The sequence below is a fragment of the Nostoc sp. FACHB-133 genome (assembly GCF_014698055.1).
In the GTDB taxonomy this organism is placed as follows: Bacteria; Cyanobacteriota; Cyanobacteriia; order Cyanobacteriales; family Nostocaceae; genus Nostoc.
In genome coordinates, this window is record NZ_JACJSH010000007.1 from 57,672 (window position 1) to 173,014 (window position 115,343).

A 115,343-nucleotide genomic window follows, 5' to 3' on the forward strand; every position below is an offset into this window, starting at 1 on the left:
TAACGGAGTGCATTTTATTGGTATACAGTCTGATCCCAAAGCAGAATCTTTTGCTGGTTTTTGGCTATTGCAAGAGGTTAATCTTTGAAGATGGGGATTGGGAATTGGGAATTGGGAATGGGGAATGGAGAATGGGGAATTGGGGACTAATGACCAATGACAAATGACAAATGACAAATGACTAGATCCGTTGAGACATGACAATGATTTGGGATAATTAACTGCGTTCATCAGTTTTGATCTGCGGTTCCAAATCGTAACTGTAAGGAAACGCTGATGATTTTTGGATAGTTATCTGCGTCCATCGGCAGAAAGCCCGATCGTTGGTTTTTAGCGATCGCACTTTCTCCAAGGTGCGCTCATATGCGGTTCAAAATCCACAATTCACTAAGGGTCATGGGTTCTGAAAATTTGTCACAAGATACACTAGCCGAACAGTTGCTGGAACTAGCTATAAAATCTGGAGCAGAAGCTGCTGAGGTGTATCAGTCGCGATCGCTTTCTCGTCCAGTGTTTTTTGAGGCAAACCGACTCAAACAGCTAGAAACCAACCAATCTGAAGGTACAGCACTACGGCTTTGGCGAAACGGTCGTCCGGGGCTGACGGTGGCTTACGGTTCTGTCTTAGCCGAAGTGATGGTGGAAAAAGCTCTGGCATTAAGCCACCTGAATGAACCGGAAACTGTAGAATTAGGCTCTAACTTTCAGCCCTCCTACCCAGATTTAGGAGAAAGTGTACCGATAGAGATTTTGGTAGACTGGGGCAAAGAAGCGATCGCACTCATCCGCGATGTCTATCCCGATGTTGTGTGCAATGGTGACTGGGAATGTGATATTGAAACTACCAGAATAGTCAACACTAAAGGTTTAGATTGTTACTACACCGATACTACCCTCAACTGCTATGTATCAGCAGAATGGGTACGTGGTGATGATTTTTTAAGTGTTGCTGATGGTCAAACCAAGCGGGGGGAACTTCACCCTGAAAGATTAGCTAACCAAATTTTACAACGGCTAATTTGGGCCAGAGAAAATGTCTCACCCCCTACTGGTCGTGTGCCGATTTTGTTCACTTCTAAAGCTGCTGATATGCTTTGGGGTACTGTGCAAGCCGCTTTGAATGGCAAGCAAGTCTTAGAAGTATCTTCACCTTGGGCAGAACGTTTAGGGAACCCAGTTGTTGCATCCAGTCTCACTCTTTACCAAGATCCAGATGCTGGCCCTTACAGTTGCCCTTTTGATGATGAAGGTACTCCGACTCAATCTTTAGTATTTATCCAAAACGGAATCTTACAGCATTTCTATGGCGATCGCACCACCGGCCGCCAACTGGGTACTGACACTACTGGAAATGGTTTTCGCCCTGGTTTGGGCAGCTATCCCACCCCTGGTTTATTTAATTTTCTCATCCAGCCAGGTTCGGCATCGTTACCAGATTTGATTCAACAACTAGATGATGGCTTGATTGTGGATCAAATGCTTGGTGATGGTGGCAGTATTTCTGGAGATTTTTCGATCAATGTCGATTTAGGCTACCGCGTCCAAAATGGTCAAGTAATTGGGCGCGTTAAGGATACTATGGTTGCAGGTAATGTTTACACAGCCCTGAAGCAATTGGTTGCCCTAGGCAATGATGGTGACTGGAATGGTTCTTGTTATACTCCATCTCTGATAGTAGAAGGGCTATCTACCACGGGGAGAAGTAATTAAATAATTCTTAATTCGTAATTGGGGAGAGTGCTTTTGTACAGCGATCCTAAATTATTTGTGAATAACAAGATCCCCGACTTCTTAAAGAAGTCGGGGATCTGGGCCTTGAGATAGACTTTTAAACCATCCTCTAGGATTCCACTAAACAGCTTTTTAGGAAAGATTTGTAATCCAAAATTTAAAATCCAAAATTGGTATGAATCAGCGTTTTCGCACCTGGTGGCAGCCTAGAAGAGGTTTAGCGATCGCCGAAGCTTGTGTTATCGGTTTGGTTGCTGCCCTATCTGCGGTGTTCCTGAAAGTAGGATCGGGATGGCTGGGGACATGGCGAGTCCATACTACCCATCTTTTCCCGGCATGGCTGGTACTACCTATAATTGGTCTTGTTCTGGGATTTCTCGCTGGATGGATGGTGGATAGATTGGCACCAGAGGCTTCTGGTAGCGGTATTCCGCAAGTCAAAGCTTCCCTCGCTAATGTGCCTATGACATTATCTTGGCGGGTGGCAGGTGTGAAGTTACTCAGTGCCATCATCGCCATCGGTTCCGGCATGACTCTAGGACGGCAAGGCCCTACTGTCCAAGTAGGGGCAGGTTTGGCAGCAGGGATGAGTCGTTGGGTTCCCACTTCCCCAGATCATCGACGGCAAATGATTGCAGCAGGAGCGGGTGCGGGTTTGGCTGCTGCTTTCAATGCTCCGATCGCAGGTGTATTATTTATCGTTGAAGAGTTACTCCAAGATTTATCAGGATTGACTCTGGGAACTGCCATTATCGCCTCCTTTATTGGTGGGGTGATATCCCGCCTCTTAGGTGGTGGCTCTTTTGACCTTAACCTGCAATTAACGCAATCTTCCAGCCAATTTTCTATCCCAGAAATTCCCTTTTTCGTACTGTTAGGTATCTTGGCAGGATTGTTGGGTGCATTGTTTCATAGCGGCTTAATATTTAGTATTAAATTTTATAGAAGATTACATATTAGCTTACCCCTGCGAGTGGCTTTAGCTGGATTTATCTCTGGTGTTGTCGTAGCTATGCTCCCTGCATCCTTCCGTGATAATACAGGATTACGGGAGTCCTTAATTACTGGAGGTTCACAACCTACATTAGCAGCGATCGCCTTTACCGCCCAATTCATCCTCACACTCATAGCATTTGGTTCGGGAGCGCCGGGGGGATTATTCGCTCCCAGTCTGATTTTGGGTTCTTGTTTAGGACATATCATCGGTGTAGCTGAGTTATATATCACTGGAGTTGGTTCTCCGACTACTTACGCCCTAGCGGGGATGGGTGGATTTTTTAGCGCCGTTTCCAAAGTGCCAATCACAGCAATTGTGATTGTGTTTGAAATGACTACAGATTTCAATCTGGTACTACCTTTAATGATTGTTTCTGTAGCAGCTTATCTGGTTGCGGATAAGGTAGTCCCCGGTTCGCTTTATGAGAAACTTTTGGAGTTAAAAGGAATTATTCTCACCAAACAAGTTCCGATGGAGGGCGCATTAACCAAGTTAACTGCAAAAGATGTGATGCAAGAACGAGTGGAAACTCTGGATGCAGAGATGAGTTTAGAAGAAGCAATGCAGGCCTTTGCTCGTTCCCATCATCGCGGTTTTCCTGTGGTAGAAGATAACAAGTTAGTAGGGATTGTGACGCAATCAGATTTACTGAAAATTCGCGAGAGTGCAAAGCACACGCTCCACGAACGCAATTTAGCCGATATTTTCTTAAAAGAAATTATGACACCTGTCCCGATGACGGTGACACCGACTCACACTCTGGGTAATGTGTTGTATTTACTCGATCGCTATCAAATCAGTCGCTTACCAGTGGTGAATGGACGGAAACTGATCGGGATTATTACCCGTGCAGATATTATTCGTGCGGAAGCAGATCATCTCAATTGTGGAAATGGAACTCCTAAGCTGCAACCAGAACCTTCATACATAGTTTACCAAACGCGATCGCCTAGCACCGGTAGCGGTAGATTATTAGTCCCAGTAGCTAATCCCGAAACCGCAGGTGTTTTATTACAAATGGCAGCAGCTATTGCCCGCGATCGCCATTATGAAATAGATTGCGTGCAAGTTATGCTCATACCCCGCCACAGTTCCCCATCAGAAACACAAGTAAGAACGGCAAAAAGTCGCCGCTTGCTAAGACAGGCGGAAGTCTTAGCAAAAAAGTGGAAAATCCCCTTGCACACGCAGATTCGAGTTACCCACGATGTAGCCCAAGCAATTTTAGAGACAATCAACGAACAACACATCGACCTAATTTTAATGGGATGGAAAGGTAACACATCTACCCCTGGTCGGATTTTTGGCAGCGTTGTAGACAACATAATTCGCCAAGCCACCTGCGAAGTCGTGTTAGTAAAATTAGGCACTACTCATCATTACCCCTTATCCCCTGAGGGGACCCCACCTTCCCCACTCCCCACTCAGCACTCCTTTAACCGTTGGCTAGTGCCAATGGCTGGTGGCCCCAATTCTCCGCTAGCGATTAAGTTATTACCTGCTTTAATTACATTGGGGAATGAACCGCAAATTCACTTGACACAGGTGTTTAAGCCATTTGAATTCAAGCCGGACATGTCAATTTCAGAACAAGCTATTCGCCATTTGATGCGACGGCAAAAATTATCTAGTACTGTAGTTGCGCTCCCAGTGCAAGCTGATTCAGTAGCTGAAGGTGTGATTAACCTAGTGAAAACCGAGGGTTACGATGTTGTAGTTTTGGGAGCATCACGCGAAGGATTATTGCAGCAGGCAATTCAAGGTAATATTCCCGAAGCGATCGCCTCTGGTGTAGAAAGTACAGTGATTTTGGTCAGGGGTGCAATTCACAAGCGAACTACTTAGGTTTATCTGCGGTTGACATAATATTACGATATAATTACTGTCTTTATCTATGATAAAGAACACCAATAATCAAAGTAAAAATTATTGGAATTAAGATTGGAATAGCAACTATCAGTCCCCATTTTCCAAACTTAATTTCTTCACCCTCAGATTTTAGAAACGCAATCCAACCTACAACTCCCATCAAAACCCAAATAAATCCAAAGGAAAGAAATATAATAAATACTGAATCTTCCATTTTTATTTAAATTATAACTAATGACCACTAACTAACTTTACTAAGTTTGCACGAAACTGGCTAAAATTAGAAACTTAATGGTGCTGTTTTGTTCGCCAATTTTATTTTTGGAAAATCCTAATTAACAACTGAACCAAGGAAACTTGATACGTCCCAATACTACTCGGTTAAGCATTTTAAACTCAGAATTTGGTTTGGGGAAAAGGTTAAAGGTTTTTTATTCCCCTTTTCCCCTTCCCCTTTCCCCCTTAACCGACAAGTATTGTGATACGTCCTTACTCCCCAAAGGTTGGATTTATGTAAACATACAAATAAAGCCTGCTGATGCAGGCTTTACCCGTAATAATTTTTAAGAATTATGCAAAATTAGAATGCAACTTATTATTAATAGTTAGAACGGGAGCCAGGGGAACCGACCACATTAGGATCACGATAAGCTACATTATCATCAGCTTTGCGGTTCTTGCGACCCAATAAACCAAATAAACCGAGCAAGCCCAACAAACCCCAATCCCCATCTTGATAATTTCGATCGGTAGCAGGGCGGTCTGTAGTAGTGTTTGTAGCAGTACCATCAGGAGCTGTTGTTGTCTGAGCAGAAGCGGGCATAACTGTGGGCAAGGTAGCCAAACTTAGAGCTAGAACAGTACTTCCTAGAATTTTGGAGACATTAAAGCGTTTCACGATCACATTCCTCAATTGAATTGCTACAACTAATAGTTAAAGCATATTAAGTTTTGACAACGCCAGCATCAATCTTTAGCTGCAAATATAAATCAACTTAAAGATGCATTTGCAATCGATTAAATAAGCATTTTGGTATAGATTATATTACCAAGCCTATTAAATTAGGCAATAATAAAGTCAGCGATCGCATTAAAACCAGCTCGATCACAGAAGAAAAAATTACCTCTTCAGCTATGACAGATGTTGATATTGAAGGCAGAAAATACACTAATTCTGTTCAGTGGTGGGCTAAATAAATAAATGCGGGATGATTTTATAGATTTTACTTGGCATTTTTGTGTGGAAATTTGATGCTGCAAATGTGCATACCCATAATTAATATTTATACTAAAACTTGTATTGCATTATCTATCAATTGCTCTAAAAATCATTGCATTTTTCAGTGAATCGGCTGCCAAATCTTGAGAATATTTTCACCACTTCCACCACCAGCAATAGTTTCTCCATCGGGGCTGATGGCGATCGCATAAATATATCCAGAACCTGTATCTAAAGTGCGAATTTCCTTACCTGTTAAAGGATTCCACAGTTTAATTGTCTTGTCACTGCTACCACTGACAAGGGTAAGGCCATTTTGAGTTCCACTGGGCAAAAAGGCAACAGAATTAACCTTATCTTTATGTCCCTTTAAAGTGCGGATTTCCTTACCTGTATTTAGATTCCACAATTTAATTGTTTTGTCTTTACTGCCACTGGCAAGGGTAACACCATCAGGTGCAAAAGCGACTGAAAGAATCGACTCTGCATTTCCTTTTAAAGTGCGGATTTCCTTACCTGTATTTAGATTCCACAATTTAATTGTCTTATCCCAGCTACCACTAGCTAGGGTTTTGCCATCAGGACTAAAAGCCACAGATGAAACACCATCAGTATGTCCATCTAAAGTGCGGATTAACTTTCCTGTCTCCAGATTCCACAGTTTGATTTTTATATCCTTACTAGCAGTACCACTGGCAAGAGTTTTCCCATCAGGACTGAAAGCTACAGAAGTAACTCCGTCGGTATTTCCCTCTAAGGTGCGGACTAACTTTCCTGTCTCCACATTCCACAGTTTGATTGTCTTGTCTGCACTACCACTGGCAAGGGTTTTACTATCAGGACTGAAAGCTATAGTCCAAATCCAAGTGGAATGTCCTTCTAAAGTGTGGATTTCCTCTCCACTGCTCAGATTCCATAGCTTGATTGTCTTATCATCACTGGCACTACCAAGGGTTGTGCCATCAGGACTGAAAGCTACAGAATTCACATCGCTGGAATGCCCCTTGAAGGCTTTGGGTAGAAAATCGCTTTTTGAGGGCAAAGAAATAGGCAAAGAACTAGGCGGAGAATTAGACGGAGAATATTCGCTCATAGTATGGGGACGAGTCTGGAAATACCAAACTCCCCCCAATCCCAATACCACAATGCTAGAAATTAACAGCAGTTGACTTTTTAATGTCTTATTTAGTTTTGGTAAAACTGGCTTTTTGTTTGCTGGAGTAGACGCAAATGTTGGTGTAAGTAGAGTTATGGGCAGTGATGAAGATGATGATAGCCCAGGTGTCAAGTCAGTGATGACTTCATCAGCCGATTGGTAACGCTTTTGGATATCTAGTTGCAACAGCTTATCCAAAACTTCACCCAACTCTATAGACACAGAAACCCCATCCCTACCTGGACTGATTAAATATTGTCGCCAAGACCCAACCCAACTATAGCCTTGTTGTATCCACAGTTGAGATGGACGAACCCCAGTCAGTAGATGAAAACAAGTTGCCCCCAAACTGAATAAATCACTTGCTGGGTAAGCTTTACCATCTTGCATCTGTTCAAGTGCAGTGTAACCGTGTGAGCCAATAACAGTACCCATTTTAGTCTGCACTGTTGCTGTCAGCTGCTTAGAGGCTCCAAAATCGATTAGCACTAATCGCCCGTCACTTTGACGACGAATAATATTTTGTGGTTTGATATCCCGATGAATCACTCCCCGCACATGGGTAAACTTCAGTACGGGCAGTAAATCTAGCAACAGTTCACGAATCTGTGTTTCACTATAGTTTCCGCGCCTTTCCCATTCCTTAAGCAAGTTTTGCCCATCGATAAATTGCTGCACTAAAAACAGATAGCTATTTTGCTCAAAATAAGCCAATAAAGTTGGAATTTGTGGATGTTCGGCGAGTTCTTGTAGTCGGCTTGCTTCTTGTTTAAATAGTTCAATGGCCTTTGTTAGTGGCCCAGTCCCCTGAAGTTTTGGGGCAAATTGCTTAACAACACAGCATTCATTCAGCTTGTGTACATCTTCTGCTAAATAGGTTCTACCAAATCCGCCCTCATCTGATAACACCTGAGTGGGACGATAGCGACCTCCCAGCAGGGGTATTAATTCTGCTCTACAACTATGGCAATAGTTGTTTTTATCAGGATTTAGGGGTTTTTGGCAATCGGGATTCACACAACAGAGCATACTGGGAATCCATTTGAATGGGAGTATATATTCATCTTAAGTCATGCAGTATTATCTCTGTTCTTAATTAATCTCACTGAGAACCTATACATATCCCCAATTTCCTTACCTCATCAGGTATTGAAGAATTTAAATAATTTGAAAAAAGTTGTGCTTAAGCGATACCTTTTGAAGAATTTATTTGCATAAAATGAACAATAATATAATACTTACGCATGATAGGAAATACCAAATATGGATGATTTTTAAAATCATATTTGTCGTCAGGGCAATCGGTAAGCTTTACGCGCAGGAGTATGCTAATGCCAGTTCCTTGATGCCAAAGAACCCGTTCACCGAAATGGCTTACCCCTTTGCATCTACATGAATTACCCCTAGCGCCTGAGTGTATTTCCTATCAAAGAATGATTAATAAAACCTGAAACGAGCTATTTAGCGCTGTGTGCAACTTTCTTTCAAACCTAACCCCTAGCCCCTTAAGAGCTAGCGTTGGGGAGCAACAATCAAAGCCTCTCGACCTTTCGGGGAGAGAAATGGAAGTGGGGTTCTAAGAATAAGTTGCACATCGCCTTGTTTACGTTTATACATGACATGATTCTTTTGTAAAGTGCATAAACTAAACTTTGACTTTCGGATAGAAATTTTAAGGTATCGCTGAATTCAGCTATCGTAGAAAGTAGTAATAATTTTTGGGAAAGCATCAAATATCTTCGTTGATGCGGTAAGTTTGGCTTTGCAGATAGTTTGGCTGCCAAGGAATGATCTTGAAATGGGGCTTTAGACTATTAATTTTATTCTTGGGGCTGGGGTTACTGTTGGATCTCGGTTCCCGTGTCGGAGCAGAGATTTTTTGGTTTCAGGAAGTCGGCTACCTCCAAGTATTTTTGTTGAGGGTGATGACTCGTGGTGTTTTGTGGGTAGCAGTAGCTGGGATAACTGCTGTCTATCTACTGCTAAATCTGGGTCTGGCACAACGGCTAAAATATTCCCAGTCTCTGAAGATTGAGGAAGTTAAGCGTGAGGAAGCAAAACTCACGAGTGAATTAACAAATTTTCTCAGCCCTCATTATTTAAGACGCGACGAAACCCGGATACTTACACCGCAACGCTTTAAAAAATTGAGATTGCGCGGGTTATTACCCCTAACCCTGATATTGAGCTTGTTGATCGGGGTGATGTTGGTTCACTATGGTCAAATTGCTTTTTCTTACTGGCATTCTCCAGTTAATCAGGGCATTTTACCCATTCCCGCCCTATTTCGACCAGAGACAATCTGGCAACTTTTGAGGCAGATTTTCTCTCAAGTTTGGTATCTCGGTTTAATTGGGGGAGTAGCGATCGCAATCTTAATCTATCCCCAATTTTTACTCACTGCGATCGCAATTACATTCAGTCCCATTTTTGCATTCATCCTATTCCAACACTGGCCAAAGGTGCTGCAATATTTCCACCCCACCCCTTTCAACAGCACTGATCCTTTATTTGGTCGAGATATCAGCTTTTACATATTTTCTTTACCCCTTTGGGAACTGTTAGAGCTTTGGCTGATGGGATTATGTTTGTATGGTTTCGTCGCCGTTACCCTTACTTATCTTTTGTCGGCGGATAGTTTAAGCCAGGGGATTTTTCCTGGTTTTTCGCCCCAGCAGCAGCGTCATTTATTCGGTATGGGTGGTTTATTAATGCTGGTAGTGGCTTTGAGTTATTGGCAAAGTCGCTATGAACTTGTGTATTCTAGCCGTGGTGTAAGTTATGGTGCTAGCTATACAGATGTGACAGCCCAGTTGCCAGCTTATACCTTTTTATGTGTTGTGGCAGTAGCGATCGCCTTTTACCTACTTTGGCGAACGTTTTTCTGGAAACCCAAATCTCGGTATCGTTCCTTGGTATTTTACGGGTTGGGGATTTATTTAGTATTAGTTGTAGCGGCTGACGTTGTTTTACCAACGGTAGTGCAATATTTAATTGTCCAACCTAATGAGTTGCAGCGAGAGCAACCCTACATTCAACGTACTATCGCCTTGACTCGCCAAGCATTCGATTTAGAAGCGATCGATTCCACAGGCTTCAACCCTCAAGGAACACTGACTGAAGCTGATATTCAAAAGAATGACTTGACAATTCGGAATATCCGCCTTTGGGATCAGCGACCACTGTTAGAAACTAACCGTCAACTGCAACAAATTCGGCCGTATTATCGGTTCCCTGATGCCGATATTGATCGATATACTCTAAAAACAGATATAACTTCACCCCGACCATCAGCGCCTCAAAAGTCATCAGAACTTAAGCAGGAGGCAATTGAACAAGAGGCAAGGGAGCAGGGAGCAGGGAGCAAGGGGGATAATTCAGGTGCGCTAGCTTCCCGCTATGCACGAGAGCCACTTAGTAGAAGTGTGAGACTCAGACCTATGTTGCGCTCTGCTCCACGACAGGAGTCAGGGGTAATTTCCCCCTGCCCCTTGCCCCCTGCCCCCTGCCTCTTCGCTGAACCTACAGAACGGCGGCAGGTACTGATTGCTGCACGAGAATTAGACTACAATGCTGTACCACAGGAAGCTCAAACATGGGTTAACCGCCATTTAATTTATACCCACGGTTTTGGGTTTACTGTTAGCCCAGTTAATACAGTTGGGCCTGGTGGACTACCAGAATATTTTGTCAAAGATATTAGTGATGATAGTAGTGCCCTCACAACTTCTAGTGCAGCTATTCGTAAAAGCATTCCCATTGGTCAACCCCGAATTTATTACGGTGAAATAGCCAATACTTACGTAATGACTAACACAAGAGTTAGAGAGTTAGACTACCCCAGTGGTAGCGACAATGTTTACAACTCTTACGATGGTCTGGGTGGTGTGGAAATCGGTTCAGCATGGCGACGGTGGTTATTTGCCATGCATTTAAAAGATTGGCAGATGGTGCTGACGCAGGACTTTTTACCAGAGACAAAATTGCTACTGCGGCGAAATGTCAAGCAAAGAATTCAAGCGATCGCACCTTTTTTGAAATTTGACAGCGATCCCTATTTAGTAGCTGCTGCTGCTAATGAAGATTTCCCGAGTAATCCCAGTTATCTTTACTGGATTATTGATGCCTACACGACGAGCGATCGCTATCCTTACTCAGACACTGGCAGCGACGGTATCAACTACATACGTAACTCGGTTAAGGTCGTGATTGATGCCTACAACGGCAGTGTCAATTTTTATATTGCAGATAAGAGCGATCCAATCATTGCCACTTGGTCAGGGATATTTCCCCAAATGTTTAAACCGCTCAGTACAATGCCTGTTAATCTCCGCAGTCATACCCGCTATCCGGTGGATTTTTTCAAAATTCAATCTGAGCGGTTGATGACCTATCACATGACCGATCCCCAGGTATTTTACAATCGGGAAGACCAGTGGCAGATTCCTAATGAAATCTATGGCAGTGAAACTCGTCCGGTAGAGCCATACTATTTGATTACTAGTCTACCCACTGCACCTGTTGTTGGCCCAGCCTCTCGTACAGAAGAGTTTATTCTGTTTCTACCCTATACTCCTAGACAACGGACTAATTTAATCGCTTGGTTAGCGGCGCGATCGGATGGTGTTAATTACGGGAAGTTATTGTTATATACTTTTCCAAAAGAAAGGCTGGTCTACGGTACAGAGCAAATTGAAGCGCGGATTAACCAAGACCCGGTAATTTCTCAGCAAATTTCCCTGTGGAATCGCCAAGGATCGAAAGCCATTCAAGGCAATCTATTAGTAATTCCCATTGAGCAATCGCTGCTTTATGTTGAGCCAATCTATCTAGAAGCCACACAGAATAGTCTACCAACTCTGGTACGGGTAGTTGTGGCTTACGAAAACCGGATTGTCATGGCCCAAACCTTAGAACAAGCCTTACAGGGAATTTTTAAACCAGAAGTTACACCACCACCTGCAATTATCCGTCCCTTTGAAGAAGCAGCCCCACCTGGTTAAGAGGTTATTTATAAAGTAAAAATAATTACATAGCAGGGGACAAAGAGCGATCGCCATTAACAAAATTTATTGCAACAGACATAGTTTAATGGTTCAACATAATGTAATAGACACTAAAAGTTAATGGACATGCTACAAAATAACCAACTAGAGATCCGTCACATTAGTCCCGAAGTGAGGCAGTTGATTAAAATGTATGCGGATGTTAATAGCTGTACGCAGTCTGAGATGTTGGAACGCATTATTTTGGAGTGGAACGCCCAACAAAGCGAGAGCGAAAGACCGCCAGGAGACGAAGATGAATAGCTTTCTGCTACAATTTTTAGTCTACTTGTAGCGAAAGCCTTTGATTAATTTGGCTCTCTAGCTCAAGAAAAATTTTTCCGAGATTGGGTCTTTCTTGAGGGATTGAATAAAATCCCTCAAAGTCATCATGCTACCCGTTAAGGTGAATTTGGGAGTGCCATTTTGAGCAACGATTCTCACTTCGCCGTCTTGGATCTGAATCTTATTTTTAATGTTATCCCATAGAGTATCAAAGCTCTCATCATCCTTACAACCATTGGCTTCAAGGAATTTTTGGTGTACTTCTGTTTTTAATGCGAGTGCTTCTGCTGCTTGAGTCCGCGCCTCAAAGTGCTTAACTACATCTTCATAAGCACTTTCCCTGAGAGTTTTATTTTCAGCCTGAACTTGCTCTAACTGAGTTTTTATGGTTTGCAGTTGGGACGCTAAAGCGGCTGATTTCTGATATTCAAGTTTTAAGGCTTGCTTTGCATTGGCTAACAAGGTTTTATAATCTAGCTGATCTGGATCTTGATTTTTTTCAGATTGCATTTTTATCTCTACGATCAACAGATTTTAGGTGAAAAACCCTCGTCAGTTATATTACAAAAACTGGCGAGAGTTTAGTAAATATTATGTGGATTATCTAAGTATTAGTTATTTCACCAATAATGGTGTTTCAGAGGTAGGATTTTCCTGAATACTACTCAAACAAGAACTAATGTGCAAGCGGATAGCACGTTCATAAACACTAGTCTGCTGAGTACGTACCCCGACAGCCTGGTATATTAAGCTAACTTCTGGGAATTCAGACCAATACATCAAAAAAATGTCTTTAGCTGGAGTAATAATTTCGTAATTATTCTCTTGTCTTTTTTTTCTGAGTTTACAATTATTTAGTTGTAATTTTTGTCTGAATAGTTTTTCAAATTCTGGAATTAAATCTGAAGTAGTTTTCATGTGTTATACACGTTAAAACGTGTTAAGGATGCAAAGACTATCTGATGATATTACTAAGTATGACACTTCAGATACCTCTTACAATATAGTGTATCAGTTATCGAGTCTTTGAGAATTTGAGGTTACTTTTCCCTTCTCATGATTAAATAAGAGGTCTAGGACTAGGGGGGACTGGAGAAATAGTTAGTAGAGACACCCTGATAATGACACCGCTAAATACCTACAGGCTACAGCCTGGGACTTCAAGACCCTCTGCAAAACTGATTAGTTCCAAATACTCTGGATTTTCTACAAACTTTTTAGCAGCCAGCAATCCAGCAATGCTCCAAGTTTGATAAATTCTGGCTTCTTTGCCAATTAAACGGCCATTGTTGCCATCGTAGTATTCAGGGAATTTATCCTTCAATAAACGCCTTTCGGCAATAGCGATCGCTGCTTGAGCAAGTTCTGTTCGACCTGCTTTCTGCGCCGCCGATGCAAATAACCACAGTAAAACTGGCCAGTTGCCACCATTGTGATAAGACCAAGCCCTGTTTTTAGAGTCACATCCTGTAACAATTCTCCACTCTAAACCATCCATTGCGGGAAAGCAAATTTTAACAGGCATATAGCCGATCAAGTCTTGCCAACGTTGGGCGAATAAATTCATAATGCTTTGAGATTCTTTTTCGCTTGCTAAGGAAGTTAAGATTGCCATCAGATTTCCCAGAGCAAAAAAGCGAAAATCAATCCGTCCCGGCCCCAGATTTCCCGCTAAATATCCTCCCGTTTCTGGCAACCACTCGGTCAACCAACCAGGAATTGATTCTGAGTTGATGTTGAATTTATTAACAATTTCTTTACCAAATTCGTTATCTTTGTAACGATAGATTTCCCCCAATCGCTTCAGGTCTAGCCAATAATAGTTGCGGATATGATATTTCAAAGGCCCCAATCGCCTATTGACTTTGCCGAGGTAAGTATCGCCATCTCCATCTGATAAAAGCAATTCACTAGCAGCCCTCAAGGACGCATAAAATAACACCTGAATTTCTAGAGGATGTTCGTAGACTCCCATACGACGGTCAATCATAAACGCGCCATCGGGAACTAACATTGTTGGGTACATGGAAAACCGATGTACTAAGCAAAGATCCAAAATTAGTTTGATTCCGGCTTGAAAATCTGGCTGACGCGCTAGTGACAAATCGCCTGTAGCTTTTTCATAGGCTCGTAACAAGAGAATCCACCACATACAAGAATCAATCGGGGGAACACGAGCGATCGCTAGTTCACCAAAATCAGCGACCAAAAATTCCTCATTCCCTTTAGAATGTACTTTGAAACTGGCAGGCATTAATCCCGCTCCCGGTTCAAAGCAGTCTATCTGTTTTTCATGACTTTGTAATTTCAGTGTTTCTACTAAGAAGTTACGCACAATGTCTGCTTTGCCATACATGAGAAATACCAAGGCAGAAGGGACAAAATCGCGGAGAAAGCACTGGTCATAATTCAGTGCATCTGCCTCCGGATCGTGGGCGGCTACAGTCCCGATGGGTCTTCCCTGGTAATAAATTATCGACTCTTCCAATAATTCCCAAGCTTCTGCTTCCAGTTGACTGTTCTTATCGATGGTGCTAGTCATGGGCATTTAATTCCACTAATAATGGTATGTATCGGCTTAATTATGGAAAGTACGCCAGCCTTACTCAACAAAAAGGCAGGGCAAAATGACCTCTTTCTCCATCTGTGGAGCAGAAAATGGGTTTGAGTCCCCCACAACAACCAAGCGTGGTTCTCGTACTCTACCGGAAGCTAACGCAACAGGGGTGGTCACATAGCTCTGCCGTTGGCTGGTGCAGCTTCTCTAAGAGTTGGCGAATCCCCTTTCTGCTCCCCTGCTCCCTTCTCCCTTGCCTCTTTCTCAAGCTGACCAGGTTTCCCGGAAGTCAGCATATAGAGTCAATCCACCGTCTACAAATAGCGTTTGTCCGGTGATATAGGCGGCTTCATCCGAAGCTAAAAAAGCTGCTGCGGCTGCCATCTCCTCTGAAGAGCCAGCACGTCCCATTGGGATGTGATTTTCCACAATCGCCTTTTTTTCAGGGTTATCTATCCAGTCTTGATTTATTGGTGTGATTGTTGCTCCGGGGGCAATAGCGTTGACACGAATACCTCGGTTAGCATATTCCAAAGCTAAGGTTTTAGTCAGGTTTTCCATACCACCTTTGCTAATGGAATAACTGATATACATTGGTCGCGGAATAATTTCGTGAACGCTGGAAATATTAATAATCACCCCCGAACGATTTAGAGATAGGAGGTGTTTAATAGTTTCACGGGCGCAGAGATAAGCACCCCGGAGATTGACTGCAATTACTCGGTCAAAGTTTGCTGTCGTAACTTCGTGGGATGGACTTTCTATTTGAATCCCAGCATTGTTAATTAGAATATCTAAACTGCCAAATTCCTTTACTACGGTGTTGACCATCTCGATAATGTCTGATTCTTGAGAGACATCACCCTGAAGCAGTAGTGACTTCACACCACAATTTTCGATATTTCCGCAGGCTTTTTGCAATGCCATTTCTTCTGTGTCTACCGCCGCTTCTGGGCTTTTGCGATAATTGATGGCGATGTTGCACCCTTCTTGAGCGAGTCTGATAGCGATCGCCTGACCAATTCCTGAAGTTGCACCTGTAATTAAAGCATTCTTCCCCTTTAACCCTATCATATTTCCTGACCTTGCTTGAATTTGAACTTAGTCAAACAATTTTGAATTTTAGATTATTCTTTTAAATATCTAAAATTGTTTTGTCAACCCCCAATGGAGGTAATTTAAAGTTAAAAAATTTTAATTTATCGAAACAGAATTCAGGAGTCAGGAGCCAGAATTCAGTTGGGTATTCTGTGCGACTAATGGATAACGTAGCGTAAACCCTGCGGCATAGCAACGCTATGAGCAAGGAACGAGCGTCTTGATTCTGACTCCTGTTAGCGGATAGCTAAGGTTTAGCCAATTCTGACTTCTGACTTCTGAATTCTGAATTCTTCTTCAAGAAATCAATTCTTAAAAATTAGGCTACAGATCCAAGAGATAGAAACTCAACTTAAATCTGATGCCTCTTAATTACGAATTACGAATTGGTTAGTTCCTATCGCAAATTCGCTGGTACTTGTTCAGGAACTACCCAGTAATAAATAGTTTTTCCCTCTACATTTAGAGTCTGCTGTGGTTTCCAATCGCCCATATCGAAGGCGTGGGAGACAATGCGACTACCAGGTTTGAGTTCTTTCAACAGCCACACGGAATGGTCGTGCTATGTGGGGTTCACGGATTCGCAATACCAGCAGGGATATGCCAGAAAGCAAGAAGAAGAACCAAAATATTGGGGCGGTGTAATCCACCATTGTTTGAAAGCCTTTGCGGGTGAGCGTGCCTAAAAAAACCAGTGCTAAAGCGATCGCTGCTTGCAAGAATAAGGCATAGGTGGGACTACTTGGACGCTGTTTCCAGTGTCCCATAAAACCAAATAGCGAAAAATCCTGTCCCAGTGCATAGTTGGTACGCGCTCCAGTAAAGATTGTGGCGTTGGTTGCTCCTAAAGTAGCGATCGCAATCCATACACTAATAAATAAGGCTCCCGGTGCGCCCCAAAGAGAGCGCATTAAATCTGCGGCTACTGCTTCCGACTGGGCCATGTTTGCTAATCCTAGTCCCCGTAGGTAAGCCAGATTGATTAGCAAATAAATGGCTGTGATGATCCCAATACTCCACATTAGCGATCGCACAATGTTACGTCGTCCATCTTGAATTTCTGCGGAGATGTAAGCCGCTTCATTCCAACCGCCGTAAGACAACAACACAAACACCATCGCTAATCCCCAGGTTCCTGATGATGCAGATTCTACAGGGAGGGCAGAATTAGGAATGGCGGTAAGCCCAAGAATCACTACCAGCAACAAACCCAGAACTTTTGCTGCACTTAATAAGTTTTGCGTCCACTTCCCCTGCTGCAAACCGATGATGTTCAAAGCAGTTAAAAGTGCGATCGCGATGGCTGCATAAATAGAAGACGAAAACGTTCCTAGCTGCCATATCTGAGAAACATAATCGCCAAAAACAAATGTGACTCAAAAATGACAATCATTAGTAATATGTCTTCAAGCGGTAATATCCATCTCGCCACATTCAGATCAATGTACCTACAGCGATCGCTTCAATTTTGCTGTTCATAGCAAGGTGGAAAGAATATCAAATTAATCTAGAGAATGATTGACTAATAGTGGGGAATCGTGAGTTGCTTCGATAAGCAGCTAGATGATCTAGTAATCACCTAAAATTTGAGATTAGTAGGGATTAGCGAGTAATAAATCATAATAATCTCTTTTTACTCTTAATTCTTTAGTATCTATTACTGGGAAAAAGTAGAATATCGATTAATTCACCTATAACCAAACCTAATACTGCTATGACTGTTAAAATCCAGAATGAATCTAGCTTGTTAAAGCCAGAAAAACGCATTTCCAAATCAGCTAAAAGCGTAGTTGCTAAAGGTATGAGAAAAAGCCTTAATAATAGCGACCAAGTTGCTACAAAAGCAATTGATATACTTAAAAATAATATGACAGCTAAAGTTTGAGATCCAAATTCAACTAAACGCTCTAACCAAGAAGTACTCTTTCGCACAATAACTATAACCATAGCAGCAACAAAAGCTCCTACTAACCAAACAATATGATTAGCAGCAAGATACCATCCTAGGAGAGTGTAAGCTAGCCATAGTAATACTAAAGGCATAAAAGGAATCCTGTTAAAAAATTCCACATTCATACTGTCAAGGCTTGTAAAAATACCAAGTTAATATCCTAATTGTAGTCAAGGATACGCTTTTTTTATCCTCTTGATGCATTGGTGAGGGGTGCAATTGCTGTGGGAATCAGAATTAATTACTTAGACTTGATATGATGCGTAGTTTACCGCCGCAGGCATCGCTTCTAGCTTAAAGTTCAGATAATCAAGCTTATCTAGCAATAAGAATAGCTTGATATACGTATGCCTTTTAAATACAGGTTATATTTAAGACAAAAAAATGACTAGTCTCAGAACAAAAGTACTATATTTTAAAAATACTAACGATATATAAGTAAATGGACTTTGACTCTCAGCTATTTGCCATGAAATTTCATAGAGAGGTAGTTACGATTCACTGTGTACAACTTTGATAACTGTCCACAATACAGTTGCATGTCTCAAGCTCATGGTAATATTATTTTACTGTCAGGAGATATTATTTATACATCAACTTACGACCATGCTGAAACAGCTAGTTAGGCGTGCTACCTCCAAAAAACAAAAAGTTATTCAACCCAGCAAGGAAATCACCAAAAGCAGCAATGTGCAAAGCACAGAGCTTTTGAAACTCTGCTTATATAAGATACTAAAGAGCTAAAAAAGCCCTTTTTTAGGAATCATGATAGCCAGCGAATAAGGCATAAAAACCTCTTAGCATCGGCAAAAATTTAGACAACAGTAAATATAAAAGTGTTGACGCAATGTCAAGGGTTTTTTGTATACATAAAAGTAACAGAAAGCACGTTTTTTGTTGCCAAGAAAACATTAAGATTGTGTCTTTTCTTTAGATACTGATTATCTTTGTGCTTAGTTACCTATATATAAAATTCCTATTTGACTGGTGAAAACTTAAGCGACCTCGATCAAATGAGGCAAACACTTAAATTTAACAAATGATTTAGGACTGCTAAATCAATCCTGATTTAGTAACGACTTGATTATTGACAACGTAAGTAAAAGTAACAGGTAAAACATGAATATCATTGTTCGTTTAATTGGAGCGATCGCTCTCCAAGCATCTGTATTGGCTGCAATGTCTAGCATGGCAATGTCTGCCGAAAAGCCTCTGCGCCTCCGTATCCAGGAGGCTGCTGCTGTGTCTCAACGGAAAACAACACAGAGGATTTGCTCGTTAGATCCCATTGAAGATTTATTACCTCCACCACAGGCTAAGGCCAATAATTCTTTGCTTTCTTACCTTGCTGAACAAGGTTTTACTCAAAATAAAGAGGGTTCTTGGGTCTGTTATGCGAACGATCCGAAAAAAGAAGGGCGTTACTTTACTCTGTTTAAGGTTAAACGAGTTGATAACAGGCTCATAGCAAGTTCCTTTCTAGATGAGGGCAGTCTGATTCAGGGGCAAGAAAATCGTAGCTTGAACTTCTTTATGATGCTGATCGAGCATCATCTGAATACGACTCAAGAGAACCGCAAAGGTATACGTAGATATTTAGAAGCTTTCGTTTCTTTAGTGAAGCAAGGGAAGATCAAACCTACACGTCGTGCGTTTCTTTTTGATCAACCAAATCGGGGAATGGTCTTATATCACACACTCTCATCAGGAAATCTTAAAGGTACTGGAATCACGATCAACATTTATTTACCTAAGAGTTGAATTTGGAAGTGGGGATTGGTGACTGAGGGTTGGGGACTGGAGATTGGGGAGAAGAACCAATACCGAATTCCCAGCCCAATTAAATTGCTGTCGTTTACTGGAGGTGCATCTTGCCTAAATCAATTTTTCAAAGAATTGCAATATCGAAAGCGGTTCGTTTTGCAACGATCGCATTCTCATCTCTTGCAGTCGGACTCACTACGTGTCAGTCTGCTTTTGCACAACTCAATATTGGACGCTATGGTATCCAACAAGGATTGGAGTCTGAGTATCTCCAGTACCAAATCAATAACCAGAATTTGAACCAGATGCGAGTCATTCCTGGATGTAATGTGGGATTTGGTCTGACCTGCAATAAAACTGGATCGGTAATCCAACGATTAGTGGAATTAAACGGTGGGAGTACTTATCAAAACCTCCTGATTCGAGCAGCAGGTGGGGAGAAAAATTTCCAGAATTTCGCTAGCTTTTACGGTAACAATCCCAATCTCTCTGCGGTACCTTTCGCCTCTTTTTGGAGAAACGAATCCCCCGCAATCATGGATAGCTCTCAATACCTTCTTGGACAACATTTTGGTCGCAATCCAGTAGAAGGACTCGGACTAGTAACAAACCAGTTTTACTGGTCTCCATATTCAGGAGGCAATAACTCGGTCAGCCTCCGTGATGGACTACTAGACTTGAAATTCTCATACGGACGACTGCTGTTTGAAGAAGCCTCAAAAATTTCTAACATTAAGGAGCAAATTCAATCTTTAGGTCTGTCGCCAGAGATGACGAATTTTTATATAAATAAAATCTCTAGAGGCTTAGATGCGTTGAATTCTGGGGATTCAAACCAACTCGAAAAGAGGGTTTTTGAACTACTATCCTATCCATACTCCGAAGATGGTGGGGAACTCGGACGACCCAACAACGCGATTCCAGAAGAATTTAATCAGCTTTTGGGAGAAGATATCCCAGGAGATATGTTGGTTAGTGACAGTCCAGTACCGTTGGATGGAGAAACAATAGCCTTTGATATCCCTGGCTCTGAGGGAGATGTCATCGTAGCAGATAGTCCTGATTCCTTTCCACTCTGGCCACTAGGAATTGGAGCGCTTGTTATAGCGATGATTCTATTAATGGATGGCGATAGTTCTCCAGGTCAACCATCTGTTTCTCAAGGAAATACACCTATACTTACACCTACACCTCCACCTACACCTTTGTCTCTCACCAGCAAAGGCGAATGTGATCTGACTCCTAGTGGTAGTGGCTCCGATCACACACAGATAATTGAGATTCCGTGTAATGTTACTCCTAAACCCCCTACGGAAGTGAAGAAGGTAGTGGAGCCATCAATGATCAAAGCGCTTGTATTGCTAATTGTTCTACTATACATAGTTCGTTCTAAACATCGGTCTTTAAAAATCCGTAATTCATAATTAGACATCTGGTAAAAAAGAATGTAGAGGAGTAGCAGTGCTATGAATAAAGCTACCTCTAGAGGTAGCTTTATAAAGAATTTCTATAAGCGGTTTGATATCCCTGATGGTATTGCTAACGAGGTTGTTGTGATGAAAGTTGCGATCGCCTGTTAATCTGCGGCCAATTCACAACATTCCACCAATTATTCAAATACTCAGCCCGACGGTTGCGATATTTAAGGTAATAAGCATGTTCCCATAGATCGTTACCCATAATCGGATAGAAACCATCCATGATTGGATTATCCTGATTTGCTGTAGTAACAATCTGGAGTTTATTTTGAGGATTGCGTACTAGCCAAACCCAACCACTACCAAAGCGAGCGGCACCTGCTGCGTTAAACTGTTTTTTAAAGGCATCAAAACTGCCAAAAGTTTGGTTAATTTCTTGAGCGATCGCTCCCGTTGGTTGTCCACCACTGTCGGGACTCATCAGTTGCCAAAAAATCGTGTGGTTGAGATGACCACCACCGTTATTACGTACTTTTGTCCGAATATCTTCAGGTACGCTGTTCAAATCCACTAATAAAGCTTCAACACTTCTTTTTTGCAAATCTGGGTACTGCTTTAATGCATCATTTAAGTTCTTGACGTAGGTAGCGTGGTGTGCGTCATGATGCAATTTCATCGTTTCAGCATCAATAGCTTTTCCTAATGCCCCATAACCATAAGGCAATGGTGGTAGCTGTGCAGGGAAAGCGCTTAGTGACCTATTAGGATAAGCTACAGGGGGAAATGACCTAGCAGGCGTTGGTGTTGGTGTAGAAGATTGTGCCTCAGCTATTAGTACTGGTTGATGAGAAATTAGCAGAATTGCCAGCACAATTGTTGTGAAGAAAAAAACTATTTTTTTTCGCAAAAATCTTATCATAAATTGTAGCCTCAAAATCAATATTATTGGCTTGCAATCTGATGAGAGACTATTCTTTGATAGCCCACTTAATCCAGATATATATCTTACTTTATCAGGTAATTAGAGCAAAAAATTATCAAAATAATAGAATTAATCACTACAAGTGTATCGGGCTATTTAACACACCCCAAAATCTCCATTGCCAGCGACAAATCTCTAATAAATAAATTTCTAATACAACCATCATTGCATTCAAGATTTTTATAAAAAAAATAACTGGAAAGTGATACAGCTTTAATGTCTATAAAATTTTAAGAATATTTTTATGTTTATCTTAACATAGAAATATGCAGTTATAAGTTCATTCTCTAATTTCTTCCCTTGGGTATATAACTTAAAATAACAAGCAAAACTCTTGGCAGATATAGGCGAAGTCTTATTTTGCTAAACCTATAATTAAACCATTGTAAACATTAAAATATGTGCTACTGACAGTTGTGTAGTGATTGTTAGTTAATTAAAATACACATGAAACAATCTACTCCATAAATACCCTTATTGTTCAAAGCTTTTTGATATCTACATATCTAGTATGAACAAATATGGATAATTTTTAAGTTTGTTATGGTTCTAAATTTCTAGTTAGCCGACTATCAAAAATCAAGTTAGTAAATACATATAGGAAAAGGTAAATAATATGTATCACGATCTAATTTTGCAAAAAACTGTAGTAGCCAATACTAACTTACATCAAGGAAACTTGAGTGAAGCAAGAAATGAACAAGCACAAACGAATGAATTAAGCATCCCCGATCTAGCGATATCCTTATCTCCTGTTGGCTTTCTAATTGGTTGGGTAGTTTTTTTTCTAATATTGCAAAAAATCCGGGCATTTTTAGATGATAAAATGGTTATTTCTATTAACGGTTTACACAAACTTCCCTGTAAAAAGTGTCGATTTTATTCAAATAATCATTATCTAAAATGTGCAGTCAATCCTTCTATTGTTCTTACCGGAGAAGCTATGAATTGTTCTGAATACTTACCCAATAACAAAAAAGGTTCCTCCAAAAATCCTTTTGACTAGAAATAATTTTGTAGCAAAAATCTTCGTAATCTACCGCAATACTTTAAAATGGTATGTTACGACTTTTCCATTATTCAGTTTATTTTGGTGCTTTTAATCTGTCTGTAGATAGATGCAATATTGTGAGCATCATCAATGCCACGATGATGTGTACCTTTCAATTTTATCCCTAGCTCATTAAGAGCTTGAGCCATACCAAATTTTTTAGATACGCCAAGATATTCTGAAAATTTCTCTTTGATATTTATGTGTTCTGAAGTAAAAGGATAAGGAAAATTATGAAACGCGCAATCTTGAATAAATTGCTTTTTATCGTAATTACCCCAAGAACAAAAAATATAATTGGGAAATGAATAAATCCATTGTTTAAATCGAGAAATTGCCTCAATGAATTTTGGTGCTTCATCAACATCTTGCTGCCGAATACTAGTCAATTCGGTACAAAAATCTGTCAGTTGTGGATGTCTCACAGGTTGGATGAATTGCTGAAACTCAGAATCAATTTCCCATGTTGCTCGATTGAGCATCACCGCACCAATTTCAATGATTTCCATTTCGTGACGAGGAATAGTCTTCTTGTCACAGCACGTAGCCTCCAGATCGACTATCAAATAATAGTGGGATATTTTAGTTTGCATATTAGGGAAGAAATATTGAGAACTAATATTAGTAATTATTTATACTTATTTTTGAAAACTGACACAATATATTACACAAGCAGTGCTTGTATGCTAATTGTATTAAGTATACTACAAAAGCGTAATGCTTCCAGCTTTTTATCTATTTGCGCCACAACCCCTTGTAGGATTTCACATCTATATGCCAATACAGTTTAGTTAAGTAATTTTTTCTTTCTCTTTCTTTTCTCTGTGTCGCGCCAGTTGCTACAAGTCGGGGAACCGCAAGGGCGCACTGGCTTCTCTGTGCCTCTGCGGTTGCGGCAAGCCGCTGACGCTCCTTCTCTGCGAGACGCTGCGCGAACGTCGCTACCGCTTCGCTAATGCGTCTACGTTAAAAAATGACTTTGACAAAGACTGTTAGCCTTTGAACCATATTGATCTATATGCGACTACTATACTTAGATTAGAGAAAAGAAATTTAGATTGATGAAAAAGGTTTAATCCAACGGAGTTTAATCGCAAGATCAAGAGCGATCGCAGCAAACGCAAACCACAATAAACTTTCTGCCGCTAATACCAAAAAAGGCCAAATTGTGATATCTGAATTCAACCCAAGCTCTATCTGAGTCAATCCGCGCACCAAACCAAAGGCCAGAACCCCACCAGCTTTAAGTTGGGGATTTTTATCTGAGCGGATGATATAGCGGTAAGTGACACCAAATAGTAAGCCACTAAAAGTTGCGATGCCGCAACTGGCGGCAAGCTTTGCTAACGCACCACTCACCCACAAGTGCCAGTTAATATCACTGTGCAGACTTGCAAGGATCTGAAAATACTTTGCTAGCACAAAAGTATTCAAAATACTGAGAAGTACAAAAGCAAAACACACAGAGAAACCTCCCAGTATTCCAGCTTTGAGGGATTCTATACGTTCTGCCATTAATTGAGGATCTAAAATTGGATTCACTCTATATAGAAATTAGGGATTAGGTATTGGAGAAATTTTTCCTTGTCTCCAGTATGATAAATGCTAGAGCAGCTTTGTAATTAATTAAATGCTTCTATTCTACTGGAATTTTGATGATAAATTCGGTTCCCTTACCTGGTTGAGAATTTACATATAATACACCTTTGTGTTTCTCTACAACTATTTCATAAGCAATCGACAAGCCAAGTCCAGTGCCTTTCCCAACGGTTTTTGTGGTAAACAACGGCTCAAACAAGCGTTGTTTAAGCCGTTCAGGAATACCAATTCCGTTATCAGCAATCCGAATTATAACCAATTGTTCAGAATCTATTTCTGTTGCAATTTTAATCTCAGGAATTAGATTGCTCATTTTGCCTTGCATTATAGCTTCATCAAGGGCATCAATTGCATTTGCCAGAATGTTCATAAATACTTGATTCATCTGCCCTAAATAGCAGTTTACCTCTGGTAATACTCCATAACTTTTAATAACTTCAATGCCGGGACGATCGCCATTAGCTTTGAGGCGGTGTTGCAAAATCATTAGTGTACTATCTAGTCCTTGGTGCAAATCAGCAGGTATTTTTGTATCACTATCCGAGCGAGAGAAGTTGCGGAGTGAATTGGAAAGATCCTGAATTCGTTCACTTCCTAGCTGGAGTGAGTTCACAATTTTTACCATATCTTCGAGAACGAAGTTCAGATCCAATTTTTCAATCGCAGTAGTAATTTTAGCTGTTGGGTTAGGATACTCTTGTTCGTACAGTAGGAGCAACTCGGTTACTCCTGCAATATATTCTTCCAAGGGTGGAATATTGCTGGAAATAAAATTGATGGGGTTGTTGATTTCATGGCCAATACCAGCGATTAACTCTCCGAGTGTTGATAGTTTTTCTTGCTGTACCAGTTGGACTTGAGCTTGTTGCAAAGCCTTGGTGCGATCGCTAACTTGTTGTTCCAAAGATTCAGTCAATTTTTTGAGTTGCAAATGTACGCGCACTCTAGCAATGACTTCCTCTTGTGCAAACGGTTTAGGGATATAATCTACTGCACCAAGAGAAAATCCCTTCGTTTTGCTGTCCGTATCCGCTAAGGCGGTAGTGAAAATGATCGGAATGTTTTGGGTGGCAGGATTGGCTTTGAGACGACGACAAGTTTCAAATCCATCAATACCCGGCATTTGTACATCCAGCAAAATCAACTCTGGCTGATTGCGTTCAGCCTGGGCGATCGCAGTTTCTCCATCCACTGCAACACGAAAACGAAAACCCTCACTATTGAGCGCTGCACACAAGACAGATAAATTTGTCGGATTATCATCCACAATTAAAATAAATCCGTGATTTAGGGGTTTGATCATGATGAATTGGAAATTTGAATTTAACTGAAATTAATTGATGTATTTTTCAATAAAAGTTTCCAAACGTTTGAGTTGGAAATTACTAGCAAGCTGCATGAGCTGCTGGGAAAACATGTTTAGCTTCTCATCAGATGCAGAAAGTTTTTCAGCCAGTTCTAAAATATTTTGAATGTCGCCGTCTTGTGATAGTTCGAGTAACTCTTGCAAAACATCTTTGCTAGGATGAATCATTTCATTTTGTTGATTAGAACCATCTTTAGAGCTTTTTTTGATAGCCTCTACCTTAGCGTCAAAAATCCATTCTAGTTGCAAAAACTGTCGTAGCATTTCCAGCAGATTTTCAGCTTCTACAGGCTTTGGTAAAAAGGCATCTGCACCTACATCAATACTCTTGTGCTGGTCTACTGCAAATACACTTGCTGAGGACGCGATGACAGGAATCTCTTTAAATGGCCCGGACTGACGCAAACGCCTAATTAACTCAAATCCATCCAATATCGGCATCACTAAATCAGTGATAATCATATCTGGTTTGTGGGCTAGGGACTGTACCCATGCTTCCTGACCATTACTAGCTTCTACAACAGTAAACCCAACTGGCTCTAGTAAATTTACAATTACCGATCGGTTTTCCCATTTATCATCTGCAATCAAAATGGTGCGCCTTTTTCCTTGATAAGCAATAATAGTTCCCTGCTCAACTACTCTAGAAACCTTTGCCCAGTCTTTAGATTCTGACAAGTTTGCCTCAAACCAGAAAGTGCTACCTTTGCCAAATTCACTTTGCACTTTAATTTGACCACCCATCAACAAAACAATTTTTTGACTAATTGCTAATCCTAAGCCTGTACCTTCAGATTGTCGTTTCTGACTTCCCACTTGTTCAAAGGGCTGGAATATTTTTTCGGCTTGTTCAGGGGTTATGCCAGTGCCAGTATCTACTACCTCAAAGCGAATTTTGTAGTTAGTTTTTCCATTAGCATTTGATTCTTGATTGATGACCTGAGTTTTGAAAGTGACACTGCCTTGATGAGTAAACTTCATGGCATTACTAAGCAAGTTAATCAGTACTTGCCGCAAGCGTTTTTCATCACCATGAATACCCGTTGGTAAATTAGGATCGATTTCAATGTGAAATGCGATGACTTTTTGTTCTGCCCTGATGCGGCAAATTTCAGTCACACTATCTATAAAGGCAGGCAAGTAGAAATCAACAGGATACAATTCCAACTTCCGGGCTTCGATCTTGGAGAGATCCAGGACATCATTAATTAAGGTTAAAAGATGAGAACCACATTGATAAATAACGCTGAGTCCTTTGCGTCCTTTTTCACTTAAAGATTCTGTGCGTTGGAGAATTTGTGTATAGCCCAGGATACCGTTAAGAGGTGTGCGTAGTTCATGACTCATATTGGCCAGAAATTCACTCTTAGCTTGGCTGGAGTTTTGAGCAACTTCTTCTGCTTGACGTAGTTCTTTCTCAATACGCTTGCGCTCGACAATTTCTGTTGAAAGTATTTGATTAATAGCCTCTAACTGGTCTGGGCTGGGTAGTGCCAAAGCTTGAGGCATGAGGTAAAATAACGCAAATGCCGTGTATATTGAAATAATAGCAGTTAAAGCTTTTAAACCACCTGCAATCCAATAGTCTGGATACCAAAGCGTCCAAATATCCATTAAGTGTCCAGTACCACAGGCAATGATAAAAGCACCAAATAACAAAAAAACTCCATTGAAAGGAACGTCTTTGCGCTTGTAAATGAAGTAAATCAGTAGGAAGGGAATAGAATAATAAGCTAGAGCGATCGTAGCATCAGAAATAATGTGGAGCCAAACTAATCCAGTTTGCCAGAGATAACAATGTCCGTGGGGAATAAAACCATTAGATTGGAAAGGATAGTTGAAAAATGTCTGCATCATACTAGGGGTTGTAGGATTTGGAATATATACCCGTAACCCTAGTATTCCCAAAGCATCTATTAGGAAAGCGCGATCGCTATTTTTTTACATTCGTCTTTATTAATGCTTGAAGTGCTAGCTTACCAAGAAAAATGGTGTATATTTGCGTAGGCGTAGCCCGTCGTAGACATCGACAGCCAAAGTTACAATGCCATTTATAAAAAAATCTCAGCCTGCCCAATCCCTGTATGATAAATATTAGAAACCTTTTGTAATTATTTGAAAAGCGGGACTATGGAGATTTTGACACTAGGTTGGGTATCGCTGTTAGTTGTGTTCACTTGGTCAATTGCAATGGTAGTTTGGGGACGTAACGGACTGTAGAGGCATTGTGGAAAGTCCATTTTTGAGTATTTTAGCGTTAGTTGCCGTACTGCTGCTTGTAGTAGTCACCGGTGGTATTGGTTATTTAACCGTGGCAGATTGGCGCGATCGCCGTCGCCGAGATGAAGAGAAACGCACCAACCGCAGCGCCACTCCCAAGCGGCGATAATTTTCTCGTGGTTGAAAAATGTTCTTATAGGGACACGATACTATCGTGTCCCTATATTGTTTTTTGGCATTCTCAGGAAAGAACTGTTACCTTTGCGATCGCAACGGGAATCATGAGATAGAAGACTTTCAATATTTAAAGTCCCACTGGGAATGGAAAACTCCTCTACTACTCAACCCATAGAACCAAATTCAAAACGGCAAGAATCTCATTCAGATGTGACATCCTCCTTGCGTCAGAATGAGCAACAAAAAGCCTTATCTGGGGTTATTGCCCGTATTCGGGAGTCTCTAGACATAGAAACTATCTTCAAAATTACAGTCACTGAAGTTCGCCAACTTCTGAAAAGCGATCGAGTTGGCGTATTTCGTTTTTATCCCGATTTGGCATGGGAAGGGGAATTTATCTATGAAGATGTGGGAGCAGAATGGGATTCGGCACTAACAGCCAAAGTGCGCGACCACTGCTTTAGTGAAGAGTTCGCAGAACTATATCAGCAAGGTCGGATTAGAGCAATAGCTGATATTTATCAAGTTAATGCTAGTGATTGCTACATCCAGATTTTAGAAAGATTCCAAGTACGTGCTAATATAATTGCCCCCTTGATCAAAGGTAAAGATTTATGGGGATTGCTGTGTATTCATCAGTGTAGTAGCCCTCGGCAATGGGAAGCATCAGAAATTGAGTTTGTGCAATTAATCGCCGAACATCTGGGAGTTGCTTTACAGCAAGCAGATTACCTAGAACAAGTAAAACTCCAATCAGCAGAACTAGCACAAGCAAAAGCCAGAGAAAAAGCAGCCCAATGGCAAAGAACCATAGCCATTACCATTGAGAAAATTCGTCAGTCTCTAGACTTAAAAAGCATTTTCCACACAACCACCGCAGAACTTAGGCAGCTGCTAAATGCTGATCGCGTAGCTATTTATCGCTTCAATCCCGATTGGAGTGGTGAATTCGTGTTTGAATCAGTGGCAGAGGGTTGGATTTCCCTCATTGATGAACAATTTCATCGGCCGGAATTGAGTGAAAATGTCAGTGAATGTAGCGCCAAAGATTTAGCTAAACCTCCAGTCGCTGATACTTACTTACAAGATACTGAAGGTGGTAGCTTTAGCAGTTGTGAAGTATACCGGATTTGTAATGATATTTACAATTCAGGCTTTAGTGACTGCTACATTAAAATCTTAGAAATCTATCAAGCAAGAGCTTATGTGATCATTGCCATTTACCACGGTCAGAAGCTCTGGGGTTTGCTAGCAGTGTACCAAAATGCTGGAACTCGTGATTGGCAAAAAGATGAGGTTTACTTGCTTACCCAAGTTGGCACTCAACTAGGTGTGGCTTTGCAGCAAGCAGAATTTATCCAACAAATGCAGATTCAAGCAGCACAGATCAGCAAAGCTGCCCAAAGGCAAAGGGCATTAGCAAACACGGTAGAAAAAATTCGTCAGTCTCTTGATATTGAAGCCATCTTTAAAACCACAACTCAAGAAGTTCGTCGGTTATTAGAAGTGGAACGAGTCGCAATCTATCGCTTCTATCCTGACTGGAGTGGCGAGTTTGTCGCTGATTCTATTGTTGATGGCTGGACACCAATGGTTAAGCCGCAGCCTGTGACAGAAGGCGTTCTTGTGCAAGGAAAGCAAGCAGGTAAGTATGCACGCAATGAAGTTTTTGTCCCAATTTCTCAGGGTGAGAAGCTGTGGGGATTGTTAGTAGCTTATCAAAACTCCCAGCCCCGTTATTGGCAAGATGAGGAAATCAACTTATTAGCACAAGTTGGCGCTCAATTGGGGGTAGCATTACAGCAAGCTGAGTCTTTGAAACAGATGCAGGTGCAAGCCCAAAAACTGGCTAAAGCCGCCGAACGAGAACGGAAAGCAGCCGAAAGGGAGAAGGCCCTAGCTGCGACAGTGGAGAAAATTCGCCACTCTCTTGATATTGATACCATCTTTGCCACCAGTGCAGAAGAAGTCCGACGGCTATTGGAAGTTGATCGAGTGACGATCTATAAATTCAGGACTGATTGGAGTGGCGAATTTGTTGCTGAGTCTTTAGCCCAAGGTTGGAAACCAGTAAAGGAAATTTTACCTGTAGTTGCAGATGATTACTTACAACAAACCCAAGGTGGAAACTTTGCTAATGGTGAAAGTATTGCTATTAAAGATATTTACAGCGCTAATTATTCTATCTGTCATATTGCTCTGCTTGAGCTAATGGAGGCTAGGGCATATATAATTGTGCCAATTTTTCAGGGCGAGAAACTTTGGGGATTACTAGCAGCTTATCAAAATCTCAAACCGCGTGATTGGCAAGAAGATGAGGTAGATTTGCTGATGCAAATTGGTACTCAATTAGGGGTAGGACTTCAGCAAGCGGAATTACTTGAACAAACTCAACGTCAAAAAGAAGAGCTTGCCCAGACTCTTAAAGAATTACAAAACACTCAAAGCCAATTGATTCAAAGTGAAAAAATGGCAGGTTTAGGGCAGTTAGTTGCTGGTGTAGCACATGAAATTAACAACCCGATTAGTTTCATTTACGGCAATATTATCTATGTTACTGAACATGCCGAAAATTTATTTAAATTACTCCGTCTTTATCAGAAACAATATCCAAAGGGAACAGGAGAAATTCAAAAGCAAGCAGCAGCAATGGATTTAGATTTTATTAGTGATGACTTGCCCAAAATTTTGACTTCCATGAAGATGGGGGCAGAGCGAATCTCTCAACTCGTCTTGTCATTACGAATTTTTTCTCGACTTGATGAAACAGGAATAAAACCCGTTAACCTTCATGAAGGTATAGACAGTACTTTGCTAATTTTACAACATCGACTGCAACCACAGACTAATTCTTTTGCTATTGAGGTAGTTAAGGAATATGGTGAATTGCCGCCAGTAGTCTGCTATGCAGCGCAGATGAATCAGGTGTTTATGAATATTCTCAACAATGCGATCGATGCACTAGAAAACTCAGCAACTTGTGGAAAAAAAATTGACAATCCTAAAATTTGGATTCGTACAGAAATAATTGAAGGGAATAGTATTCTGATTTGGATTGCCGACAATGGTTGTGGGATTCCAGAGATGATGCGATCGCGAATTTTTGAACCTTTCTTTACTACCAAACAACCTGGACAAGGGATCGGTTTGGGGTTATCTATTAGCTACCAAATTATTGTAGAAAAACACGGCGGTAATCTCAAATGTGTTTCTGAACCTGGTAATGGCTGTGAGTTCTGGATAGAAATTCCGATAAAAGGGATAGTTAGTTAAGGAAATATCAGGCGATGCATCCTCCACGAGAGGCTAGTCTCAATGAAGTAGGTTATGCGATCGGATCGCACTTTTTAACTAACCACAGAGGCGCAGAGAACACAGAGGAACAGAAGAGGACGATGCCTGCGGCGGGCTTTGCCTAAGCATTTCAATAAAAAGTTAGCGATCGCTTTTTTATCTTAGGCAATAGCCGCACTCGATTCCGATTCTTGATCAGTTAAATACCATGTAAACGTCGGGACGTTCTCAGTAAACTAAAATAGCTATTCACGCTAAAATATAATATAACTACCAGTGTTAAAACTGATTAATATCTACTCGTGTTTTTAAATTATCTACTTACAAGGTATTTATGAACAATAATCAACCGCTCACAGCACAATCATCAACTACACCCCGCGCTGAACTATTATTAGAAATTCAACAAACTCCAGAAGAATATCTACCAGAATTACTACAAATTGTACGTCTATTTCGTCAAAGTATGACGATGAAACAGACATCATTAAATAACTGGGAAAATGCTCTTAATGAAATTAATCATAGTGATGCCGTCAAACAACAAGAAAGGAAAACAAACGTAAAAAATTTATTTGAGTCATGGAATGAGTTAAATGAACAAGAAGAACAACAACAAACTTTAGAAATTATTGAATCTATGAAAGGTATTTCTATTTAAAATAGGATGAGTAAGGTTATTATCTTAGATTCTGCACCTGTGGGATTAATTACTAATCCAAAAGCAACGCCTCTAGCTGTGCAATGTCAAGAATGATTTTATACGCTCTTTGAGAGAGGATATGAAGTAATTTTACCAGAAATTATAGATTATGAACTTAGACGGGAATTATTAAGGGCAAATAAATTATCAGGAATTAGAAAACTTAATCAACTAAAGTCAGAAATTATTTATCTTCCTATTACAACAGAAGTGATGTTGAAAGCAGCAGAGTTATGGGCCCAAGTAAGAAATCAAGGAAAATCTACAGCAGATAATAAAGCTTTAGATGGTGATGTAATTTTGGCATCTCAATCTATTTTAGTTGCTAATTATGGTCATCAGGTTATTATTGCCACAAGCAATAAAAAACATCTATCTATTTTTATTGATGCTAGGGAATGGCAAGAAATTTAGAAAATAAACCGAGCGATCGCACCGTGGAGATTTAGCGATCGCTCTTTTTAACGAACCGCACAGGCGCAGAGAACACAGAGGAAAAAGGAGGGCGATCACAGGAGTTTTGGCGAGCATTTTTTTAAAGAACACAAACTACACAAATAATTATTCCTCCGCTATTTTAGCAGCAATTGATCTACCAATATTATGGAAGGAAATATTCATTTGTTAAACCTCTACTTACAGGATGTTTAGCCATAACAAATACAGTTTTAGTACTGCTACAAATTAAGAAACCTTCTGAAGTTCGTGAAAACTCAACATCCGTTATTTTTTCAGTTATTCTTCTCCAAGAAGGCTCATATCCCACACCGTAGAAAACAACCGCTTTAGGTTGATGTTCTTTTATTCTCTGACTAATATAATTTATTCGCTTCTCAAGACAATACTTTTCATAAGTAGCTCTATTAGATAAAAAAGAAAGTTGAGTATGTGGAGGATTAAAGATCCAATCGTTAAGAGATCGTGACGGGAGAGGGAATAATTCTAATAAACAAGTTTCTTTATCTTTTCTACCTAATTCGTTTATTTGATATTTACGAACATTTTCTAAATTAATATTCTCTTTTTCTTTAGCACTCAATACAATGCGAATCAATTTATTCCATGTTGGTTGTATTCTTTCATCCCATGTTCCCATATCTATATGATATTCTGCAACATCATCTATTTCATATTTGCCCCTGTTTGACCATATATTTATTCTTTTATTAATATCTTGAAAGTCTTCTCCTCTTTCTTCCATACCAATAAACCAATAATTTCCTTTATAATTACCATATCCATAAAATACATCAACTCTTTTTTTAAGAAGCTCATCATTAAAAAAATCTTGACCTAACATAACTCTGTAATTTTACTTCTAAAATTAAAATTTGTTAGTCAAAAGTAATTGAGGATAGATAGAATGTCAAGTAAAATAATAAAACTGAAAATTTTCCTAAATTATCAAATCTATAATAAATAACCTTTCTATTCTTTGCATGAGGTAATTTCCCAACAAAAAAACTTGCCCTGGGAATATCACACTCCCAAGGCAAATAAACTCTCTAATTCTTTCTTTACTTCGCGCCCTTTGCGCCCTTTGCGGTTCGTTTCTCTTAAAGTTGCTTCACTTCCGAAACCAACTTCGCCACCATATCCTTCGCACTACCAAAAAGCATCGTCGTTTTATCCTTGTAGAACAACTCATTATCTACACCGGCAAAACCCGTACTCATCCCGCGCTTAATCACAATTGTCTGCTTCGCCCGATCTACTTCCAAAATCGGCATACCATAAATCGGGCTACTTGTATCACTCCGCGCCGCCGGATTTACCACATCATTTGCCCCAATTACTAAAGCCACATCTGCTTGATCAAACTGGGGATTAATATCATCCATGTCGTACAACTGGGTATAAGGCACATTTGCCTCTGCCAACAACACATTCATGTGCCCCGGCATTCTACCAGCAACAGGGTGAATGGCATACTTGACATCAACGCCCATTTTTTCTAACTGATCTGACAATTCCCGGACGCTATGTTGCGCTTGGGCAACTGCCATACCATAACCAGGCACAATTACCACAGAACGGGCATAACCCAACATCATCGCCCCTTCTTCAGGATCGATACTGCGGACGCTTTGATCGGTTGCACCACCACTAGCAGCACCACCACCAGAACTAGAACCTGTACCAAAAGCGCTGAACAGCACACTAAATAAGGAGCGGTTCATCGCCTTACACATAATCTCGGTGAGGATTAAGCCAGATGCTCCTACCAAAGCACCAGCGATGATTAACATATTGTTCATCACCACGAACCCAGCCGCCGCCGCCGCCACACCTGACAACGAGTTCAACAGCGAGATTACTACTGGCATATCGCCGCCACCAATGGGAATGACGAACATCACGCCTAGAACTAATGAAACGCCAACCACTCCCAAGAATATGGGTAAGCTATCTGGTGTGATGATTAAATAGGCACTGCCTACCAAATAAGCACCCAGAAGCAAGAGGTTAAATGGTTGCTGGAATGGAAATGTAATCGGGGAACCGCTAATTAAACCTTGCAATTTGGCAAAGGCTAAGAAACTACCTGTGAAGGTAACGCCACCGATTAACACGTCCAATAGCATGGAAATGTTCACATCTAGGGGTATCGGCTGAGAACTATCTAATAACCGCCAGAATTCGGCAACAGCTACTAATGCCGAAGCCGCGCCGCCCAAACCGTTGAGTAAACCCACCATTTGGGGCATTTCAGTCATTTGGACTTTGTAGGCAACGATCGCACCAATTCCCGATCCAATCGCCAAGCCCAACAATATCATCTCGTAGTTCAACACATGCTGATCCAGCATTGTTGCCACAATTGCCAGCAGCATCCCCACAGCCGCTACAATATTACCGTTCCTCGCGGTAGCGGGCGATCCCAGCTTTTTCAAGCCCAGAATAAATAACGATGCAGCGACTAAGTACGTCAGCTGAATGCCAGTTGGTAAAAAGTCGCTCACGCCTTAATCTCCTTCTTCTTGAACATTTGCAACATTCTATCTGTCACTAAAAAACCACCCACAACGTTGATTGTTGCCAGTACCACAGCAATCAAACCGAGAATTACTGACACACTTGTGTCTCTCGCACCAGCAGCAACTATTGCTCCAAGTACCGCAATGCCCGAAATCGCGTTTGAGCCTGACATTAAGGGCGTGTGTAGAGTCGGTGGGATTTTGTTGATGACTTCAAAGCCGATAAAAGATGCCAATACAAATACAAACAAAGCAGCAAGTAATGCCTCTGTCATGCTTGAAAAACTCCTTATGGTAATTTGGCTATTAACCTGCTCCAACGCCGCTCAAAGCTTGTAGCGCATCCCGCACTCGCTGATTGCGAATTTCACCAGCGTGGGTAACGCAAGCTGCATCAACGATGTCGTCGCTAAAGTCTACCTGCAAAGCTTTGTCTTTAATTAGCAATTGCATTAACGATGTTACGTTCTTGGCATACAATTGGCTGGCGTGAATTGGCATCGATGATGGGAGATTGATGGGGCCGATAATTGTCACACCGTTCCATACAATATCTTTACCTGGTTCGGTACAGGCGCAGTTACCACCCTGTTCAGCAGCCAAATCCACAATCACTGAACCTGGCTTCATTTGTGCCACCATTTCTTCTGTGACGAGCCGTGGTGCTTGTCTCCCAGGCACTTGGGCGGTGGTAATAACTACATCAGAATTCTTAATGTGTTCGGCGACAACTTCTTGGGTACGTTGCTTGCTAGCCTCAGAAATTTCCTTGGCGTAACCACCAGCAGCAACGGTTTCTTCGTCTAATTTGACTTCAACGAATTTTGCCCCTAAGCTTTGCACTTCTTCTTTGACGGCGGGACGAATATCAAAGGCTTCTACTACTGCTCCCAAACGTCTAGCGGTGGCGATCGCTTGCAATCCCGCTACACCAGCGCCCATAATAAATACTTTCGCTGGAGCGATCGTACCTGCGGCTGTCGTTAACATTGGGAAGTATTTCGGTAATGCAGCTGCGGCAATTAATACTGCCTTGTAACCAGCTAATGAAGCTTGCGAGGACAAAGCATCCATACTTTGCGCCCTGGTAGTACGGGGAATCATTTCCATACTCAAGGCTGTAATTTTCCGATTTGCTAGTTGCTGTGCTACAACAGGATTTCCTAAAGGATTGAGGAAACTGAGTAATACAGCCCCTTCTTTTAACAAATCAACTTCTGAACGTCCATCTTCTCGTTCTTGTGGTGGGCTGACTTTCAAAAGAATATCTGTTTCGCCCCATAATTTGGCAGTATCGCCAATTATTGTGGCTCCTGCGGCTTCATAGTCAGTATCACTGAAAAAAGATCGCTCTCCTGCACCCTTTTCTACCCAGACTTCCAAACCTTGCTTTACCAATCGAGCAACAGTGTCAGGAATTAATGCCACACGACGTTCACAAACTTCAATTTCTTTAGCAACTGCTATTCTCATGAAATCTCCTGAAGATAAATACCTAATCTCTGCCCAGTAAGTGATTGTCTAGATGAGGGATATCCCGTATTCATAGTACTTAGGCAGGAACATCAGCTATGACTTTAACTTGTAGATTGAACCTTGAAACTTTCCTCTCCCACTCTTAGCTGTCCAGGCAATGCCTGACTTTGCCGTTCGCAGATGTCATATTTTCAGATAGTTGCAAACAGGGTTACGTATTGCACATCCTAAATTGATTCCCAAATTTTGCATCTTTATCTTCAGCTTATTTTCGGGATTGAGAAATTTTGGTATTCCTGTCTTATAGAGTAATATTGACCCAATTTTGAAGGCTTTATAATTTCCAAATCAAATTTTAATGATTACGACTTTGATTCCAATCCAACTTATTTTAATCAATTTAGCCCAACTTAACTGGCGATCGCTGATGACACGTCTCAATTTTTATAACAAAATTCTCAAATTTAGATACACTTATACATATTTAGAAACACAATCCAATCCCAACGGTGTTTCTATTGAGTTCAAAATTTGACCAACCTAGTCATCAAATCAGTACTCTATAAGGGTAATGAAGTAAATTTGTTGCATGTAAAATTTATTGCTAAGTAATTTTACTGCTGTCTAAACATCAGGGAGGATGGCACTTTTTGTTGTTACTGAACGTCAATTGTCAGGAAGTGAGTAGTAAACTTTAGTAACGAATACTAACACACGGTTATTTTAGATAACAGATTTATTTTTTGGTAGAGGAAGTTCAATTATGCGACGTTTACTTTCCGCTTTAGCCGTGACTAGCTGTTTAGTGACTGGATTTCCAGCCCTGACTTGGGCACAAAGTTTACCTGGGTTTACGCTGTTTAGTGGCGTTAAAGCCGAAAATCAACTGCCCTTCCGATTAGATTTTGGTGGACAAGCCAATGGCTGGGATCGATATATATTAAGGATTCCAGCCCAAAGAATGAAATTGGCTGTTGGTCAATTTGCCATTACCTACCCTAATTATTACAAAGGAACTTTTGACCCGAACAAAATTGAAGTCCGAGTCAAAGGCAAAGCAGTTCCACTTTCTGAGGTGAAATGGGACAAAGAAGGTAAACTGATTAATATTTTTCCTCAAGAGCCTGTACCAGCAGGTAGCGCAGTTGAGGTAGTCTTGTCTAACGTGAAAAATCCATCCTTCGGCGGAGTCTACTACTTTAACTGTCAAGTGCTTTCCCCTGGTGATGTGCCACTATTGCGCTACATGGGAACATGGATTTTGAGCATCAATTAAGAGTGCTGATTGGGTGTAACCAATGCCCAATTTCCAATTCACTAAAAAAGTGATACAATTAGAGATTGTGAGTTTTTATAAAAATCACCTAAGAGGAGAACAGTATGAAAAGAACACTAGGCGGTACTAGCCGTAAGAGAAAAAGAACCTCTGGTTTTCGCGCCAGAATGCGGACACCAGATGGTAGAAACGTGATTAGAGCTAGGAGAAAAAAGGGCCGTCACCGTTTGAGCGTTTAGGGCATATTTAAGCTAAAAGAGTATCTGTGGCTTTGCCTAAAGCAAATCGGCTAAAATCCCGCAAGGATTTTCAGGCAGTTTTCCGGGAAGGAATTCGGCGTAATGGCTCTTATTTAACATTGAGAGCCTTAAAGCCGTTGTCTTCAAGAAAACCTTCTTTGGACACTGCCACTCAGACTACACAACCAATTGACTCACTGCATATTTCCAGCATACGCATTGGCATTTCTATAAGCACAAAAGTCAGCAAAAGGGCAGTGGTTCGCAACCGAATCAAACGGCAAATTACTTCTGCTTTATATGGTTTGCTGCCCAAATTATCACCAGGATGGCGATTAGTGTTTATTGTCAAACCTACAGCAGCAGAATCTAAGTGCGTAAGCCCACAATTTCTGCAAGAATTAGAGCAGTTGTTGGCACAAGCTGAGGTGTTCGATGGGAATTCGTGAAGATGTTTATTATGAAGGTGGCCCCCACATTGGGGATCTAATTGTCAACCTGCTAATTGGGCTAACCATTGTCGGGATACCATTAACAGTAGGGGCAATTGTCAGAGCATTGTGGCTGCGTTTCCGCATCACCGATCGCCGAGTTACCGTGATCGGAGGTTGGCAGGGGCGCGATCGCACTGACATAATTTACTCAGAAATTGTCAAAGTTGTCACAATCCCCCGTGGCATTGGCTTGTGGGGAGATATGGTACTAACCCTAAAAAACGGCAGTCGTCTCGAATTACGTGCAATTCCCAAATTTCGGGAAGTCTATGACTACATTAATGAAAGAATTGCTGCGAAAAATCCCGAATATACGGTAGCTGCTAATAAGTGATGGGAGTAGGGAATAGGGAATGCCGAATTTGCTCAGATAAAATACAAAATTCAGAACTTCGCACTTACCAAAAAATACATACCACTCCCTACTCCCCTACTTTTGGCATGTGCGGCTATCCGTAGCTAAGGGTAGTCGCACATAATTTATGATTTAGATAAATTAGATTCAGTCAGTTTACAGTACCTCAGGTTGAATTCAGAATAATGGATTTTGGTATCGGCTTTCTCTCGAACAACGTGATGCTGCCAATCATAGATTTCTTCTATGGTATTGTGCCTAGCTACGGATTGGCGATCGTTGCTTTGACATTGATAGTCCGCTTCGCGCTCTATCCCCTGAGTGCTGGCTCAATTCGCAATATGCGGAAGATGCGAATTGTACAACCTCTGATGCAGAAGCGGATGGCAGAAATTAAAGAGCGCTATAAGGATGAACCGCAAAAGCAGCAGGAGGAAATGGTCAATGTCCAAAAAGAATTTGGCAACCCCTTAGCAGGCTGTTTTCCCTTATTAGTGCAAATGCCGGTTTTATTAGCGCTGTTTGCCACTTTGCGGGGTTCACCTTTTGCAAGTGCAAACTACAGCGTTAACCTGCAAATCGTTCCCGCAGAACAAATCGAGCAAATTCAACCGCAAGCCTTTGCTACTGCTCCTCAAAATATTTATATTGCAGATGGGGAACACGTTAAAGTAGCTGCAATCCTTCCCAGTGGTAACAAACTAGCTGTGGGAGAACAAACTAAGATCCAATATCAGACTGTTGAGGGCAAACCATTTCAGGTACTTTTAGCAGAACACCCAGAAAATAAGCTAACTCCTGATTGGAAAATAACCAAAGGCGAAGATCGGATAAAAATTGATGCTGATGGCAATGTAGAAGCCTTGCAGCCAGGAGAAGTTAGCATTCAAGGAACAATTCCTGGACTAGCAGCAGAAAAAGGCTTCCTATTCATTGATGCTTTAGGCAGAGTTGGCGCACAAGATGCAGATGGCACAATCCACTGGGATATTGTCGCCATGATCGTCTTCTTTGGAATCAGCCTTTATGTTAGCCAAATGCTTTCTGGGCAGAATTCCAGTGGTGGCAATCCGCAGCAAGATACAGTTAACAAAATCACTCCAGTTATCTTTTCTGGGATGTTTTTGTTCTTCCCCCTACCAGCCGGGGTGCTGATGTATATGGTGATTGGTAACATTTTCCAAACTGCACAAACTTATCTTCTCTCCCGCGAACCTCTACCAGAAGAACTGCAAAAAATTGTAGAAACTCAGGAGAAAGAAGCAACAGTCGTCGAACAAAAAGCATTGCCTTTTGAACCGAAAAGTTCTAAGAAAAAGGCCACAGGGGGATCATGAGCAACATTTCGATGCAGCGAGGTCAGCAGTGGTTAAAAACCCTGCTGGAACTCACTGGAGTACCTGCTGAGATTCAGGGTCATTTAGAAACTACCCAATCTCAAGACAGCGATTCCCCAGAACCAGATAATTACTGGTTGACAATCGATCAAACTAATTTGACGACAGAACAAATTCAGGTATTAATTGGTACTGATGGTTCTGTGCTAGATGCGATTCAGTATCTAGCAAATTCGGTTTTAAACCTGAGCCAACCCCCAGAGGAACAAGCCTCTTACACTATTGAGTTGAATGGCTACCGGGTCAAAAGAGAAGCCGAAATTCGCGCATTAGCAGAAGCAGCAGCCGATGAAGTGCGCTTTTCTGGTAGAGAAGTGGAAATCAAATCTCTCAGTTCTGCTGAAAGGCGACAAATCCATACCTTCTTGAAGGAATTTGGAGATTTGGAAACCTTCAGTCGCGGTAAAGAACCGCATCGTCATCTGGTTGTGCGACCAGCTTCGCTGGAAGAAGTTAGGGGTTAGGAGAGACGCGATTAATCGCGTCTGTACAGGGGTTAGGAGTTAATTGAAAGTTCAATATAATTTCAAAATTTCTCTTGTTCCTAAAAAGCTAAAATAAAAATGTAGTATCAGTATTATTGCTGGTAATGACCATTAATTTTCGTGAGGATGTCTCACAAATCCTATGGACGCAATTTATATTCCGCAGCTAACTAAAGCCCCGGAGCGGACAGAGGAAGTTCAAGTTGAGGAATTTCTGCCTGGTCTGGAAACGTTAACACCAGTTCGCGGTCATGTGCGCGTGCAGCATCATGGCACTTACCTGGAAGTATCTGCTCAGGCAGAAACAATTATTACTTGTACCTGCAATCGCTGCTTGCAGCAATATAATCGCCGCTTAGGGCTTGATACCAAAGAAATCATCTGGTTAGACGAAGCTGCAAATCAAGTAAATGACTTGCCCCTAGAAAGGGAAGTGATTATGGAAGAGTTGCTTGAAACCCTGCCACCCGATGGTCATTTTTATCCCAACGAATGGCTGTATGAGCAGATGTGTTTGGCAGTACCTCAGCGCCAATTATGCGATCGCAATTGTCCAGGTATTCCTGTAAGTAGTACTGTTGATACTCCTGATAATCCTGGAACGCCAGTTGATAACCGTTGGGCATCTCTGGAAGCACTGAAAAAGCAACTTCCGGGACAATAATTTGGTAATTCGTCAGACTGAAATCTGCGCTTACACCAACTAAGCCTGTCTACACAGGCTTATTGTTTTATATTTTATTAAATACTTCTGGTAGAAGTTGATAGTCATATTCCTATCTAAAAGATATCAAAAATTGTTGTATTTTATCACTTACTAAAACTAATACCGATTCTGTATGAAGATGCGCTAAAACACCAATAAACCCCAAATGTTTAGCAGTCTGTTTGAGAATAGCGTTATCTTGACTTGTGCATAGTTGCTGAAGAGAAAAGCAATATTGTATTGTTCTTGCTGGTTACTCATTGGCTTTCTGAACCAAGAAAGTTGTACATTGCGTTCAAGAGAAACTAACTAATAACAGCTATATATGAACTTCCGTGAAGAGTTTAAACTGCTGCTACGCGCCCGCTACCCCTTAATTTATATTCCCACTTATGAAGAGGAGCGGGTAGAAGCAGCTATCCGGGAAGAAGCAAACAACCAGGGTAATCGCCCAGTGTATACTTGGGATTTTGTCGATGGCTACCAGGGAAACCCTAATGATGTTGGGTTTGGGCGACGTAACCCCCTGCAAGCTTTAGAATTTATCGAAAAATTACCAGCTTCCGCGCCAGCAGTTTTGATTCTCCGAGATTATCATCGCTTTTTAGATGATGTAGCGATCGCTCGCAAACTCCGCAACCTCGCCCGACTCCTCAAGTCGCAACCAAAAAATATTGTCCTATTGTCGCCACGCATCGCCATTCCTGACGATTTAACCGAAGTTCTGACAGTCGTCGAGTTTCCCTTACCTGCCGCCCCAGAAATTAAAACTGAGGTAGAACGCTTACTACAAAGTACTGGTAATTCACTTTCTGGCCAAGTTTTAGATGACTTGGTGCGTTCTTGTCAAGGGCTTTCGATGGAACGGATTCGTCGGGTTTTAGCAAAGGCGATCGCTACCCACGGCGAATTGCAACCAGAAGACGTGGATCTCGTTTTGGAAGAAAAGCGCCAAACTATACGCCAAACCCAAATCCTGGACTTCTACCCCGCCACTGAGCAAATTTCTGATATTGGTGGACTCGATAATCTCAAAGACTGGCTGATCCGTCGGGGAGGATCATTTACTGATAAGGCGCGACAGTACGGATTACCGCACCCCCGTGGTTTAATGTTGGTGGGTATTCAGGGAACTGGTAAATCGTTAACGGCAAAAGCGATCGCTCACCACTGGCATTTACCCTTACTACGTCTGGATGTGGGAAGATTATTTGGTGGTTTGGTGGGTGAATCAGAATCTCGAACTCGGCAAATGATCCAAGTAGCTGAAGCTCTCGCGCCCTGTATTTTGTGGATTGATGAAATAGATAAAGCCTTTGCTGGAGTTGGTAGCAAAGGTGATGCAGGAACAGCCAGCCGTGTGTTTGGTACTTTTATTAACTGGCTAGCCGAAAAAAGCTCACCTGTTTTTGTCGTCGCCACTGCCAACGACATCCAAGCCCTACCGCCGGAAATGCTGCGTAAAGGGCGATTTGATGAAATTTTCTTTGTGGGATTGCCCACCCAAGAAGAGAGAAAAGCAATTTATGATGTTCATTTATCCCGATTGCGTCCCCATAACTTGAAAAGTTATGACATCGAAAGGTTAGCTTATGAAACGCCTGATTTTTCCGGGGCAGAGATTGAGCAAACTTTAATTGAAGCGATGCATATTGGATTTAGCCAAAACCGTGACTTTGCTACTGACGATATTTTAGAAGCAGCAAGTCAGATTATCCCCTTGGCGCGAACTGCTGTAGAGCAAATTCAGCAACTTCAAGAATGGGCGGCGGCTGGGAGAGCGCGTTTAGCATCGAAACATAATCCTTTAAGCGAACGCCTCCGGCGCACTACGTGAACGCTTCAACAGTCGCTACAATAATCAGTTAGTTAATAATTGCTTAGTCAATGGTCAACAGTGAATCATGAATTACTATTGACTATTGACTATTGACCACTGGCGATCGGGTTTTAACTATGTTGTCTGGCTTAACAAAATTTATACTTGGGATTTTCTTAGCGATCGCTGTCCTAATAGGTGGCGGCGCTGCAATTGCACTTTATTTTATGAATCGCACCGGCATACCCCCTGCCAAACCTGTTTATTCCAACGATAGCCCCTCGGTGAAAGCCCAAGCTCCAAAAGGAACTGAGCCTGGAGCAGCTAAACCCAGCCTGACACCTGGGACATCTACTAAATCGTCTCCAAGCTCAAGCCCTACTCCCACAGCATCACCAAAGGCTACCCCATCACCAAAAGCATTGCCATCAGGAGCTTACCGAGGGCGTGTTAGTTGGGCTGAAGGCTTGAGTTTGCGATCGCAACCAAATCTAGAGGCTGAAAAAATTGGTGGGGTTGCTTTTAATCAAAAAATTATTATTTTGGAAGAAAGCAAGGATAAAGGTTGGCAAAAGATCCGTTTGGAAGATAGCGAACAAGAAGGTTGGGTGAAAGCAGGTAATACGGAAAAAGTTGATGAACAAAAGCCTGAAAAACCAGAGGATACACAAAAAACAGAGCAATAAAAATTCCATAAATTTTGTTGCTCTGGAACCGTGATGGCTCTTTTAATTTTTCTCCCTTGTTTCTCCCTTGTTCAGAGCAGTTTCCCTACCTCCTGCTTGTTCTGAAAATTACTTGTAAAGAATCATACAAATAACAAACATGACACAGAGAAAACAGTATAATCTTGTATGGTCATAACTTGAAAAAAAGCAAGTGAAAACAGGGGTAGATAGCTATTTAACCAAGCTTGCCTCAGTCTATGAGGCATCTGAAAGCGTCAAGGTTGTTCCTACCGTAGCTAATTTCAAATTTTTGAATTGGAAAAAGTTATCTAGCGGTGCGGCGATGCGTCTTTTGTCTGCGGCAATAATTACGGGGCTTCTGAGTATCGCAGGGCAATCTTTAGCACTTCAAAAAATCGGAAGTAATGGGCCGGATGTTACCAGTAGCCAGAGGTGTTTAAAAAAGTTAGGCTACTTTAACGGCCCAGTGAGTGGTAAGTTTGCTAGTCTGACTCAAAACGCTGTCATTAAATTTCAGCAAGCGAACAGAATACCTGCTGATGGGGTTGTAGGTATTAATACGCAACAAGCCTTGCAGCGCTCATGTCAAAGTAGAACTTCTAGTGGCGCATCGCTTAGGCGCAGCACAACCCAGGCATCGCCAAGTGGTCAATATCCTGTTCTCTCCCAAGGCAAGACTGGTGCAGCCGTCACAAGGTTACAACAGCGTTTGCGACAGTTAGGCTACTTGAATGCTAATGCCACTGGGACTTTTGGCCCAATGACCAGAGATGCTGTGATCAAATTCCAGCGAAATTATCGCATAGCTGCTAACGGAATTGTAAATCGACAAACTTGGAATGCACTACTAGGTTCGTCTCCGACTCAGACCAGATCAAGTCTCACAACTCAACAAGTCAGAGAACTACAAGGGCGCTTGCAGCAGCTAGGTTATTTTAATACTAGTCCTACTGGGAAGATTGGCCCGATGACTAGAGATGCTGTGATCAAATTCCAGCGAAATTATCGTCTTCCGGTTAACGGCATTGCCAATGCTCAAGTTTTAGATGCAGTGCGTAGAGTCTCAACTGGTGGATCTATTACTCAACAACCGAGCAGAGATTATCTGACTATAGGCGATCGCGGAGATAATGTCGCATTAGTTCAAGAGCGTTTATCGCAGTTGGGTTTCTCTAATACCAATCCTGATGGATTTTTCAGTGATTACACCAGAGCATCTGTGATTTCATTCCAGCAATATTCTCGAATTAATGCTACCGGAAATGTAGATTGGCAAACTTGGCAAGCATTAGGATTGGATAGCTCAACTGGGGGCAATTATACTGAGGCTAATGGCTCTGTATTACCTGAAACTCGCTATCTAGTACCTGTTAATACTGGCTATGCTACACCTGAAAATAATCGCTATGTATTACCTCCTGCCAATGCCTATGCTGTACCTGGGACTAATGGCAACACATTAGTTGCTAGTAATCCTTACAGAGTAATAGTGCCAATTTCGAATAACGATACTCTGAGTAAGGTGCAACAATATATACCCAATGCGGTTACAGAGCAATCCCATCTAGGAGATTATGTGAATGCTGGGGCATTTAGCGATCGCGCACAAGCCGAAACTCTAACCAAAATGCTTCGCTCCTATGGTCTGGATGCACGGGTAAAATTCAATTGAAGAAGAATAAAGAATTCAGAATTCAGAATTCAGAATTAGGCGGGAATTCGGCCCATTTATCCGCCTGACTCCTGAATTCTTCCTGTTAAATTGACAAACTCAACTGCGAACCTTCTTGAGTTTTATTCACCTCAATTCTGGCTTGGAAAGCTTCTTTGAGGTGGGGCATGTGGGTGACAGTGAGGATGCAGGCGAAATCGGAGGCGATCGCATTAATCGCTGCAATCAAGCGATCGCATCCTTCGGCATCCTGTGTACCAAAACCCTCATCCACAATCAACAATTGCAACGCCGCCCCTGCCCGTTGCGCTAATAATTTTGCCAGAGCTAAACGGATGGCAAAGTTAATTCTAAAGGCTTCTCCACCAGAATAAGTTTCATAAGATCGCGTTCCTCTAGAATCGGCGATTAAAATATCTAGAGTGTCTATCAGCTTGGCATTTTTCTTGGTTGATTTAGCACTGCGCCCAGCTTTTTGAGTAATAAATTGTACATGAAACTGATTTCCACTCAGCCGCGAAAGTAGTTGATTTGTCTCGGCTTCTAGTTGTGGTAACACATTCTCAATCATCAGTGCTTGGATGCCATTTTTACCAAAAGCTTGCGCTAATTCTTGGTAAACACGATATTCCTGCTTGCAAGATTGTAATTGCTGCTGCTGTTGTTCATACTGAATTTGCAGCGTTTCCAGTTGATGCGCCAGCTGTTCTAAACGCCCCAACTTGGCTATTTGCTCATCGAGTTGCCGTCTGCGGATTGCTAACTGCTGCTCTAAAGCTTGAATTTGGGCAGATGGGTTAGCTGTTGCTTGTAGTTGCTGGATAATGCTTTCGATTTGTCCGCCAAGTTTTTGCCGCTCCGTTACTCTGGCGCTTCTGGATTCCTCTAACTCTTGCAATCTCGTCTGGAGTTGTGGATATTGCTGCTGGGCTGATAGCAGTTGTTGATACCGCAAATGCCAAGATTGAGCTTGGCGAACAGCCACACGTAAACTATTGTGCTGCTCGGAACTGTAGCCAATTTCGGTAATGTGACGTTCAAGAGCCGCAATTTGTTTAGCACATTCAGAATCAGTCTGATCCTGCTGGATTCTGACTTGTAATTGAGCAATTTGGGATTGTAATTCTGGTTTTCGGGCTAATAGTTGCGCTTGTCGCTTAGTAGCATCTTTAATCTGCCCTTGTTTAATTTCTGCCCATCGCCACCGCTCAACTTCGCTGCGGGCGAGGGCGTGGTCTTGTTCATTATAATTAGCTTGTTGCAGATATTGGTCTAACTGCCGGAGTTCAGCTTGCTTATCGGGAGCATAATCACCAGCTTGGAGCGATCGCTCTAAATGCTGTTTTTCGGCAGCAATTTGTTGTAACTGTTGTTGGACATCAGTTGTGGCTTCTAACTGTGCCGCTAACTGTCCCCGTTGTTCGCGTAAACCATCATAAATCGCCAATTGTTGAGAAATTTCTCGATATTCCTGCCTAAGTACCTGAATTTCTCTGTCAGATACAGCCATTTGTTCCCGGACTACCCAAAACTGCCCTTGGGTATCCTCTAACTCAGCCTGGGTTTTTTCCACCACTCGGCTCCAGTGATGTTCATCTAAAGGGCGTTCGCATAATGGACAAAGTGCTTCAGGATTTTGCAGCATTTGCAATTTCTGCTCTAATTCTCCCAATAGCTTTTCATAGTCCCGTTGATGAGCTTGCAGACGTTCGATAAAGTGTCGCCTTTCATGCCCTTTTTCCTGCACTCGTTGCAGATAAACCCGCTTTTTCTCCAGTTCCTCAATTTGGATTGCCACATCCATCACTGCTTGTTGCAGTTGCGGTTGGCGGTGCTGCTGGCGTTGCAATTGGTTCTCAGTACTTTGCAATTGTTCGAGTCGCGCTACTAAACCAGCATGAGTGCGATCGAGTTGGCTTTGTAAAGTTGCTCGTTGTTGCAACAACGGAGTCACTTGCATTTGCAGTTGATCTAAACGAGCAACATGGTGGCGGGCTGCGGTTAATTGTGCCAAAGCAGCTTCGACTTCACCCGATTTAGTTAGAGTTTGTTGAATATCTCGCTCTTGTTGCTGCAAAGCTTCTAACTGCGCTTGGGCTTGTTGCAGTTGCCGTTCGATTTCGTGAATTTGTTTGGTAAGCTGTTGTTGCTTTTGTTGGCGAGTCTGCCCAGCGCGGGTGTATTCTTCAAATTTGGCAGCAAAGGCTTCTTCTTGAGATTGGAGACTTTGATATTGGGCGTACCCAGCTTTAATCTCAGCTTCTTGGTGTAATATTTTTTCTAAATCTGACAACTGAGAGCCAATAGCTGATTGTTCTTGTTGGAGGCGATCGCAATCTTGGGTAAGATTTTGGTATTGCTGCTTTACAAAACTAAGTTGTTGTTCCCAATTTTGGCGCTGATGCTGGACAACTTGCAAACTTTGTAATTGAATATTATCAAAGGCTTGTACCTGTTGCAGTTGGTTGAGTTCAGCTTCTAACTCGACTCTTTGCGCTTGGGTTGTCTCCCGTTGTTGCAGCTGAATTTTGATCGACTCCAAAGAACGCTCTAACTCTACTGCCTGTGCTTTAAACTGACGAGAAGATTCCTTAGCCCGTTCTTCCAAATCATCATACTGATTGAGTTTCAACAACTCCGCTAAAATTTCTTTGCGTTCCGTGGGGCGCTTGAGCATGAACTCATCTGCACGACCTTGACGTAAGTAGGCAGAATTAATAAATGTATCGTAATCGAGCTTGATATGTTCTAAAATCAAATCTTGGGTTGCTCTTACCCCTTTACCAGTAAGTGAGCGAAACCCAGATGGGATTTCTATTTGAAATTCAAGAACGCTACTACCTCCCCGAATTCGGGTACGAATCACCCGATATTTTTGCTGGTTACTTTGGAAAGTAAAATCAACCCGAACTTCTTTAGCGCCAGAATAGATGACATCATCTTCAGCAGTGGCGCGGCTTTCACCCCAAATTGCCCAAGTGATTGCTTCCAGAAGCGAAGATTTACCCGCACCATTGGAACCCGAAATACAAGCCGTATGCAAACCACGAAAATCTAAAGTTGCATCACGGTAACTAAGAAAGTTTTTGAGGATAAGTTGTACTGGGATCATTCACGCTATAGCGCCACATCTACTTTTAATAATTAACAGTACAGATGCACTGTTTGTTAGTTTAGCTATCTAGATATCAGGTTTCTAGTCTTGAAGACATCAATTTTACAAAAATTAATAATAACAAGAGCAAATTTCTCTTGTTGGATGAAAAATTTTTGCTATTTTCGGAGAAAAATGAAACTTCCGTGGAGAGCGATCGTTATTTCTCCCTGTCGTCTGCGGTGAAAATATTATAATAACTGTGGCGAATTTTCGAAAGACGATGAGCGATCGCACCAAAAACAATCTTAAGCATCAAGTCTAATTTTGACTTATTTACAAGCTAAAGGGAATGTATGCGAAAGAGGAACTTCTAACCTGACTGAAAAATATTGGTTGCTCACACCTTACTATTAAGAACATAAATTTACCAATCAACTGATGATCGAGGAACGAGAAAGAGCCGATAACGATTCGCCGTGGAAAGAAATCTTAGAAGCCTACTTTCCCCAAGCAATGCAGTTTTTCTTCCCCCAAACAGCAGCATTAATTAATTGGGAACGTCCCCATGAGTTTCTCGATAAGGAATTTCAACAAATAGCACGGGACGCTGAACTTGGTAGAAGATATGCAGATAAGTTAGTCAAAGTCTGGCAAATTCAAGGAGAGGAAATTTGGCTGTTGATTCATGTCGAAGTTCAGGCTAAACCGGAAGATACCTTTGCTCAAAGGATGTTTTCTTACAACCTGCGAATTTTTGACAAATTTGCTCAACCAGCCATTAGCCTAGCAATTTTGTGTGATGCTGACTCTACTTGGAGACCAAATCAATACAGTTACAATTATCCCGATTGTGGTCTGTATTTTAGATTTGGAACTATCAAACTGCTGGATTATCAACAACAATGGACAGAGTTAGAGAATAGCGATAATCCGTTTGCAACGGTGGTAATGGCACATTTGAAAACCCAGCAAACTAGTAAACAGCCAGGAGAACGTAAAAATTGGAAATTTAGCTTAATTCGGCGACTATATGAACAAGGGCTACAAGAAAGGGATATTCGCAACCTCTATCGTTTTATCGATTGGGTTATGATTTTACCAAAAGCGTTAGAAGCAGAATTTTGGCAAGAATTTAAGTTATTCGAGCAGGAGCGTACCATGAGTTACATCACTACAGGCGAGCGCATTGGCTACGAGCGAGGAAAGGAAGAAGGAAAACAGGAAGGAAAACAGGAAGGTGAGCAAGCACTTGTCTTACGACAGCTACAAAAACGGGTAGGAGAGTTACCCGACGAAGTTCGGGAACTAATTCAAAGTCTTTCTCTAGAACAGTTGGAAGCACTGGGTGAGGCTTTGTTAGATTTTAGTGCGATCGCTGATTTGCTCAATTGGCTACAAGCTCATCAAACAGTTTAGTGCGATCGCACCTTTCATTGATTTATGAAGAGTAGTCCACACTATTCCCCACATCATGAGTGGGGTTCTCCAAGCAATACAATTGAGCATTTCAATTCTCGAATTAACTGCGTTGTCACTTCGCTGACGGCTAATCCGCCGGCTGTGCGATAACGAACGGAACGCAACACCGCCAAATCAAACGCCTGAGCCTCCCGAATTATCACTCCAGCAACATCATCACCCCTGATTGTTTGGATATTTGTATTCACTTCTAATTGGCTTTTAGAGGTAATATCAGACAATTGAGATACAAAGTTTTCTACTCGAGTCTGAGGTGTTTTGCGATCGCATACGTGTAACAGCACAACTTCAGCCTGATTAACATCAGCTAAAATTTGGGCCAACCTTAAAGCACCGATGGTTTGGCGTGTTAAGTCTCCAACTGGTACAAGAATTCTTTGGATTGTTTTAGGACTGCTCAAGAGGCGTGTTACTGCTACTGGACAGTGAGAAGACCAGAAAACGCTATCAATTACACTACCAAATAAGCGGGCACGCAAACCTGTTGTCCGCGACCAGCCCATCACTACTAAGCTAGCGTTTTGTTCTCGACTGGCACGGCTAATTCCCAATGCTGCATCATCATCAATCCGAATTGCTGGCGATACTTCTACCTCAAATTCTTGACTGATTTCTTTAGCTAAATTCAATCTTTCTCGACTTTGATCAAGTGCTGTTACCAACTGCGGGTCATCCATCTGAATATGCGCTCTAGTAATAGCTAATGGCACAATCCTTCCAGATTCATGACTAGCCAATAGTGCTGCCATTTCTATTAGATAGCGCTGGGTTTGGGGGTTGTATATTGGCACTACTACCGTAAATGGATTTTGATTCTTTTGTACTAGCTTACTTTCATTAGCTTGCCACCAAGTTGTTAAACTATCTGTTCCCAAATCTGACTGAGAAAGCTGTAATGAAGAAGCGACTCGTGATGTAATTACTGGGCCCAAAATAGCTGTCACCAGCATCAGGACAATCACACTGTTTAAGACAGCTTCACTGATTAAGCGTTCACCAGCAGGATTTACAGTTTGATAAGCAACCAAGGTTGCTGCTAGTGTGGCTGCTACTTGTGGTAGTGACAATGACCACATTGTTAGCATTTCTACTGTGTTGTAGCGATAGAATAATTTGGCTAAGAATGCTGCTAGAAATTTGCTACCAATCAAAGCTACTACAATTACCAGAGTTAGCCAAATTGAACTGAGGGTTTTGATAAATGCAGGAATATTGATCAATAATCCCATGTCCACAAAGAAACAAGGGATAAATAAAACACTACCAATAAACTCTATTTTCTCTTTGACTGGGCTACGTCCCAGAACGTCATTGACAGCTAAACCGGCTAAAAAAGCACCAACAATTTTTTCAACTCCAATTACCTGCGCTCCAACAGATGCCAAAAATAATGCTAGTAATATAAATAAAAACTGGTTACTTTGTTCATCCCCAGAGCGGCGAAAAAACTCTTTTCCTGCCCAGTCAAAGCCAAACAGCACAACAGTAGCATAAATTGCTAATCCACCTAACAAAGTCGCTAAACTTAAGGCGGAGAATTCCCCTCCATGAATTCCAACACAAATCGCTAATACTAGCAAAGCACCTGTATCAGTAAAAATTGTGGCACCAATTGTAACGGTTACAGCTTCATTAGTTACCACTCCCAAACGACTCACAATTGGATATGCTAAAAGAGTATGAGAGGCAAGCAAAGAGCCAATTAAGACAGAAGCATTCCAACTAAAATTGAATAGTCTTCCTGTAGCAATGCCAGCAATTAGTGGAACTAAAAATGTTAAAGTGCCGAAGCCAATTGAACGATTTCTTGTTTTACGAAACTGCTCTAAGTCAATTTCTAAACCTGCCACGAACATCAAATAAAGTTTGCCGATATCGGAGAGCAGATTGATAGTTTCAGACTCAGGGTTTAACAACTTTAGTCCATTTTGTCCTAATAATATACCTGCAACTAACAACCCCACTAATCCAGGTAGTCTTAGCCGCTCAAATATAGGGGGTACAGTAAAGATTACTGTTAGTAGAATTGTAAATGCAACGATAGGGCTGTCTGTTAACGAATTCAGTGCCATGTCTAAATAATTAAGACTAAATAGAAAACATACAATAGCTCTAAGAAAATTTACTTAAAACTTTTCTATAATTCAGTTTTATTGGTTACAAAAAGCTAAATCGTTAACAGCATAAATGTTGCGATCGCAATCACGACTCTACCTAAAGAAGGGGTTGTCTACATCTACAGGTTTAAATCAGAATGAAATTTATAGTAAAGAAAAGAATGGATGTCTAAATAGTAGTAAATGGTACTAAAAAGTCATAAAACGGTAATATTTACTTAAAAATAGCAGTTCTCGTTTAAATGACTAGAGGCGCACATATTTGTGTCCCTACTTCTCTGCACCATATCTAGAAAAATCTGGAAGACCATACTTATGAGTTCCTATCAATGATAATTTTAAGCATTGGGAACCCCTAAAAATCAGAGTTTATGAACGCAGCCGACGATAAAACGATTGTTCGTGAGTATTTCAATTCCACAGGGTTTGACCGTTGGAAGCGAATCTACGGCGATGGCGAAGTCAACAAAGTCCAATTAGACATTCGCAATGGACACCAGCAAACCGTAGATACAGTTATCGGCTGGTTAAAGGCTGATAACAATTTACCAGAGCTATCAATCTGCGATGCTGGTTGTGGTGTCGGTAGTCTCAGCATCCCTTTAGCAGTAGATGGTGCCAAAGTCTATGCCACCGATATCTCTGAAAAAATGGTGGAAGAAGGCAAGTATAGAGCAAAGCTTACCTTGGAAAATGAGGAAAATCCCACTTTTGCCGTGCAGGACTTGGAATCGTTGAGCGGTAGTTACCATACCGTTATTTGCTTGGATGTTCTCATCCACTATCCCCAAGAAAAAGCCGATGAGATGATATCTCATCTCTGTTCTTTAGCACAGTCACGGATAATTCTCAGTTTTGCGCCAAAGACCTGTGCCCTGAGTATACTCAAGAAAATTGGCAGTTTCTTTCCTGGGCCAAGTAAAGCGACTCGTGCATATTTGCACCGTGAGGCTGATGTGGTGAGAATCTTGGAAAGCAATGGCTTTTCATTGCAACGAAAGGCGATGACGAAGACTCGCTTCTATTTTTCTCGCCTACTAGAAGCTACACGCAAGTAAGATAAATATTATTAGTCTGTCAAATTTAATTTGATAGTTTCGTAGTTTGCACTTAGCGATGACAGCGCAAACTACGAACAAGCCGTACCTTTAGGTTGTTTATTGACAGGCTACAACTAGCAAGGTATGCAAAAATTCCGTTACAAAAGCTAAAAAACCATCGCCGGGAGTAGATTGATATAGTAGAACCTTTACGAAAGTCAGGTTAAAATCGCTAGCAAAGTTCAAATTTGAAGTGGAACTATGAAAACTGCTGAAAAATTGGCTGCCGGTTGGCTACTGACATTTGGATTTATGTTTGTAATGCTATCAGCAGCAGAGGTATTTAATAAAACGACTATGGAAAAATCAATCACCCTACCCTTATCCTGGGATGGATCGATTGAGTTCGTAGCACCAACAGATACCCCTGTAATTGATAATACTGCGGTAGAACGTCTAATTTTTGGTGTTCCTAGCCTAACGCTGGGCACATGGTTAGCATTGGGATTATATAGTCAAAGTCGGCAAGAAAAAAAGGCGCTTAATCAACAAGTTAGCGATCGCCTGCAATCGATTTTTTATGGGATGCTACAAGAAAATCATGGGCGTGTAACTGTTTTAGGCTTTGCAATGAAGTCAAAACTACCCGCAGCCCATGCTAGGCAGTATTTAGACGAAAAAGCTAAAGAATTCAATGCAAACTTTAAGGTGAACGAAGAAGGGGCGGTATCATATCATTTTGATGTCTAATTGTCATTTGTCAATAGTCCTTTGTTATTTGTCCTTTGTTATTCACCAATGACTAATGACCAATGACTATTTTACCAACTTACGGCTAGGTCTAATGACGCAGATTTTTTTGAGCGTAGCTGCCATTTTAGGCGGTTTGTCAGTTGCTGCTGGTGCTTTTGCTTCCCATGCCCTGCGGGAAAAAATTAGTGAGCGATCGCTAGAAATTTTTGAAACTGGCGCTCGTTACCAAATGTATCATGCTCTGGCACTTTTTCTAGTAGCAATACTAATTAGTCGCACTGAGTCCCCTCAACCTACTCTCATCGCTAGTGGATGGCTGTTTCTCGCTGGTATTGCTATTTTCTCAGGTAGCTTGTATGCCATTAGCTTAACTGGTATTAAGTCCTTGGGAGTGATCGCACCACTAGGCGGGGTAGCCTTTCTCGCTGGTTGGGGTACCTTAGCTTTTGCTGCTTGGAATTTGAAGTTGTAAAAAAGTTAGAAATTAATAGTTAAGGGAATACCAAAAAATAAATTATCCGATATTTGTAGGGTGCTTTTAGTTCACATATCGCAGTGTATTACCTCGTTCTATCTAACGCATCCTACAAATTGGATATTTTTTTAGTTGGAAGTCTTGAAAGTAAGAATAACCATTTTTAAATCAATACAGTTCAGATAAGACCAAAACACTTGTAGAGACGGCGATTTATCGCGTCTCAAAAACCCAAAATTTTTGACAGTAGCCCTTAACTGAACCGTATTGATTTTTAAATAGGATTTACAAATAAAACTTATTTCCGTAATTTTACATTAGTTCTCAGGCGTACTAGCAAATTATGTAAAGCAGCATTCGCTGAAGGTACTTCAGGTAATAGGCTAGATTCGTATGCTTCCTGCAACTTATGACGCAGACGTTCATATTCTATTTTATGAAAATCTACATTAACATTTGACACAACAGACTTTTCTTTCCCCTCTAGCTTTTGGGCAATTAAATCATGAATATATGGTAAATTGAAAACCTCATTTAATTTCATGAGATTAGCTTCAACTATACCTGTTTGCATCAAATAAATCCCTGTCAATAAAACTCGATAAACATAAAGTAAAGGCTTTAACCGATATGTGTGTTCATTTTCAAAAAGTTTCCATTGGGTTGCTGCAAAACCAATATAATGGTAATAATGGTGACGGGTAATACAACCTTTGGCAATAAACTTTAATTCCTCATATTCGGGTGAAGTTGTTAATACTAAAGGTGAGTATAGTTGTTCTAATACGTAGCCATTTTTTTTAAGCAGCATTAAAAAGAATTTTTTGACATCATGAGTTACTAAATCAATTTCTAAAGCTTCGCGAATTTCTGAAACTTCAATAGTTTCATTTCCAGTTTCTAATCCTACAACTTTTTCAACTGGTAAAATATGCACCCCACGCAAGTCATAATCAGAATCAGGTGACGGAAAACCATATAAGTGGGAACCACTAATGATGGCGAATAAAAGCGGGTAAGGCTGTTGCCCAATAATTGTGTTAATAGAAGGTGGAATATTCATCATGTGCCGTTTACTTGCTTACCTTGGTTCGCCTGTTTCTTTAGAGCATCTTTTGTATAAACCAGAACACTCACTCATAGTTCAGAGTTATAAACCCCGCGAAATGACTTCTGGCATAGTAAATGCAGATGGTTTTGGTGTGGGTTGGTATCATAGCCAAAAAGATATCGAACCATTTACCTACAAAAATACCCTACCTATTTGGAATGATATAAACTTACCCAGTCTCAGCCGTTACGTTGAATCCAAGTGTGTGCTTGCTTATGTCCGCAGTGCTACATCGGAACAAGCTGTAGATTTTGCTAATTGTCAGCCCTTTAAACATCAACAACAGCTATTTATTCACAATGGAAGGATTGAAAATTTCCACAAAACATTACACAGAAAAATCCGCAGCACTTTAACTCAAGATTTTTACGAAAAAATTAATGGTAATACTGACTCTGAACACATTTTTGCATTGTTACTTTCACAAAGTCAAATTAACAAACATCGGCCTCCAGAGTATGCTTTACGTACTACATTATTAACACTATTAGAGATGGCAAAGCGCTATCAAGTTGAAGCCTCAATCAATGTAATTTTTAGTGACGGACATCGCCTGATAGCTTCTCGATTTGCTACAACTTCTCCGGCTCCATCTCTTTATTGGATTCGAGACGATCCGACTTTTTCAAATTCTGTAATTATTGCGTCTGAACCTCTATTTATAGGTAACTGGAATACTTTTCCAGAAAATAGCATAATTACTGCGGGAGCAGACTGTGAGATCCAAATCGAGCAAATTTAGTATAAAAGAAGCTATTTTTCAAACCTTATCTAGGCTATCCATGCAATACTGGCTGATTGATGTGTGTGCAGATATGTTGGAAAGTAGCATGAATCAGCTATTAGGGGATTATTCTTCATTTGAAGGTGAATTTTGCACTAGGTGAGACTATCCTCACCGAAATTTCCCGCAAATTTGACCTTGATACTATCAAGGAGTAACTAACTGTAAAAGGTTTATTACCTCTTCAAATATAAACAGATCAAAATCAATGGTTTGGGTTATTGCTTTGTCAAATGCAAGCATCAAGTAAGTCAGGGTATGCCTAACATATATAGCGGTTCTCAATTAAGTTCAATATAGACCCTAGCCCCAACTTTGTTGTGTTGAGGGATAACACTCAAATCTTCTCTTTTTTAAAAGAGGGAAATGGAAGTGAAGTCAGGATATATTGCATACAAACGAGAACCGCTATGGATGATATTTTTCTCACCCCAGCAAAAGAGAACAATTAGAATCTCTGTTGCTGGAGTCATATTTTCACTCAATAAATTTGAACGTCCTGTAAATATTAGCCGTTGATTATTGCTGCATCGAAGGTGTGGGAAAAATTCTGCTGAATATAGGAAGCCGTGGCTTTGGCTTCGTTGCAGCTATATTTACATTAACAGCAGAAGAGTTATTGCTTACCTCAGAGAGAATAGTTGGTTTGTTATTAGTAGAATTGGGAGAATCACTCAATGGAATAGCCAAAGGTAAATTTGAAGATACGGAACTAATATTCTCAGTATTTTGATTGTTGGGCTTTACCGGAGTTTGACCTTGACATGGAGTAATCATCAAAGTCGAAGTTGTTCCTAATGCCAGTATGAGTATATGAGAAAAATATTGTTGCATGGAGATTTGCAAAATGGGTTGGTAAATATTAAAATTTTCAAGGAGTTGTGCTTGCTCCTAGTTATAAATAAACCGTAGCTATAGGATGTAAATCATGGAAATGTTGTCCTATGAAACCTGATTTTGGGGTTTCATAAGTGAATGAATACTAGCACTTACTAGTAAATTAATGATCTGAAAAAGCTTAAGCGTACCGAGTCAAATACCCTATAAATTAAGGGCGATGTAAATTTCTCTTTAATAAAAAGAGAATGGCTATTTCAAGACTGCTGAATCAGTCTGTTAGAGAGATAGCAAATAGATACACCTGAAATAGCTGACGTTTTTGTTCATCAACTAAGCCAGCACAACCATTTATACTTTAGTTGTATTTCACCTATTAATAAAAGAGGAATACTACTGATTTTTTAATAAAGCTAGTTTATAGGAGATCAACTCTTAACTCGCATATTTAAGTAACTAAAGCAGAAAGTATATGAACTTTTAATAAAACCTGAGCTTTATGAAGTAGCTTATGTAAATAAATACGTGTATACGTTCAGTAATAGACACTATTTGTTTATCTCCATACACCCTAAAGCCGCATCCCGTTCACCAGCCAACAATCAAGTGAGAATTTTTTGAGCTTATGTCGATATTTTAAGCTTTACGATCCCATCTGAAACTTTCAGAGCATCTGGGGATTCTTACAAGTTAGACTAGACTTCTCTAGTTAGGAATAGCAATACTCACGCCCCTATTTTTCTGAAAATATATGAAATTTAGAACCTTCAAATATCCTTTCGCACTCATGCTAGTCAGCTTCAGTTTTTTGCAAACAGCTGATGCTCAAACTCCTGTAGCTGAAATCTCTAAGCTATCTCAAGAAGTTTCTGTACTTCGGAAACAAGGCCCAAGTGGGTTACAACTATTTCTCAAATCTCATGCGAATAAGCTAAATATTAATTCTTCAGATGCGGTTTTACCTTCATCTGCACTCCGGGTAGCTTTAGACGAACTCTGTCAACAACGAGATTGTTATGCTTCTCGTCTGTACTGGTACACTGATATAGAGCAAGCCAAAGCTGCTGCTAGAACTAGTGGTAAACCTATTTTATCTCTGCGGTTGCTGGGCAGACTGGATCAGGATTTGAGTTGTGCCAATAGTAGGTTTTTCAGGGTAGCACTGTATCCTAATAGTGAAATTTCTAAGCTGCTTCAAGACCACTTTATCTTACACTGGCAATCGGTGCGCCCTGTACCTAAAGTAACTATTGATTTTGGCGACGGACGAAAGTTGGAGCGGACAATTACAGGAAATAGTATTCACTATATATTAGATGCATCGGGTCGTCCAATCGACGCAATTCCAGGATTATATAGTCCCAAAGCATTTTTACTTCAGTTAAAGCAGGCTGAAGTAGCGGTAAAAGATTATAGTAAACTTGCAAAAAGCGATCGCGAAGCTTTTTTAAGAAAATACCACAGCGATCGTCTAAATTCTATCCAAGCCCAATGGGTTGCAGATTTATCCCGCTTGGGTATCCAGTCTCCCCCTAAGTTGGTGAAAGTTCCGAGTAATCCCAGTCAGCCACCTACAGCAGAAAGAGCAAGTTCTTTAGCAGTTTCTAAGATGAGAGTTGAAACGCCAATGCTGATTGCTTTTCAGTCTGATGCTGAACGGAATCAAAATGCTTTAGCTGAAATTACCGACCAGGAAGTTTGGAACAAAATCGCTCAACTCTATGCCGCCGATGTCAAGCTAGATCAAAATAGTATCTCTTTAATTAGAGCTAAAAAGTCTCAGCCTGCCAACACGAAAGAAGATAATTTGCCGATAATAGTGAAAAAATTTGAAACCACAATGGCTTTAGATACAGTCAGAAATGAATATATGCTACACAGCCAAATTCATCAATGGTTTATGCAAGGAAAGCAAACAAGCAGTGTGGAAGCCCTCAATGAGCAAGTATACGCCCAACTATTTTTAACTCCTAGCTCTGACCCCTGGTTAGGGCTTTTCCCCAGCGATAGCTACAACGCCATTGATAATGACGGCATCCGTTAAGTTAATACAGCAGATTTTAGGTATTTACACCACAACTGAGACGAGGAGTTGAGAGTGGAACAGTGCAGTTCAATTACTTGAAAAGCGCTGTAAATTGAAGCAAATAAAAGGGAGTGACGAGATTTTATAGTATTGACACCTCACCCATCACTCCTCATAACTTGCGCGTTGATTAGCTGTTACGCATTGTTAAATTACATCAGCTGACAGCTTCATTTATCCTCTAACTAAAGAGGCGGATAATTGTTAAGTTGTTATGTGATTTCCTATACGCCTATTTTTAATTTACCAAACAGAATTCAGTAATTAGAATTCCGTTTGGTATTTTATATGACTGGCAAACTTCAGTTTTCCTTTGTCCTGTGCTAGAGAATTCTATAATTGATTTTAAGATCGAAAGACTTTGATTCCCTACTTTTTACAGAAGTTGGAAATCTTGTTGTGAAATTTGTTATCAATAAATGTATTTATAAGCATAAATAAACTTAACTTAGATTATATGTCTTTGGTAGTGGTGGCTTGATTCTTGTGATGGAAGTTGGGGAAAATATTATCAGTTATTGTAGGTAACATTGAAAACAATTATCATTAACACTAAATCATTCATTGGGGGAATGACAAAGTGGCTTAAACAATAGCGAGAAATTCAGTTTGAGAACGGGGTTTTTCCGGTTATGCTGTCCTATCTAAGTTTGTCTGCTAGTCATAATTTTTACTGGCTTATTAGTTTGGTTATAAATGAGCCTAATCTTAGAGCAGCAAGTTGGGCGCTCGTATTGGCTGATTTTACCGAATTGTCCGACCAAAGGTAGACGTAATAACTATCAAAATACCGTAGGCTTGATGTAATAAAGTATTCAAACATCTATAAGTATTAATAGACACTCCATAATTTCTTACTAGTAGATTTTTTTTGCTCAACCTCTGCAAACAAGTAGCGGCAATTTAAGGTGAACATAGAAAAATTTATCCAACGTACAGAAATATTACACAAGCGTTTAGCAGATTTATATCAAACTGCTAGTGTATTACCTTGGATTCCACCGGATCTACTGCCGCAAGCTTTAAAGGAACTCTATAACACCTTAAAGATAGTACAGTTAGCGGCAGAAGAACTGTATCAGCAAAATGAGGAACTATTAGAAACACGAAATAGGCTAGAAGCAGAACGCCAACACTACCAAGATTTATTCGAGTTTGCGCCGGACGGCTATTTAGTAACTAATACAGAAGGAATCATTCAAGAAGCTAATCATACCGCAGCGAGGTTACTCAATGTTTCAAAGCATTTTTTGGTCGGTAAACCAATGATGAACTTTGTTTCTCTAGGAGAACGTCAACAGGTTCGCTGCGAACTCATCCAGTTATCTGAATCAGACAGAGTTGAAGAGTTATTGGTACGCTTGCAAAAACGTCATGGTGAGTCCTTTGATGCAGCTTTGACAGTGACAGTTGTCCGCAATCAGCAAGGTAAGGCAATCTCTCTGCGCTGGATAGTGCGTAATATTAGTGACCGTCAGTATTTAGAATCAGGAATAGTCAAGAATGACGGCGACTTGTTCAACGATCGTCAAGTGCATAAACATTCTAAAGGAGAAACTATTCCACTCAATCCACTAGTAATTTGGTATGTTTCTCAGGGTTTGGTTAAACTCAGTACTTACTGTGAAACGGGTGAAGAAGTTTTGATAGGATTGGCAACAGCAGGAATGGTTTTTGGATCTAGTTTGACTTCTTTAAATATCTACCAAGCAACAGCCTTATCTGATGTTAAGTTGGTATCAATTTACGCGGCAGAGATAGAGGCTTCTCCAAATCTGAGCCATACGCTTTTACCAAAAATCAATCAGAGGTTACGGCAAACAGAATCTTTTTTAGTTATTTCTGGAAGGCGACGAGTACAAGAGCGCTTGCACTATTTATTAGAACTTTTGAAACGAGAAGTGGGTGAAACTGTGCCGGAGGGAACTCGCCTAAGTGTTCGCTTTACTCACGAAGATATTGCTAGCGCCTGTTGTACTACCAGGGTAACAATTACACGATTGATGGGCAAATTACAAGAAGAAGGTATTATCAGTTTTGATTCAAAAAAACACATTATCTTGAAAGATTTCCATTAATTACAGATGGGGATCTGGTGAGAAAAGATGACCTAAATGTACACAAAATAATGTATATGTGATTTAATACGCATTTCTAAAATCACTATGCCTAGGTTGGGCTACACCTACGCAATATGTCAAAGCAGCTATGCACACACTTGGCAACACAACTCTATCATCGGGCTACATCTTAGCACTGGACTTAGGTACAACAGGCAATCGGGCCTTTGTGTTTAACGCAGACGGTAAAATTGTTGGGCAGGCATACAAAGAACTAACTCAGTATTATCCTCAGCCTGGATGGTTAGAACATGACCCTCAACAAATTTGGCAAGATACCTGTTGGGTGATAGAAACCGCCATTAAGAATGCCCAGATTGCTCCATCAACGATCGCAGCATTAGGACTAACTGTACAGCGTGAAACCTGCTTGATTTGGGACAAAACTACTGGTAAACCACTCCATAGAGCGATCGTTTGGCAAGATCGTCGCACTGCTCCCCTTTGTCACGAGTTAAAAGAGCAAGGCTATGCTAATGAAATTTACGATCGCACCGGATTAATCATTGATGCCTATTTCTCTGCTACCAAACTTAGGTGGCTATTAGATAAGTTTACAGATGTTGACCTGAACAATGTCTTAGTAGGCACTATTGATACCTGGGTGCTGTGGAATCTTACAGGCGGGAAAGTCCATGCTACTGACCACAGCAACGCCAGCCGGACAATGTTGATGAATCTCAAAACCTGTGAGTGGGATGATAATTTACTAAATCTGTTTCAAATTCCGGCTCATATTTTGCCCAAGATTCAGCCTAGTTTAGGAGTATTTGGAGTTACTGATGCGACTTTGTTGGGCGCTGAAATTCCTATTACTGCCATATTGGGGGATCAACAAGCAGCTTTATTTGGTCATAGCTGCGATCGCCCCGGTTTGATGAAATGTACTTACGGAACTGGTAGCTTTTTGGTAGCTCACACAGGCAATCGAATTGTGCGCTCGCACCATCAACTTATTTCTACGGTGGCATGGACACAAGCAAATCCAAGTGGAGCATTGGATATAGGCTATGCCTTAGAAGGTAGTATGTTTACCAGTGGAGCTTGTATTCAATGGTTGCGCGATCGCCTCAAGCTGATTAAAACTGCTGCTGAAAGTGAAACGATGGCAAATCAGGTGACAGATAATGGCGGAGTCTACTTTGTGCCTGCATTTAGTGGACTGGGCGCACCATATTGGGATATGAGTGCTAGGGGAGCCTTTTTCGGCATTACCGCCAGTGTCCAACCAGAGCATCTGGTACGCGCCGTGTTGGAAGCGATCGCATATCAAGTTTTGGAAGTAGTACAGGCGATTAATTCATCTAGCAGTACTCCCGTTGGTCGATTAACCGTAGATGGTGGTGCTTGCGAGAATAATTTTTTGATGCAATTCCAGGCTGATGTATTAGGTATTCCAGTTGAACGACCGATAATGCGCGATACGACCGTTCAGGGTGCAGCATTTGCAGCAGGTTTAGCTATAGGATTTTGGGAGAGCTATGAAGTACTCGTGCAGCAACGGCAAATTGAGCGTGTGTTTGAACCGAGGAGCGATAAGCCATTATCTAACTTTGATACTTGGCAAAAAGCAGTGAAACGCACTCTAGCTTGGGAGGAGTAAATGCTTACTGCTCAGGCAAAACTTCAACTGAATGGTTACTAAAATTTTGTTCCAGATAACGTGGATCGCTCACTCCTACGTGCAAAACTAGTGCTGTAATTAATCCACCTATCGCTGCCACCAAGAAGGCAGTTCTATAGTCAATATTATCCACTATCCATCCACCTAAAAGGGGAGCAAGCATTGTGGCAGGGGCAACAAGGGTATTACCAAGACCAATATAGGCTGGTCGTTGACGCTGATTACCAAACTCTAAGGTCATTACCGCAGCAATATTTTGCAGAGCGCTCATACCTATTCCCGCTCCTAAAAATACCAAGTAAAAACAGTTTACATTTGTTGCTAGCCCAGCTAGAACCGCACTGAAAGCACAAATAACAGAACCAACTTCCAAGACCAACTTGTTACCCCAGCGATCGCCTACCCAACCCAAAACCAATCCAGCAATAGTTTGCGTTCCCATCAGCACGCCAGTAATTAACCCAATAGATGCTTCTCCCATACCTTGATGGTGTACGGCATAGAGTGTATAGAAGGGAAGTGGCATTAGGGCTAATTGTGAAAGCATACGTGCGATCACAAAGTAACGGAAATTCTTATCGCACCGGAGAATCACATTAAGACTAGCCCAAAATTCACGTCTAGTTTCAATGGTCGATAATGAGTTGTTTACTGGCTCTCGCGTCCTAGACATAAAAAACCAAGATAGAGCCATCGCAACGCTGGCACACAAAAAACAGAGAGCAAAGTTAAATGGCAGGGCAATTTGCTTGAGCAGTAAACCAGCACTCAAAGCACCAATAATACTCATCAGATTAGCAGCCGCAGCTAAAGCACCGTAAAAAATGCCAAGCCTTCCCGATGGAACAATTTTAGCAACCATACTTTGCCAAGCAGGAGCGCTAAATCCGCTACCTAGTCCCTGCCAAATGAGGATGGTGAATGTCAAATATAAGATAGTTTGGTGATTGAGTTGTAGCTCTAACAAAGCAACCAGTGCTAATCCTAAAAAAGGAAGTTTCTGGTGAATTGTCAACCACATTACAGTTGGTTTGTAATACTGTAATCGAGCTATTCTATCAGCTGTTAATAGCTGAGGTAGTTGCCAACCTAAACGCGGAATAGCTGGGATTAGACCGATGAGCAATGAAGAATTGGTAAAACCACTAACAAATAGAGGGATAATCGTGATATAGGAGGCAAAACCAGCTCCTAAACCAAAAAATGCACTTTCAACAACATTGACGGTCAAGTTATGACGAAGGTCTTTTCGAATTTTAGAGTTAGGCATTTTTATAGATACTGCAAGTGTAGGTAAGTTTTTATTCCATACCAAAATCCGGCTTGAAAAATCCGCATTTAGAGTGTTAAAAATTGGGTAAATAAAGCTATGACAAATCTATCTCTCAGTTGAAAGAGCGACAAACAACTGTGTTATTTATTACTGTTTTAATTCAGATCCTTTCGGAGATTGTTCTCTAAAATAGGATAAATACTTTTAAATTTTTTAGTTTTTTACTCACAGGTGATTTTGGTAAACTGGGACAGTATTTGAAACAGGTTTATGTTCTTTTCTTAAGCGCTTAGTAAGTGCTAAGTACCGAACAAAAATCTGAGTTCCATAGATTGTTCCCAGATGCCGCACTTAAATCATCAATTGGAAAATATTTTTGTAAAAAATCTCAAATTATGAATCTGCAAGGTTTTTGGCAATTTACACTCCAACAATTTGGAACAAATACAGTAAACCGCGATTGTACTGAGAGATAGCAAGAATAAGTCAGGTATTGTCCAGGTGTATTTAGCAGTAGGATGAGGGCAAAGTAGAACTTGGAAACAGATCATCAAAGGGTTGAATGGCAAGCTTAATAAGCTGAAAGCCTTCCATAAAGAAGGCTTTCGGGAAATTATTAACTGTTAAAGATGAATAATACGCCAAGTGACGTGGTACTCATACAGGCGATCGCAAAAGATATAAAGCGATAAAATACTGGTGTAAAGCCCAAGTATGGGAAGAAAGCGTGACTTGTTAATGCCAAGTCTGCGGAGTTTTTCAGTCGGTAATTATCTAATTTTTTACCACCTTATAAATTAAAGGGTTGAAACCATCCGTTTTCCGCATAGGACAAGAGACATTTAAAGCCTTTTTGAAGATCCTTCAGAAGGTGCAGAGTAAACAGTTGCGAGTCAGAGTTCCCTAGAACTATTGCGTGGTAAGTTTGATTTGGGGTGTAAATTCCGGCGTTGCTGATTAGATATATGAATCTTGGTGTAGAGACGTTGCAATGCAACCTCTCTACAAGAATTTTGAAATCACGCAAAATCATTTTCATACCTGAATTCAGCAACGCCTAAATTCCCATCTTGAACTTTGATAACTGATAGCTGTTTTAAAATACTACTGACATCTAAGGATACTCCCCGCATGATTACTAAACCTAAGATTTTCATTGATGGCGAATCAGGAACCACAGGCTTACAAATTTATTCACGTCTCAATCAACGGGATGATATCGAGTTAGTTAGCATTGAGGCATCTAAACGTAAAGATGCAAGTGAGCGAGCTAAACTAATTAATGCCGTCGATGTTGTTATTCTCTGCCTACCTGATGATGCAGCCCGCGAAGCTGTTAGCTTAGTAAGTAGTACTACGGTTAAAATCCTTGATGCTAGTAGTGCCCATCGGACAGCTAATGGCTGGATATATGGGTTCCCCGAACTCAATCCAGGACAGCGAGAGAAAATCGCCAGCGCTCAGTTTGTCAGCAATCCAGGCTGTTATCCCACAGGATTTTTAGCCTGTATCCGTCCGTTGATTGCTAAGGGACTTTTAAAAAGTAATTTTCCCATCACCGTGAATGCAGTATCAGGTTACTCTGGTGGCGGAAAGAATCTTATCAAACAATACCATATCTTCCATGAACAGCAAGCCGGAGGCGAGTCAATATATCCTTATGGAATCTACGGTTTGCAGTTTGGACATAAGCATGTCAAGGAAATGCATTATTATTCAGGGTTAGCATCGCCGCCACTATTTGTACCTTCAGTAGGGGATTTTGAGCAAGGGATGCTGGTTCAAGTGCCTTTGCCGTTAGGAACTTTGGATAATCCACCATCAGGTGAGGTAATCTATGAAGCGATCGCTGATTACTACCAAGGTGAAAAATTTGTGCAGGTTGCTCCATTCCAAGATTCTACTCTGCTGCGAGACGGAATATTTTTGGATGCGATTGCAGTGAACGGCACTAATATTGTTCAGGTTTTTGTATTCGCCAATGACACCACCAAAGAAGCATTGCTAGTTGCTCGTCTCGACAACTTGGGCAAAGGCGCATCAGGAGCCGCAATCCAAAATCTAAACATCATGCTGGGCTTTCCAGAAGAATTGGGATTGTTATAAAAAAATTGGGAATTGGGAATTGGGAATTGGGAATTAAAACTTTTACCCAATGCCCAATGCTCATTAGTTTGATATTTTTTTCAGTTCCTCAAGTAATTCAATTACCTGATGCTCAAAGCCTCTATTCCGATCTTGAACTGACTCAATTAAAGGTTTGTCAAAAAGATTAATGACAGTATTACCTAATTTAATACCTAAAGGTTTTAAATGCCCACCGTCTAAATTTTCAATAAATTCTTGAGGCGGTCTTTTCAAAATATTAGTAAACCATTCACAGGTTAACTTAGCAATCTTATCAGACTTAAAAGAGACTAAACCCATGATATTAAATAACCCACTATCCTTGATTAAATTCTTGGTTTCTTCAGGGTTTGGTTTCACACCCCAACCAAGATTATCGATGATATCGGCTAAAAATTGAGGGCGAATTGCGCTGGCTGTATCGCTAATATCAGGAGCTAAGAGAATAGAAACTTGCCCTCTAATAAAGACACTATTAATTTTAATTTCCCGACCTACGTAACTATAAATTAGTTTCTGATCTTCTATAATTTTTCGTTTAAGCTCCTCAACGAGAATGTTAATATCTTTAATTACACTTTCTATTTGGGACTTATCTGAAGTATGAGATAGCAGATTCCGAATAAAAGTTTCTCTTTTTTGAATATCATCCGGCAGAGCAGTAAATCCTTCTAACAGGGAAATATATTTACAGCCAAGGCTATGTCCAATCCAAGAAAAGTTTTTATCATCTAGATAGGCTTCATAATCATATCCCTCAACACTTGCCATCCTTACAAGCTCTGGCAAAATCTCATACTGCTCTCTCATCAAAAAACCAGCTTCTACATAATGGTTAAAAGTAAAATTAAACGGCAGAAGAATAATCGTGTATCCCTGATTAAATAAAGACTGAAGTAGATAGCGATAAAAAAGCATGGGGCCAAATGTACCAAAGAAAGCCCCTGCAATAAATTGAATTACTCCTTTAGGCTGTGGATGCAGAGCAACCCAACTGTGAGAAACGGGTTTAAATCTCAGTTTTAAATTTGTATTAACCATGACTTAGCAACGAGTTCATCTCATTTTGGTAGGTGTATACTTAATCTCCAAACTGATGTTGCTGCTTTTCGGATTCTTTAAAAGATATTTTCCCAAAACTGAGATACTCGACTCAATAACATAGTAAACGTTTCTAGCTCTCAAACCATTTATGAAGGAGAGATATTCCAATTATTCAATAAACTTTACTTATAGGACTTCAAGGAGTTGATATCTTCATAGCCAGTATAAATATTGATATTGCCAAATTCAATTGACTGAAGGTCAAGCAGCCATCCAAATTTTGGTATGAAAAAATTGGTATTCTAGTTAAAACGCTATAAAACTTTATACATTATTTGATTAAATACTAAAGCCCAAAAAAGCTGGAAATACCTGTATTTGGAGATACAATTAGATGATTTTACTTAAGCATATATAAGAATTTTCTGATAATAAATACAGTGACACTTGTTACTGTATTGACAGTTTCAGGGTTTGCTAAGACAAGACCTCAATACAATATAATAATTTTTATTACTAATAGATTGCGACCTAGTAAAGTTAATGCTAACTGAAACCCCTAATCTTTATGAAATTCGCCAACAGGGTGTAAGTTTTATCAATAGTCATTCGTTGTTTCCTACTTTTACTACCGCTAATGCTTCTGCGATCGCAACGGGACATTATCTTGGTGATACCAGATCAATACAATTAATGTTGGCTTTCCTGTCAAAAGTGCCAGTAACAGCCCCGTTCCTTTTTTAGAAAATAATGCTGTTTTGGGGAAAACTAGCCAACACTTTGATGGTAATTACTTAAATCTTTAGTCAGAGGATTCAAAAAAGTTACTTTTAAATCTAATACTTTGATATCCTAACTAAGTACTAATGGATTAAAAACGATCCTGAAGTATCAAACTGTTGGCTCAACTCGATATTTTAACATTGCTGGTTTCCTGGTCGGATGCTTGGTTTAGCAAAATAGTACGCCATTGCTATATTTAAATCTTTGAAACTATCAAGATTATTTCATTCCCAGAAACTAAAGAAAATGTAGCAATCAACATCAGTAAGTGTCTTTTTGAGAGCTTCTCAACAACACTAACTTTCCCCTACAGTTTGATTCTTCAAAGCTAGTTACAACACGCTTTGAAGTGATTAGCATCACCATTTTTTTGTTCATACTGTTGACATAGTTGATGACTAAAGGTTATAAAAATTTAAAGAAAAATAAATCAGTCTGCCTAATCCACTATATTCCCAACAAACATTTGTAAAGGGTAAACCGGAGCGGAGGAACCAAACCTGGGGCGTATTTTGAAGAAAGTTAATAGTTAATAGTGAGGAGTTAAAAGTTACTAAACTCATAACTCATAACTTTCTTAAGAAGGACATCTCTCAGTCCTAGCCCGTCAGCTAACTTCGTCGGCATTGAGAAGAGACTGAACGAGCAGCATTCTTAACAAGTAATGCCTTGTTCTCGTCAGTGTCCTTTGGCTGGTAACTTTGCGGTTCGTTGTGCCTGCCCTCGGCCTTGAGAGAGGATAATAATATCTTGATTTCTGGCGTTTGAGGCAGGATTATTTACCTTGAGGTGAAAATCAGCTATGTTCCAGAATAAGAAACATCGCATTGCCCTAATTTCTGTTGATGGCGACCCGGCGGTTGAAATTGGTCAAGAAGAAGCTGGGGGTCAAAATGTTTATGTGCGTCAAGTAGGTTATGCCTTAGCCCAGCAGGGTTGGCAAGTGGATATGTTCACGCGTCGTAGTAATCCTGAACAAGCTGCGATCGCTCAACATAGCCCAAACTGTCGTACTATTCGGTTAAAAGCTGGGCCAGCCGAGTTTATCGGGCGAGATAACTTGTTCCAGCATCTACCTGAATTCATCGAAGAATTTCAACAATTCCAGCAGTGCCAAGGGTTCCATTACTCCCTCATTCATACCAACTACTGGTTATCATCTTGGGTGGGTATGGAATTGAAAAAGCACCAACCCCTGATTCAGGTACACACTTACCACTCTTTAGGAGCCGTTAAATACAGAAGTATTGGTGATGTTCCCGTAATTGCAGCCCAGCGATTAGCTGTAGAAAAAGCCTGCTTGGAAACTATAGATTGTGTAGTTGCAACCAGTCCGCAAGAACAGAAACACATGCGGATACTCGTTTCCAGCAAGGGAAATATTGAAATGATTCCCTGTGGCACTGATACTGACAAATTTGGGGGAATTCAGCGAACTGCGGCGCGAGAAAAGTTGGGAATTGCCCCAGATGCCAAAATGGTTCTCTATGTTGGTCGCTTTGACCGCCGTAAAGGAATTGAAACCTTAGTAAGAGCCGTTTCCAAGTCTAGTTTAAGAGGTGAAGCTAACCTTCAGTTAGTGATTGGTGGTGGTAGCCGTCCCGGTCAGAGTGATGGAATAGAACGCGATCGCATTGCTAGCATCGTGACTGAACTCGGATTAGAAAATTGTACAACTTTTGCTGGTCGCCTAGATGAAACTGCTCTCCCCTTCTACTACGCCGCCGCTGATGTCTGCGTAGTCCCTAGCCACTATGAACCTTTTGGTTTAGTTGCTATTGAGGCAATGGCTAGTCAGACACCAGTCGTAGCTAGTGATGTTGGCGGGTTGCAGTTTACTGTTGTACCAGAAGTTACAGGATTACTTGCACCTCCTAAAGATGAAGTAGCTTTTGCTGCTGCTATAGACCGCATTCTTGTCAACCCAGCTTGGCGAGATCAATTAGGTGAAGCGGCTCGACAACGGACAGAAATCGCCTTTAGTTGGTACAGTGTCGGATTCCGACTGACTCAACTTTACACTCGTTTGTTGGCTCAAACTGCACCCAATACCCAACTCCGAATTGCAGCTTAATTTTTACAGCTTTGTGCGCGGAACTAATATCATCAAAGTGATTTTGCCGCGCCCAAATAGCCAACGACAAACTACTCAACCTAGTTAATTAGGAAGTCAGAATTATGTTGCATATCGGGGATTATGCTTTGCATCAAAGAACAGGGCAAATTGGTCAAGTTTTCGGTTATGGGCATGAGGTAATGGATGGAGTGTACATAACCACCCTCAAAGTCAGAGTGAGCAAGCATAAAGGAACTCGTCGTCAAAGCAGATTTCTCGAAGATGCTTACTCCAGATGGATACTGGCAGAGGCAGAATAAGGGACTTAAAGTAAAAAAATATCCCATCTCCGGGTATCACAGATGTGCGTACATACAAATAATTTGGGATAATTTATTTTTTGGAAGTCCTTAAACTAATAGATTTGTTTTTCTATTAAACGCAGAAAAACAAATCTATTAGTCTATCAAGCCAACAATACTTGGTGAGGCACTTGTTAAAATCTCTTTTTGTCAATTTAATTGGCTGCGGTTTTGGCAGCATTTTGAAGATAGCGGGAAAAGTTAAGTGAACTTTTCCCGCTTCAGTTTAGCTAAAGACTTTTTTTGTCACATTAACTTAATCAATAAATCAAAACAAGCATTGCCCGATTTAGGCATTGCAGGCAGCGATTTGTGCGTAATAAAGCTTGTACAATTATCAAGGCGGTTTTTACTGCCAGAATACTTCTCAGGTGTAGAATTTATCGACAGCAAAATTTTTATACTTTGTATTTTTTCATCCTTCACTTGTGGCAAAAATTACCCAAGTTAGGCACTCATATCTTGCAATAGATAACTTTTACCCTTATGACTGGAGAGCAAAATCTTGGGAATAGAACTACGCAGTTTCGTATTTCTCGACAACCTGCAACCTCAACATGCAGCATATATGGGAACAGTAGCCCAAGGCTTCTTACCATTACCAGGGGATACATCACTGTGGATTGAAATCTCTCCTGGTATCGAAATTAATAAGATTACGGATATAGCTCTGAAATCTGCCTCTGTCCGTCCGGGAGTACAGGTAGTTGAACGACTATACGGACTATTGGAAGTTCATTCTAGCTCCCAAGGTGAAACGCGAGCTGCTGGTCAAGCAATTTTGGCGGCACTAGGAGTCAAAAGAGAGGAATGTCTGAAACCGCGTGTTATTTCTAGTCAGATTATTCGCAACATCGATGCTTATCAAACACAACTGATTAATCGCACCCGACGGGGACAGCTACTACTAGCAGGACAAACACTATATGTATTAGAAGTGGAACCTGCTGCTTACGCCGCACTCGCTGCCAATGAAGCGGAGAAAGCGGCGAGGATTAACATTCTTGAAGTTCAAGCTGTAGGTAGCTTTGGACGACTTTACTTAGGTGGGCAAGAACAGGATATTCTAGCAGGTGCGGCGGGAGCTTTAACGGCCATTGAAAATGTAGCTGGCCGAGCAAATCCTCTAGGTGGTCGTCAGGAGTAAAAGGAAGAAAATGGCAAATCGAGAGCATCTAGCTTTACTGAAAGCAGGTGCAGTGACATGGATTGAGTGGAGAAAGAAAAATCCTCAGATTGAACCAGACCTCAGTGCTGCAAATCTGCAAGGGCATAACCTTAGAGGCGCAAACCTCCAGGGGGTAAATTTGAGAAAGGTAGATTTAGGTAATGCTTTATTGGTGCGAGCAAACCTCAGTGGTGCTGACCTCAGTAGTGCCAACCTCAGCAAAGCCTTTCTCATTGAAGCTAACTTGAGTGATGCTAGCTTGAGTGTTGCTAACTTGAGTGGTGCTATACTTACGCAGGCAGATTTGAGTCAGGCTAATTTGATTGGAGCCGATTTGAGTGAGGCGAATCTGAGAGGCGCTGCGATCGCTCATGCTAATCTAATTGGAACTGATCTAAGAGACGCTAACTTGAGAGATGCCGATTTAGGTGCAGCGAAGCTAATACGGGCAAATCTATCTTTTGCCAACCTGATTGAAGCTAACTTGATTGAGGCTGACCTCAGTGAGGCAAGTTTGTATGAAGCGGAAGTATTGGGGGCTTATCTTTATAAAACTGACTTATACAAAGCTAATTTGAATAAGGCTCGCTTCAGTGGTGCTTACCTGTTGCGGGCTAACTTAAGTGAAGCTGACTTGAGTCAAGCTGACTTGAGTTGGACTAACCTGAGAGGCGCGAATTTGGCAGGGGCAAATCTTAGAGGAGCCAACCTGAGAGGAGCCGACATGAGGGGAGCTAACCTCAGTGGCGTAAATCTTCAGGAGGCAATTATGCCTGACGCTTCAAAGCACGATTAGTTAGCAACAAAAGGTAATTGTGTTGATTGTTACAAGGCTTGCGGTAAGCGTAAAGCTCAATCACTTTAGTACTGAGATATCAGCGACGTGAGCAGTAATAAAGGCAAATAAAAAATCCGGTTCCCTGCCTTTTACAAAGGGTTTGAGGCTCTATTGGGCGTAAGTCCTACTTTTTGAAGAAATCGCCGCTGTGAAAAGTCTCTTACCAGGAAATTTGCGATCGCTCTTGCACAACTCGCTGATATACTTCTTGAGTTTGCCTAGCTAATTTCGGCCAGCTAAAGCGACGCTCTAAATCCTCATAAGCGTTATCCACCAGCCATTGTCGATAACCTGGATTTTTCAACACTTCCAAAATCCCCCAAGCTAAAGAGTCGGAATTGTTCACCCAAGTAACAATGCCTGTTTTGGTATGTTGCACCACTTCGGGAAAACCACCTGTATCGGAAACCACTACAGGCACGCGAGAAGCAAAGCTTTCTAAAGCTACAATTCCAAAAGGTTCGTAAAGACTTGGAAAAACCGCACAATCAGCAACAGTTTGGAATTTATCTAAGTAATCATCAGAGAGAAAACCTGTAAAATAGCAATGATGCCAAATTCCCAAATCCCAAGCTTGGCGCTTGAGATGATCAGTATTTCCACCACCAACGATGACAAATTTAACGTTACCTTCCATTTCCGAAAGGATTTTGGGTGCAGCATTAAGTAATATCGGTACACCTTTTTCGTATGTCATGCGACCGAGGTAGTAAACGATTTTCTCATTGTCTGTAGCAAATTGGCGGCGAAAATCTAGTGCATGAAAATCTACGTGATGCTGTTTCTTTTCGGCTCTGATACCGTTATAGATAACATCGATTTTGTCCCAAGGACTGTACAATGCTCGTTCTACCTCTTGGCGCATATAGTCGCTACAAACAATAATTCGCCAAGCATTATAAGCTAGCAAGATTTCTTTGCCATTTATATAGCCTTGAACCTCTGTGTGAATACCGTTATAGCGCCCGTATTCTGTAGCATGAATTGTGGCAATTAGTGGTATTTTAAAATTATGCTTGAGAGCGATCGCAGCATCTCCAACTAACCAATCGTGGGCATGAATTAAATCAAAGGGCCCTTCCTCCAAGATCAACTTACCACCGTGATCTCCCATACTCAAGTTGAGATTCACTACCCAGTGGAAAAAGTCATTACTATAAGCCACTGGCACTCGATGTACCTTTACTCCTTCAACCACCTCATACATCGATGCGTGACCAAACTCCGCCGTAATCAGGTGGACTTCATGTCCTAGCTTTACCAGTTCCGGGTACAATTCCGCTACATGTCGCGCAATTCCCCCAACAATCCTTGGCGGAAACTCCCAACTCAATACCAATATCTTCATCTGTTAGACTCCCCGACACTTTACAAATATCTAAACAACTACATTTACCTAAAAATACAAGTCTGGCGAATGCAGTGAGTACTTTTACTAAATTTTTAGATTTTTTAACAGTTATTTTGTTAAAGCTTATCAAAGGTTATCAACTGTGTGCTATCGATAGGAAGCAATGTATAATACTAATTCGTAATTTAAAACACTTGAGTGCCCGTTTTGTAACTCAGGCTTTAAGAAGGGGTAACGACGCAAACAGTATGAACTTGATCGCGCCCTTGTTGTTTAGCTATATAGAGTGATTTGTCCGCAGCATTAATCAAGTCTTGTGGCGAAGTTTCGGAATTTGGCACAATGCTGGCAACACCGAGACTGACAGTAACGCGATCGCACACACTAGATTGAGCATGGGGAATGGTCAAGTCCGAGACTGCTTGTCGAATAGTTTGAGCTACAGAGATTGCTCCTTCAATCTCTGTATTAGGCAGAATCACAGCAAATTCTTCGCCGCCATAACGAGCTACTAAATCGGCTGGACGCTTAATAACACTTTTAAGCGCACTCCCCAATTGCCGCAAACAATCATCTCCTGCTAAATGCCCGTAAGTATCGTTGTAGCGTTTAAAAAAATCGACATCGAACAAGATTAAAGACAACGGTATTTGCTCGCGTTTGAGTCGATGCCACTCATTCTCAAGATACTGATCGAATCGGCGACGATTGGCTATTTGAGTCAAGCCATCTAAAGTGGCCAATCTTTGCAGTTCTTCATTGGCAGCTTGTAATTGCTGGTAGAGTACTGATTGATGAATAGCGATCGCTACCTGACTGGCTAACTGCTGCAACAAATTAACTTCAAATGCTTGCCAGTAACGAGGTGCGCTACACTGATGAGCAATGAGTAAACCCCACAGATGATCCCCATTCAAAATCGGTACTACCATCGCAGCCTTGATTTGATAGAGTTGTAATAACTCAAAAACATCGGCTGAAAGATCAGACTCCTGAATATTATGCAGGACTGTAGGTAATCCCTGGTAATAGTAGCTAAAATCTCGTGTTCTCGAAAATGGGTGCAGTGTCTGTTCTAATCTCTGCGGGTAGTCATCACTCAGCGATTCTGCCGCGAAATAGCCATTTCCGTCAGATTCCAACTGGTAGATAGCGACGGAATCTGAACCCAAACACTCTCTAATACTGTTGACTGTTGTATTTAGAACCTCCTCCAAATTCAGTGATTGCCGAATCTGTTGAGTTACTTCAGTAATTAGCCGTTCCCCCTCTGCTTGTTGTCGCAGCAATCCTTCAGCTTGTTTGCGAGTACTAATGTCTTCTACCGAGCCAAGAATCTGTATTGGAGTGCCGCTAGCATCTCTGGCAAATACGACTTCTCGTGTATTCAGCCAAAGCCACTCCCCATTTTTGTGTCGGAATCGGTATTCGGTGGAAAGAACTTCGTTGTCGCTAAGGTTGACGAAGCGACTTGGTATGTCATAGCAGAGGTGTTGGTCGTCTGGATGAAAGCAATTCACGAACCACTCCGGATCTGCGTTACAAAATTCCTCTGGAGAGTAGCCTAAAATACTAAGACTTTTTTGGTTAAGATAAATGCTTGTTCCTTTTAAGAGGTCAAATAAATACAAAATATGCGGTACGGTATTAGCAACCTTTTGGAGAAAGTCTTGACTTGAGCGCAATGCGTCTTCAGCTTTTTGGCGTTCGCGCAGCGCAGCTTGATATTCACTAATATCTCGTCCCTCGGAAATAAGTAATGTTACACACCCTGTTTCATCGAGTATGGGACGTAGTGAAAAATCAATCGCGATCGCTCCATCGTCTCGACCCAAAACCTCAACTTCATAGCGAATAGATTCACCATTAGCAGCAGCTGCGATCGCAGTTTTTAATTGTGCTTGTGTCTCGGAGGAAATTGTCCACCATTTTGCTTCCCAAAATGGCTTACCGACTACTTCTTCTCGAGTAATCCCAGCAAAGTCCAGTGCTGTTTGGTTAGCCTCTAATACAATTCCATTGGGCTGAAGCAATCCGATAAACTGATTGGTTTGATTGAAAATCGCCCGGAATTTTTGCTCATTTTCACTTAATGCTTCTTCTACCTGTTTGCGGTCAGTAATATCTCGTCCAACAGATTGAAGTTCTACAAGAGTACCCTGGTCATCAAATATGCCTCGAATAATCCACTGCGTCCACCGCACGCCAAGGCTTGCTTTGACCCGATTCTCAATGGCAATCACGGGATTTTCGGAACTAATGGAATTTACCTGACTAAACACCCGTTCCCGGTCTTCCTCAAACACAACAGGTTCGTAGTGTTGGGCAATAATCTCTTCTCGCTTGAGTCCAAAAAATCGACAGAAAGCTTCATTAACAAAAGTAACAATACCATCTGGTGAGCCTCTAGCAATCAGTTCTGTTTGATCTTCGAGGATGGCACGATAACGCGCTTCGCTCTCTTGTAATGCGGCTTCTGCCTGTTTGCGTTCGCTAATATCGAACACTAAACCCTGAAGTACCTGAGTTTGTCCATCCGCACAGAGAACAAGATTAGCTTGATCCCGCACCCAAATTGTTCTACCATCGCGCCTCATCATTCGATACTCGACCCTCAAAGGCTCTCCGGTGGTGATTGTCGTGTTTACAGCTTGCCAATAGCGATCGCGATCGTCTGGATGAGTGTAATTTAAGCAACTATTAAAAAAACCGTGATGCCAATCTTCGGGGACAATGCCTAACAATTGTTGTAGTTGCGGACTAATATAAGCTTCTTGAGTAGTGGTATTAATCGGTAAAATATAAACAACGCCCGGAATTTGTTCTACCAGAGTGCGGTATTTTTGCTCTGCCTCAGAGAGTTCTTCTTGGGCCTGCTTGCGACTCATGATGTTTTGAATTTCTACAATAAATATATATTTTGCTGTTAGAAATCCTGCATTAGAGGCACGCTCAAGGATTTTTGAGCCAATGGCTAGTTAGTCTCTGGCTTTCTGAAAGCTAAACCTACCAGCAGCAGGCTGAAACTCTTACGCTTGAGGCTGCTGTTGACAGCCTTTGTAATTAAAATTAACAGATATTGAAAAAGAATTCAGAATTCAGAATTCAGAATAAAAAATTTTGGTGGGGGACTGAAAATAGTAGATTCAGACGCTTTTGCTAGCTTGCTGCTTTGCAGGAGTATGCGGACTCGCTTTGCGTAGCGATATCCGCCATTCGGACTCAAATTCATTCTGACTTCTGACTCCTGACTCCTGAATTCTATTAGCTTTGATCCAAGCGCAGTACTGCCATAAAAGCTTCCTGGGGTACATCTACAGTACCTACAGATTTCATCCGCTTTTTACCTTTTGCTTGCTTCTGTAAGAGTTTCTTCTTCCGGCTGATGTCACCACCGTAGCATTTGGCTAGCACATCTTTCCGCAAAGCGGGGATGTGTTCGCTGGCGATAACTTTACTGCCAATAGATGCCTGAATTGGGACTTTGAATTGATGGCGGGGAATTAATTCTTTGAGTTTTTCTGCCATTGCCCGCCCAACGTTGTAAGCTTTGTCTCGATGCACAATCATCGCCAAGGAATCCACAGGATCGCCGTTAATCATGATATCCAGCTTTACCAGAGGGTTCTCACGGTAGCCTATGAGGTGATATTCCATACTAGCATAACCGCGCGATCGCGATTTCATCTGATCGAAAAAGTCAGTTACTACTTCCGCCAAGGGGAGTTCGTAAGTCAGGGTGGTTCGTCCTTGGGCGAGATATTTCATATCTTTGAAGATGCCCCGGCGATTTTGTGACAACTCCATCAAGCTGCCGACATAAGTTTCCGGCGTAATCATCTCTACTTGGACGTATGGTTCTTCAATTCTTTGGCGATCGTTGGGAGAAGGCAAACGGCTAGGATTATCGATGTACAGTTCCTCTCCTTTGAGAGTAATCACCTTATAAACCACCGAGGGGGCTGTAATGATTAAATCGAGATTATACTCCCGCTCTAGGCGTTCCTGGACGATTTCCATGTGCAGCAAGCCCAAAAACCCGCAACGGAAGCCAAACCCCATCGCGCTCGAAGTTTCTGGTTCGTAATGCAGGGCTGCATCATTGAGTTCCAGCTTTTCTAATGCTTCCCGCAAGTCTTCAAATTGGTCAGCATCAATGGGGAACATCCCACAATAAACCATTGGGTTCGCTTCTGCGTAACCTGGTAAGGGTGACTCAGCTTTTGCCTTACTAAGGGTAATTGTGTCACCCACCCGTGCATCAGCTACTGCTCTAATTGCCGCTCCCAAGTAGCCTACTTCGCCAGCGTGGAGTTCTTCAACTTGCTTTTGAGTGGGAGAAAGCACACCTAACTCATCAATTTCAAATTCTTTACCGGATGCCATTAAATGAATGCGATCGCCTTTTCTGACAGTGCCATCCATCACCCGGAAATACACAATTACTCCTCGGTAACTGTCGTAATAGCTATCAAATATTAACGCTCGTAACCGTTCATTTATGGTATTGGGCGGTGGCGGTATCCGCTCGACAACTGCTTCTAAAATCTCATCAATACCAAGTCCTTCTTTAGCAGAAGCCAGAATCGCACCACTGCAATCTAGACCGATAATTTCTTCAATTTCGCCAATTACCCGTTCTGGTTCTGCCCCAGGCAAATCAATTTTATTCAAAACCGGAATAATTTCCAGGTTATTTTCTAAGGCTAAATAGACATTTGCCAAAGTTTGCGCCTCCACACCTTGGGAAGCATCTACTACCAATAGCGCTCCTTCACAAGCAACAAGAGAGCGGGAAACTTCATAAGAAAAATCCACGTGTCCAGGAGTATCAATTAAGTTCAGCACATACTGCTGACCATCCTTAGCTGTGTAGTTCATCCGGGCAGCTTGCAGCTTAATCGTAATGCCGCGCTCCCGTTCCAGATCCATGTTGTCGAGAAACTGTTCCTTCATCTTTCGGTCTTCAACAGTGCCAGTCGCTTGTAGCAAGCGATCGGCGAGGGTTGATTTCCCGTGGTCGATGTGAGCAATAATACAAAAATTGCGAATGCGAACTGCGGGAACGTCAGTCATATACTATCTTTGCCTTAGCAGCAACCAAAGTTAAAAGAGCAATTTACTTAATGTATTTTAATGCTTTCTTAGCCAAGACGCTCCGCTTTTAGTGCTGAGTTCCGAGTTAGGAGTTATTATTATTCTTCCCCTGCTTCCCCTGCCTCCCCTGCCCCCCTGCTCCCCTGCCCCTCTTCACCCCATCTTTAACTTTCGATCTAAATAGGTGGACTTTTAAGAATATTATGAAAGTCTATTTGTCGCTGCTAGTATTCAACAGCTAGGAGCGTACAATAAATGTAAATAAGTACATGTAGGGATCATGTAGTGATCTTGGGCAATTACGACCTGTAATTACTCATAATCACTGATTTATCGGCAAAATTTCTAGAGCCATTGTCTAGTCAGTTATATGAAAAATGCGATTTAAAACTTAAAGCTGTTACTTTGGTGCTATTTCGGGGAACTATGTAAATGTCCCCTTGAAGATTTTTCAGTGAATTAGCCCAAATCATGAACATAACTACTTTACAAAGCTTTAGACAAAACCAATTCAGAGTATATCAAACCTATGAATATGCAAGAGAAAACTACCGAAGCGGAAAACACACGAGCCGATAAGGTAGAAATTGCCGTCCGCCTGGACTCCGAGTTACTAGAGCAAATTCAGCATCTCACCAATGACCCAAGTAAAGTGATTGAGGTAGCAATTCGCCAGTGGTTGCGTGGTGAAATCCTTAGAGATGACGAACTGACACGTACCCCTGTGCGTACTCCCGTTCCTCCTCGCGGTGAATGGAACGATTAATGCCATCAGTCATCTGTTAATGCAAGTTAAAAAAGGTGAAGTTTGCCAAGCTGGATTTCAGAACACCAAGAAATACGCAATAAAAGCAAAAAAGCTGTAAAAATTTATATACAAATTTTAGCAGCTTTAGTAAAATTACGGTCGGATATCCTTTGTCTATCCAACTCAATTAATGACTATTACTGCCAATTCCCAATTGCCGAATGTATTTTCCCAAAATCTGGAATCTATTACCAGTAAAACTGATGGCTTATTACCAACTCTAGGAGCTGAGTTGGTGTATACGCAAGATGGGGCAGGGCGCTATCTGACCTTTCATTGGCAGCACAGCGAACTCCTGGGGTTAAATACCGAAAAAATAGTTGACGAGCTGAACCAGACGCAAACCTTTGCCCCAGTGGATAAGGTTAATTATGTGGAACGATTGCACCGAATTTTGACAAGTTTGGTGCCAGAAAGGTTTCAGTGTTGGTTTAGCTACCATCAGGAATTATTTGAGTTGGACTTAGTGATTAGTCCGATTATGCCGAGTTTGGGAACAACTGCCACTACAGTTTTAGTTATGGGACGCTTAGTGCAAGCGACACTCAACAAAAAACAAGCGCGTGTGGCATCCAAAACGCCCACACAGATAGAGTTGGCTTTACGATCACAGCAACATCAAAAACTGGTAAATCGGATTACCAGAAATATTCGCCGGACATTGGATTTAGATATTATTTGGCAGCAAACAGTTGACAGTTTGGGAAAAGCACTGCGGCTAGAGCGCTGTATTATTTGTCCTTATCAGCCCTCTAGCTCAAAAGTAAAAGTGAAGGCTGAGTATCGCCAGCCAGAACTCAGATCAATGCTAGGCTTGGAAATAGATGTAGCTTCTGAGCCTGCCTTTGCTCAGGCTTTGACAACCCTAGAACCAGTTGTGATGGAAGTGCCTGGATGCACAGAGTCTGGGCGGCAGAAAACTTTGGTGGTTGCGACTTGCTATCAAGACCAAGCCAATGGATTGGTTGCCTTGAATTGGCAAGATGAATGCTATACATTAACGGAATCGGAATTAGAGCTAGCAAAAGAAGCAGCAGATCAATTGGGAACTGCGATCGCACATGCTACTTTATATGAAGAATTAGAAGTAGCGCGTCAAAAAGCCGAAGAAGCTTCCCGTCTCAAAAGCGAGTTTCTGGCTAATGTATCCCATGAAATTCGTACCCCCCTCAACGGCATGATTGGCTTCTTGAAGCTGATTTTAGAAGGGATGGCAGATGACCCAGAAGAACAAAACCAGTTTTTGGCAGAAGCTCACAACTTATCGATACATCTACTAAATATCATCAACGACATTTTGGACATTGCCAAAATCGAAGCTGGTAAAATGGAGCTAGCTTACGCTCCAGTCAAGCTAAATGAGCTATTTAGTGATGTAGAAAGTTTTATGCGTCCCCAAGCAGAAATGAGAAACCTCAGCTTTCGGATGCAAATGCCTGCTACCTCGGATGAAATCATTGTCCAAAGCAACTACCAACGCTTGCTCCAAGTGATGCTCAATTTGCTAGGTAATGCCATCAAATTTACCCATGAAGGCGGTGTCACCGTCAGCGCCGATTTAGTACTCAAAAAATCGAAGCTTCAAGGCCAGCAATTTCCTGGCATGGTAAGAGTCCGTGTGGCAGACACAGGCATCGGTGTTTCCCTAGACAAACAAGATAAACTGTTTCAATTATTCTCTCAGGTGGATGGCTCACGCACTCGCCAGTATGGTGGCACAGGTTTAGGACTGGCAATATCTCAGAAGCTAGTTGAAGCAATGGGCGGCGAGGTACATTTTTATAGTCTGGGTGAAGGACTTGGTTCAACAGTGACATTTACAGTGCCACTATATCAACAGCCAGTCATGGTTTCGTCTACTGATAGCGATTCAACAGACAGTGCTGTTAGCGATAGCGGGGCATTTAGCCCGTTATGAGTTAGTCATTGGTCATCTGGAACATTACTAATACTGGGTTTGGAGTTTTAAAATTTAAAGTTTCTTAGTAATTATTATTCAATAAATAACAAAATTGGGCATGGGAGATTGGAAGTAATTCCGCCCCTAGACCACAAAATTGTATAATTATGGGCTGGGTTGAAGAACAAAACACAACAAAAGCCTAAATGTTGACTTTTGCTCCGCTTTACTCAAAATTTACAAAAAATAGATTTTTGACTCCTTTTTACGGTGACGTGTACTTGGAGAATTAAATCCTGTCTTCCGTCTGACTGCAAAGCAGAACCTAAAAGCTAAAGTAAAGTAGGAGGCTCACACGAAAACTTTGTTCAGACAACATGGAAAATAAGATTTTGGATAATAGTTAACGAGTAATAGCGCATCTGGCACAGGAATCATTATTATTCAATGTCCCATGCCCCATGCCCCATGCCCCATTCCCAATGCCCACCATTAACTTAGCAGGTCTAAAACTATGGAACTCACAATTGACAACGTTGAAACAGTCTTAGATGAAATGCGCCCTTATCTCATGTCTGATGGCGGCAATGTGGAACTCGTAGAACTCGATGGGCCTGTTGTAAAACTTCGCCTGCAAGGTGCTTGTGGTTCTTGTCCCAGTTCTGCAATGACCCTGAGAATGGGTATTGAGCGCCGCCTAAAAGAAATGATTCCTGAAATTGCGGAAATTGAACAAGTGGTGTAAAAGTTAGGAGTTAGGAGTTAGGAGTTATGAGTTTTGAATCAACTCCTAACTCCTCATTCTTAACTCCTAACTATTCCTATGTCCCATCCTCTCTACATCGCTTTTATCTGGCATCAACATCAGCCTCTGTACAAATCTCCTGGTAGTGCTTTATCTCCCAGTCAGCAGTACCGCCTACCTTGGGTACGTTTACATGGGACTAAAGATTATTTGGATTTGGTATTGCTCTTAGAGCGGTATCCTAAGTTACACCAAACGGTGAATTTAGTTCCATCGCTGATATTACAACTCGAAGATTATATTGCTGGGACTGCTTTTGACCCTTATCTCACAGCCTGCTTGACACCGGATGAACAACTCAGTCAGGAACAGAGGGAATTCATTATCCAACACTTTTTTGATGCCAATCACCATACGTTGATTGACCCACATCCCCGCTATAGCGAGTTGTATCAGCAAAGGCAGGAGAAGGGGCAAGCCTGGTGTTTAGCAAATTGGGAATTGCCTGATTATGGTGATTTGCTAGCTTGGCACAATTTAGCTTGGATCGATCCACTGTTTTGGGATGACCCGGAAATTGCTACTTGGTTAAAACAAGGTCGGAATTTTACTTTAAGCGATCGCCAGCGCATTTATTCCAAACAACGAGAAATCCTCAGCCGCATCATCCCCCAACATCGCAAAATGCAGGAGGCTGGGCAGCTAGAAGTTACCACTACGCCTTACACCCACCCGATTTTACCCTTACTCGCTGATACTAACTCCGGTCGGGTAGCTGTGCCCAATATGACACTACCTAAGCAGCGCTTTCAGTGGGAAGAAGATATTCCTCGTCACTTACGGAAAGCTTGGAACTTTTATAAAGACCGCTTTGGACAAATACCTCGTGGTTTGTGGCCTTCGGAACAGTCAGTCAGTCCGGCAACACTTCCATACATTATTAACCAAGGATTTAAGTGGATATGCTCAGATGAAGCCGTCCTGGGATGGACGCTGAAACACTTTTTTCATCGGGATGGAGCGGGGAATGTGCAGCAACCAGAACTTTTGTACCGACCCTATCGGCTGCAAACCGCAGAGGGTGATTTGTCAATTGTGTTTCGTGACCACAGATTATCAGATTTGATTGGGTTTACCTACAGTGCGATGCCTGCAAAAAAGGCAGCAGCAGACTTAGTGGGACATTTACAAGCGATCGCTAAAATGCAAAGAGATAGTCACAGTGAGCAACCTTGGCTAGTTACCATCGCCTTGGATGGGGAGAATTGCTGGGAATTTTACCCCGAAGATGGTAAACCCTTCTTAGAAGCTTTGTATCAAAGTTTGAGCGATGAACCCCACCTCAAACTCGTCACTGTCTCCGAATTTCTGGAAGAATTTCCCGCCACAGCCACCATTCCCGGAGGGCAACTACATAGTGGTTCTTGGGTGGATGGCAGCTTCACCACCTGGATCGGCGATCGCGCCAAAAATCGGGCTTGGGATTACTTAACGGAAGCAAGAGTTATGCTCGCAAGTCATCCCGAAGCAACGGAAGAAAACAACCCAGAAGCATGGGAAGCGCTGTATGCCGCAGAGGGTTCAGACTGGTTTTGGTGGTTTGGTGCAGGACACTCCTCAAATCAAGATGCCATCTTTGACCAGTTGTTTCGAGAACACCTGTTTGGGATTTACAAGGCATTAAATGAACCTATACCGCCTTATCTGAAGCAACCAGTAGAAATTCACGAAGCACAAGGAAGCCATACCCCACAAGGGTTTATCCATCCTGTTATCGATGGTAAGGGTGATGAGCAAGATTGGGACAAAGCTGGACGCATAGAAATCGGCGGGGCGCGGGGGACGATGCACAATAGCAGTGTCATCCAGCGACTTTGGTATGGCGTAGATCACCTCAATTTCTATGTGCGGCTGGACTTTAAAGGTGGCGTTGCACCAGGGAGGGATTTTCCTACAGAGTTGAATTTGCTGTGGTTTTACCCAGAAAAAACAATGGTTAATAGCCCAGTTCCCTTGGCAGATGTACCAGATGCAGCCCCGCTTAATTATCTTTTTCACCATCTTCTAGAAGTTAACTTACTGACGCAATCGATTCAGTTTCGGGAAGCTGGAGACAATTATCAATGGCAGCCCCGTTTCAGTCGCGCTCAAGTAGCAATAAATAGTTGTTTAGAGTTGGCAGTACCGTGGGCAGATTTGCAAGTTCCGCCAGATTATCCCCTGCGTCTGATTTTGGTGCTTGCAGATGAAGGGCGTTTTTGCAACTACTTGCCAGAAAATGCTTTGATTCCTATTGAAGTGCCTTAAAACTCAATACGGGTTTTAATTTGTTACCTCTGTGTTCTCTGCGTATTTGTAGTTAAATAAATTACTTTTAAACCGCAGAGGCGCAGAGACAAGATTTTTGGAGTTACCTTGAAAGCGCTAGTTCTACAGAGATTTATTTTTGCTTTTTGAATTTTTAACAGAAAAGTGGTGATGATTTAGCAAAGTTCCAGTAATGTTACTGTTAGAAAGGAATATTTGCCGTAAAATTAGAGACATTTCAGAGCAGATATTCTATACTAATGAATCGCTTTTCTCAGAAAATAACGAATTCTCAAGAGAGCATTTCACAGCAAACTCAACTTGGTCAAATGTGTGCTTCCAAGAAGCTATTCCGCGATCGCTATCAAATATTGCAAGTTCTAGGTAAAGGTGGTTTTGGCATCACTTTTTTAGCCAAAAATGCCGTATTACCTGGGCATCCCCTGTGCGTCATTAAACAGCTTTGCCCAAAAGTGACTAGTCCCCAAAGTTGGCAAAAGGCATGTGCGCGTTTTGAAAAAGAAGCAAGAACTTTAGGTCAACTCGGTAGTCATTCGCAAATTCCCATGCTGCTAGACTACTTTCAGGCGAATGAGGAGTTTTTTTTAATTCAAGAATACGTACCGGGTTTAACTTTAGCCCAAGAAGTGCGGCGAGGTGGGCCCAAAAGTGAAGCCTCGGTGAAACAGTTTTTACAGGAAGTATTACCAGTATTACAGTATCTTCATAAACATCATGTGATTCATCGGGATATTAAGCCCCAGAATTTATTGCGGTGTGAGTATGACAAGCGGGTAGTGCTGATTGATTTTGGTGCAGTGAAAGAGCAATTAGTTGATGCTTGTGAAAACTCTACCAATCAAGCTGTAAATACCAACTTTATTGGAACTAGGGGATTTGCACCACCAGAACAGTATTCTCTTCGCCCAGTTTATGCCAGTGATATTTATGCACTGGGTATAACTTGTATTTATATGTTGACTGGTAAAAGTCCTTTAGAATTTGATTACCACCCAAATAGTGGTGAGATATGCTGGCAAAAAGAAGTAAATATTACCGATAGTTTCGCCAAAACTTTAGGGAAAATGGTGAAGATTACATTAGACGATCGGTTTAAGAATGTCGATGAAGTAATAAAAGCTTTAAGTTATGAAAGCTATTTGCCTACTTTAGCTAACTGTCTAACTACCCAAAAACTAAATAATAAAAGTATTACACAATACGAAAACTTTAACGAAGCTCCAGATGTCTACATACCACCAGTCACCAGAACTGCTAATGCTATTCGGAAATGGAGAGCGAGGCTTAAGTAAACAAGGTAGCAAAATTAAGTTAGAAGATATTTTAAAAGTTATTTGTGATGTATCAAATACTTGCAGATCCTTCTAAATCTCCATTAAAAAGGGGGATTAGGGGGATCTGAAAGTGTCTAAAATCACAGCAAAATCCTTTTCAAACAACCTTTTATTACCTAAAGTATCAAATTAACAATTATCATGAGCAATTGAAAATATCAAAAACAAATCTAGTAACTATTGCGACTACATTTTATCGTCAGTGATGGCTAATTAATTAGGGTTTTACTTAATACTTAGTCAATTTTTGCTTGTCAATATACAAGCAAAATTACTAGGGGTAGCAGTTCAGAGAAATATTTCTATTCAGATTATTATATAATCGGAAGAATAATTAATTTTATGGCTCTCGTAGTTTTCCGCAAAAGAGGAAGACTGACTACTATTTACAAACGCTAACTATATTAAGTAATTCCCCAATTCCCAGAACAGGGTTTTCTACCACAAGTAAGCGAGAGTCAATTTTCTTAAGGGACAGTTCGGGGCAAACTTAGCCTAAGTTGTTATGCAGTCGCGCCTGTCAGATCATGATCTGCTGCTTAAATCCCGATTGCCTAAATCCCCTGAATCCCAATGGAAAGAAGTTTTGCCAAAGTTGTAGCACCCCGTTGGTGTCACTTTTAAGAAATCGCTTCCGTGTCATCCGAGTCCTTTCAGATGAGGGGGGATTTGGCAGAACCTATCTATCAGAAGATGTCGATAAACTCAATGAACGCTGTGTTATCAAGCAATTAGCTCCAAAGTTCCAAGGAACTTGGTCGCAAAAAAAGGCGATGGAATTGTTTGCCGAAGAAGCGCAGCGACTACAAGACCTTGGGGAACATCCCCAAATTCCAACTTTAATAGCTTACTTTGAACAAGATGGCTGCCTATATTTAGTGCAGCAGTTTATCAATGGCGATAATTTGTTAAAGGAGTTGCAACAGCGCAAGGGGTATAACGCTAGGGATATTCAATCTATTTTGCTAGATTTATTGCCTATCCTGAAATTTATCCACGATCGCAAAGTCATTCATCGGGATATCAAGCCAGAAAATATTATCCGTCATAAAAGTGATGGGCGATTAAGTCTGATTGATTTTGGTTCTTCAAAGCAATTCACCGCCAAAGTTCAGCACAAGTCTGGCACATCCATTGGTTCACATGGTTATTCTCCTTTAGAACAAATTAGAGATGGTAAAGCTTTCCCTGCCAGTGACTTGTTTGGTTTAGGCGCTACCTGCTTTCATCTACTAACGGGAACTTCCCCTTTTCAGTTGTGGATGGAATCGGGGTACGCGTGGGTGAGTAATTGGCGGGAATATTTGCGGAGTCCATTAAATACCGAGTTGGATTTTGTCATCGACAAACTTTTAAAAAAAGATATCCATGAACGTTACCAGTCAGCCGATGAAGTTCTCAAAGACTTAACTCCAAAACAACTCCTCGCCCTACCACCAGCCGGTAAGTCATCTGGAAAAATCCCCGCGACTCAAGCCCCATCTTTACCAAAAAGTTATCCCTTACTGAGAACTTTAATTTTGGTAAGTGCTTTTATTCTGTTGTTCGGATTCCAAGAATCTTGGTATAAACATTTTCGTCGGATTCAAACCAGTTTAGTTTCTAGGCTGAGTCAGCATAATAATTCTGGCAAAGATGACGTGCTTTTAGGTCAACCACCAAAGATTACTTTGGGTAGGGTTTCCTTAGCTAACACCCTCCAAGGATATGAAAACTCGGTTTTATCCGTCGCCATCAGCCCCGATGGTAAAACCATTGCCAGCAGTGGAGGCGATGGCACAATCAAACTTTGGAATCTCACCACCGGGAAAGAAATATCTTCACTCAACGCCTATTCTCAGCAGGTGAATACGTTAGTAATTAGCCCAGATGGGAAAACTCTGGTAAGTGCCAGTGATGACAGCACCATCAAAATTTGGAATTTAGCAACAAGAAAACAAATTCGCACTCTTACAGGGCATTCGGACTCAGTTCGGGCCCTAGCGATCAGCGCTGATAGCGAGACTCTGGTGAGTGGTAGTGATGACAACACCATCAAAATCTGGGATTTAGCCACAGGAGAGCAAATTCGGACATTGGTAGGGCATACATTTTGGGTGCGATCGGTAGCCATCAGTCCCGATAGCGTGATTCTTGCTAGTGGCAGTTTTGACAAGACGATCAAAATCTGGAATCTGACAAAAGGGTACTCAATCCGCACACTAGAGGGAAATTATCAAACAGTAACAGCTGTAGCTATTAGCCCAGATGGGAAAATTTTAGCTAGTGCTAGCCGCGATCGCACCATTAAACTTTGGGATCTACTGACGGGAAAAGAAATTCGCACACTGGCAGGACACGCCAATACAGTCACAACCGTAGCCTTCAGTGCCGATGGTAAAATTATTGCCAGTGGTAGCCGCGATCGCGCCATCAAACTCTGGAATTCAGTCACAGGAGAAGAAATTCTCACATTAACAGGGCATACCAACACTGTGACATCCGTAGCCTTCAGTCCTGATAGTAAAACCCTTGTCAGTGGTAGTGAAGACAATACCATTAAGATTTGGCGGTTGTCTCAGTAAAAATCTTTCCTCTACTAAAATGTCCCTCTCCGGCTCGGAAAGGGACAGATTTTGCGTAGTAAAATCAGGCAGAGGTTTTTATACAACCTAAATCAATACTTTTCGGTTAAACCCAATAATCTCTCTTTTGGTCTAGGGAAAGGTTAAAGGGCAATGGGGAAAGGGAAATTCAAACCCTTTCCCTTTCCCCTTTTCCCCTTAACCGAAAACTATTGCAACCTAAATTATCAGAAGAGAGTCAATCTATATTTACCGCGTTCCTGTGGATTTTTGGAACTGACAACTATATAGTAAGTGTCATCTTCAGGCAACCTAGCTCGGTCAATTAAAGCGCTGTAGGTGCCACCTTTATCTTTGTCTCTATCTATAGCGATCGTCTGTCCTTTTGAATTTAGCAAAGCTACGTAAGGAGAAAATTCTTCATCAACACTATCTACACGAATACTTACAAGCTGATTTTTTCTTCCTTGGAAATTAGAAACATTGTAAGCGCCTCCATTTTGTTTCAAGGTTGAGCTATTGGCGCTTAGTTGGCCTGCTTCATCTAAGGTATAGCTAGCTCTGTCATTTCTCAAAGCCAAACTATAGCGACCGATCTCACCAATATCTCGGCTAGTAACTGCAATTTTGTAAGTGCCATTCTTAGGCAACCGCGCAAAAATGAAGGCATCATCGCCATCACTGCTTTTTTCCAAAGTGCCTTTTTTGACGATGATATTATCATCAGGATCGTGCAGAAATAGCAAAGGATTTAAACTCAAGTTATTTGATCTGCGTGTATCTTTACTACCAACAAGCCTAATTTGCACTAGTTGATTTTCTCTACCTTCAAACTCATAGAAATGAAAATATCGACCTTGAGATTGAAAGTCACTTTTACTTAGAATACCCAATGCGACATCTACAAAGTTAATCTCTTTATAAGTAGGTGTTGCAGGTGCAGAAACTGCCGGACGATCGATATTTTGGTTGCCACTTCTAGCTACATTAGAACTTGGCTTGCGAACTCTCCCGGAACCATTTGAATTAGAAGCCCTACCTCCAGACGATCTAGATGCACTACTATTGGAACGATTAGAATTTGAGTTAGAAGTTCTACGTCTAGATGGTCTAGAAGTAGAGTCATCATTTGAAGCGTTCGAGGTTGGCTGGGAAGTTTCTATATTAGAAGATATAGGACGAGTCTGCTGTATTGGCGACTCAATAGATGTCTTCTTTTTTGGAGATATTGATGCTTGAGAAGCAGGAAGTTGCTCAATTCCTTTTTTTACTGCTTCTGGTTGTCTCTCATCTGGTGATTTAGCAATTATGAAGCCTTGAGAATGTTGAGGTTTCCCTAAAGCATTTATAGGTAGCACATTGCTCGCGATCAACAAACTACTACCCAAGGAGCAAATTAAAATGCGGCTTAATTTGTGGCGATAGTTTTTGGTTTCTAGTAGCATAATTACGCTCCTAATTTTGCGGATGATTTCGTATTTAACAGATAGACAAATTTGAAGTCAAAAATTTATATTCCTATTGAGACTCATAATACACTGTGGTGGAAGTTTGCCTACCATGTCAAACAAGAGGATTTTGCTCTAAGTCTTGTTTGATATGGTAGCAGCTGTACTAGAGTGAATATTAATTTTGTAAGTATATACTGAGCTACAAGCTGAAATTGCTGCTTTTCGGATTTTTGCCGAGATATTTTTGACTGAGCCAGATGCTACTAAGTAAGTGAGCGTAAATAATTATCGGCGGGATAAGGAAATAGGCAATAAGGGTTTTAGCCTAGTTTGATTTTATTGTGCCAACTTACTTAGACTACTGAATCGAGAAGGCATATTTGTGTCAATACTGCTGAAGGGTTGATATATAAGCTTTTTCCCTTTTAACTTTTTCCCTTTCCCCCAAAACCCGACAAGTATTGATATTTGTGCCCCTTGAGAAAAATCACACATCGCGCTAGTCTTCATGGACGTAACTGCACGCTGTAACATTAGGCGATGACAAATCAACTCTCTGTGAAAATTCCCTCTTGTACTTGGAGCCGTCCGATCGGTTTAGGCTGGGACAAACCTTATACTGTCCGCTACGAAAGTAATATCGATGATGGCCCTTGGCATGGTATGCCTTTAGGTGGCTTTGGTGCAGGTTGTATCGGTCGTTCTTCACGGGGAGATTTTAACCTATGGCACATCGACGGCGGTGAGCATACCTTCAAAAACGTCCCCGCTTGTCAATTCAGTGTATTTGAATCCAATGGCACATCTACCCAAGCCTACGCTTTATCTACCCAAGGGCCCGATGATGGCACTCTCAAAGCTTGGCAGTGGTATCCAACGCTTCCCAGTACAGAGGGGACGGGTAATTATCATGCACTATACCCACGTAGCTGGTTTGTGTATGAAAATGTATTTCAAGCACAGTTGACTTGTGAGCAATTTTCCCCAGTTTGGGCAGGTAATTATCAAGAAACTAGTTACCCTGTAGCAATATTCCTCTGGAATGCCCACAACCCCACAAATGCACCAATTACCCTCAGCATTATGCTCACTTGGCAAAATATGGTGGGCTGGTTTACAAATGCCCTCAAATCTCCCCAAGTGCGGGTGCGTGATGATGGTAGTCCGGTTTATGAATACCAACCACGTTGGGGCGAAAGTCAAGGAAACTATAACCAAATAGTTGAAAATCCACAACAGTTTGGCTGTCTTTTAAGTCGGTTTGGTAGTGATGCTTTGCAAGAAGGAGATGGAACTTGGTGTATTGCGACACTGAAACATCCCAAAGTAGAAGTATTTCACCACACACGCTGGAATGCTGAAGGAACTGGTGATGAGGTGTGGCAAAGCTTTGCCAAAGATGGTTCTTTGTCCAATTATATAGATGCTAATCCAATCGGAGAAGGTGAACAGTTAGGGGCTGCAATCGCACTTCGTTTTACTCTCCAACCAGGCGAAACCTTCGAAATCCCCTTTGTCCTCGCTTGGGATTTACCTATTACAGAATTTGCCGCCGGAGTCAACTATTATCGCAGATATACAGACTTCTTTGATAGAAGTGGAAATAATGCTTGGACGATCGCATCTACTGCTCTACAAGAATATCAAACCTGGCGATCGCAAATTCAAACTTGGCAACAACCCATTCTCGACCGGGAAGATTTGCCCAACTGGTTTAAAATGGCTCTATTTAATGAGCTTTATGACCTCACTAGCGGCGGTACTCTCTGGAGTGCAGCATCAGAACTTGACCCCATCGGTCAGTTCGCGGTGCTGGAATGCCTAGATTATCGTTGGTATGAAAGTCTAGATGTGCGATTATATGGCTCTTTTGCCCTACTGATGCTGTTTCCAGAACTGGAGAAGTCGGTGATTCGGGCATTTGCACGAGCGATTCCTCAAGTTGATGATACACCGCGAATCATCGGTTATTACATGACAATCAAAGCTGAAAGCCCAATTGCAGTTCGCAAAGTCGTCGGTGCAACACCCCACGATTTAGGCGCACCGAATGAACACGTTTGGCAGAAAACCAATTACACCAGCTATCAAGACTGCAATTTGTGGAAAGATTTGGGTAGTGATTTTGTCTTGCAAGTATACCGGGATTTTCTGCTCACGGGTGCTGACGATGTAGAATTCTTAGCAGATTGCTGGCCTGCGATCGTTCAAACCCTCGACTACCTCAAAACCTTTGACCTTGATGGTGATGGGATTCCTGAAAATTCTGGTGCGCCTGACCAAACCTTTGATGATTGGCGGTTACAAGGTGTCAGCGCCTATTGTGGTGGGTTGTGGTTAGCAGCGCTAGAGGCTGCGATCGCAATTAGCGATATTTTATTAACTTACCAGACAGGTAACACAGCAGAGTTGGCGGCGCAAAAATCCACTTATGAAGCTTGGTTGGCACAATCTCTTCCTATTTACCAAGAAAAACTTTGGAATGGGCAATATTACCAACTTGATAGTGAAAGTGGTTCCGATGTGGTAATGGCAGATCAGTTGTGTGGACAATTCTACGCCCGACTATTGGACTTACCAAATATTGTACCGAGCGATCGCGCCCTTTCTGCCCTGAAAACTGTTTATGACGCCTGCTTTTTGAAATTCTGCAATGGAGAGTTTGGTGCTGCAAATGGTGTTCGTCCTGACGGTTCACCAGAAAACCCTAAAGCTACTCATCCCCTAGAAGTTTGGACTGGGATAAACTTTGGACTAGCGGCTTTTCTTATGCAAATGGGAATGAAAGATGAAGCGTTGAGGTTAACACAGGCTGTAGTCGAGCAAATTTATGAAAATGGGCTGCAATTTCGCACCCCTGAAGCTATCACCGCAGCTGGTACTTTCCGCGCTAGCACCTACTTACGGGCAATGGCAATCTGGGGAATTTACTTAGTTATTAATTAATTAGCTATCAAAACGGTTCTCATACCTGCGGGTTGACTGAAAGCGTTCTCGTAAGAGTAGCCGCTACGCGTCTATGGATGCAATACACTTTGACCTCTCTCCAAACCTCTTTATTAAAAGGAGAGAGGCTTTTAATTTTACTCCCTTTCCCTTCAAGGAGAAGAGACTGGGGCTACCGCTATGGTATATGCGTTATAAGGATTAGCCTGTCTTTATCTGAGAAAGCAGAGTTTAAATTTGTGATTTTATTTTCCGAGTGTTTCCGGAAGCAAGGGAAAATTTCAGTAATGGTAAGAGTTGAAGTAGTGAGAACTCTAGACTACTCTATGCCGACTATATCTTTGTTTTAGACCGAGGTATTATTGTTGAGCAAAGCACTCATCACAAACTCATGGCAATTGATGGTTTTTACTAGCATTTAGCCCAAGTGTCACAGCATCCGTAACCTCTACTTGAAAATTTTTTCAAAGATAAAAACATAGAGAAGTTACTTTTGAATAAAATTGACAGGATTATACTTTCTAATATTTTACAGATTTAACCTACTACATATTTTTATTCAAAGCATCTTACCACACATATTGATAACAATTAAAACTATAGCAATTCGCTTTGATTTTTGTTCGCGCAGCATGGCGTAGCTATATTTACTTGTGTGGTTAGGCAAGAAGTAATAGAAAAGAGTTTTTCAAAAATAAAATATGGATGCTATAGGCTAGCTGTTATTAATAGCTAAATAATCATGAAATATTCACGATTGGTTTACAGCGATTTTATTTAGATACATTGAATCTGTAGTTCTTGTAAATCAAGAGCCATCAGAATAATAAATATTATTAACCAATTGAACTTATTAATAAAATAGGCTCAATGCTATGGCTGCGAATGTTTTTTATTCTTTAGCAGTTACTATTTTTAGAAGTTGTTTTACATCATAGTTAATGGTAGTATTTTCTAGCGACTCGACAATAATAAAGGGTTTAAATTGAGATTGTGTGGGGGGTCAGACCCCTCACAAATAAGCAAGGGAGGACAAAATTAAAAGTTGCACAATAGGCAAGTACGTATCGAAATGCATTCAGTAAATTTAACTTAAAAATCTACTAACTTCGTAGATGACATTAACGACAAAAAATAGTATATATACGAATGACGTTGTTAAAGCTCAAGAATAAATAAATTTTTTCTACTACTCAAAAAAATATGAAAACTTGCCGGAAATTGCTTAATTAACCAGTAGTAAGAAATACAGGCGTTTTAACAGAGAAAATTGATTGAATTAAAATCGATAAAGTTTCAGAGGATAAAACTGCATCTACCAAGAGCTACGCCTAGACTTTTGTCCTACCAGTCAAATGAGAAGACAAAAGATAAATTTTTACCTTTCAGTTACTAACAAGTAAAAGCTACAGTTTCCTCAATTCATCGGAGGGAATCTGGATAATTAGGAATGAGCAGCCAACAAACTTGCTTAAAAACTTGATTGTTTTTAATCAAAGGTTAGTTCATGAAAATAATCATCAGGTCAAATGCAGTCGAAACCTCAAGCCAAGGGGACAGTTCAGCAATGAATCTATATAATTTGTATCCCTACTACAAGCTAGCTCTTGCCCAAACTAGTTTACTAGGGGAGTTATCAGCCAAAATCACTAAAACTCTGCTTAATAGCACCAAGGTAAAGCTCAAACAGCAGAGAAGTTTCAGTCTGTATCTTTACCGCTCAAAGCTGCGGGAGCTAATGAGAACTTGGGAAAGTTATGTACGCATCTGTTGATAGATGGATTTTTAGCCCTCGTCAACATCCAACACCGCCAAATTGCTGATAATTTCCCGAAAGCGATTTAACAGCTGCAAAAAAGTTAGTGCAGTTTGTAAACCTCAATTGAAACGCCAACAATCGCAGAAACTGAACTAGTTTACTTCATCCAAAATAATTAAACACTATGATGAATCAAGACATTGCTGGTATTAGTAGTAACTTAGATACAACAGTAAAGGCTCAACAATTTGATAAAGTAGTTGAAGCGATTATTGCTGGAAAGTACTCCTGGGCATGTGTTTTAATGCTACGTTTTGCTGGTTATAATCCTCTCCATTACATTCCGTACCGTACCTACAACCGATTGCTGAAAGAAAACTCTCAAACCAACAGAACAAAACAACAGCAAAGTGAAAATCTAAAAATGCTGAAACATGCTAATGATTCAAGACCTGCTTATCTTGAAGTAGTTGGAAAGCAAAAAACAGAAATCCGTGGCGTTAGTTTAGACCAGAAATTGGGATAGACAATTAACAAACATTAATCAAGGAAATCGCCATTAACTCAAGATATGTCCTTGAAAAGCTGTGGAGCCAATTAAAAAATAATTTGGAATCAAGAAATTCTACCCTAGAGTTGATTGAGTATCTGAAAGCCTGCCATGCTAATTTAAAATTGATCGCATGGTAGGTTTTCTATCGCAGTGATTAATTTAATATTTTTTTGCAAAAATCTGCCAAAATGGCAAATATATACTGATGACATTGGTAAACTAATAAGAACAGCAATTTCAACCACAATAGAGGTGATTGGCAGCAAGCAAGTTAATTTAAAAACATAAAATCAATGATTAGTTCTGACTATGAAATAAATCAAACTGATTACAAAAGTAGTCAGCATTTCATGGAGTAAATAACTCCTATTCCAAGGCAAATGATGCAACCATTGCTAATGGTGGTTCTTTTTCTGAGGAAGTCTGAGCAAAAAGAATTTGGGGAGGTGGATTCCCCCAATCCAAATTTTACACAACTTTCATTGACTGCAGACGATGTGAGTAATGCTTAGAAAACTTTCTATCTTGTGATTGGTGTTGCTTTATTTAATAAAGCAAACGCTTAACACCAATAACAGGGACGGAAACAGGAAAGTTATGGTGAAATCGTTGTCTTGGCTGGTAGAACTAGTAGGTCATACGCTTCTCTTTCAACTATTGTAATCCTAGTCCTCCCAACCTGGATTATCTCTGCTTTCTAAATTTTCAATTTATATAGTAAATACTGGAAGTTCAAAACTTGAAGAGCTTCCAGTATTTTTATGTGTAAATAAAAATAGGGTGAGCAATTTGCCCACCCTATTTTTTGTAGAGAATGGTTAATCCAACAATGAATTAAACCTTAGCTAATTCTGGGGTAGGACGCTTGCTGTTGCGAATTGATGTAATAGCCTCAGCATAATCTTTAGCATTAAATACAGCTGAACCTGCGACAACCGCATTAGCTCCTGCTTCTAAAACTTGCCAAGTATTATTTGCCTTCAACCCTCCATCCACTTCAATCCAAGGGTCAAGACCGCGTTCATCACACATTTGACGCAGCTTGCGGATTTTGGGTAACACACCAGGGATAAAGCTTTGACCACCAAAACCAGGGTTGACGCTCATAATCAGTACTAAATCGCACAAATCTAGAACGTATTCAATTAGCTCTAGAGGACTACCAGGATTAAGTACAACTCCAGCTTTCTTACCAAGCTCTTTAATTTGCCCCAAGGTACGGTGCAGATGTGGAGAAGCATTATGTTCACAGTGTACGGAGATAATATCAGCACCCGCTTTAGCAAATCCTTCTACATACTTTTCTGGCTCCACAATCATCAAGTGGACATCCAGGGGCTTGGTTGTAACTGGACGAATCGCCTCCACAATCAGAGGGCCTATCGTAATATTAGGTACAAAACGACCGTCCATTACATCAACATGAATCCAATCTGCTCCGGCTGCGTCTACGGCGCGAATTTCGTCACCCAGACGGCTAAAATCGGCTGATAGGATAGATGGAGAAATTACAATGGGCTTTTGAGATAGGTTTTGGGTCATGGCTAGTGGGTTTTTAAGCGTCCTCGTCTGTAAGCATTGTAACAAAACATTGAGCAAGACTCATAACTTTGATCCCGGCTTTTTTGGAAGATAGGGAATAGGGTACAGGTTATAGGGTAGAGGGTACAGGGTACAGATTCCCTATCACCTGCTACCTGTAACCTCTCCCCTAATTTCATCACCAATGACTAATGACCAATGACTAATGACAAATAACAAATGACTAAAAAACTAACCTGGATAATTTGGGGATTAAGTGCTTCTTGTCTGAGTGCGCCGGTAATTGCTTCGGTTTTAGAATCTGCTTTGGGAACTAACGGTATTGATGCTTTGAAGCTGCACCAAGCTCCTTATAATTTAATCGGTCGTAAGATTGCTATTGGTCAAGTGGAAATTGGTCGGCCGGGAATGTTTGGGTGGGATAAGGCGGTGTCTAAAAATCGCGCCATATCTTTAGCGGGAGTATTCTTACGCAATGGGCCAGCAAAGTCTAATAGCGGTGTTGACCCTCACGCCTACAATGTTGCTGGTGTAATGGTAAGTAAAGACAAAGCTTTGCCGGGAATTGCTCCGGGAGCAAGATTGTATTCGTCTGCGGTGGGTTCCACTAAAAGCATGGGTCAGCCAGAAGAGTGTTTATCAGCCCAGCACATAGCGCTACAAAATGGTGGCGATGTCCGTGCCATTAATTTTAGCTTTGGTGAACCTCTCAGTCGCGATCCTAGACCAGAGGCTATTTTAGACGGCAATGCTTTGCTAACTTTATGTGTTGACTGGTCTAGCCGTGTTCATGATGTTTTGTATGCGATCGCAGGCAACCAGGGTAAAGGCGGTATTCCTATTCCTACAGATAATTTTAACGGAATGAACGTGGCTTTTTCATCCCGTCGAGGGGGAATTTTTAACAAAGTAGATGTGGCTAATCTGGCGGGTGCTAACCAAGGAGTGAGTGGCAGGCTAGCTGGAAGGGAATTTGATATTGGTGGCCGCCGCGCTATCAGTTTAGTTGCTCCTGGGAATAATATTCCCTTACTCAATCCAGATGGCAAATTGAACAAGGTTACAGGTACTAGTTTTGCAGCACCTCAAGTTACGGCTACCGTTGCTCTATTACAAGAATTTGCTGACCGACAGATACGGACAAAACAACCCCACTGGAGCATTGATGCTCGGCATCATCAAGTAATGAAAGCTGTATTGCTGAATTCAGCAGACAAAATCCAAGATAGTGGCGATGGCTTACGGTTGGGAATGAGTCGGACGCTAATTGATAAACAAAATCAAAACTGGCTAGATTCTGATGCTTATAAAGATCCAAAGATTCCCTTGGATGCTCAAATGGGAGCGGGTCATTTAAATACATTTCGCGCTTATCAGCAATTGAGTGCTGGTCAATGGCAGCCATCAGCTACAGTGCCAGCTATTGGTTGGGATTATCGCAAAGTGGATGTTGGAGCATCTGTTGACTATGTGTTAGCAAAACCATTAAAGCAGGGGAGTTTTGTTGCTGTCACCCTAAGTTGGGATCGATTGGTAGAACTCAATGATAAAAATACAAACCAACAATATGATGTGGGCGAAAATTTTCGCGATCGCGGTTTGAATAATCTCGACCTATACTTAGTAAAAGCTGATGCCCAAAATTCAGATGCTGGTGCTGTTTGCTCTTCAATCAGCCAAATCGATAGTGTAGAACATATTTTCTGCCCCATTCCTACTACTGGCAATTACAAAATCCGCGTCCAGTTTCGTCAAAAGCTTAATGAAGCAACTCAACCCTATAGTTTAGCTTGGTGGAGTGTACCTATCAATTAAAATAGGTCAGCACAATTTTTATCAAACAGAATTCAGGAGTCAGGAGTCAGAATGGGCTAAACCTTAGCTATCCGCTAACAGAATGAATTCTGTATGACTGTCGGATAGCGCAGCGTAAAGCCTGCGGCATAGCTTTGCTTAGAGCGAGTCCGCGTTCGCTTTTAGCGTCTCGTAGAGAGCGTCTGAATAACCGGGTTTAAGACCCCCACCAAATCGTAAATTTGGTGGTCAACAAGAAAGTCGTGGATTCTGACTCCTGAATTCTGACTTCTGAATTCTTCTTCAACTGTGTCAACTTACAGCATTTTCATCTATTTGAACAACATCCTATCGGGGCGCATAGGCGTGCGTCCCTATGAAAGTTCTGTATTTCATGTAACTAAAAATGTTATCCTATCTCAGGACTTGCAAAACAATAGCCGAAAAGAAAAATTTTCTGTTAGGGGTATTTGATGAATTACCTCTAACTCCTGTCGTTTGCCGTAAATCCTATATATAAAAACCCCATAAAAGTGGTTATTTTATGTTAGGTAGTCTACAATACTGTTATTGATAAATAGAAAAGTTCCTCAAAATTGAGATTTTTCATAATTCGTCTGCATAGCCGCCTCAAGTAAGAACTAGCAGCTTTAATGAGTTGTGTTTTATTCCTCTGAGCTATTAACTTGCTGTTACAAAAACTGTAACAGTCTCATTTTCTATTGGATCAAATGCAATAGTAAATCATTGACACAGTGTCTGCGTCAACCATGAGCACAGATCGGGAATCTTTGGCAAGTGAGGTAGCAGAATGAATCGGCAAAAGTTTAGTGATGCAAAAGAAAATTTTCTGCAAAGACGTTATGGTGTGAGTCTGGGCAGACGTTATGCTTTGGCAGCTGCAAGTGTTGTTCTATTCAGTGTATTAGGTTGTTCTCAAGTCGAGAGTAACAAAAGTGCCCTCGCCCAATCTAGTTTACCTCAGCCAGAAACTCCATTGCAAAAAAAAACAGTCAACCCTGATACAAGAATAGTTGAGTCTAGCAATAAGTTTGGCTTCAAACTATTTTCAGAAGTTCTGAAAGAGGATCGAGGTGAGAAGAATGTTTTTATCTCACCTTCGAGTGTTGCTCTTGCTCTAGCCATGACCTACAACGGCGCTAGCGGCTCGACTCAACAAGCAATGGCAAAAACCCTGGAATTACAGGGAATGAATCTACCAGAAATAAACTCTTCTTACGCGGCGGCATTAAAGCAGCTTTTAGAAAATCCAGATGCGAAAGTCCAACTGAATATTGCTAACTCGCTTTGGGCAAATCAAGATGTTAGCTTTGCACCAGACTTTCTCAAGAGAACCCAGGATTTTTATCAAGCTAAAGTCAGCAATTTAAACTTTAAAGATGCCGCCGCATCTAACATTATAAATAACTGGGTAAAAGAAAATACTAATGGTAAAATCACAAAAATAGTTGAAAGTATTGAACCCAGTCAAGTGTTGTTTCTGATTAATGCCATATATTTTAAAGGTAATTGGAGTAACGAATTTGACAAAAGTCAAACTGCTCAATACCCTTTTTACATTACATCTGGTAAACGAAAGCAACACCCAATGATGTCACAAGAAGGTGACTATAGGTACTATGAAAGCAAACAATTTCAGGCGGTTAGTTTACCTTACGGTAAAGATGGGAAAATCAGTTTTTATATCTTTCTACCCAAACAGAACTCTAATCTCAAAGCCTTTTATCAGAACTTAAGTGTTGCGAACTGGGAAAAATGGATGACTCAGTTCAACAAACAAAAAGGCTTTATTCGCCTACCCCGCTTCAAAACAGATTACGAAGTCACACTCAATGATGCCTTGAAAAGTTTAGGTATGGAAGAGGCTTTCAGCAGTAAAGCCAATTTTTCTGGCATGGGTAAAAATTTTGCCATTAGCCAAGTTAAGCATAAAACTTTTGTTGAAGTGAACGAAGAAGGCACCGAAGCGGCTGCGGCTACTTCAGTGGGAATAGTCGCAACATCTTTGAGAGATGAACCAGAACCATTCCGAATGATTGTCGATCGTCCCTTCTTCTGCGCCATTAGAGATAATCAGACGGGAAACGTTTTGTTTATGGGTTCCATCCTTGAGCCACAATGAGGAGGCAGGAAACCTCCTGCCTCCTTAAGGTAATGTCGCTTCAGAAATACTCAAAGTATTGTTAGCGTTTGCTTTCGAGGACTCGTTTGCTGCAACGGGTGCAGTTAGCTCCCCCGTGCCGCTATCGTTTGCCTCGCCACCAAGACGCAAGGCACTTAAAGCGGTTTTAATGACAACAGCGGTGGGTACTGCCACAATTACACCCAACAGTCCGCCAATTCTTGCCCCTGTTAAAACTGAAATTAAAATCCAAACTGGATTTAAACCCGTAAAACTGCCTAAAATTCGGGGGGCAATTAAGTTTTCGAGAATTTGCTGTACGATTACTGCTGCTATCAAAACTCTCACACCCATTGAGAAATCTTGTAGTGCTACCAATAGTGTAGTCAGAGCGATGCCCACAGAACCACCAAAGGGGACGAGAGCCATTAGACCAATTGTTAGCCCAAATAGCAGTCCAAATGGTACTTTCAGCCACAAAAAGGTAGGAATGAGGGCTGAGGCCATACAGGTAGATAAAATCAACTGGGTGATGAAGAAATTTTGAAAGCTTAGGCGGACTGTTTGGGAGAAAGGAGCGCGAAATTTAGAGGGTAGCCATTCTACTAAACTTTCCCAGAGTTCACTCCCATGCTGTAAAAGGTAGAAAGTCAAAACCATCGTCAAGAGGATATCTAGCAGACTAGTGACTGTAACTACCGCCAGATTTAAAACTTGCCCAGCGATCGCTTGTAACTGTCCCTTGACGCGATCGTTGATTTGTACCACCAGAGCATCGAGGTTAATCGGTAAGCCAAAAGTCTCCGCTTTTTCGTTTAATATCATTAGCTGAGAGCGTCCAGAGTCGATCAACTCTGGCAACCGAGCCACCAGTTGTTGAGCTTGGGTAAGGGCTAACGGAACAAGCGTCACACCCAACGCCAATAAAATCGATAAAGCCAAGAGAAATACTAGGATAGCAACTTGCTCTCGTTTAGCACCATGATGTTCCATCCAACTCACGGGGTAGTTGAGCAGAAATGCTAAAACAGAGGCTCCCACTAAAATGACTATGAGAGAATGGAAATAATTGAAAAATACCGAAAGTGCCCAACCATTTAGAACTAGCAGTGGAACGAATAACGCGATCGCCACGATTCGCGCTATTGGTGTGAATGTTTGCCACCAGTCGAGTAGCTTGCGTGTCTGCATTTTGAGCTAATTGCGGGATAGAACTAAGTTAAATCTTTCTTTACAGCTTATTATCTCTAACTATATTAGTCTTATTCATCCTTCTAGTTTAGGAGTTATACTAACCCCAATGAAGAATTTTGAATCAAAAGAGAACAGGGAGTCGAGAGCAGGGGAGCAGGTGGAGAATAATAATGCCCAATGCCCCATGACGGCAGTTGCTCCACTTGGGGAAACCCCAAGACCGCACTGCCTCCCCGATGCCCCATGCCCAATCCCCAAAACCCAATTGTTTTTATATTTGATTCCGGTTATCGGCTTTTTTCCATCTTTGTGGACTCTCTATCGGGGGCAGGCCAGCCGGGAACAACTTGCCGTTAGCCGTCTGTCTATCACTTTGGCACTTACTTGGCTGTTGGGATATTTATTATTAAGTACCGGAGCCACAACTTCAGATTTTTTTTCGCTACGTCTATTTATCCTGAATAGTTTTCTCACTTCGGGTTATTTTATAGTGAGTGTCTGGTTGATTTTGCGCTTAATGCAGGGCAAATCTGGACGTTTACCAGGCTTTAGTACTTTAGCAGAACGAGTGTTTAGTAAGTACTTATCTTAATTTTTTAGGATGAGAATTATTCAGTAGTTTTACCTATTTCCTAAAAAATTATGGTTGATTTCTCTATATATCTAGTCAAATCCAGTTTATTATTGCCATACTTCAGTAAAACATCTCTAGGTTGACCCAAAAGCAGAAAAAATGCTGCTATAAGTGTTGTGGTTGACACTACATTAAAAAAGTTAGCACTGATAATTAAGAGTTAGCTATTATGGGTTGATTTGTTTGGATATTTTTAGTCTGCAAATTTACCAAATTTGATTATTGAGTAAGTGTGAGGAAGTCTGTGACCATTCAAAGAAGTTCGGCGGAAGAAAACCAGTCGGGAAAAGCCTCAAAGTCCAATAAAAAAATTTCTCAGAACTCGAAATCCGGACGTTGGCTGTGGTTTTGGGTAGGGATGAGTGGGATTGCAATGGTGTCAGCAACAGCAGGGGCACTTTTGGCGGTGTCTTTAACCAGTACACCTTTGCAACAAGCCCAGCTAAGTCCACAGGAGGAGGCAGCCTTTGATGGCGATCGCATTTCTGGAGGTGTGATGCGATTCTCACAATTAACTCGCCCAGTGAACCTCTTGGTTATGGGGATGAGCGTACTTCCCCCGGATATCCAAAACCCTCCCCAAGACACCAAAAACCTCAAATACCTGCCCCAGGTAAACTCCTTTGATGGTCTTTCGGATGTGATGCTCTTGGTCAAATTTGATCCAGAGACGAAAAAAATAATTATGCTCTCCATTCCCAGAGATACCCGCACAGAAATAGAGGGGTATGGAGTGAAAAAAATTAATGCTGCTAATGTTGATGGTGGGCCAGCTTTAACTGCCAGAACCGTCAGTAATCTCTTAGGTGGGGCGGGAATTGATCGCTATGTGCGAATTAACGTTCTGGGAGTTGCCAAGCTGATTGATGCTTTAGGAGGCGTAACAGTCTACGTCCCTAAAGATATGAAGTACCAAGATGATTCTCAGCATTTGTACATCAACTTGAAGGCGGGTAAGCAGCATCTCAATGGTGAACAGACACTGCAATTGCTGCGGTTTCGCCATGACGAACTTGGTGATATTGGTCGGATTCAACGCCAGCAAATGGTCATGCGTGCCTTGATGGATCAAACACTCAACCCAGCTACTGTTGCTCAATTACCTAAAGTTTTGGATGTAGTTAAAGACCACATCGATACTAATTTGACGGTTGAAGAGTTAGTGGCGCTAATGGGTTTTGGCGTGCGGACAAATCGCTCTAATATGCAAATGTTAATGCTGCCAGGTCGCTTTAGCGAAAAAAATGAGTTTGATGCTAGCTATTGGTTGCCCAGTAAAAATGGTATTGCTAAACTGATGGCTCAACATTTTGGCTTGGAATCAGATCAGGAACAGCAGGCGACTAATCCACGTTCTTTACGTGTAGCAATTCAAGATAGTACAGGTGGCGATCGCTCTAATCTCCAACCATTAATTAGAGCCTTGGAAAAATCTGGATATCGCAACATTTATATAGCTAAGGCATGGGGTGAACCTCTAGAGGTAACTCATATTGTCGCCCAGCAAGGAGATGGTGACAGCGCCGAATCAATTCGTGAAACTTTGGGATTTGGCGAAGTGCGTGTAGAAAGTACTGGCAACCTTGGTTCAGATGTCAGTATTCAAGTAGGTCAGGATTGGTTGCAACAAAAGTCTATTTTGGAGAAGTCGCTGAGTAAATAATTCGTAATTCGTAATTCGTAATTAATTACACTGGCACAACTGCTGCTGAGAGAGAATTTACTGTTTGGCTGAGTTCTTGGAGTTTAGTTGCTACTGCACCATTGGTTAATAATTCCTCTGCTTTAGCTAAACCCTCTGGCATATCTGAACAAATACCACTCCGCCATAAGTAAAATCCACCATTCCACAAGGCTGTTTGCATGAGTTCACCTGGTTTACCTGCTAAAACATCCTGAATATCCGCGACCAATTCTTCAGTAGTTCCAAGGGGTACGTTCTTGGTAGTAAAGCCGTAATCACGCGGTACGAGGTGCAATCGTTCTACCTCTTGGGATGCTATGGATGGAGATAAGCTGATAATTGCAGTGCGATCGCGCGGTAAGTCGCAACTACCTTCCAGTCCTTTTACTAATGTAAATTTCGTTACGCCCCGCAGCCCTAGAGCTATCTTAAACATCCCTTCTGTCGGCGGATGCACAAATCCAGCAATGACGTGAGCATCACCAGCATAAGGACACCAAATTAGCTCCATTGTTGCGAAAGGCGGACGTTTGCCAAGTTGGTCGCGGTACTCCCAAATACTGTTAGTTAAGGGAAAATGCTGTGGTAAATAAATAAAGCCGATTCCCGTTTGCTCAAAAACTTGCTGGGTTTTTGCTAGTGGTAGGTTAGTCCAATCGACTCCTAAACCTTTCCAAATATCGATTAAGGGTAAGCCGTACTTTGTTGGCAGGCGATCGCCTCCGTGCATTATGACTGGTTGTCCAACTGCGGCGAGGATTAAAGCTGTTACCGGACTAATTGGTGCTGTACGGGTTCTGCCATCATAAGGGATGCCAAGAGCGATCGCTGTTCGGCCAGAGTCGAATGGTTGCAGCTTTGGCCCCAATTCATCATAAGCATCCAACATTCCTGCTAACTCTTCCCCCGTAGGACGTTTGATTCGATGAGCAATCAAAAACGCTCCAATTTGGGCTGGTGTCGCTTCACCCAGCAGCATCATTTTAGTAGCGCTGTCTGCTTCAGCGCGAGTTAAATTTTCCCCTGTGTGGTTTCCGCTACCTACTTTTTTCAGTAATTCCCTAAATACATTGCTCATTTGTCGTTTGTCCTTTGTCCTTTGTCATTTGTCCATTGTGCTTTGTGAATAACCGAAAATGACCAATGACTAATGACCAATGACACTCAAGAAGCCGATCGCTGCTGGTCAATTTGTAATGGGATATTTTCCCGCACGAGTTGCCAAAAGTACTTAATGGGGGGAATTTGTAGTCGGTCTTGAGTTGTCACCATAACTACCCGCCGAGTCAAACTTGAACCATCTGTTAAACCACTAATATTATTGTTCTCTAAGGAACGAACCGCTAAAGTAGGGTCAAGACGTGCTTCCAGTAATGCTGATTGAGGTAGCAAAGCGATTAATTCTCCTTGGCGCACCACTCCCCGAAAGGCATCTAGGGTATTTACCTCTAAAGCCGCCTGGAGTGTAGCTTCCATTCGCTCAAATCTATCTTGTATTAAGCGCTGCATCCCATAACCATCTTTAAAAACCACTTGGGGATAAAGAATTAGCTCCGACCAAGGGACACATTCATATTGTGCCAGGGGATGATTAGCTGCGGTGAGAACTTCTATCGGTTCATCATAAAGTACTTCTACCACCATTTCCCTAGCAGTGGTTAAAAAGCGATTATTCATCACAATTGCTAAATCTACCAATCCATCTTTGAGGACTTTCAGCGCGCGATCGCTTCCTAATGAAGTTACCCGCAATTGCACATCTGGATAAGTATGACAAAATTTTTGTAACACTGGTGGTAAGTAAGATCCACATAATGAGTGAATCACGGCAATGCAAAGTTCTGGTTGCTTTCCGGCGATTAAATCAGCTAATTCTTGTGTAGCTGTCTCCCATTCTTGGCAAATTTTACGGACACGGGGTAGTAAACATTCACCTCCCAGTGTTAATTTGGCGTGAGTAGTTCTATGAAAAAGTTCTACACCCAAATCTGCTTCTAATGCCTGGATTTGGCGGCTAATCGTCGATTGGGTAACACCAGATGTTCGCGCTGCTTGTTGAAAGCTGCCGGTTTGTGCGATCGCTAGAAAGGCTTGCAACTGCTCTAGGCGCATTTTTATGTAGCCTGAATTACATTTATCGGTTTTATTAAGTTAACGGTTTTTTATCCGTTGTTTAGTATAGTTTGTTACAGTAATTTTTAGATGATTTACATTTGTCTAAATAACGTTTGACTACCTTAATCGTCAATTATCCGCTTTGCACGGATTTTTTCGGAAAATATCGCCAAAAAAAATTGACTATTTTTTGCTGAAATATCTGAATTGTTAGATAAGACTTTTTGAATAGAGAGCAATTTTTTCGAGGGAGATAGGCAAGAATTAACCAAGGGCTTTTAACATCAATCATCCCTTAAGGTACAATTTGGGCTTGATTTTTGTTTAAGCCCCGTTATCTAGGCTAGTTTCTGATAGCGCATATTGCCAAACTTGGAAAACGCTCATCGATATTACCTCCCCATCATTTTTAAGAGAATTTACCACTCAGCCAAAGCGATCGCTATTCCTTGTTGCAAATCTGGTGTGAGTGCAGCATTATTGGCTAACTGCTGCAATTTTTGATGTGCAACTTCCCCATCCAAATTTTTTAGTGCTGCGATCGCGTGTAGTCTCACTGATACATTAGAATCCGCTAGCAGTGAAATCAATGGTTCAATTGCTTGTATTTCGCCTAACTGTCCTAAAGATAAAGCGATCGCACTTTTTACATTAGCAATCTCTGTAGCTGGATGTTGCGATTGCAGTATTTGCAATAATATTTCTGCGGCTTGTGTAGTTTGCGGCTTTTGGACTCGCCCCAAAACGATGACAATTTCTTGCCAAAGTGTCTCTGAAGTGATTTGATTAAATGCTGTTTGCAAATATTCCAAACTAGATGGTGTACCCACCCAACTTAAAGCGCGGATGGTTTCTAATTGCAGCTTTGTTGGTGTTTGAGGTGAAATCAACAAATCAAATAAATGTTTTGCAGCGTTATTACAACCCATCCGAGAAAGGGAAACTGCGGCTGCACAACAAACATCAAGGTTAAAGTCGTAAAGCTTGGGTTGCAGTCTCGTTACCAAATCTAATGCTTCGCGCAAGTCGGGGCGAAAACCTAAACCAAGCACTGCTGCACGCCTAACTGTAGCGGCAATATCATCCAAAGCGTTTAACAAAATTGGTGGTATACGTTTGTCATGAAAACTGCTGAGGGCTTCAATAGCAGCAGTGCGGATTGTGGCTTGTGGATCTTGTACTACACTCAACAGTGGTGTGATGGTTTCTGTTTGGGGAATACAGGAAAGCGATCGCACTGCTAAAAGTCGTGTATCTTCATCTGCTAGAAGTTCAGTTAGTGAAGTAATAGCAACAGTACCCATTTGCCCTAGTGCTGTGGCTGCGATCGCTTTGAGTTCTTCATCCTCATCAGTTTTCAACAATTCAACTAAGGGTGCGATCGCTTCTGGGTGCTGAAATTCGCCCAAGGTTCGCGCTGCATACCAGCGTAATTCTTCCTCTGCATCTTCATCTTCTAAGATGTCAATGAGTGGTGGGATAGCAATATTTCCCAAGTGAGTCAAAACTTTGGTGATTTCCCAGCGTTGTTGAAAATCTCCCATCTCTAACATTGAAATTACTAATGTCAGCAGATATTCTCGATTTTTAACTACCTCTGGATGTTGTGAGTCTGACCCTAAAATTAATTGTTGTAAATATTGAATCAGTGATGACCAATCAGCTGCATTATATGCTGTCTGGGCTTGCACCAAAAGCTGGTTGATATTACTCACGATACTCTGAATTGTATTGTTTAAGTGGGCTTGACTACAACTGAATTACCTTCAATTTTGGCGGCGTAAGTTTTAAGCGCTTCTGTCGCTGGGCCTTTTAGCACCTTACCGTCAACCCCATATTCTGAACCATGACAGGGACAAACGAATTTTTTTGCCTCAGCTTTCCATGCTACGGTGCAACCTGCGTGAGTACAGGTAGGGTTAACAGCTGTCATTGCGGCTTTAGATGTACCGACTACCAACACAGGCCCAGCCGGTGAGTTTTTAGCCAGCAATTGACCAGTTTTATCTAATTCTGCTGAAGTGCCTACTGTTTGCCAATCCCCAGATGCAGAAGGTGTTTGAGAAGAACAAGCTGCGATCGCTACAGGTAGAGAACTCACTATCAAACCCAAACCTACCCAATTAATAAAATCACGACGTTTCATAGTTGCTGAAATAATATCTAAGTTTTCGCTAACATCTGCCACCTAGATTTTGGATTAATATATGGCAATCCAAAATCCCTTCAGTCATCTCAAACCCTCTTCATCAAGGGGTTTGTGTGGCTCATTGGCTGACTGTGATGCAAAAAATGCATATTACGTATCCTTTTTCAGCAATTTTACTAAAAAATCGTAACAATTTATACGATTTTAACAGAAATCTCGTCTTAAGTTATGAGTATCGAAATTGTTACATAAACATTATCTAAACCTGCTTGACAATTTCCAAGATGTATATGGAGAAAAGTTTTCCTTAACTAACCACGGTTTTGAAGTTTCACGTTGGAATACTTTTGAGTAACAATAATCAGCCGTAATCAAATATTAAGTCTTTATTCCCTAACCCTCGTAGATACACCACCTGATGGAACTACGGGTTGATTGATATTGGGCAATTAGCAGCACAAATTCTCACGAGAGTCAGCCTCATGACAGACACAACAACTACGACTACCAGCCTCAATAAATTCGAGAAATTCAAGGCGCAAAAAGATGGACTCGCCATCAAGGATGAGATAGAGAGATTTGCCGCCTTGGGCTGGGAAGCAATGGACGAAACAGATCGCGATCATCGGCTCAAGTGGGTGGGCGTGTTTTTCCGCCCAGTTACCCCAGGCAAGTTTATGATGCGGTTACGGATGCCTAATGGTATTCTCACCAGCAGTCAGATGAGTGTTTTAGCCCAAGTGGTGCAGCGTTACGGAGATGATGGGTGCGCCGATATTACCACCAGACAGAATATCCAATTACGGGGAATCAGAATTGAAGATTTACCAGATATCTTTAATAGATTTCACGCAGTTGGTTTAACCACTATCCAATCAGGGATGGATAACATCCGCAATATTACAGGCGATCCTGTGGCGGGTTTAGATGCTGATGAGTTGTACGACACACGAGAATTGATACAGCAAATTCAAGATATGCTCACCAACAAAGGTGAAGGAAACCCAGAGTTTAGCAACTTACCACGGAAATTTAACATTGCGATCGCAGGTGGAAGAGATAATTCAGTTCACGCTGAAATTAACGATTTAGCTTTTGTTCCGGCATTTAAGGAAGGGACTGGGGACTGGGGACTGGGGACTGGGCAAGAATTTTCCCAATCCCCAATCCCCAATTCCGAGTCCCCAATATTTGGTTTTAACATCCTCGTCGGTGGGTTTTTCTCAGCTAAACGCTGTGAGGCGGCAATTCCTCTAAATGCTTGGGTGGCTCCAGAAGATGTGGTAACTGTATGTAGAGCAGTTTTGGAAGTCTTTCGTGACAACGGGCCGCGTGCTAATCGGCAAAAATCCCGCTTGATGTGGCTAATTGATGAATGGGGTGTAGATAAATTTCGAGCAGAAGTAGAAAGCCGTTTGGGTAAATCATTATTACCCGCAGCCGCAAAAGACGAGATCGACTGGGAAAAACGCGACCACATCGGAGTATATAAACAAAAACAACCGGGGCTAAATTACGCAGGTTTAAATATTCCTGTCGGGCGACTGTATGCCGAAGATATGTTTGAAATCGCTCGTCTAGCAGAAGTTTTCGGCAGTGGTGAAATCCGCTTTACCGTTGAGCAGAACATCGTCATCCCCAATATTTCTGACTCACGGTTAGCAACATTTTTAACAGAACCATTACTAGAAAGGTTTTCTATTGATCCAGGTTTACTGGCGCGATCGCTAGTATCTTGCACAGGCGCACAATTTTGCAACTTCGCCCTCATCGAAACTAAAAACCGTGCCCTAGAAATGATTAAAGCCTTAGAAACAGACTTAATCTTCACCAATCCAGTCCGAATTCACTGGACAGGTTGCCCCAACTCTTGCGGCCAGCCCCAAGTTGCAGACATCGGCTTGATGGGAACCAAAACTCGTAAAAATGGCAAAACCCTAGAAGGTGTTGACATATATATGGGCGGTAAAGTTGGCAAAGATGCCCATTTAGGAACTTGCGTTATCAAAGGCATAGCCTGCGAAGACTTACAGCCAATATTACAAGACTTACTCATCAACAACTTTGGCGCAAAACTCAAGGAAGAAGCCCTACTAGTTAGTCACTGCTAGTGCTTATTGGTATGGGGCATTGGGCATTGGGCATGGGGCATTGGGCAAAATTCATACTTCAACCTTAAAGGTGCAACTTCCGAGATAAAAGGTGCAACTTCCGAGATAAAAGGTGCAACTTCCGAGATAAAAGGTGCAACTTCCGAGATAAAAGGTGCAACCTCCGAGATAAAAGGCTCAACCTCCGAGATAAAAGACTCAACCTTCAAGATAAAAGACTCAACCTCCGAGTTAAAAGGCGCAACCTCCGAGTTAAAAGGCTCAACCTTCGAGATCAAAGGCTCAACCTTCGAGATCAAAGGCTTATCTTCCCCTACCTCTTCTCCGTAGTTTATTCAATTAGAAAGATTGGAATGCTTAAAAAATTATTTTCATTTAGCGATCGCTACCGTATCTTACATCAGACTTGGTTTGCTTTCTTTCTCACCTTTGTCTGTTGGTTTAACTTTGCCCCCTTCGCTACAACCATTGGCAAAGAACTACATTTAGCACCAGAGCAAATTAAAACTTTAGGCATCTGTAACCTTGCCCTTACAATCCCTGCACGGCTAATTATTGGGATGCTTCTGGATCGTTTTGGCCCCAGAATCACCTACTCAATGCTGCTAATGTTTGCGGTTGTTCCTTGTTTAGCAACAGCGCTAGCGCAAGATTTTAATCAACTAGTCATCAGTCGTTTGCTGATGGGAATTGTCGGATCTGGATTTGTTGTTGGTATCCGCATGGTTGCAGAATGGTTCCAACCAAAGGAAATGGGAATCGCCCAAGGTATTTATGGCGGTTGGGGTAACTTTGGGGCTTTTGGCGCAGAGTTTGCCTTACCGATACTGGCAATTTCTACTAGCTTCTTCTCTGGTGGCGCTTCTAACTGGCGATTTGCGATCGCGCTAACAGGTATCATTACAGCTATCTACGGCGTAATTTATTACAACACTGTCCAAGATACACCCACAGGGAAAGTCTACAAGAAACCTAAAAAGAATGGTTCCCTAGAAGTGACTAGCATCAAAAGCTTCTGGGCGATGATGATCTCAAATTTCGGTTTGATTTTCGCCTTGGGTTTATTAGCTTGGCGCTTAGAACAAAAGAAAATTCACTTCCTAACTCTGAGTCAAATGTATTTGACTTGGTTGGTATTAGCAGGATTGTTTGCTTACCAAAGTTATAAAGCTTGGCAGGTAAACCGAGAACTTCTTACTGGCAAGAAAACTTACCCTGCATCTGAACGCTTTCAATTTGGACAAGTAGCTTTACTCGAATTCACTTACATAACTAACTTTGGTAGCGAACTGGCAGCCGTTTCTATGCTCCCGGCATTTTTTGAGAAAACCTTTGGTTTAGAGCATGTTGTTGCTGGGATGATTGCTGCTACCTATCCTTTCTTAAATTTGGTTTCTCGTCCTAGTGGTGGCTTAATTTCTGATAAATTTAGCTCACGTAAATGGACAATGACAATTATCAGCGTTGGGATCGGTGTTAGTTATTTGATGGCACATTTTATTAATAGTAGCTGGCCGATTCCGGTAGCGATCGCAGTTACAATGTTTGCCGCTTACTTTGCCCAAGCTGGTTGCGGTGCAACATACAGCATCGTCCCCATGATTAAGAAGGAAGCCACTGGACAAATTGCCGGTAATGTGGGAGCTTACGGTAATTTTGGCGGCGTAGTTTACCTAACAATTTTTAGCTTAACCGACGCTCCTACACTATTTAGCACAATGGGTATAGCTGCTTTAGTCTGCGCTTTTATGTGTGCTTTCTTCCTCAAAGAACCAAAAGGTTCCTTTGCCGCCGCTTATGAAGGTGAATTACCAGAAACTGCAACTAAAAACCCTATCTTCTTAACTGAAGAATAATCAACTGAAGGATGAAGTAGAAAATTCATTACAATCTCTTTTTCTTCTCTCTGCGCTCTCTGCGTCTTGGCGGTTCGTTAAAAAAAATTATGAAAAAACGAACCGCCAAGACACCAAGGACGCAAAGGAATAAGAGTTTCAAAAAGTTTTTGCATAACACACAAATATCTCAACCTGTCGCTACATCTGAGGTTGCACAATCCAAATAACAAAATGGTACAACTGCCATGAGTGAATTTACCAAAACCCTCTGTCCTTACTGTGGTGTTGGTTGTGGACTAGAAGTTTCACCCCCAGCCCAACTTGGCAAAGCAACTAATCGAGATAGTGAAGGAAATCCGACTTGGCGGGTGCGCGGCGATAAAGCCCATCCATCAAGTCAGGGAATGGTTTGTGTCAAAGGCGCAACGATCGCAGAATCTTTAGATAAAAATAGATTACATTACCCAATGATGCGAGACTCTTTAGATCAAGAGTTTCGGCGCGTTAGTTGGGATGAAGCTTTTAATCTCATCACGCAGCGCATTCAAACAGTCCGCTTCACCCAGGGGACAGAAGCGTTATGTATGTACGGTTCTGGTCAGTTTCAAACCGAGGACTACTACATAGCCCAGAAGCTCATGAAAGGCTGTCTGGGTACTAATAATTTTGATGCCAACTCACGTTTATGTATGTCTAGTGCTGTGGCTGGCTACATTCAAAGCTTTGGCGCAGATGGCCCGCCCTGTTGTTACGAAGACCTAGAGTTAACTGACTGTGCATTTTTAATTGGCACTAATACAGCCGAATGTCACCCCATAGTTTTTAACCGACTGGAGAAATATCACAAAAAGAACCGCAAAGTCAAAATGATCGTGGTTGATCCCCGACGCACACCAACCGCCGAAGCCGCCGACTTACATTTAGCCATTCGTTCCGGTACAGATATCGATTTGTTAAACGGCATCGCCCACTTATTGATGCGCTGGAATTACATTGATACCATGTTCATGGACGACTGCACCAGCAACTTTCCCGCTTATGCTGAGGTAATTCGCCACTATCCGCCAGAAGTCGTGGCCCGTCAATGCGGAATCAGTATTGAAGATTTAGAAACAGCAGCACGCTACTGGGGTGAATCTCGGCGGGTACTGTCTTTGTGGTCAATGGGTGTGAATCAATCGTCGGAGGGGACGGCCAAGGTAAGAACTATCATCAACCTGCATCTGATGACTGGACAAATCGGTAAACCTGGGGCTGGCCCTTTTTCCCTCACTGGACAACCAAACGCAATGGGAGGAAGGGAAGCCGGTGGTTTGGCGCATTTATTACCAGGTTATCGGGTAGTGAAAAATCCCCAGCATCGGGCAGAAGTTGAGAAGTTTTGGGGACTTAAACCAGGACAGATTTCGCCCAATCCCGGTTTGACTGCTTGGGATATGATTACTGGCTTGGAAAGTGATGCTGTCGGGTTATTGTGGATTGCAGCTACTAATCCGGCTGTAAGTATGCCAGATTTGGAGCGAACTAAGAAGGCATTGTTGCGATCGCCTTTTACTATTTACCAAGATGCTTATTATCCCACAGAAACCTCTGCCTATGCTCACGTTTTGCTACCAGCAGCCCAGTGGGGTGAAAAAACTGGTGTGATGACAAACTCCGAACGGGTGGTAAATTTGTGTCAAGCATTTCGCCAACCACCAAGAGAAGCTAAAGCAGATTGGGAAATTTTCGCTGAAGTTGGACGGAGATTAGGTTTTGAAAAAGAGTTCGCCTTTGCTAACTCGGCTGAGGTTTATGCTGAATTCGTCCAATTAACTCAAAATCGCCCTTGCGATATGACAGGTATCAGTCATGAGCAATTGACACAAGGCCCGACTCAATGGCCTTACCCAGCCAAGAAAGAAGAGTCAGTATTTATCGATACTGAAACAGGACTCTTAAGTTTTCAACCAGAAGAAGAAGAAACTTTCTCTGACAAAGAAGCCGGGAAGAAGCGTAAGTACCATACACTCAGAACGGGAAAACGGCTCTACACTGATTTACGCTTTCATACCCCTGATG

The 115,343-nt window shown here is 41.5% G+C and carries 91 protein-coding genes, 2 pseudogenes and 1 riboswitch (2 of these 94 cut by a window edge); of the genes and pseudogenes, 56 read left to right on the forward strand and 37 right to left on the reverse strand.

The window, feature by feature from the left end; all coding sequences use genetic code 11:
- Positions 1–88, forward strand: the 3' portion of a protein-coding gene (locus H6G86_RS08045) for a Tab2/Atab2 family RNA-binding protein (RefSeq protein WP_190933879.1). The gene continues 773 nt to the left of window position 1, outside the view; only the last 88 of its 861 coding nucleotides appear in the window; its start codon lies off the left edge, out of view; the stop codon is at positions 86–88.
- A 129-nt stretch (positions 89–217) separates the two neighbouring features.
- Here H6G86_RS08045 and H6G86_RS39450 read toward each other — a convergent pair whose 3' ends face one another.
- The gene (locus H6G86_RS39450; protein ID WP_277883557.1) at positions 218–343 is read right to left on the reverse strand and encodes a hypothetical protein; all 126 of its coding nucleotides are present in this window, start codon (positions 341–343) and stop codon (positions 218–220) included.
- A gap of 53 nt (positions 344–396) precedes the next feature.
- Here H6G86_RS39450 and H6G86_RS08050 point away from each other — a divergent pair, with 53 nt between their 5' ends.
- Together H6G86_RS08050 and H6G86_RS08055 are read left to right on the forward strand one after the other, a co-directional pair.
- Positions 397–1,710, forward strand: coding sequence for a TldD/PmbA family protein (locus tag H6G86_RS08050; RefSeq protein ID WP_190933880.1), 1,314 nt, complete (start codon positions 397–399; stop codon positions 1,708–1,710).
- A 196-nt stretch (positions 1,711–1,906) separates the two neighbouring features.
- Entirely contained in the window at positions 1,907–4,573 is a 2,667-nt protein-coding gene (locus tag H6G86_RS08055) for a chloride channel protein (RefSeq protein ID WP_190933881.1), read from the forward strand.
- Positions 4,574–4,616: 43 nt separating this feature from the next.
- Here the strand turns inward: H6G86_RS08055 and H6G86_RS08060 are convergent, their stop codons facing one another.
- The 3 genes from H6G86_RS08060 to H6G86_RS08070 all read right to left on the reverse strand — a co-directional run bounded on the left by H6G86_RS08060 (position 4,617) and on the right by H6G86_RS08070 (position 8,001).
- Positions 4,617–4,811, reverse strand: a complete 195-nt coding sequence (locus tag H6G86_RS08060; RefSeq protein ID WP_163931519.1) for a hypothetical protein — start codon at positions 4,809–4,811, stop codon at positions 4,617–4,619.
- Between the two features lie 384 nt (positions 4,812–5,195).
- Positions 5,196–5,495, reverse strand: coding sequence for a WGxxGxxG family protein (locus H6G86_RS08065; RefSeq protein WP_190933882.1), 300 nt, complete (start codon positions 5,493–5,495; stop codon positions 5,196–5,198).
- A gap of 442 nt (positions 5,496–5,937) precedes the next feature.
- Positions 5,938–8,001, reverse strand: a complete 2,064-nt coding sequence (locus H6G86_RS08070; protein WP_190933883.1) for a WD40 repeat domain-containing serine/threonine-protein kinase — start codon at positions 7,999–8,001, stop codon at positions 5,938–5,940.
- 758 nt (positions 8,002–8,759) lie between these two features.
- Between H6G86_RS08070 and H6G86_RS08075 the strand changes: the two genes are divergently transcribed.
- Both H6G86_RS08075 and H6G86_RS08080 read left to right on the forward strand, forming a co-directional pair.
- Positions 8,760–11,975: a UPF0182 family protein gene (locus tag H6G86_RS08075; RefSeq protein WP_190933884.1), complete on the forward strand. Its 3,216-nt coding sequence runs from the start codon at positions 8,760–8,762 to the stop codon at positions 11,973–11,975.
- A gap of 123 nt (positions 11,976–12,098) precedes the next feature.
- Complete coding sequence (locus H6G86_RS08080) at positions 12,099–12,281, forward strand: hypothetical protein (protein WP_012408316.1); 183 nt, start codon at positions 12,099–12,101, stop codon at positions 12,279–12,281.
- Positions 12,282–12,338: 57 nt separating this feature from the next.
- Here H6G86_RS08080 and H6G86_RS08085 read toward each other — a convergent pair whose 3' ends face one another.
- From H6G86_RS08085 to H6G86_RS08115, 7 genes and pseudogenes are all read right to left on the reverse strand, one after another.
- Complete coding sequence (locus H6G86_RS08085; protein ID WP_190933885.1) at positions 12,339–12,812, reverse strand: hypothetical protein; 474 nt, start codon at positions 12,810–12,812, stop codon at positions 12,339–12,341.
- Between the two features lie 105 nt (positions 12,813–12,917).
- Positions 12,918–13,220 (reverse strand): hypothetical protein, encoded by a 303-nt coding sequence (locus tag H6G86_RS08090; protein ID WP_163931535.1) that lies wholly within the window; start codon positions 13,218–13,220, stop codon positions 12,918–12,920.
- A 220-nt stretch (positions 13,221–13,440) separates the two neighbouring features.
- Positions 13,441–14,850 carry a glycoside hydrolase 100 family protein gene (locus H6G86_RS08095; RefSeq protein ID WP_190933886.1) on the reverse strand — a complete coding sequence of 470 codons (1,410 nt, stop codon included), beginning with the start codon at positions 14,848–14,850 and terminating at the stop codon, positions 13,441–13,443.
- Positions 14,851–15,123: 273 nt separating this feature from the next.
- Positions 15,124–15,933, reverse strand: a complete 810-nt coding sequence (locus H6G86_RS08100) for a glucose 1-dehydrogenase (protein ID WP_190933887.1) — start codon at positions 15,931–15,933, stop codon at positions 15,124–15,126.
- A gap of 421 nt (positions 15,934–16,354) precedes the next feature.
- Positions 16,355–16,501 (reverse strand): annotated as a pseudogene (locus H6G86_RS08105) (class I SAM-dependent methyltransferase); the annotation flags it as partial.
- Between the two features lies 1 nt (position 16,502).
- Positions 16,503–17,333 (reverse strand): annotated as a pseudogene (locus H6G86_RS08110) (amino acid permease); the annotation flags it as partial.
- 271 nt (positions 17,334–17,604) lie between these two features.
- Complete coding sequence (locus H6G86_RS08115) at positions 17,605–18,033, reverse strand: hypothetical protein (protein WP_190933888.1); 429 nt, start codon at positions 18,031–18,033, stop codon at positions 17,605–17,607.
- Positions 18,034–19,027: 994 nt separating this feature from the next.
- On the opposite strand from H6G86_RS08115, the gene H6G86_RS08120 reads away from it, so the two are divergent.
- Together H6G86_RS08120 and H6G86_RS08125 are read left to right on the forward strand one after the other, a co-directional pair.
- A complete protein-coding gene (locus H6G86_RS08120; protein WP_190933889.1) occupies positions 19,028–19,669 on the forward strand; it encodes a hypothetical protein in 642 nt (213 codons plus the stop codon).
- A 110-nt stretch (positions 19,670–19,779) separates the two neighbouring features.
- On the forward strand, positions 19,780–21,096 hold the full coding sequence (locus H6G86_RS08125) for a hypothetical protein (RefSeq protein WP_199338199.1): 1,317 nt from the start codon (positions 19,780–19,782) through the stop codon (positions 21,094–21,096).
- A gap of 115 nt (positions 21,097–21,211) precedes the next feature.
- Here the strand turns inward: H6G86_RS08125 and H6G86_RS08130 are convergent, their stop codons facing one another.
- Entirely contained in the window at positions 21,212–22,009 is a 798-nt protein-coding gene (locus H6G86_RS08130; RefSeq protein WP_277883559.1) for a superoxide dismutase, read from the reverse strand.
- A gap of 679 nt (positions 22,010–22,688) precedes the next feature.
- Between H6G86_RS08130 and H6G86_RS08135 the strand changes: the two genes are divergently transcribed.
- Complete coding sequence (locus tag H6G86_RS08135; protein WP_190933890.1) at positions 22,689–23,078, forward strand: hypothetical protein; 390 nt, start codon at positions 22,689–22,691, stop codon at positions 23,076–23,078.
- A 74-nt stretch (positions 23,079–23,152) separates the two neighbouring features.
- Here the strand turns inward: H6G86_RS08135 and H6G86_RS08140 are convergent, their stop codons facing one another.
- Entirely contained in the window at positions 23,153–23,716 is a 564-nt protein-coding gene (locus H6G86_RS08140; RefSeq protein WP_190933891.1) for a 3'-5' exonuclease, read from the reverse strand.
- A 231-nt stretch (positions 23,717–23,947) separates the two neighbouring features.
- On the opposite strand from H6G86_RS08140, the gene H6G86_RS39455 reads away from it, so the two are divergent.
- Positions 23,948–24,079: a hypothetical protein gene (locus H6G86_RS39455; RefSeq protein WP_277883560.1), complete on the forward strand. Its 132-nt coding sequence runs from the start codon at positions 23,948–23,950 to the stop codon at positions 24,077–24,079.
- Between the two features lie 97 nt (positions 24,080–24,176).
- Here H6G86_RS39455 and H6G86_RS08145 read toward each other — a convergent pair whose 3' ends face one another.
- The 3 genes from H6G86_RS08145 to H6G86_RS08155 form a co-directional block, all read right to left on the reverse strand.
- Positions 24,177–24,638 (reverse strand): hypothetical protein, encoded by a 462-nt coding sequence (locus H6G86_RS08145; protein WP_190933983.1) that lies wholly within the window; start codon positions 24,636–24,638, stop codon positions 24,177–24,179.
- Positions 24,639–24,759: 121 nt separating this feature from the next.
- Positions 24,760–26,025 (reverse strand): hybrid sensor histidine kinase/response regulator, encoded by a 1,266-nt coding sequence (locus H6G86_RS08150; protein WP_190933892.1) that lies wholly within the window; start codon positions 26,023–26,025, stop codon positions 24,760–24,762.
- A 30-nt stretch (positions 26,026–26,055) separates the two neighbouring features.
- Positions 26,056–27,942, reverse strand: coding sequence for an ATP-binding protein (locus tag H6G86_RS08155; protein WP_190933984.1), 1,887 nt, complete (start codon positions 27,940–27,942; stop codon positions 26,056–26,058).
- A 276-nt stretch (positions 27,943–28,218) separates the two neighbouring features.
- On the opposite strand from H6G86_RS08155, the gene petN reads away from it, so the two are divergent.
- The 6 genes from petN to H6G86_RS38580 all read left to right on the forward strand — a co-directional run bounded on the left by petN (position 28,219) and on the right by H6G86_RS38580 (position 32,896).
- Entirely contained in the window at positions 28,219–28,308 is a 90-nt protein-coding gene (gene petN, locus H6G86_RS08160; protein ID WP_012408302.1) for a cytochrome b6-f complex subunit PetN, read from the forward strand.
- 7 nt (positions 28,309–28,315) lie between these two features.
- A complete protein-coding gene (locus tag H6G86_RS08165) occupies positions 28,316–28,477 on the forward strand; it encodes a hypothetical protein (protein ID WP_190933893.1) in 162 nt (53 codons plus the stop codon).
- Between the two features lie 152 nt (positions 28,478–28,629).
- Positions 28,630–31,758: a GAF domain-containing sensor histidine kinase gene (locus H6G86_RS08170; RefSeq protein ID WP_190933894.1), complete on the forward strand. Its 3,129-nt coding sequence runs from the start codon at positions 28,630–28,632 to the stop codon at positions 31,756–31,758.
- Between the two features lie 14 nt (positions 31,759–31,772).
- On the forward strand, positions 31,773–31,904 hold the full coding sequence (locus H6G86_RS39460) for a hypothetical protein (protein ID WP_277883561.1): 132 nt from the start codon (positions 31,773–31,775) through the stop codon (positions 31,902–31,904).
- Positions 31,905–32,113: 209 nt separating this feature from the next.
- Positions 32,114–32,440 carry a hypothetical protein gene (locus H6G86_RS08175; RefSeq protein ID WP_190933895.1) on the forward strand — a complete coding sequence of 109 codons (327 nt, stop codon included), beginning with the start codon at positions 32,114–32,116 and terminating at the stop codon, positions 32,438–32,440.
- A gap of 255 nt (positions 32,441–32,695) precedes the next feature.
- Entirely contained in the window at positions 32,696–32,896 is a 201-nt protein-coding gene (locus tag H6G86_RS38580; RefSeq protein WP_242064734.1) for a hypothetical protein, read from the forward strand.
- Between the two features lie 187 nt (positions 32,897–33,083).
- On the opposite strand, the gene H6G86_RS08185 is transcribed toward H6G86_RS38580, so the two are convergent.
- The 4 genes from H6G86_RS08185 to H6G86_RS08200 all read right to left on the reverse strand — a co-directional run bounded on the left by H6G86_RS08185 (position 33,084) and on the right by H6G86_RS08200 (position 36,933).
- The gene (locus H6G86_RS08185; RefSeq protein ID WP_242064736.1) at positions 33,084–33,782 is read right to left on the reverse strand and encodes a hypothetical protein; all 699 of its coding nucleotides are present in this window, start codon (positions 33,780–33,782) and stop codon (positions 33,084–33,086) included.
- Between the two features lie 256 nt (positions 33,783–34,038).
- Complete coding sequence (locus tag H6G86_RS08190; protein WP_190933896.1) at positions 34,039–35,445, reverse strand: NAD(P)(+) transhydrogenase (Re/Si-specific) subunit beta; 1,407 nt, start codon at positions 35,443–35,445, stop codon at positions 34,039–34,041.
- Entirely contained in the window at positions 35,442–35,735 is a 294-nt protein-coding gene (locus H6G86_RS08195) for an NAD(P) transhydrogenase subunit alpha part 2 (protein ID WP_012408294.1), read from the reverse strand. The genes H6G86_RS08190 and H6G86_RS08195 overlap by 4 nt, the downstream gene beginning before the upstream one ends.
- Positions 35,736–35,766: 31 nt before the next feature.
- Positions 35,767–36,933 carry a Re/Si-specific NAD(P)(+) transhydrogenase subunit alpha gene (locus H6G86_RS08200; protein WP_114081013.1) on the reverse strand — a complete coding sequence of 389 codons (1,167 nt, stop codon included), beginning with the start codon at positions 36,931–36,933 and terminating at the stop codon, positions 35,767–35,769.
- Between the two features lie 361 nt (positions 36,934–37,294).
- Between H6G86_RS08200 and H6G86_RS08205 the strand changes: the two genes are divergently transcribed.
- The 11 genes from H6G86_RS08205 (at position 37,295) to H6G86_RS08255 (ending at position 46,068) form a co-directional block, all read left to right on the forward strand.
- Entirely contained in the window at positions 37,295–37,471 is a 177-nt protein-coding gene (locus H6G86_RS08205; RefSeq protein ID WP_190933897.1) for a hypothetical protein, read from the forward strand.
- Positions 37,472–37,699: 228 nt separating this feature from the next.
- Positions 37,700–38,212 carry a DUF2808 domain-containing protein gene (locus tag H6G86_RS08210; protein WP_190933898.1) on the forward strand — a complete coding sequence of 171 codons (513 nt, stop codon included), beginning with the start codon at positions 37,700–37,702 and terminating at the stop codon, positions 38,210–38,212.
- A 104-nt stretch (positions 38,213–38,316) separates the two neighbouring features.
- A complete protein-coding gene (gene rpmH, locus H6G86_RS08215; protein ID WP_012408291.1) occupies positions 38,317–38,451 on the forward strand; it encodes a 50S ribosomal protein L34 in 135 nt (44 codons plus the stop codon).
- A 26-nt stretch (positions 38,452–38,477) separates the two neighbouring features.
- Positions 38,478–38,900, forward strand: coding sequence for a ribonuclease P protein component (gene rnpA / locus H6G86_RS08220; protein WP_190933899.1), 423 nt, complete (start codon positions 38,478–38,480; stop codon positions 38,898–38,900).
- A complete protein-coding gene (locus H6G86_RS08225) occupies positions 38,887–39,279 on the forward strand; it encodes a PH domain-containing protein (RefSeq protein WP_190933900.1) in 393 nt (130 codons plus the stop codon). Before rnpA ends, H6G86_RS08225 begins: the two co-directional genes overlap by 14 nt.
- A gap of 206 nt (positions 39,280–39,485) precedes the next feature.
- Positions 39,486–40,637 (forward strand): membrane protein insertase YidC, encoded by a 1,152-nt coding sequence (yidC, locus tag H6G86_RS08230; protein ID WP_190933901.1) that lies wholly within the window; start codon positions 39,486–39,488, stop codon positions 40,635–40,637.
- Positions 40,634–41,161, forward strand: a complete 528-nt coding sequence (locus H6G86_RS08235) for a Jag family protein (protein ID WP_190933902.1) — start codon at positions 40,634–40,636, stop codon at positions 41,159–41,161. Before yidC ends, H6G86_RS08235 begins: the two co-directional genes overlap by 4 nt.
- Positions 41,162–41,324: 163 nt before the next feature.
- A complete protein-coding gene (locus H6G86_RS08240) occupies positions 41,325–41,846 on the forward strand; it encodes a YceD family protein (RefSeq protein WP_114081018.1) in 522 nt (173 codons plus the stop codon).
- A gap of 367 nt (positions 41,847–42,213) precedes the next feature.
- A complete protein-coding gene (locus tag H6G86_RS08245; protein WP_190933903.1) occupies positions 42,214–43,725 on the forward strand; it encodes a Ycf46 family AAA ATPase in 1,512 nt (503 codons plus the stop codon).
- Positions 43,726–43,844: 119 nt separating this feature from the next.
- Positions 43,845–44,393: an SH3 domain-containing protein gene (locus tag H6G86_RS08250; RefSeq protein ID WP_190933985.1), complete on the forward strand. Its 549-nt coding sequence runs from the start codon at positions 43,845–43,847 to the stop codon at positions 44,391–44,393.
- A 193-nt stretch (positions 44,394–44,586) separates the two neighbouring features.
- A complete protein-coding gene (locus H6G86_RS08255) occupies positions 44,587–46,068 on the forward strand; it encodes a peptidoglycan-binding domain-containing protein (RefSeq protein WP_313930720.1) in 1,482 nt (493 codons plus the stop codon).
- Positions 46,069–46,153: 85 nt separating this feature from the next.
- On the opposite strand, the gene sbcC is transcribed toward H6G86_RS08255, so the two are convergent.
- A complete protein-coding gene (gene sbcC, locus H6G86_RS08260) occupies positions 46,154–49,180 on the reverse strand; it encodes an exonuclease subunit SbcC (RefSeq protein WP_190933904.1) in 3,027 nt (1,008 codons plus the stop codon).
- 423 nt (positions 49,181–49,603) lie between these two features.
- Here sbcC and H6G86_RS08265 point away from each other — a divergent pair, with 423 nt between their 5' ends.
- Positions 49,604–50,581 (forward strand): DUF4351 domain-containing protein, encoded by a 978-nt coding sequence (locus H6G86_RS08265; RefSeq protein ID WP_190933905.1) that lies wholly within the window; start codon positions 49,604–49,606, stop codon positions 50,579–50,581.
- Positions 50,582–50,634: 53 nt separating this feature from the next.
- On the opposite strand, the gene H6G86_RS08270 is transcribed toward H6G86_RS08265, so the two are convergent.
- Positions 50,635–52,716 carry a cation:proton antiporter domain-containing protein gene (locus H6G86_RS08270; RefSeq protein WP_190933906.1) on the reverse strand — a complete coding sequence of 694 codons (2,082 nt, stop codon included), beginning with the start codon at positions 52,714–52,716 and terminating at the stop codon, positions 50,635–50,637.
- 416 nt (positions 52,717–53,132) lie between these two features.
- Between H6G86_RS08270 and bchM the strand changes: the two genes are divergently transcribed.
- The 3 genes from bchM to H6G86_RS08285 all read left to right on the forward strand — a co-directional run bounded on the left by bchM (position 53,133) and on the right by H6G86_RS08285 (position 55,026).
- Entirely contained in the window at positions 53,133–53,819 is a 687-nt protein-coding gene (gene bchM, locus H6G86_RS08275; protein ID WP_190933907.1) for a magnesium protoporphyrin IX methyltransferase, read from the forward strand.
- A 243-nt stretch (positions 53,820–54,062) separates the two neighbouring features.
- Positions 54,063–54,551, forward strand: a complete 489-nt coding sequence (locus tag H6G86_RS08280; protein WP_190933908.1) for a hypothetical protein — start codon at positions 54,063–54,065, stop codon at positions 54,549–54,551.
- Positions 54,552–54,645: 94 nt separating this feature from the next.
- Positions 54,646–55,026: a DUF423 domain-containing protein gene (locus H6G86_RS08285; RefSeq protein WP_190933987.1), complete on the forward strand. Its 381-nt coding sequence runs from the start codon at positions 54,646–54,648 to the stop codon at positions 55,024–55,026.
- 301 nt (positions 55,027–55,327) lie between these two features.
- Here the strand turns inward: H6G86_RS08285 and H6G86_RS08290 are convergent, their stop codons facing one another.
- Positions 55,328–56,095: a nucleotidyltransferase domain-containing protein gene (locus H6G86_RS08290; protein ID WP_199338200.1), complete on the reverse strand. Its 768-nt coding sequence runs from the start codon at positions 56,093–56,095 to the stop codon at positions 55,328–55,330.
- Here H6G86_RS08290 and egtC point away from each other — a divergent pair.
- Positions 56,094–56,882 (forward strand): ergothioneine biosynthesis protein EgtC, encoded by a 789-nt coding sequence (egtC, locus tag H6G86_RS08295; RefSeq protein WP_190933909.1) that lies wholly within the window; start codon positions 56,094–56,096, stop codon positions 56,880–56,882. The two genes, H6G86_RS08290 and egtC, sit on opposite strands and share 2 nt — an antisense overlap.
- Before the next feature lie 561 nt (positions 56,883–57,443).
- Here the strand turns inward: egtC and H6G86_RS08300 are convergent.
- Positions 57,444–57,758, reverse strand: coding sequence for a hypothetical protein (locus H6G86_RS08300; protein ID WP_190933910.1), 315 nt, complete (start codon positions 57,756–57,758; stop codon positions 57,444–57,446).
- A 754-nt stretch (positions 57,759–58,512) separates the two neighbouring features.
- Between H6G86_RS08300 and H6G86_RS08305 the strand changes: the two genes are divergently transcribed.
- The 3 genes from H6G86_RS08305 to glpK all read left to right on the forward strand — a co-directional run bounded on the left by H6G86_RS08305 (position 58,513) and on the right by glpK (position 63,570).
- Complete coding sequence (locus tag H6G86_RS08305) at positions 58,513–59,805, forward strand: thioredoxin domain-containing protein (protein WP_190933911.1); 1,293 nt, start codon at positions 58,513–58,515, stop codon at positions 59,803–59,805.
- A 950-nt stretch (positions 59,806–60,755) separates the two neighbouring features.
- Positions 60,756–61,925: a helix-turn-helix domain-containing protein gene (locus H6G86_RS08310; protein ID WP_190933912.1), complete on the forward strand. Its 1,170-nt coding sequence runs from the start codon at positions 60,756–60,758 to the stop codon at positions 61,923–61,925.
- A 130-nt stretch (positions 61,926–62,055) separates the two neighbouring features.
- The gene (gene glpK, locus H6G86_RS08315; RefSeq protein WP_190933913.1) at positions 62,056–63,570 is read left to right on the forward strand and encodes a glycerol kinase GlpK; all 1,515 of its coding nucleotides are present in this window, start codon (positions 62,056–62,058) and stop codon (positions 63,568–63,570) included.
- A 4-nt stretch (positions 63,571–63,574) separates the two neighbouring features.
- Here the strand turns inward: glpK and H6G86_RS08320 are convergent, their stop codons facing one another.
- Positions 63,575–64,861, reverse strand: coding sequence for an MFS transporter (locus H6G86_RS08320; protein WP_190933914.1), 1,287 nt, complete (start codon positions 64,859–64,861; stop codon positions 63,575–63,577).
- Positions 64,862–65,998: 1,137 nt separating this feature from the next.
- Here H6G86_RS08320 and argC point away from each other — a divergent pair.
- Entirely contained in the window at positions 65,999–66,970 is a 972-nt protein-coding gene (argC, locus tag H6G86_RS08325) for an N-acetyl-gamma-glutamyl-phosphate reductase (protein ID WP_190933989.1), read from the forward strand.
- A 63-nt stretch (positions 66,971–67,033) separates the two neighbouring features.
- On the opposite strand, the gene H6G86_RS08330 is transcribed toward argC, so the two are convergent.
- Positions 67,034–68,032: a DUF1350 family protein gene (locus H6G86_RS08330; protein WP_190933915.1), complete on the reverse strand. Its 999-nt coding sequence runs from the start codon at positions 68,030–68,032 to the stop codon at positions 67,034–67,036.
- Between the two features lie 546 nt (positions 68,033–68,578).
- On the opposite strand from H6G86_RS08330, the gene H6G86_RS38585 reads away from it, so the two are divergent.
- The 5 genes from H6G86_RS38585 to H6G86_RS08355 all read left to right on the forward strand — a co-directional run bounded on the left by H6G86_RS38585 (position 68,579) and on the right by H6G86_RS08355 (position 73,200).
- Positions 68,579–68,779, forward strand: a complete 201-nt coding sequence (locus tag H6G86_RS38585; RefSeq protein WP_242064738.1) for an alkaline phosphatase family protein — start codon at positions 68,579–68,581, stop codon at positions 68,777–68,779.
- Between the two features lie 465 nt (positions 68,780–69,244).
- Positions 69,245–69,459: riboswitch (cyclic di-AMP (ydaO/yuaA leader) on the forward strand.
- A gap of 161 nt (positions 69,460–69,620) precedes the next feature.
- Positions 69,621–70,892 carry a glycosyltransferase gene (locus H6G86_RS08340; RefSeq protein ID WP_190933916.1) on the forward strand — a complete coding sequence of 424 codons (1,272 nt, stop codon included), beginning with the start codon at positions 69,621–69,623 and terminating at the stop codon, positions 70,890–70,892.
- A 104-nt stretch (positions 70,893–70,996) separates the two neighbouring features.
- Positions 70,997–71,194, forward strand: a complete 198-nt coding sequence (locus H6G86_RS08345) for a hypothetical protein (protein WP_179075102.1) — start codon at positions 70,997–70,999, stop codon at positions 71,192–71,194.
- Between the two features lie 547 nt (positions 71,195–71,741).
- On the forward strand, positions 71,742–72,383 hold the full coding sequence (ccmP, locus tag H6G86_RS08350) for a beta-carboxysome protein CcmP (RefSeq protein WP_094327655.1): 642 nt from the start codon (positions 71,742–71,744) through the stop codon (positions 72,381–72,383).
- Between the two features lie 10 nt (positions 72,384–72,393).
- Complete coding sequence (locus H6G86_RS08355; protein ID WP_185585241.1) at positions 72,394–73,200, forward strand: pentapeptide repeat-containing protein; 807 nt, start codon at positions 72,394–72,396, stop codon at positions 73,198–73,200.
- A gap of 202 nt (positions 73,201–73,402) precedes the next feature.
- Here the strand turns inward: H6G86_RS08355 and H6G86_RS08360 are convergent, their stop codons facing one another.
- The 3 genes from H6G86_RS08360 to lepA form a co-directional block, all read right to left on the reverse strand.
- Positions 73,403–74,590, reverse strand: coding sequence for a glycosyltransferase family 4 protein (locus tag H6G86_RS08360; protein WP_190933917.1), 1,188 nt, complete (start codon positions 74,588–74,590; stop codon positions 73,403–73,405).
- A 224-nt stretch (positions 74,591–74,814) separates the two neighbouring features.
- A complete protein-coding gene (locus H6G86_RS08365; RefSeq protein WP_190933918.1) occupies positions 74,815–77,481 on the reverse strand; it encodes a PAS domain S-box protein in 2,667 nt (888 codons plus the stop codon).
- A 376-nt stretch (positions 77,482–77,857) separates the two neighbouring features.
- The gene (gene lepA / locus H6G86_RS08370) at positions 77,858–79,669 is read right to left on the reverse strand and encodes a translation elongation factor 4 (protein WP_012408259.1); all 1,812 of its coding nucleotides are present in this window, start codon (positions 79,667–79,669) and stop codon (positions 77,858–77,860) included.
- Positions 79,670–80,219: 550 nt separating this feature from the next.
- Between lepA and H6G86_RS08375 the strand changes: the two genes are divergently transcribed.
- The 6 genes from H6G86_RS08375 to H6G86_RS08400 all read left to right on the forward strand — a co-directional run bounded on the left by H6G86_RS08375 (position 80,220) and on the right by H6G86_RS08400 (position 89,369).
- Positions 80,220–80,456, forward strand: coding sequence for a hypothetical protein (locus H6G86_RS08375; RefSeq protein ID WP_012408258.1), 237 nt, complete (start codon positions 80,220–80,222; stop codon positions 80,454–80,456).
- 172 nt (positions 80,457–80,628) lie between these two features.
- Positions 80,629–82,416: an ATP-binding protein gene (locus H6G86_RS08380; RefSeq protein ID WP_190933919.1), complete on the forward strand. Its 1,788-nt coding sequence runs from the start codon at positions 80,629–80,631 to the stop codon at positions 82,414–82,416.
- A gap of 496 nt (positions 82,417–82,912) precedes the next feature.
- The gene (locus tag H6G86_RS08385) at positions 82,913–83,143 is read left to right on the forward strand and encodes a NifU family protein (RefSeq protein WP_012408256.1); all 231 of its coding nucleotides are present in this window, start codon (positions 82,913–82,915) and stop codon (positions 83,141–83,143) included.
- Positions 83,144–83,221: 78 nt separating this feature from the next.
- Positions 83,222–85,450: a glycoside hydrolase family 57 protein gene (locus H6G86_RS08390; protein ID WP_190933920.1), complete on the forward strand. Its 2,229-nt coding sequence runs from the start codon at positions 83,222–83,224 to the stop codon at positions 85,448–85,450.
- A gap of 260 nt (positions 85,451–85,710) precedes the next feature.
- On the forward strand, positions 85,711–86,763 hold the full coding sequence (locus H6G86_RS08395) for a serine/threonine-protein kinase (RefSeq protein WP_190933921.1): 1,053 nt from the start codon (positions 85,711–85,713) through the stop codon (positions 86,761–86,763).
- A gap of 569 nt (positions 86,764–87,332) precedes the next feature.
- Positions 87,333–89,369: a WD40 repeat domain-containing serine/threonine-protein kinase gene (locus tag H6G86_RS08400; RefSeq protein WP_190933922.1), complete on the forward strand. Its 2,037-nt coding sequence runs from the start codon at positions 87,333–87,335 to the stop codon at positions 89,367–89,369.
- Positions 89,370–89,596: 227 nt separating this feature from the next.
- Here the strand turns inward: H6G86_RS08400 and H6G86_RS08405 are convergent, their stop codons facing one another.
- Positions 89,597–90,814, reverse strand: coding sequence for a peptidase (locus H6G86_RS08405; protein ID WP_190933923.1), 1,218 nt, complete (start codon positions 90,812–90,814; stop codon positions 89,597–89,599).
- A gap of 546 nt (positions 90,815–91,360) precedes the next feature.
- Between H6G86_RS08405 and H6G86_RS08410 the strand changes: the two genes are divergently transcribed.
- The 3 genes from H6G86_RS08410 (at position 91,361) to H6G86_RS08420 (ending at position 96,051) form a co-directional block, all read left to right on the forward strand.
- Positions 91,361–93,766 carry a GH116 family glycosyl hydrolase gene (locus H6G86_RS08410; RefSeq protein WP_190933924.1) on the forward strand — a complete coding sequence of 802 codons (2,406 nt, stop codon included), beginning with the start codon at positions 91,361–91,363 and terminating at the stop codon, positions 93,764–93,766.
- A 1,507-nt stretch (positions 93,767–95,273) separates the two neighbouring features.
- Positions 95,274–95,540, forward strand: a complete 267-nt coding sequence (locus tag H6G86_RS08415) for a hypothetical protein (RefSeq protein WP_190933925.1) — start codon at positions 95,274–95,276, stop codon at positions 95,538–95,540.
- Positions 95,541–95,712: 172 nt separating this feature from the next.
- Positions 95,713–96,051, forward strand: coding sequence for a HetP family heterocyst commitment protein (locus tag H6G86_RS08420; RefSeq protein ID WP_163926927.1), 339 nt, complete (start codon positions 95,713–95,715; stop codon positions 96,049–96,051).
- 861 nt (positions 96,052–96,912) lie between these two features.
- On the opposite strand, the gene rpe is transcribed toward H6G86_RS08420, so the two are convergent.
- On the reverse strand, positions 96,913–97,620 hold the full coding sequence (gene rpe, locus H6G86_RS08425; protein ID WP_114081048.1) for a ribulose-phosphate 3-epimerase: 708 nt from the start codon (positions 97,618–97,620) through the stop codon (positions 96,913–96,915).
- A 219-nt stretch (positions 97,621–97,839) separates the two neighbouring features.
- Here rpe and H6G86_RS08430 point away from each other — a divergent pair, with 219 nt between their 5' ends.
- Positions 97,840–99,435 (forward strand): S8 family serine peptidase, encoded by a 1,596-nt coding sequence (locus H6G86_RS08430; RefSeq protein ID WP_190933926.1) that lies wholly within the window; start codon positions 97,840–97,842, stop codon positions 99,433–99,435.
- 790 nt (positions 99,436–100,225) lie between these two features.
- Entirely contained in the window at positions 100,226–101,557 is a 1,332-nt protein-coding gene (locus tag H6G86_RS08435) for a serpin family protein (protein ID WP_190933927.1), read from the forward strand.
- A gap of 24 nt (positions 101,558–101,581) precedes the next feature.
- Here H6G86_RS08435 and H6G86_RS08440 read toward each other — a convergent pair whose 3' ends face one another.
- Positions 101,582–102,748: an AI-2E family transporter gene (locus H6G86_RS08440; protein ID WP_190933928.1), complete on the reverse strand. Its 1,167-nt coding sequence runs from the start codon at positions 102,746–102,748 to the stop codon at positions 101,582–101,584.
- 109 nt (positions 102,749–102,857) lie between these two features.
- On the opposite strand from H6G86_RS08440, the gene H6G86_RS08445 reads away from it, so the two are divergent.
- Entirely contained in the window at positions 102,858–103,343 is a 486-nt protein-coding gene (locus H6G86_RS08445) for a hypothetical protein (RefSeq protein ID WP_242064739.1), read from the forward strand.
- 286 nt (positions 103,344–103,629) lie between these two features.
- The gene (locus H6G86_RS08450) at positions 103,630–105,048 is read left to right on the forward strand and encodes an LCP family protein (RefSeq protein ID WP_190933929.1); all 1,419 of its coding nucleotides are present in this window, start codon (positions 103,630–103,632) and stop codon (positions 105,046–105,048) included.
- Positions 105,049–105,073: 25 nt separating this feature from the next.
- Here H6G86_RS08450 and H6G86_RS08455 read toward each other — a convergent pair whose 3' ends face one another.
- From H6G86_RS08455 to H6G86_RS08470, 4 genes are all read right to left on the reverse strand, one after another.
- Positions 105,074–106,147, reverse strand: coding sequence for an anthranilate phosphoribosyltransferase family protein (locus H6G86_RS08455; RefSeq protein ID WP_190933930.1), 1,074 nt, complete (start codon positions 106,145–106,147; stop codon positions 105,074–105,076).
- An 86-nt stretch (positions 106,148–106,233) separates the two neighbouring features.
- Positions 106,234–107,181 (reverse strand): LysR family transcriptional regulator, encoded by a 948-nt coding sequence (locus H6G86_RS08460; protein WP_190933931.1) that lies wholly within the window; start codon positions 107,179–107,181, stop codon positions 106,234–106,236.
- A gap of 422 nt (positions 107,182–107,603) precedes the next feature.
- Positions 107,604–108,902: a HEAT repeat domain-containing protein gene (locus H6G86_RS08465; RefSeq protein ID WP_190933991.1), complete on the reverse strand. Its 1,299-nt coding sequence runs from the start codon at positions 108,900–108,902 to the stop codon at positions 107,604–107,606.
- 17 nt (positions 108,903–108,919) lie between these two features.
- Positions 108,920–109,330 (reverse strand): QcrA and Rieske domain-containing protein, encoded by a 411-nt coding sequence (locus H6G86_RS08470; protein WP_190933992.1) that lies wholly within the window; start codon positions 109,328–109,330, stop codon positions 108,920–108,922.
- 485 nt (positions 109,331–109,815) lie between these two features.
- On the opposite strand from H6G86_RS08470, the gene H6G86_RS08475 reads away from it, so the two are divergent.
- Positions 109,816–111,444 carry a ferredoxin--nitrite reductase gene (locus H6G86_RS08475; protein WP_190933932.1) on the forward strand — a complete coding sequence of 543 codons (1,629 nt, stop codon included), beginning with the start codon at positions 109,816–109,818 and terminating at the stop codon, positions 111,442–111,444.
- Here H6G86_RS08475 and H6G86_RS08480 read toward each other — a convergent pair.
- A complete protein-coding gene (locus H6G86_RS08480) occupies positions 111,441–111,743 on the reverse strand; it encodes a hypothetical protein (RefSeq protein WP_190933933.1) in 303 nt (100 codons plus the stop codon). The two genes, H6G86_RS08475 and H6G86_RS08480, sit on opposite strands and share 4 nt — an antisense overlap.
- Before the next feature lie 54 nt (positions 111,744–111,797).
- Between H6G86_RS08480 and H6G86_RS08485 the strand changes: the two genes are divergently transcribed.
- Together H6G86_RS08485 and H6G86_RS08490 are read left to right on the forward strand one after the other, a co-directional pair.
- Positions 111,798–113,300, forward strand: coding sequence for a NarK family nitrate/nitrite MFS transporter (locus H6G86_RS08485; protein ID WP_190933934.1), 1,503 nt, complete (start codon positions 111,798–111,800; stop codon positions 113,298–113,300).
- Between the two features lie 227 nt (positions 113,301–113,527).
- On the forward strand, positions 113,528–115,343 hold the 5' portion of the coding sequence (locus H6G86_RS08490; protein ID WP_190933935.1) for a molybdopterin oxidoreductase family protein. It continues 470 nt past the right edge of the window; only the first 1,816 of its 2,286 coding nucleotides appear in the window; its start codon is at positions 113,528–113,530; the stop codon falls past the right edge of the window.

Bases quoted from the DNA above. Each gene is read 5' to 3' on its own strand.
- H6G86_RS08050 (WP_190933880.1), top strand. From the start codon at position 397: ATGGGTTCTGAAAATTTGTCACAAGATACACTAGCCGAACAGTTGCTG.
- H6G86_RS08055 (WP_190933881.1), top strand. From the start codon at position 1,907: ATGAATCAGCGTTTTCGCACCTGGTGGCAGCCTAGAAGAGGTTTAGCG.
- H6G86_RS08060 (WP_163931519.1), bottom strand. From the start codon at position 4,811: ATGGAAGATTCAGTATTTATTATATTTCTTTCCTTTGGATTTATTTGG.
- H6G86_RS08070 (WP_190933883.1), bottom strand. From the start codon at position 8,001: ATGCTCTGTTGTGTGAATCCCGATTGCCAAAAACCCCTAAATCCTGAT.
- H6G86_RS08075 (WP_190933884.1), top strand. From the start codon at position 8,760: ATGATCTTGAAATGGGGCTTTAGACTATTAATTTTATTCTTGGGGCTG.
- H6G86_RS08080 (WP_012408316.1), top strand. From the start codon at position 12,099: ATGGACATGCTACAAAATAACCAACTAGAGATCCGTCACATTAGTCCC.
- H6G86_RS08085 (WP_190933885.1), bottom strand. From the start codon at position 12,812: ATGCAATCTGAAAAAAATCAAGATCCAGATCAGCTAGATTATAAAACC.
- H6G86_RS08090 (WP_163931535.1), bottom strand. From the start codon at position 13,220: ATGAAAACTACTTCAGATTTAATTCCAGAATTTGAAAAACTATTCAGA.
- H6G86_RS08095 (WP_190933886.1), bottom strand. From the start codon at position 14,850: ATGCCCATGACTAGCACCATCGATAAGAACAGTCAACTGGAAGCAGAA.
- H6G86_RS08100 (WP_190933887.1), bottom strand. From the start codon at position 15,933: ATGATAGGGTTAAAGGGGAAGAATGCTTTAATTACAGGTGCAACTTCA.
- H6G86_RS08115 (WP_190933888.1), bottom strand. From the start codon at position 18,033: ATGAATGTGGAATTTTTTAACAGGATTCCTTTTATGCCTTTAGTATTA.
- H6G86_RS08120 (WP_190933889.1), top strand. From the start codon at position 19,028: ATGAATATCATTGTTCGTTTAATTGGAGCGATCGCTCTCCAAGCATCT.
- H6G86_RS08130 (WP_277883559.1), bottom strand. From the start codon at position 22,009: ATGATAAGATTTTTGCGAAAAAAAATAGTTTTTTTCTTCACAACAATT.
- H6G86_RS08135 (WP_190933890.1), top strand. From the start codon at position 22,689: ATGTATCACGATCTAATTTTGCAAAAAACTGTAGTAGCCAATACTAAC.
- H6G86_RS08140 (WP_190933891.1), bottom strand. From the start codon at position 23,716: ATGCAAACTAAAATATCCCACTATTATTTGATAGTCGATCTGGAGGCT.
- H6G86_RS08145 (WP_190933983.1), bottom strand. From the start codon at position 24,638: ATGGCAGAACGTATAGAATCCCTCAAAGCTGGAATACTGGGAGGTTTC.
- H6G86_RS08150 (WP_190933892.1), bottom strand. From the start codon at position 26,025: ATGATCAAACCCCTAAATCACGGATTTATTTTAATTGTGGATGATAAT.
- H6G86_RS08155 (WP_190933984.1), bottom strand. From the start codon at position 27,942: ATGCAGACATTTTTCAACTATCCTTTCCAATCTAATGGTTTTATTCCC.
- petN (WP_012408302.1), top strand. From the start codon at position 28,219: ATGGAGATTTTGACACTAGGTTGGGTATCGCTGTTAGTTGTGTTCACT.
- H6G86_RS08170 (WP_190933894.1), top strand. From the start codon at position 28,630: ATGGAAAACTCCTCTACTACTCAACCCATAGAACCAAATTCAAAACGG.
- H6G86_RS39460 (WP_277883561.1), top strand. From the start codon at position 31,773: ATGCATCCTCCACGAGAGGCTAGTCTCAATGAAGTAGGTTATGCGATC.
- H6G86_RS08175 (WP_190933895.1), top strand. From the start codon at position 32,114: ATGAACAATAATCAACCGCTCACAGCACAATCATCAACTACACCCCGC.
- H6G86_RS38580 (WP_242064734.1), top strand. From the start codon at position 32,696: ATGTTGAAAGCAGCAGAGTTATGGGCCCAAGTAAGAAATCAAGGAAAA.
- H6G86_RS08185 (WP_242064736.1), bottom strand. From the start codon at position 33,782: ATGTTAGGTCAAGATTTTTTTAATGATGAGCTTCTTAAAAAAAGAGTT.
- H6G86_RS08195 (WP_012408294.1), bottom strand. From the start codon at position 35,735: ATGACAGAGGCATTACTTGCTGCTTTGTTTGTATTTGTATTGGCATCT.
- H6G86_RS08200 (WP_114081013.1), bottom strand. From the start codon at position 36,933: ATGAGAATAGCAGTTGCTAAAGAAATTGAAGTTTGTGAACGTCGTGTG.
- H6G86_RS08205 (WP_190933897.1), top strand. From the start codon at position 37,295: ATGATTACGACTTTGATTCCAATCCAACTTATTTTAATCAATTTAGCC.
- H6G86_RS08210 (WP_190933898.1), top strand. From the start codon at position 37,700: ATGCGACGTTTACTTTCCGCTTTAGCCGTGACTAGCTGTTTAGTGACT.
- rpmH (WP_012408291.1), top strand. From the start codon at position 38,317: ATGAAAAGAACACTAGGCGGTACTAGCCGTAAGAGAAAAAGAACCTCT.
- H6G86_RS08225 (WP_190933900.1), top strand. From the start codon at position 38,887: ATGGGAATTCGTGAAGATGTTTATTATGAAGGTGGCCCCCACATTGGG.
- yidC (WP_190933901.1), top strand. From the start codon at position 39,486: ATGGATTTTGGTATCGGCTTTCTCTCGAACAACGTGATGCTGCCAATC.
- H6G86_RS08235 (WP_190933902.1), top strand. From the start codon at position 40,634: ATGAGCAACATTTCGATGCAGCGAGGTCAGCAGTGGTTAAAAACCCTG.
- H6G86_RS08240 (WP_114081018.1), top strand. From the start codon at position 41,325: ATGGACGCAATTTATATTCCGCAGCTAACTAAAGCCCCGGAGCGGACA.
- H6G86_RS08245 (WP_190933903.1), top strand. From the start codon at position 42,214: ATGAACTTCCGTGAAGAGTTTAAACTGCTGCTACGCGCCCGCTACCCC.
- H6G86_RS08250 (WP_190933985.1), top strand. From the start codon at position 43,845: ATGTTGTCTGGCTTAACAAAATTTATACTTGGGATTTTCTTAGCGATC.
- sbcC (WP_190933904.1), bottom strand. From the start codon at position 49,180: ATGATCCCAGTACAACTTATCCTCAAAAACTTTCTTAGTTACCGTGAT.
- H6G86_RS08265 (WP_190933905.1), top strand. From the start codon at position 49,604: ATGATCGAGGAACGAGAAAGAGCCGATAACGATTCGCCGTGGAAAGAA.
- H6G86_RS08270 (WP_190933906.1), bottom strand. From the start codon at position 52,716: ATGGCACTGAATTCGTTAACAGACAGCCCTATCGTTGCATTTACAATT.
- bchM (WP_190933907.1), top strand. From the start codon at position 53,133: ATGAACGCAGCCGACGATAAAACGATTGTTCGTGAGTATTTCAATTCC.
- H6G86_RS08280 (WP_190933908.1), top strand. From the start codon at position 54,063: ATGAAAACTGCTGAAAAATTGGCTGCCGGTTGGCTACTGACATTTGGA.
- H6G86_RS08285 (WP_190933987.1), top strand. From the start codon at position 54,646: ATGACGCAGATTTTTTTGAGCGTAGCTGCCATTTTAGGCGGTTTGTCA.
- egtC (WP_190933909.1), top strand. From the start codon at position 56,094: ATGTGCCGTTTACTTGCTTACCTTGGTTCGCCTGTTTCTTTAGAGCAT.
- H6G86_RS08290 (WP_199338200.1), bottom strand. From the start codon at position 56,095: ATGATGAATATTCCACCTTCTATTAACACAATTATTGGGCAACAGCCT.
- H6G86_RS08300 (WP_190933910.1), bottom strand. From the start codon at position 57,758: ATGCAACAATATTTTTCTCATATACTCATACTGGCATTAGGAACAACT.
- H6G86_RS08305 (WP_190933911.1), top strand. From the start codon at position 58,513: ATGAAATTTAGAACCTTCAAATATCCTTTCGCACTCATGCTAGTCAGC.
- glpK (WP_190933913.1), top strand. From the start codon at position 62,056: ATGCACACACTTGGCAACACAACTCTATCATCGGGCTACATCTTAGCA.
- H6G86_RS08320 (WP_190933914.1), bottom strand. From the start codon at position 64,861: ATGCCTAACTCTAAAATTCGAAAAGACCTTCGTCATAACTTGACCGTC.
- H6G86_RS08330 (WP_190933915.1), bottom strand. From the start codon at position 68,032: ATGGTTAATACAAATTTAAAACTGAGATTTAAACCCGTTTCTCACAGT.
- H6G86_RS38585 (WP_242064738.1), top strand. From the start codon at position 68,579: ATGCTAACTGAAACCCCTAATCTTTATGAAATTCGCCAACAGGGTGTA.
- H6G86_RS08340 (WP_190933916.1), top strand. From the start codon at position 69,621: ATGTTCCAGAATAAGAAACATCGCATTGCCCTAATTTCTGTTGATGGC.
- H6G86_RS08345 (WP_179075102.1), top strand. From the start codon at position 70,997: ATGTTGCATATCGGGGATTATGCTTTGCATCAAAGAACAGGGCAAATT.
- H6G86_RS08355 (WP_185585241.1), top strand. From the start codon at position 72,394: ATGGCAAATCGAGAGCATCTAGCTTTACTGAAAGCAGGTGCAGTGACA.
- H6G86_RS08360 (WP_190933917.1), bottom strand. From the start codon at position 74,590: ATGAAGATATTGGTATTGAGTTGGGAGTTTCCGCCAAGGATTGTTGGG.
- H6G86_RS08365 (WP_190933918.1), bottom strand. From the start codon at position 77,481: ATGAGTCGCAAGCAGGCCCAAGAAGAACTCTCTGAGGCAGAGCAAAAA.
- lepA (WP_012408259.1), bottom strand. From the start codon at position 79,669: ATGACTGACGTTCCCGCAGTTCGCATTCGCAATTTTTGTATTATTGCT.
- H6G86_RS08375 (WP_012408258.1), top strand. From the start codon at position 80,220: ATGAATATGCAAGAGAAAACTACCGAAGCGGAAAACACACGAGCCGAT.
- H6G86_RS08380 (WP_190933919.1), top strand. From the start codon at position 80,629: ATGACTATTACTGCCAATTCCCAATTGCCGAATGTATTTTCCCAAAAT.
- H6G86_RS08385 (WP_012408256.1), top strand. From the start codon at position 82,913: ATGGAACTCACAATTGACAACGTTGAAACAGTCTTAGATGAAATGCGC.
- H6G86_RS08390 (WP_190933920.1), top strand. From the start codon at position 83,222: ATGTCCCATCCTCTCTACATCGCTTTTATCTGGCATCAACATCAGCCT.
- H6G86_RS08395 (WP_190933921.1), top strand. From the start codon at position 85,711: ATGAATCGCTTTTCTCAGAAAATAACGAATTCTCAAGAGAGCATTTCA.
- H6G86_RS08400 (WP_190933922.1), top strand. From the start codon at position 87,333: ATGATCTGCTGCTTAAATCCCGATTGCCTAAATCCCCTGAATCCCAAT.
- H6G86_RS08405 (WP_190933923.1), bottom strand. From the start codon at position 90,814: ATGCTACTAGAAACCAAAAACTATCGCCACAAATTAAGCCGCATTTTA.
- H6G86_RS08410 (WP_190933924.1), top strand. From the start codon at position 91,361: ATGACAAATCAACTCTCTGTGAAAATTCCCTCTTGTACTTGGAGCCGT.
- H6G86_RS08415 (WP_190933925.1), top strand. From the start codon at position 95,274: ATGAAAATAATCATCAGGTCAAATGCAGTCGAAACCTCAAGCCAAGGG.
- H6G86_RS08420 (WP_163926927.1), top strand. From the start codon at position 95,713: ATGAATCAAGACATTGCTGGTATTAGTAGTAACTTAGATACAACAGTA.
- rpe (WP_114081048.1), bottom strand. From the start codon at position 97,620: ATGACCCAAAACCTATCTCAAAAGCCCATTGTAATTTCTCCATCTATC.
- H6G86_RS08430 (WP_190933926.1), top strand. From the start codon at position 97,840: ATGACTAAAAAACTAACCTGGATAATTTGGGGATTAAGTGCTTCTTGT.
- H6G86_RS08435 (WP_190933927.1), top strand. From the start codon at position 100,226: ATGAATCGGCAAAAGTTTAGTGATGCAAAAGAAAATTTTCTGCAAAGA.
- H6G86_RS08440 (WP_190933928.1), bottom strand. From the start codon at position 102,748: ATGCAGACACGCAAGCTACTCGACTGGTGGCAAACATTCACACCAATA.
- H6G86_RS08445 (WP_242064739.1), top strand. From the start codon at position 102,858: ATGAAGAATTTTGAATCAAAAGAGAACAGGGAGTCGAGAGCAGGGGAG.
- H6G86_RS08455 (WP_190933930.1), bottom strand. From the start codon at position 106,147: ATGAGCAATGTATTTAGGGAATTACTGAAAAAAGTAGGTAGCGGAAAC.
- H6G86_RS08460 (WP_190933931.1), bottom strand. From the start codon at position 107,181: ATGCGCCTAGAGCAGTTGCAAGCCTTTCTAGCGATCGCACAAACCGGC.
- H6G86_RS08470 (WP_190933992.1), bottom strand. From the start codon at position 109,330: ATGAAACGTCGTGATTTTATTAATTGGGTAGGTTTGGGTTTGATAGTG.
- H6G86_RS08475 (WP_190933932.1), top strand. From the start codon at position 109,816: ATGACAGACACAACAACTACGACTACCAGCCTCAATAAATTCGAGAAA.
- H6G86_RS08485 (WP_190933934.1), top strand. From the start codon at position 111,798: ATGCTTAAAAAATTATTTTCATTTAGCGATCGCTACCGTATCTTACAT.